The sequence below is a fragment of the Mesorhizobium argentiipisi (SeqCode) genome, from assembly GCF_037179585.1.
GTDB lineage: Bacteria > Pseudomonadota > Alphaproteobacteria > Rhizobiales > Rhizobiaceae > Mesorhizobium > Mesorhizobium argentiipisi.
In genome coordinates, this window is record NZ_JAPYKO010000002.1 from 224,905 (window position 1) to 338,818 (window position 113,914).

Annotated in this window: 103 protein-coding genes, 2 tRNA genes, 1 pseudogene and 1 riboswitch (2 of these 107 running past the window's edge); of the genes and pseudogenes, 48 read left to right on the forward strand and 58 right to left on the reverse strand. The window is 64.2% G+C overall.

The features are described from left to right. The 5 genes from O7A05_RS04010 to O7A05_RS04030 all read right to left on the reverse strand — a co-directional run. Positions 1–444, reverse strand: the 5' portion of a protein-coding gene (locus O7A05_RS04010; RefSeq protein ID WP_337091659.1) for an EamA family transporter. The gene continues 6 nt to the left of window position 1, outside the view; only the first 444 of its 450 coding nucleotides appear in the window; its start codon is at positions 442–444; its stop codon lies off the left edge, out of view. A 118-nt stretch (positions 445–562) separates the two neighbouring features. Further along, a complete protein-coding gene (locus O7A05_RS04015; protein WP_337091660.1) occupies positions 563–1,915 on the reverse strand; it encodes an FAD-binding oxidoreductase in 1,353 nt (450 codons plus the stop codon). Continuing rightward, positions 1,915–3,348: a UbiA family prenyltransferase gene (locus O7A05_RS04020; protein WP_337091661.1), complete on the reverse strand. Its 1,434-nt coding sequence runs from the start codon at positions 3,346–3,348 to the stop codon at positions 1,915–1,917. The genes O7A05_RS04015 and O7A05_RS04020 overlap by 1 nt, the downstream gene beginning before the upstream one ends. 261 nt (positions 3,349–3,609) lie before the next feature. Continuing rightward, positions 3,610–3,873 (reverse strand): hypothetical protein, encoded by a 264-nt coding sequence (locus O7A05_RS04025; RefSeq protein ID WP_027167119.1) that lies wholly within the window; start codon positions 3,871–3,873, stop codon positions 3,610–3,612. Between the two features lie 249 nt (positions 3,874–4,122). Further along, positions 4,123–6,612 (reverse strand): mechanosensitive ion channel family protein, encoded by a 2,490-nt coding sequence (locus O7A05_RS04030; protein WP_337091662.1) that lies wholly within the window; start codon positions 6,610–6,612, stop codon positions 4,123–4,125. Between the two features lie 193 nt (positions 6,613–6,805). Between O7A05_RS04030 and O7A05_RS04035 the strand changes: the two genes are divergently transcribed. The 5 genes from O7A05_RS04035 (at position 6,806) to O7A05_RS04055 (ending at position 13,548) form a co-directional block, all read left to right on the forward strand. Then, positions 6,806–8,065 (forward strand): sarcosine oxidase subunit beta, encoded by a 1,260-nt coding sequence (locus tag O7A05_RS04035; RefSeq protein WP_337091663.1) that lies wholly within the window; start codon positions 6,806–6,808, stop codon positions 8,063–8,065. Positions 8,066–8,080: 15 nt separating this feature from the next. Continuing rightward, positions 8,081–8,359, forward strand: a complete 279-nt coding sequence (locus O7A05_RS04040; RefSeq protein WP_337091664.1) for a sarcosine oxidase subunit delta — start codon at positions 8,081–8,083, stop codon at positions 8,357–8,359. Next, the gene (locus tag O7A05_RS04045) at positions 8,356–11,349 is read left to right on the forward strand and encodes a sarcosine oxidase subunit alpha (RefSeq protein ID WP_337091665.1); all 2,994 of its coding nucleotides are present in this window, start codon (positions 8,356–8,358) and stop codon (positions 11,347–11,349) included. Before O7A05_RS04040 ends, O7A05_RS04045 begins: the two co-directional genes overlap by 4 nt. A 7-nt stretch (positions 11,350–11,356) precedes the next feature. Further along, positions 11,357–11,944, forward strand: a complete 588-nt coding sequence (locus O7A05_RS04050) for a sarcosine oxidase subunit gamma (RefSeq protein WP_337091974.1) — start codon at positions 11,357–11,359, stop codon at positions 11,942–11,944. A gap of 221 nt (positions 11,945–12,165) precedes the next feature. Continuing rightward, positions 12,166–13,548 carry an MFS transporter gene (locus O7A05_RS04055; RefSeq protein WP_337091666.1) on the forward strand — a complete coding sequence of 461 codons (1,383 nt, stop codon included), beginning with the start codon at positions 12,166–12,168 and terminating at the stop codon, positions 13,546–13,548. Positions 13,549–13,573: 25 nt separating this feature from the next. Here O7A05_RS04055 and O7A05_RS04060 read toward each other — a convergent pair whose 3' ends face one another. Continuing rightward, a complete protein-coding gene (locus O7A05_RS04060; RefSeq protein ID WP_337091667.1) occupies positions 13,574–14,278 on the reverse strand; it encodes a nitroreductase in 705 nt (234 codons plus the stop codon). A 279-nt stretch (positions 14,279–14,557) separates the two neighbouring features. Here O7A05_RS04060 and O7A05_RS04065 point away from each other — a divergent pair, with 279 nt between their 5' ends. From O7A05_RS04065 to O7A05_RS04085, 5 genes are all read left to right on the forward strand, one after another. After that, positions 14,558–15,100 carry a helix-turn-helix domain-containing protein gene (locus tag O7A05_RS04065; protein ID WP_415926956.1) on the forward strand — a complete coding sequence of 181 codons (543 nt, stop codon included), beginning with the start codon at positions 14,558–14,560 and terminating at the stop codon, positions 15,098–15,100. Positions 15,101–15,198: 98 nt separating this feature from the next. Next, positions 15,199–17,652 (forward strand): GcvT family protein, encoded by a 2,454-nt coding sequence (locus tag O7A05_RS04070; protein WP_337091669.1) that lies wholly within the window; start codon positions 15,199–15,201, stop codon positions 17,650–17,652. Next, positions 17,649–18,548 (forward strand): homocysteine S-methyltransferase family protein, encoded by a 900-nt coding sequence (locus O7A05_RS04075; protein WP_337091670.1) that lies wholly within the window; start codon positions 17,649–17,651, stop codon positions 18,546–18,548. Before O7A05_RS04070 ends, O7A05_RS04075 begins: the two co-directional genes overlap by 4 nt. Further along, positions 18,548–19,729, forward strand: a complete 1,182-nt coding sequence (locus O7A05_RS04080; protein WP_337091671.1) for a pyridoxal phosphate-dependent aminotransferase — start codon at positions 18,548–18,550, stop codon at positions 19,727–19,729. The genes O7A05_RS04075 and O7A05_RS04080 overlap by 1 nt, the downstream gene beginning before the upstream one ends. Beyond that, positions 19,726–22,173: a GcvT family protein gene (locus O7A05_RS04085; protein WP_337091672.1), complete on the forward strand. Its 2,448-nt coding sequence runs from the start codon at positions 19,726–19,728 to the stop codon at positions 22,171–22,173. Before O7A05_RS04080 ends, O7A05_RS04085 begins: the two co-directional genes overlap by 4 nt. Positions 22,174–22,341: 168 nt before the next feature. Here O7A05_RS04085 and O7A05_RS04090 read toward each other — a convergent pair whose 3' ends face one another. From O7A05_RS04090 to O7A05_RS04120, 7 genes and pseudogenes are all read right to left on the reverse strand, one after another. After that, on the reverse strand, positions 22,342–22,929 hold the full coding sequence (locus O7A05_RS04090) for an NAD(P)H-dependent oxidoreductase (protein WP_337091673.1): 588 nt from the start codon (positions 22,927–22,929) through the stop codon (positions 22,342–22,344). Continuing rightward, positions 22,929–23,509, reverse strand: a pseudogene (locus tag O7A05_RS04095) (NAD(P)H-dependent oxidoreductase). Before O7A05_RS04095 ends, O7A05_RS04090 begins: the two are co-directional and overlap by 1 nt. A gap of 44 nt (positions 23,510–23,553) precedes the next feature. Then, complete coding sequence (locus O7A05_RS04100) at positions 23,554–24,951, reverse strand: FAD-binding oxidoreductase (RefSeq protein ID WP_337091975.1); 1,398 nt, start codon at positions 24,949–24,951, stop codon at positions 23,554–23,556. Next, positions 24,951–26,252, reverse strand: coding sequence for a cytosine deaminase (locus O7A05_RS04105; protein WP_337091674.1), 1,302 nt, complete (start codon positions 26,250–26,252; stop codon positions 24,951–24,953). Before O7A05_RS04105 ends, O7A05_RS04100 begins: the two co-directional genes overlap by 1 nt. Positions 26,253–26,288: 36 nt before the next feature. After that, on the reverse strand, positions 26,289–27,140 hold the full coding sequence (locus O7A05_RS04110) for an ABC transporter permease (RefSeq protein ID WP_337091676.1): 852 nt from the start codon (positions 27,138–27,140) through the stop codon (positions 26,289–26,291). Further along, entirely contained in the window at positions 27,127–27,948 is an 822-nt protein-coding gene (locus O7A05_RS04115) for an ABC transporter ATP-binding protein (protein WP_337091677.1), read from the reverse strand. Before O7A05_RS04115 ends, O7A05_RS04110 begins: the two co-directional genes overlap by 14 nt. 15 nt (positions 27,949–27,963) lie before the next feature. After that, positions 27,964–28,950, reverse strand: a complete 987-nt coding sequence (locus O7A05_RS04120; RefSeq protein ID WP_337091678.1) for an ABC transporter substrate-binding protein — start codon at positions 28,948–28,950, stop codon at positions 27,964–27,966. A 273-nt stretch (positions 28,951–29,223) separates the two neighbouring features. Between O7A05_RS04120 and O7A05_RS04125 the strand changes: the two genes are divergently transcribed. Together O7A05_RS04125 and O7A05_RS04130 are read left to right on the forward strand one after the other, a co-directional pair. Next, positions 29,224–29,607, forward strand: a complete 384-nt coding sequence (locus O7A05_RS04125) for a RidA family protein (protein ID WP_337091679.1) — start codon at positions 29,224–29,226, stop codon at positions 29,605–29,607. 61 nt (positions 29,608–29,668) lie between these two features. Beyond that, the gene (locus O7A05_RS04130) at positions 29,669–30,466 is read left to right on the forward strand and encodes a creatininase family protein (RefSeq protein ID WP_337091680.1); all 798 of its coding nucleotides are present in this window, start codon (positions 29,669–29,671) and stop codon (positions 30,464–30,466) included. A gap of 18 nt (positions 30,467–30,484) precedes the next feature. Here O7A05_RS04130 and O7A05_RS04135 read toward each other — a convergent pair whose 3' ends face one another. Further along, complete coding sequence (locus O7A05_RS04135) at positions 30,485–30,994, reverse strand: tyrosine phosphatase family protein (RefSeq protein WP_337091681.1); 510 nt, start codon at positions 30,992–30,994, stop codon at positions 30,485–30,487. After that, complete coding sequence (cobD, locus tag O7A05_RS04140; RefSeq protein WP_337091682.1) at positions 30,991–32,046, reverse strand: threonine-phosphate decarboxylase CobD; 1,056 nt, start codon at positions 32,044–32,046, stop codon at positions 30,991–30,993. The genes O7A05_RS04135 and cobD overlap by 4 nt, the downstream gene beginning before the upstream one ends. Here cobD and cbiB point away from each other — a divergent pair. Next, positions 32,045–33,034 (forward strand): adenosylcobinamide-phosphate synthase CbiB, encoded by a 990-nt coding sequence (gene cbiB, locus O7A05_RS04145; RefSeq protein WP_337091684.1) that lies wholly within the window; start codon positions 32,045–32,047, stop codon positions 33,032–33,034. The two genes, cobD and cbiB, sit on opposite strands and share 2 nt — an antisense overlap. A 6-nt stretch (positions 33,035–33,040) precedes the next feature. Here the strand turns inward: cbiB and cobO are convergent, their stop codons facing one another. The 3 genes from cobO to O7A05_RS04160 all read right to left on the reverse strand — a co-directional run bounded on the left by cobO (position 33,041) and on the right by O7A05_RS04160 (position 35,019). Then, the gene (cobO, locus tag O7A05_RS04150; protein ID WP_027168966.1) at positions 33,041–33,655 is read right to left on the reverse strand and encodes a cob(I)yrinic acid a,c-diamide adenosyltransferase; all 615 of its coding nucleotides are present in this window, start codon (positions 33,653–33,655) and stop codon (positions 33,041–33,043) included. 1 nt (position 33,656) lies between these two features. Further along, the gene (gene cobU / locus O7A05_RS04155) at positions 33,657–34,202 is read right to left on the reverse strand and encodes a bifunctional adenosylcobinamide kinase/adenosylcobinamide-phosphate guanylyltransferase (protein WP_337091685.1); all 546 of its coding nucleotides are present in this window, start codon (positions 34,200–34,202) and stop codon (positions 33,657–33,659) included. 121 nt (positions 34,203–34,323) lie between these two features. Beyond that, on the reverse strand, positions 34,324–35,019 hold the full coding sequence (locus O7A05_RS04160; protein WP_337091686.1) for a gamma-glutamylcyclotransferase: 696 nt from the start codon (positions 35,017–35,019) through the stop codon (positions 34,324–34,326). Between the two features lie 227 nt (positions 35,020–35,246). On the opposite strand from O7A05_RS04160, the gene O7A05_RS04165 reads away from it, so the two are divergent. Next, complete coding sequence (locus tag O7A05_RS04165) at positions 35,247–36,134, forward strand: aromatic ring-hydroxylating oxygenase subunit alpha (RefSeq protein WP_337091687.1); 888 nt, start codon at positions 35,247–35,249, stop codon at positions 36,132–36,134. On the opposite strand, the gene O7A05_RS04170 is transcribed toward O7A05_RS04165, so the two are convergent. Then, on the reverse strand, positions 36,113–37,312 hold the full coding sequence (locus tag O7A05_RS04170) for an MFS transporter (RefSeq protein ID WP_337091688.1): 1,200 nt from the start codon (positions 37,310–37,312) through the stop codon (positions 36,113–36,115). The genes O7A05_RS04165 and O7A05_RS04170 overlap by 22 nt on opposite strands. Before the next feature lie 227 nt (positions 37,313–37,539). Here O7A05_RS04170 and O7A05_RS04175 point away from each other — a divergent pair, with 227 nt between their 5' ends. After that, complete coding sequence (locus O7A05_RS04175; protein WP_337091689.1) at positions 37,540–38,541, forward strand: heparan-alpha-glucosaminide N-acetyltransferase; 1,002 nt, start codon at positions 37,540–37,542, stop codon at positions 38,539–38,541. Next, positions 38,538–39,017, forward strand: a complete 480-nt coding sequence (locus tag O7A05_RS04180; RefSeq protein ID WP_337091690.1) for a methyltransferase family protein — start codon at positions 38,538–38,540, stop codon at positions 39,015–39,017. The genes O7A05_RS04175 and O7A05_RS04180 overlap by 4 nt, the downstream gene beginning before the upstream one ends. A 177-nt stretch (positions 39,018–39,194) precedes the next feature. Here O7A05_RS04180 and O7A05_RS04185 read toward each other — a convergent pair whose 3' ends face one another. Both O7A05_RS04185 and mgtE read right to left on the reverse strand, forming a co-directional pair. Then, complete coding sequence (locus O7A05_RS04185) at positions 39,195–39,581, reverse strand: MerR family transcriptional regulator (RefSeq protein WP_337091691.1); 387 nt, start codon at positions 39,579–39,581, stop codon at positions 39,195–39,197. A 139-nt stretch (positions 39,582–39,720) separates the two neighbouring features. Further along, positions 39,721–41,139 carry a magnesium transporter gene (gene mgtE / locus O7A05_RS04190; RefSeq protein WP_337091693.1) on the reverse strand — a complete coding sequence of 473 codons (1,419 nt, stop codon included), beginning with the start codon at positions 41,137–41,139 and terminating at the stop codon, positions 39,721–39,723. Between the two features lie 359 nt (positions 41,140–41,498). Here mgtE and O7A05_RS04195 point away from each other — a divergent pair, with 359 nt between their 5' ends. The 6 genes from O7A05_RS04195 (at position 41,499) to O7A05_RS04220 (ending at position 49,485) form a co-directional block, all read left to right on the forward strand. After that, entirely contained in the window at positions 41,499–42,170 is a 672-nt protein-coding gene (locus O7A05_RS04195; RefSeq protein ID WP_337091694.1) for a response regulator transcription factor, read from the forward strand. Between the two features lie 121 nt (positions 42,171–42,291). Further along, complete coding sequence (locus O7A05_RS04200) at positions 42,292–43,482, forward strand: aminotransferase class V-fold PLP-dependent enzyme (protein ID WP_337091695.1); 1,191 nt, start codon at positions 42,292–42,294, stop codon at positions 43,480–43,482. Positions 43,483–43,492: 10 nt separating this feature from the next. Next, positions 43,493–44,470 (forward strand): HpcH/HpaI aldolase/citrate lyase family protein, encoded by a 978-nt coding sequence (locus O7A05_RS04205; RefSeq protein ID WP_337091696.1) that lies wholly within the window; start codon positions 43,493–43,495, stop codon positions 44,468–44,470. 18 nt (positions 44,471–44,488) lie between these two features. Then, positions 44,489–45,676 (forward strand): malate--CoA ligase subunit beta, encoded by a 1,188-nt coding sequence (locus O7A05_RS04210; RefSeq protein ID WP_337091697.1) that lies wholly within the window; start codon positions 44,489–44,491, stop codon positions 45,674–45,676. 13 nt (positions 45,677–45,689) lie between these two features. Continuing rightward, positions 45,690–46,589 carry a succinate--CoA ligase subunit alpha gene (sucD, locus tag O7A05_RS04215; protein WP_337091698.1) on the forward strand — a complete coding sequence of 300 codons (900 nt, stop codon included), beginning with the start codon at positions 45,690–45,692 and terminating at the stop codon, positions 46,587–46,589. Positions 46,590–46,803: 214 nt separating this feature from the next. Further along, complete coding sequence (locus O7A05_RS04220) at positions 46,804–49,485, forward strand: phosphoenolpyruvate carboxylase (protein WP_337091699.1); 2,682 nt, start codon at positions 46,804–46,806, stop codon at positions 49,483–49,485. 149 nt (positions 49,486–49,634) lie between these two features. Here O7A05_RS04220 and O7A05_RS04225 read toward each other — a convergent pair. Then, positions 49,635–49,719 (reverse strand) — tRNA-Leu (locus tag O7A05_RS04225). Positions 49,720–49,957: 238 nt separating this feature from the next. Between O7A05_RS04225 and lipB the strand changes: the two genes are divergently transcribed. Further along, positions 49,958–50,701 (forward strand): lipoyl(octanoyl) transferase LipB, encoded by a 744-nt coding sequence (gene lipB, locus O7A05_RS04230; protein ID WP_337091700.1) that lies wholly within the window; start codon positions 49,958–49,960, stop codon positions 50,699–50,701. A 220-nt stretch (positions 50,702–50,921) separates the two neighbouring features. On the opposite strand, the gene O7A05_RS04235 is transcribed toward lipB, so the two are convergent. From O7A05_RS04235 to O7A05_RS04350, 24 genes are all read right to left on the reverse strand, one after another. Next, on the reverse strand, positions 50,922–51,101 hold the full coding sequence (locus tag O7A05_RS04235; RefSeq protein WP_337091701.1) for a hypothetical protein: 180 nt from the start codon (positions 51,099–51,101) through the stop codon (positions 50,922–50,924). After that, entirely contained in the window at positions 51,098–52,171 is a 1,074-nt protein-coding gene (locus tag O7A05_RS04240) for an SRPBCC family protein (RefSeq protein WP_337091702.1), read from the reverse strand. The genes O7A05_RS04235 and O7A05_RS04240 overlap by 4 nt, the downstream gene beginning before the upstream one ends. A gap of 583 nt (positions 52,172–52,754) precedes the next feature. Beyond that, complete coding sequence (locus O7A05_RS04245; RefSeq protein ID WP_181164814.1) at positions 52,755–53,438, reverse strand: ABC transporter ATP-binding protein; 684 nt, start codon at positions 53,436–53,438, stop codon at positions 52,755–52,757. Next, positions 53,435–54,721 carry a lipoprotein-releasing ABC transporter permease subunit gene (locus tag O7A05_RS04250; RefSeq protein WP_337091703.1) on the reverse strand — a complete coding sequence of 429 codons (1,287 nt, stop codon included), beginning with the start codon at positions 54,719–54,721 and terminating at the stop codon, positions 53,435–53,437. The genes O7A05_RS04245 and O7A05_RS04250 overlap by 4 nt, the downstream gene beginning before the upstream one ends. After that, entirely contained in the window at positions 54,718–56,046 is a 1,329-nt protein-coding gene (proS, locus tag O7A05_RS04255) for a proline--tRNA ligase (protein WP_337091704.1), read from the reverse strand. The genes O7A05_RS04250 and proS overlap by 4 nt, the downstream gene beginning before the upstream one ends. A 571-nt stretch (positions 56,047–56,617) precedes the next feature. Beyond that, on the reverse strand, positions 56,618–56,902 hold the full coding sequence (locus O7A05_RS04260) for a DUF1467 family protein (RefSeq protein WP_337091705.1): 285 nt from the start codon (positions 56,900–56,902) through the stop codon (positions 56,618–56,620). Continuing rightward, complete coding sequence (gene mce / locus O7A05_RS04265) at positions 56,899–57,303, reverse strand: methylmalonyl-CoA epimerase (protein ID WP_337091706.1); 405 nt, start codon at positions 57,301–57,303, stop codon at positions 56,899–56,901. Before mce ends, O7A05_RS04260 begins: the two co-directional genes overlap by 4 nt. Before the next feature lie 123 nt (positions 57,304–57,426). After that, the gene (locus O7A05_RS04270) at positions 57,427–59,097 is read right to left on the reverse strand and encodes a ribonuclease J (RefSeq protein ID WP_337091707.1); all 1,671 of its coding nucleotides are present in this window, start codon (positions 59,095–59,097) and stop codon (positions 57,427–57,429) included. 96 nt (positions 59,098–59,193) lie between these two features. Further along, positions 59,194–60,015: a biotin--[acetyl-CoA-carboxylase] ligase gene (locus O7A05_RS04275; RefSeq protein WP_337091708.1), complete on the reverse strand. Its 822-nt coding sequence runs from the start codon at positions 60,013–60,015 to the stop codon at positions 59,194–59,196. Between the two features lie 4 nt (positions 60,016–60,019). Further along, positions 60,020–61,456, reverse strand: a complete 1,437-nt coding sequence (gene nuoN, locus O7A05_RS04280; RefSeq protein WP_337091709.1) for an NADH-quinone oxidoreductase subunit NuoN — start codon at positions 61,454–61,456, stop codon at positions 60,020–60,022. Between the two features lie 14 nt (positions 61,457–61,470). Beyond that, positions 61,471–62,976, reverse strand: coding sequence for an NADH-quinone oxidoreductase subunit M (locus O7A05_RS04285; protein WP_224516282.1), 1,506 nt, complete (start codon positions 62,974–62,976; stop codon positions 61,471–61,473). Continuing rightward, a complete protein-coding gene (gene nuoL / locus O7A05_RS04290) occupies positions 62,976–64,949 on the reverse strand; it encodes an NADH-quinone oxidoreductase subunit L (RefSeq protein ID WP_337091710.1) in 1,974 nt (657 codons plus the stop codon). Before nuoL ends, O7A05_RS04285 begins: the two co-directional genes overlap by 1 nt. An 11-nt stretch (positions 64,950–64,960) precedes the next feature. Continuing rightward, entirely contained in the window at positions 64,961–65,269 is a 309-nt protein-coding gene (gene nuoK, locus O7A05_RS04295) for an NADH-quinone oxidoreductase subunit NuoK (RefSeq protein ID WP_027168992.1), read from the reverse strand. 1 nt (position 65,270) lies between these two features. Then, a complete protein-coding gene (locus tag O7A05_RS04300; protein ID WP_140724960.1) occupies positions 65,271–65,891 on the reverse strand; it encodes an NADH-quinone oxidoreductase subunit J in 621 nt (206 codons plus the stop codon). Between the two features lie 230 nt (positions 65,892–66,121). Beyond that, the gene (nuoI, locus tag O7A05_RS04305; protein ID WP_095764866.1) at positions 66,122–66,613 is read right to left on the reverse strand and encodes an NADH-quinone oxidoreductase subunit NuoI; all 492 of its coding nucleotides are present in this window, start codon (positions 66,611–66,613) and stop codon (positions 66,122–66,124) included. Continuing rightward, positions 66,613–67,656, reverse strand: coding sequence for an NADH-quinone oxidoreductase subunit NuoH (nuoH, locus tag O7A05_RS04310; RefSeq protein ID WP_337091712.1), 1,044 nt, complete (start codon positions 67,654–67,656; stop codon positions 66,613–66,615). The genes nuoI and nuoH overlap by 1 nt, the downstream gene beginning before the upstream one ends. Before the next feature lie 2 nt (positions 67,657–67,658). Next, a complete protein-coding gene (nuoG, locus tag O7A05_RS04315) occupies positions 67,659–69,740 on the reverse strand; it encodes an NADH-quinone oxidoreductase subunit NuoG (RefSeq protein WP_337091713.1) in 2,082 nt (693 codons plus the stop codon). A gap of 74 nt (positions 69,741–69,814) precedes the next feature. Beyond that, on the reverse strand, positions 69,815–70,519 hold the full coding sequence (locus O7A05_RS04320; RefSeq protein ID WP_337091714.1) for an NADH-ubiquinone dehydrogenase: 705 nt from the start codon (positions 70,517–70,519) through the stop codon (positions 69,815–69,817). A 77-nt stretch (positions 70,520–70,596) separates the two neighbouring features. Beyond that, complete coding sequence (gene nuoF, locus O7A05_RS04325) at positions 70,597–71,901, reverse strand: NADH-quinone oxidoreductase subunit NuoF (RefSeq protein WP_337091715.1); 1,305 nt, start codon at positions 71,899–71,901, stop codon at positions 70,597–70,599. Between the two features lie 10 nt (positions 71,902–71,911). Beyond that, complete coding sequence (locus O7A05_RS04330) at positions 71,912–73,234, reverse strand: NADH-quinone oxidoreductase subunit E (protein WP_337091716.1); 1,323 nt, start codon at positions 73,232–73,234, stop codon at positions 71,912–71,914. Continuing rightward, the gene (locus O7A05_RS04335) at positions 73,235–74,425 is read right to left on the reverse strand and encodes an NADH-quinone oxidoreductase subunit D (RefSeq protein WP_337091717.1); all 1,191 of its coding nucleotides are present in this window, start codon (positions 74,423–74,425) and stop codon (positions 73,235–73,237) included. Positions 74,426–74,433: 8 nt separating this feature from the next. Continuing rightward, positions 74,434–75,036, reverse strand: a complete 603-nt coding sequence (locus O7A05_RS04340) for an NADH-quinone oxidoreductase subunit C (RefSeq protein ID WP_337091718.1) — start codon at positions 75,034–75,036, stop codon at positions 74,434–74,436. Positions 75,037–75,040: 4 nt separating this feature from the next. Further along, the gene (locus O7A05_RS04345) at positions 75,041–75,622 is read right to left on the reverse strand and encodes a NuoB/complex I 20 kDa subunit family protein (RefSeq protein WP_015317338.1); all 582 of its coding nucleotides are present in this window, start codon (positions 75,620–75,622) and stop codon (positions 75,041–75,043) included. Further along, a complete protein-coding gene (locus O7A05_RS04350) occupies positions 75,613–75,978 on the reverse strand; it encodes an NADH-quinone oxidoreductase subunit A (protein ID WP_337091719.1) in 366 nt (121 codons plus the stop codon). Before O7A05_RS04350 ends, O7A05_RS04345 begins: the two co-directional genes overlap by 10 nt. Positions 75,979–76,309: 331 nt before the next feature. Between O7A05_RS04350 and O7A05_RS04355 the strand changes: the two genes are divergently transcribed. The 8 genes from O7A05_RS04355 (at position 76,310) to O7A05_RS04390 (ending at position 86,155) form a co-directional block, all read left to right on the forward strand. Further along, positions 76,310–77,509: a winged helix-turn-helix domain-containing protein gene (locus O7A05_RS04355; RefSeq protein WP_337091720.1), complete on the forward strand. Its 1,200-nt coding sequence runs from the start codon at positions 76,310–76,312 to the stop codon at positions 77,507–77,509. A 30-nt stretch (positions 77,510–77,539) separates the two neighbouring features. Next, positions 77,540–77,741: riboswitch (cobalamin riboswitch) on the forward strand. 40 nt (positions 77,742–77,781) lie between these two features. Beyond that, a complete protein-coding gene (locus O7A05_RS04360; protein ID WP_337091721.1) occupies positions 77,782–78,207 on the forward strand; it encodes a DUF1636 family protein in 426 nt (141 codons plus the stop codon). A 2-nt stretch (positions 78,208–78,209) separates the two neighbouring features. Beyond that, positions 78,210–79,247, forward strand: a complete 1,038-nt coding sequence (cobW, locus tag O7A05_RS04365) for a cobalamin biosynthesis protein CobW (protein ID WP_337091723.1) — start codon at positions 78,210–78,212, stop codon at positions 79,245–79,247. A 17-nt stretch (positions 79,248–79,264) separates the two neighbouring features. Next, positions 79,265–82,651, forward strand: coding sequence for a cobaltochelatase subunit CobN (cobN, locus tag O7A05_RS04370; RefSeq protein WP_337091724.1), 3,387 nt, complete (start codon positions 79,265–79,267; stop codon positions 82,649–82,651). After that, on the forward strand, positions 82,648–84,015 hold the full coding sequence (cobG, locus tag O7A05_RS04375) for a precorrin-3B synthase (RefSeq protein ID WP_337091726.1): 1,368 nt from the start codon (positions 82,648–82,650) through the stop codon (positions 84,013–84,015). Before cobN ends, cobG begins: the two co-directional genes overlap by 4 nt. Next, positions 84,016–84,648 (forward strand): precorrin-8X methylmutase, encoded by a 633-nt coding sequence (locus tag O7A05_RS04380; protein WP_337091727.1) that lies wholly within the window; start codon positions 84,016–84,018, stop codon positions 84,646–84,648. An 8-nt stretch (positions 84,649–84,656) separates the two neighbouring features. Further along, entirely contained in the window at positions 84,657–85,394 is a 738-nt protein-coding gene (locus O7A05_RS04385) for a precorrin-2 C(20)-methyltransferase (RefSeq protein ID WP_415926953.1), read from the forward strand. After that, positions 85,391–86,155: a precorrin-3B C(17)-methyltransferase gene (locus O7A05_RS04390; RefSeq protein ID WP_337091730.1), complete on the forward strand. Its 765-nt coding sequence runs from the start codon at positions 85,391–85,393 to the stop codon at positions 86,153–86,155. The genes O7A05_RS04385 and O7A05_RS04390 overlap by 4 nt, the downstream gene beginning before the upstream one ends. Here the strand turns inward: O7A05_RS04390 and O7A05_RS04395 are convergent. Next, a complete protein-coding gene (locus tag O7A05_RS04395) occupies positions 86,119–86,886 on the reverse strand; it encodes a cobalt-precorrin-6A reductase (RefSeq protein WP_337091732.1) in 768 nt (255 codons plus the stop codon). The genes O7A05_RS04390 and O7A05_RS04395 overlap by 37 nt on opposite strands. Before the next feature lies 1 nt (position 86,887). Here O7A05_RS04395 and cbiE point away from each other — a divergent pair, with 1 nt between their 5' ends. From cbiE to O7A05_RS04440, 9 genes are all read left to right on the forward strand, one after another. Then, entirely contained in the window at positions 86,888–88,129 is a 1,242-nt protein-coding gene (gene cbiE, locus O7A05_RS04400; protein WP_337091733.1) for a precorrin-6y C5,15-methyltransferase (decarboxylating) subunit CbiE, read from the forward strand. After that, the gene (locus O7A05_RS04405; protein ID WP_337091735.1) at positions 88,126–88,512 is read left to right on the forward strand and encodes a cobalamin biosynthesis protein; all 387 of its coding nucleotides are present in this window, start codon (positions 88,126–88,128) and stop codon (positions 88,510–88,512) included. The genes cbiE and O7A05_RS04405 overlap by 4 nt, the downstream gene beginning before the upstream one ends. After that, positions 88,509–89,273 carry a precorrin-4 C(11)-methyltransferase gene (cobM, locus tag O7A05_RS04410; RefSeq protein ID WP_337091737.1) on the forward strand — a complete coding sequence of 255 codons (765 nt, stop codon included), beginning with the start codon at positions 88,509–88,511 and terminating at the stop codon, positions 89,271–89,273. Before O7A05_RS04405 ends, cobM begins: the two co-directional genes overlap by 4 nt. Then, a complete protein-coding gene (gene cobA / locus O7A05_RS04415) occupies positions 89,270–90,085 on the forward strand; it encodes a uroporphyrinogen-III C-methyltransferase (protein ID WP_337091739.1) in 816 nt (271 codons plus the stop codon). Before cobM ends, cobA begins: the two co-directional genes overlap by 4 nt. Continuing rightward, positions 90,082–91,398: a cobyrinate a,c-diamide synthase gene (locus tag O7A05_RS04420; RefSeq protein ID WP_337091741.1), complete on the forward strand. Its 1,317-nt coding sequence runs from the start codon at positions 90,082–90,084 to the stop codon at positions 91,396–91,398. The genes cobA and O7A05_RS04420 overlap by 4 nt, the downstream gene beginning before the upstream one ends. Continuing rightward, positions 91,395–92,162 (forward strand): adenosylcobinamide-GDP ribazoletransferase, encoded by a 768-nt coding sequence (gene cobS, locus O7A05_RS04425; protein ID WP_337091743.1) that lies wholly within the window; start codon positions 91,395–91,397, stop codon positions 92,160–92,162. Before O7A05_RS04420 ends, cobS begins: the two co-directional genes overlap by 4 nt. Before the next feature lie 24 nt (positions 92,163–92,186). After that, positions 92,187–93,197, forward strand: a complete 1,011-nt coding sequence (cobT, locus tag O7A05_RS04430; RefSeq protein ID WP_337091745.1) for a nicotinate-nucleotide--dimethylbenzimidazole phosphoribosyltransferase — start codon at positions 92,187–92,189, stop codon at positions 93,195–93,197. A gap of 224 nt (positions 93,198–93,421) precedes the next feature. Beyond that, positions 93,422–93,682: a hypothetical protein gene (locus O7A05_RS04435; RefSeq protein ID WP_337091747.1), complete on the forward strand. Its 261-nt coding sequence runs from the start codon at positions 93,422–93,424 to the stop codon at positions 93,680–93,682. 747 nt (positions 93,683–94,429) lie between these two features. Further along, entirely contained in the window at positions 94,430–95,407 is a 978-nt protein-coding gene (locus O7A05_RS04440) for a sulfite oxidase (protein ID WP_337091748.1), read from the forward strand. Positions 95,408–95,752: 345 nt separating this feature from the next. On the opposite strand, the gene O7A05_RS04445 is transcribed toward O7A05_RS04440, so the two are convergent. Both O7A05_RS04445 and O7A05_RS04450 read right to left on the reverse strand, forming a co-directional pair. Next, positions 95,753–95,828 (reverse strand) — tRNA-Lys (locus O7A05_RS04445). 105 nt (positions 95,829–95,933) lie between these two features. Next, entirely contained in the window at positions 95,934–96,836 is a 903-nt protein-coding gene (locus tag O7A05_RS04450; RefSeq protein WP_337091749.1) for a PhzF family phenazine biosynthesis protein, read from the reverse strand. 132 nt (positions 96,837–96,968) lie between these two features. Here O7A05_RS04450 and O7A05_RS04455 point away from each other — a divergent pair, with 132 nt between their 5' ends. From O7A05_RS04455 to O7A05_RS04465, 3 genes are read left to right on the forward strand one after another with little or no spacing between them, the layout of a single operon-like run. Beyond that, entirely contained in the window at positions 96,969–98,255 is a 1,287-nt protein-coding gene (locus O7A05_RS04455) for an efflux RND transporter periplasmic adaptor subunit (RefSeq protein ID WP_337091751.1), read from the forward strand. Between the two features lie 4 nt (positions 98,256–98,259). Further along, entirely contained in the window at positions 98,260–98,967 is a 708-nt protein-coding gene (locus O7A05_RS04460) for an ABC transporter ATP-binding protein (RefSeq protein WP_337091752.1), read from the forward strand. Next, positions 98,964–100,181 carry an ABC transporter permease gene (locus tag O7A05_RS04465; protein WP_337091753.1) on the forward strand — a complete coding sequence of 406 codons (1,218 nt, stop codon included), beginning with the start codon at positions 98,964–98,966 and terminating at the stop codon, positions 100,179–100,181. The genes O7A05_RS04460 and O7A05_RS04465 overlap by 4 nt, the downstream gene beginning before the upstream one ends. Before the next feature lie 85 nt (positions 100,182–100,266). On the opposite strand, the gene O7A05_RS04470 is transcribed toward O7A05_RS04465, so the two are convergent. Together O7A05_RS04470 and O7A05_RS04475 are read right to left on the reverse strand one after the other, a co-directional pair. Then, positions 100,267–100,983: a hypothetical protein gene (locus O7A05_RS04470; RefSeq protein WP_337091976.1), complete on the reverse strand. Its 717-nt coding sequence runs from the start codon at positions 100,981–100,983 to the stop codon at positions 100,267–100,269. A gap of 5 nt (positions 100,984–100,988) precedes the next feature. Beyond that, positions 100,989–102,101 (reverse strand): endonuclease/exonuclease/phosphatase family protein, encoded by a 1,113-nt coding sequence (locus O7A05_RS04475; RefSeq protein WP_337091754.1) that lies wholly within the window; start codon positions 102,099–102,101, stop codon positions 100,989–100,991. A gap of 166 nt (positions 102,102–102,267) precedes the next feature. Here O7A05_RS04475 and O7A05_RS04480 point away from each other — a divergent pair, with 166 nt between their 5' ends. Further along, positions 102,268–102,855, forward strand: coding sequence for a BA14K family protein (locus tag O7A05_RS04480; protein WP_337091756.1), 588 nt, complete (start codon positions 102,268–102,270; stop codon positions 102,853–102,855). A gap of 172 nt (positions 102,856–103,027) precedes the next feature. Continuing rightward, on the forward strand, positions 103,028–103,312 hold the full coding sequence (locus tag O7A05_RS04485) for a PilZ domain-containing protein (RefSeq protein ID WP_224516372.1): 285 nt from the start codon (positions 103,028–103,030) through the stop codon (positions 103,310–103,312). A gap of 468 nt (positions 103,313–103,780) precedes the next feature. On the opposite strand, the gene ilvC is transcribed toward O7A05_RS04485, so the two are convergent. From ilvC to O7A05_RS04500, 3 genes are all read right to left on the reverse strand, one after another. Beyond that, positions 103,781–104,800, reverse strand: coding sequence for a ketol-acid reductoisomerase (gene ilvC / locus O7A05_RS04490; protein WP_292342380.1), 1,020 nt, complete (start codon positions 104,798–104,800; stop codon positions 103,781–103,783). 25 nt (positions 104,801–104,825) lie between these two features. Next, positions 104,826–105,476 carry a TetR/AcrR family transcriptional regulator gene (locus O7A05_RS04495; protein ID WP_415926957.1) on the reverse strand — a complete coding sequence of 217 codons (651 nt, stop codon included), beginning with the start codon at positions 105,474–105,476 and terminating at the stop codon, positions 104,826–104,828. A 134-nt stretch (positions 105,477–105,610) separates the two neighbouring features. After that, a complete protein-coding gene (locus O7A05_RS04500) occupies positions 105,611–106,066 on the reverse strand; it encodes a MarR family winged helix-turn-helix transcriptional regulator (RefSeq protein WP_337091760.1) in 456 nt (151 codons plus the stop codon). A gap of 96 nt (positions 106,067–106,162) precedes the next feature. Between O7A05_RS04500 and O7A05_RS04505 the strand changes: the two genes are divergently transcribed. Both O7A05_RS04505 and O7A05_RS04510 read left to right on the forward strand, forming a co-directional pair. Beyond that, positions 106,163–106,468 carry a Rieske (2Fe-2S) protein gene (locus O7A05_RS04505; protein WP_337091761.1) on the forward strand — a complete coding sequence of 102 codons (306 nt, stop codon included), beginning with the start codon at positions 106,163–106,165 and terminating at the stop codon, positions 106,466–106,468. 1 nt (position 106,469) lies between these two features. Continuing rightward, entirely contained in the window at positions 106,470–107,189 is a 720-nt protein-coding gene (locus tag O7A05_RS04510) for a glutathione S-transferase family protein (RefSeq protein WP_337091762.1), read from the forward strand. Here O7A05_RS04510 and O7A05_RS04515 read toward each other — a convergent pair. After that, entirely contained in the window at positions 107,143–108,372 is a 1,230-nt protein-coding gene (locus tag O7A05_RS04515; protein ID WP_337091763.1) for an FAD-dependent oxidoreductase, read from the reverse strand. The two genes, O7A05_RS04510 and O7A05_RS04515, sit on opposite strands and share 47 nt — an antisense overlap. 82 nt (positions 108,373–108,454) lie before the next feature. Then, on the reverse strand, positions 108,455–108,865 hold the full coding sequence (locus tag O7A05_RS04520; protein WP_337091764.1) for a winged helix-turn-helix transcriptional regulator: 411 nt from the start codon (positions 108,863–108,865) through the stop codon (positions 108,455–108,457). A 167-nt stretch (positions 108,866–109,032) separates the two neighbouring features. Here O7A05_RS04520 and O7A05_RS04525 point away from each other — a divergent pair, with 167 nt between their 5' ends. Then, complete coding sequence (locus O7A05_RS04525; protein WP_337091767.1) at positions 109,033–109,926, forward strand: SDR family oxidoreductase; 894 nt, start codon at positions 109,033–109,035, stop codon at positions 109,924–109,926. Between the two features lie 146 nt (positions 109,927–110,072). On the opposite strand, the gene O7A05_RS04530 is transcribed toward O7A05_RS04525, so the two are convergent. Both O7A05_RS04530 and O7A05_RS04535 read right to left on the reverse strand, forming a co-directional pair. Continuing rightward, positions 110,073–111,992 (reverse strand): potassium transporter Kup, encoded by a 1,920-nt coding sequence (locus tag O7A05_RS04530; RefSeq protein ID WP_337091768.1) that lies wholly within the window; start codon positions 111,990–111,992, stop codon positions 110,073–110,075. 146 nt (positions 111,993–112,138) lie between these two features. Next, positions 112,139–113,914: the 3' portion of a potassium transporter Kup gene (locus O7A05_RS04535; protein ID WP_337091769.1), read on the reverse strand. It continues 138 nt past the right edge of the window; only the last 1,776 of its 1,914 coding nucleotides appear in the window; its start codon lies beyond the right edge, outside the window; the stop codon is at positions 112,139–112,141.

Genomic DNA, 113,914 nt, shown 5'->3' on the forward strand with positions numbered 1-113,914 from the left:
AACGATCTCGCTTGTGCCGATCTTGTCGGGATTGATGGATGCGGTCTGGTCCTCATGCCTCCGCCCGTCCATTTCCCGGCCACTTTGCGCGATCAGGATCGTGCCGACGCAGATGCAGGCGATGCCGGCGATGCGCCAGCCATTGAGGTCCTCGCGGAAGACGAAATAGGCAAAGATCGCCACGGCGACATAGGCGAGGCTGAGGAACGGATAGGCGAAGCTGAGCTCGACCTTGGACAGCACATAAAGATGCGACGCCATCGAGATGACGAAGGTGCACAGGCCAAGGAACACCCAGGGGCTGAACACGATTTGCAACAGCTTGACGAACGGATTGGCGCCTTCGAAGGAGATCGGCCCCATCGACATCATGCCTTGCTTCAGCATCAGCTGCGCCGCGGCATTGGTCATGACCGTGAAGAGAATGAAGATTATGTATTTCATTGTTGCCACCCGCCCCTTGGGCGGTCCTATTACAAACCCACAAATATTTCGTGAAGCCATGATATTGTTTTGAGCAAACCATGGCGTAACGCTTTATTTAGCATGGCTTATTCGACTTTTATTCAGCGGCTTCAGCGCTCCCTTGTCCGATCTCCAATCTCTTGGCGGTACGCGCCCAGAAGCTTGATATGAAAGCCGGATCGCGAAGCGCCTCCAGCCGCTGCCATTGCGGGAACGACGCAGCGAATGTCTCAGGCCCCATCCGGGCATCCTTGTAGGGGTTCACCGCCCCGCCCGCCCCGACCGCGATACGATCAAGCTCGGCGAGCAGCCGCAACGTCCCTTCGCCCCGATTGGGGAAATCGAGCGTCAGCGTGTAGCCGGGCCGCGGGAACGACAGCAGCGCCGGCGAGCGGACGTCGCCGAAGCGCTTGAGCACGGTCAGGAATGATCCCTGCCCTGCCCGCCGTGCGGCGTCGAGCAGCACAGGCACGATGCGGCGCGCATTCGCCTCCGGCACCACGCTTTGGTGCTGGAACAGTCCGCGCGGCCCGTAGAGCCGGTTCCAGTCTCGGACCCCGTCCAGCGGAAAGAAGAAGCCCTGATAGCCTGCCGGGTGCGGAGCCTGGGACTTGCCCTTCTTCCAGCGGTAGGCCGCGTTGAAGACGGTGAGGAAGGGCCGATTGAGGACATTGAATGGTGGCTGCACCGGCACGGAAAACCAGCTGCCGGCGCGCGCCGCCGCGTGCGAGCCGTGTTCGGCATGGTTGCCGGTGAACAACAGCCCGCGACCGCGCCCGTGGCCACTGGCAAGCTGATCGATCCAGGCGACGGCATATTCGTTGGCCTGGTCGGCAGCCTCGGCAAGATCGAAGAATTCGCCGAGATCGCGAAACCGCGTTGCGCTTTCCATGACATCGAGCGACGGCACCCGCATCAGCTTGATCGATGCCGACAGGATCAGCCCCGTCAGCCCCATGCCGCCGATCGTCGACCCGAACAGTCGGACATTGTCGGTCTGCGAGCAGCGATAGGTCCGGCCGTCGGACCGAAGCAGCGTCAAAGCCTCGACATGGCAGCCGAAGGTGCCGCGCCGATGATGGTTCTTGCCATGGACATCATTGGCGATTGCGCCGCCCAGCGTCACGAATTGCGTGCCTGGAACCACGGCCGGAAAGAAGCCGTAGGGCGCGGCATGAGCGATGATATCGCAAAGCAGCGTGCCGGCATCGGCCTCGAGCACGCCGGTCTCGGCGTTGAAGGAACGGATGCGGTTGAGCGGCCGCATATCGACCACCATGCCGGCATCGTTCTGGCAACTGTCGCCATAGGAGCGGCCATTGCCGTATCCGAGCAGCGATCCGGTCTTCGCCTCGCCGCGCTTAAGCAAGGCGATCGCCTCGTCCGCCGGAATCGCCTTGCGCGCCGACGCGGTCGCCAGTCCGAAGCTGCCGAAGCGCTTGTCCGTCATCACCAGCCTCCGGCGACGAGGAAGACCGCGCCGATGGCGACGACGATCTGGCTGCGCCAGTCGCGGATGATGAAGACGACCGGGTCGTCATGCATCTCGTCGCGGCGGGCGAGGATCCAGACGCGCATCGTGAGATAAAGCACGATCGGCGCCAGCGGCCATATCAGCCACGGATGCGGATAGAGCTCGCGCACCGCCGGGCTGTCCATATAGAGCGCCAGGACCAGCGCCGAGGAGAAAGCCGACGCCATGCCGGCCTGGGCGACGATTTCCTGGTCCTCGGTGCGATAGCCGCGGCCGGCAATGCGCTCGCCGGGCGGGATAGCCGTGGTGCGCAACTCGACGAAGCGCTTCACCAGCGCCAGCGACAGGAAGAAAAAGATCGAGAAGGCAAGCAGCCAGAAGGAGACGTCAACGCCGGTGGCGGCTGCGCCCGCAAGCACGCGGATCGTGTAGAGGCCCGCAAGCGTCAGCACATCGATCAGAAGCATGCGCTTGAACGACAGAGAATAGGCTGTGGTGACGACCAGATAGCCGGCAAGCACGCCAAGAAATTCGATCGGCAGGAACAAGCCGGCGGCGATGCCGACCGCAAGCAGCGCGACGATCGCGCCGAGACCGAATGGGATCGACAACGCGCCGCTTGCGAAAGGCCGGTTGCGCTTTGTCGGATGCTTGCGGTCGAGCGCCAGGTCGAAGAAGTCGTTGAGGATATAGATGGCAGAGGCCACGGCGCTGAAGGAAATGAACGCCAGCAGGCATTCCCAGATCATATTCGGATTGAAATATTCGTGCGACAGCACCATCGGCACGGCGATCAGCGCGTTCTTCAGCCATTGATGGATGCGCAGCATCTTGACGTAGATCTTTAGCGTCGGCTTCGGCGCGGGTATGGCATCTGCTTGATGCGCCGCCTGCCAGCGCCGGGCGCTGCGGTCGGGCGCCACCACGAGCGCGTTGCGCGCTGCATCGAACACTTTGAGGTCGTGGCGGCTGTTGCCGGCATAGTCGAAGCCTGCATCGCCATAGGCGGCAACAAGTGCAGCGCATTTCCTGCCGGAGGTCCTGTTGTGCGGACCATCCGTCGCCAGCACATGATCGAAAATGCCGAGATGCGCCGCGATCGCCTGCGCGAACTTACGCGGCGTTCCCGTCGCCAGCACGATCTTGCGGCCCTCCCGGTGCTCGGCGCACAGCCGATCGAGCAGATCCCGACGATAGGGCAGCGAGGCCGGGTCAATGTCGACGCGGCTGGCGATTTCCTGCTTCAGCCGGGCCGGGCCGCCGGTCAGCCAAAACGGCAGGAGAAAGACATAGAGCGGGTTCTTCTTGAGGAGGATGAACAGGCCTTCCCACAGAAGGTCCGTTGCGATCAGCGTACCGTCGAGATCGACCGCAAGCGGAATTGCGTTCCTGTCCGACCTCGCGTCCATTGCCCTGCCCCGATCGAGCGCAGGATCCCTTAACTCCGATCTCGGAAGGGAACCACGCGCCAACTCAACCCACGCCGTGTGCCGGCGTCCTGGGGGGCAGATATAGCCGGAGATGACGCAGCGAACGTTAAAACGTCCGGTTGCAGTGCATTGTCATGCCGGTTTTTCGGCGTCATCGTTAAGCGACGGCTACCGGAAACGATAAAAGGCCGGACATCGGTCCGGCCTTGCCAATCTTGCGGCGCCACTCTGTGGCGAGAGTTACTTGATGCGGGCCGCGCCGCCCGAGATTTCGACTGTTTCCGAGCCGGTCAGGGCTTCGAGGTCCCCATTGGGCAGGGTGACGAAGCAGCCGTTCGAGCAGAATTCCACCGTCTCGCCGGCGGCAAGCGTCAGCTCGCTCTTGGCGCCGCCTTCGGTCACGACCAAGGTCCGCGTCTGAGCGTCCCTGTTGATCGCGCTGGCGGCGAAAGCCGAACCGCCCAGGGCCAGCAAAGCAATGGCGGCAACGACAGACTTCCACATTGAAATTTCGGTGTTTCACACACCGCCTCTGTTCAAATTTGCAAGGCATTCTCGCCCTTTGCATCGAAGCTTATAGGAGATGTTACCTGAACCGCAACTGAATGCCGCATTCATGCCACAATCGGTTTCGGCCCCGGGTGAGCCGTCGCCCAACGTGTATCGAGATTCAAGTCAGGCCGAGCCGAAAATTGCACCGGAAGCGCAGGAAGCCGCCATTGCAGGCCGGCCTCACCTGAATATCAACGCACCTCAGCCGGGGTCCGGCTTGCGGCCCCTACGCTTCGTCTTGGCCAGCCGTTCCCGCTCGGCCGCGGCTTCCGCCTCCAGCCTCTCGCGCTCCGCGAATTCGGCTTCGATCTTGTCGTCGTCGATTGGCCAGGCTTCGTGCTTCTTGCTCTCGACCACGGCGCGCGGCGTCGATGGTATCTCGATCTGCTCCTGCTCGAAGATATCGAAGATGGCGAAGCGGATATCGTTCTGCACGACGCTGCCGTTCATGATGTCGGCGACGAACACGCGAATTTCGAATTCGAGCGCGGCCGAGCCGAAATTGGCGAAGAGGACGAACGGCTCGGGGTTCTTCAGCACCATCGGATGGGCGCGCGCAATGTCCGTCAGGATGGCATGGACGCGCTTGAGGTCGCTGCCATAGGCGACGCCGACCTTGATGTCGATGCGCCCGAGCTTGTTGCGATGCGTCCAGTTGCCGACCGCGTTGTTGATGAGGTTCGAGTTGGGCAGGATCACCGCCTGCCGCTGGAAGGTCTCGATCTCGGTGGCGCGCACGCTGATCTTGCGCACCGTGCCGCTGACGTCGCCCGCGACGATCCAGTCGCCGACCTTGAACGGCCGTTCGGCAAGCAGGATGAGGCCTGAGACGAAATTGGACACGACGTTCTGCAGGCCGAAGCCGATACCCAGCGAAAGCGCGCCGGCAACCAGCGCCAGGTTGGAAAGATCGATGCCCGCCGCCGAGATGCCGACCAGCGCGGCGACCGCCACGCCGGCATAGCCGACACCGAGCCGGATCGAGTTGCGCACGCCGGCATCGACCTTGCCGCGCGCCATCACTGAGCCGTCCAGCCAGCCCTGGAACCAGCGCGTCAGGAAATAGCCGATGATGAAGACGACGATGCCACTGAGGATGCCGAGGAAGGAGATGGTCACCGAACCGATCGTGACGCCGGTCGCCAGCTTGTAGGCCCAAGCCTCGATATCGCCGGGCTGGAAGCCCCACATCAACAGGATCAGCGGCAGGAACACCACCACGATCATCAGATTGATGGCGATGCTGACGACCAGGCCGAGCTGGTCGAGGGCGGTATCCTCGTAGCTGGAGTTTTCCGAAAGCCATCGCCCGACCGAAGTGTCGGCGAAGCCGCCCTCCTCCCCGATCGCGCGTGCCGACAGGAAGCCGATATAGGCCGTCACCAGCACCGTGCCGGTCACCACGACCTGGAACGAGACGAAAAGCGCCAGGCCGATATAGCCAAGCAGCGCAGCCGCAATGGTGAACAGGCCGAGGGCGATGGCCATGAAGCGAAGCCATGCCGGCCAAGGGCGCCAAGAGCCGTCAGCCGTCCTGAAAGGCCGCAGCAGTCCCATCAGGATCAGGATGATGCCGACGATGATAGCGGCGACAAAGCCCCTGGCGATCGTCAGCGAAAGCGGCGACCCCATCTTCTCGTTGACGACCGACAGGAAGTAGTTGAACCCGAGCACCAGCGCCATGGCGGTCGTCAGGCCAACCAGCCAACGCGCCGGGCCGGTCGCGACCGGGATCAGCCGCCAGTTGGGCAGGCGCGGTTCGAGCGCCGCGTTGGTCAGCCGGTTGACGCAGAACACCATGGCGATCACCGTCAGCAAGGCATTGAGGAACGTGCCGATATCGCCACGCAGCACATTGTAATAGTTGAAGAAGAACACGGCTGAGGCGAAGAAAACGCCGAGCGCGAGGGTCGGCAGCAGCGTCGACCAGAAGGCCACCGACAGGCGGCTGAGATAGGAGGGATCCTCGACGGTCGGGTCGGCCTCGAAGATGCGGCCGAACAGGCGTCTGCCGCCGATCAACAGCACGGCCGCCAAGGCCAGCGCCATAAGCGTCGCCGCAAGGATCGCCTGGAACTTGAACCTGACGGCGAAGCTCGCCCAGGACGACAACGCCTTGTAGAGGCCCGTGAACTGATCATGCGCGTCGGAAAAGGCCTGCGGGCTCAACGCGTCGGTCAGGTCATAATGCTTGGTTATGACGCTGCGGAAAAGCTCGCTGCGCATGACGGCGATCTTGTCGACCAGCCCGTTGACGCGGATGGACAGGTTTTGCGCGCTGGCGACGACCGCGTTGATCTGAGCTTTTTCCGTGGCAAGCGCGCTGCGCTCGCTGCTGACGATCACCGGCTCGGCAGGTTGCCCCTGCGCCGGCGGCGGGCCGAGAACCCCGACGCGATTGTTGATGTCGGTAAGGCGCTGCCGGAATGCCAGCGCGCTGTTCAGCGCGGCGCGCGAAATATCCTCCAGCTGCAACCGGATGTCGACAAGCCCCGCATCGTCCTGGTCGGGGTCGCTCAGTTTCTTTTCCAGGCCGTCGGTCCTGGCCGTCAGGTCCTGGATGACCTTGGTCTGATCGGCGATGAGCTGCGACGAACCATGGCCGATCGCCTGCGCCGACGCCTCGAGCGCCGGCTGCCCGAAGACAGCGACGATGACGACCAGAAGCAGGCGCAGCAGGCGGAAGAACATGACTTTGTTGGCGACTCGCGGCCGAAAAATTCTCGAAATTTCCGCCTTTGATAAAGACCGGCATATCGGGCGGCAAGCCGTCCGATCGCATCGGCGAGAGTCGGCCTGGCGAAAAGCGATGGCGTAATCTTGGCTTTCCGCTTCCCGCCTGCTCTATAGTCTGCCGCCTCGCATCATAAGGACGATAGGAAGAATGGCGGAATATTCAGCCTTTTCGCTGCTCAAGAACGCGCTGAACGGCAACAAGGATTGGAAGCCCGCCTGGCGCAAGCCCGACCCCAAGGCTTCCTATGACGTGATCGTCATCGGCGGCGGCGGCCACGGTCTTTCGACCGCCTATTATCTTGCCAAGGAACACGGCATCACCAATGTCGCGGTGCTGGAAAAGGGCTGGCTCGGCTCCGGCAATGTCGGCCGCAACACCACCGCCGTGCGCTCCAATTATCTCTTGCCGCAGAACACCCGCTTCTACGAACATTCGATGAAGCTGTGGGAGAACCTCTCGCACGACCTCAATTACAACGTCATGTTCTCGCAGCGTGGCTGCCTGAACCTCGCGCACACGCCTGCCCAGCTCGACGATTATGCCAGGCGCGGCAACGCCATGCGCCATCTCGGCGTCGACGCCGAGCTGATGAGCGTCGATCAGATCAGGCGGCTTGTGCCGGCGCTGGACGTCTCGGGTTCGGCGCGCTTCCCGGTGCTTGGCGGGCTGATGCAGCCGCGCGCCGGCACAGCCCGGCACGATGCTGTCGCCTGGGGCTATGCGCGCGGCGCCGATCGGCGCGGCGTCGATATCATCGAGAACTGCGAGGTGACCGGCTTCCTGCGCGACGGCGACCGCGTCACCGGCGTTACGACGACGCGCGGCGAGATCCGCGCCAAGAAGGTCGCGCTTGCGGTTGCCGGCAGCACCGGCCGCGTCATGCAGCTTGCCGGCATTTCGCATATGCCGATCGAAAGCCACGTGCTTCAGGCCTTCGTCTCGGAATCGCTGAAGCCGATCATCGATACGATCCTGACCTTCGGCATGGGCCATTTCTACATTTCGCAGTCCGACAAGGGCGGCCTTGTCTATGGCGGCGACCTTGACGGCTACAACAGCTACGCCCAGCGCGGCAGCCTGCCGATCGTCGATGAGGTGATGAGCGAGATGGTGGCGCTGTTTCCCGGCCTGGCGCGCGTGCGCATGCTGCGCTCCTGGGGCGGGCTGTGCGACATGACGATGGACGGCTCGCCTATCATCACCACTGGCCCGCTGCCAGGCATGTATCTCAATTGCGGCTGGTGCTATGGCGGCTTCAAGGCGACGCCCGCCTCGGGCTGGTGCTTTGCCTACACCATTGCCAAGGACGAGCCGCACGAGTTCAACGCGCCCTTCACGCTCGACCGTTTCTACCGTGGCCTCATCATCGACGACAAAGGCCAGGGCGCGACGCCCAGATTGCACTAGGGTTTGGATTGAAAAATGCTGATCACCTGTCCCTATTGCGGCCCGCGCGACGTCATCGAATTCACCTACCAGGGCGACGGCAACCGCCAGCGGCCGCAGCCCGCCTCGCAGAACCTCGACGCCTGGAACGCCTATGTCTACGACCGTCTGAATCCGGCCGGCGATCACAACGAGATCTGGCAGCATTCCGGCGGTTGCCGGTCCCATCTGCGCGTCGTTCGCAACACCTTGACGCATGAGATTTTGAGTACCGAATTCGCCCGTGGCGGCCACAAGACGGAGAGCCGCTCGTGAGCCCGCGCCGCACCGAGACCGGCGGCCGGATCGATCGGCTGCACACCATCCGCTTCACCTTCGACGGCGCGCCTTACACCGGCCATGCCGGCGACACGCTGGCCTCGGCGCTGCTTGCCAATGGCGTGACGCTGTTCGGCCGTTCCTTCAAATATCACCGCCCGCGCGGCCTGCTTGCCGCCGGTGTCGAGGAGCCGAACGCGCTGGTGACGGTGCTGCGCGGCGAAGTGCGCGAGCCGAACATTCCGGCCACCATGGTCGAGATCTATGACGGGCTGGTCGCCGTCAGCCAGAACCGCACGCCCTCGCTCGCCTGGGATATCGGCGCCCTCAACCAGCTCGGCGGCAAGCTCCTGTCGGCCGGCTTCTACTACAAGACCTTCATGGGTCCGGTGATCGGTCCGCTGAAGGGCACGCGCTTCTGGATGTTCTGCGAGCATTTCATCCGCCGCGCCGCCGGACTCGGCAAGGCCGGCACCACTCCCGACCCGGCGCGCTACGAGCGCATGAACGCATTTTGCGACGTGCTGGTCGTCGGCTCAGGTCCGGCCGGCCTGATGGCGGCGAAGGCCGCCGCCGACCAGGGCGCCCGCGTCATCCTTGCCGACCTCGAAGCCCACTTTGGCGGCTCCGCCAACTGGTCGGGCGAAACCATCGACGGCATGCCTGCCGCCGAATGGGCCCTGCGCATAGTTGCGCAGCTCGAAGGCAACGACAATGTCCGCCTGCTGCCGCGCACGACCGTGTGGGGTTACTATGACGGCAACACGCTTGCCGCGCTGGAACGGGTGACCGACCATAAGGAGACGCCTGCCAAGGGCGAGCCGCGCCAGCGCTACTGGGCGATCCGCGCAGGCACAGTGGTTCTCGCCACCGGCTCTTTCGAACGGCCGCTGGTGTTTCCGGGCAACGACCGTCCCGGCGTCATGCTGGCGCATGCCGCGGAACGCTACGCAGTTGAATATGGCGTGCTGCCGGGACAGCGCATCGCCCTCTTCACCAACAACGACAGCGCCTACCGCTCGGCCGTCGCCTTGAAGAAGGCCGGCGCCGCGGTGGTCGCCATCATCGATGTCCGTGCCGACATCTCGAACGACATGCGCCGGCTCGCCGGCGAGGCCGAGGCCGAGCTTCTGGACGGCCATGCCGTGGTTGCGACCGAAGGCGGCAAGGCCCTCACCGGTCTCAAGGTGCAGCGCTTCGACGCCATGAGCGGTGCGCTGAGCGGCGATGAACGCAGCATCCATGCCGACAGCCTGTTGATGTCGGGCGGTTGGTCGCCGACCATCCATCTCGCCAGCCAGGCGGGCGCCAAGGCTGAATGGGACCCGGCCAGGCAGGCCTTCCTGCCGCCCAAGCCGACGCAGCGTTGGCTCGGCGCCGGCGCCTTCACCGGCAGCTTCTCAACCGCCGAAGCCATCGCCGAGGGCCGCGCGGCTGGCGTTTCGGCTGCCGGCGGAACGGCGGCGCCCGCCGCCCTGCCGACCGTCGAGGCCGCACCGGGCGATCCAGATCCGGCGCCGGTCTTCGAGATCAAGGCCAAGGGCAAGAGCTTTGTCGACTTCCAGCACGACGTGACGGCCGAAGACGTGCGGCTTGCGCACCGCGAAGGCTTCGTATCGGTCGAGCACCTGAAGCGCTACACCACGCTGGGCATGGCGACCGACCAGGGCAAGAACTCCAATGTGCCTGGCCTCGCCATCATGGCCGAGGCGCTCGGCAAGCCGATCCCCGAAGTCGGCACGACGCGCTTTCGCCCGCCCTACACGGCGGTGTCGATCGGCTCGCTGGCCGCCGAACGCTTTGGCGACCTCAAGCCCGAACGGTTGACGCCGATGCATGACTGGCACATTGCCAATGGCGCGACCATGTATTCGGCCGGGCTCTGGTACCGGCCGATGATCTACGGCCTTCCCGGCGAGACGGTCGAGCAGGCCTATGTCCGCGAAGCGAAGGCCACGCGCGAAAGCGCCGGCATCGTCGATGTCTCGACGCTGGGCAAGATCGCGGTGCAGGGACCGGACGCGGCGGAGTTCCTCGACCGCGTCTACACCAACATGTTCTCCACGCTTGCGGTCGGCAAGGCTCGCTACGGCCTGATGCTGCGCGAGGACGGGCTTGCCTTCGACGACGGCACCACCTGGCGGCTCGGCGAGCAGGAATTCCTGATGACCACCACCACCGCCAACGCCGGCAAGGTGATGCAGCATCTGGAATATTTCCTCGACGTCATCTGGCCGGAGCTGAAGGTCACCGTCACCTCCGTCACCGACGAATGGGCGGGTGCGGCGATCGGCGGGCCAAACGCGCGCGCCATCCTCGCTTCCTGCGTCACCGGCACCGCCGTCGACAACGCCACGCTGCCCTTCATGGGCATCGTCCATGGCCGGATCGCCGGCGTGCCGGTGATGATCTGCCGCCTGTCCTTCTCCGGCGAAATGGCGTTCGAGGTTTATTCCGGCGCCGGCTACGGCACCCATGTCTGGGAGGCCTTGATCGAGGCCGGCAAGCCGTTCGGCTTGGTCACCTATGGGCTCGAGGCGCTGGGCACGATGCGCATCGAGAAGGGCCATGTCACCGGCGCCGAGATCGACGGCCGCACCACCGCGCGCGACCTCCATCTCGACTGGATGCTGTCGAAGAAGAAGCCCTTCATCGGCTCGGCCATGATGGACCGCGAAGGCCTGATCGCCCCTGACCGGCTCGAGTTGGTCGGACTGATCGCCCTCGACAACCGGCCGCTCAACGGCGGCGGCCATGTCGTCGAGGAACTGGACGAGGACAATCCGCACGACTCGCTCGGTCACATCACCGCCTGCTGCTATTCACCGGCGCTCGGCAAATATATTGCTTTGGCCTTAGTAAAGGGCGGCAAGGCACGTCAGGGGACCCGCGCCTTCATCTCCGACCCGCTGCGCAACCGGTTCGGGCCGGTCGAGATCGTCTCCAACCATTTCTACGATCCGGACGGGAGCCGCATGCATGGCTGAGCAGCATTTGCCCGAACGCCAATCGCCGCTCGAGCCGGAGTATCATCCGGGTTCGCACGGCAATTTCGACCATGGCGTCGATGTAATCCTGTCCGAGATGCGGCCGGGCACGATCCTGCAGCTCGCCGCCTGGCCGGGTGAAGAGAAGCAGCTGATCGAAATTATCGGCAAGGTCACCGGTCTCGCTCTACCCGATGGCGCCGGCGGCGGCGTGAGCAGCGGCGCCCGCGCCGCCTTCGGCTTCGCTCCGGGAAAGTTCACCGTGGTCGACGAAGCGGAGGGGCTTGCTCAAGCCTTCGCCGACGCCATCACGCCAGCCGTCGGTACGCTGACCGATCTCTCGCATGGCCGCACCGCGATCCGCATCGCCGGCCCGAAGGCCGAGTGGGTGATGGCGAAGTTTTTTGCCATCGACTTCGCCTTGTCGGCCTTCCCGCTCGGCGCCGGACGTTCGACCAACCACCATGACGTGTTTGCCCAGATCCAGCGCAGCGGCGCCGACCAGTTCGACATCTACGTCTTCCGCTCTTTCGCGCGCTCGTTCTGGAAGGCCTTGTGCCACGCCTCGGAGGAAGTCGGTTACGAGGTGCAGTAGGCCGCTCGGCGTTGCTGGCTAAGCATTGGTCCAGGCGGCATCTGGCATTATCGACGGCTGCAACTGCTGCTTGAGCGCTGGGCCAGCAGGCGCGATAGGTAAGGAATCACGGGGTTTGCCGAGGCAAACGTCCGCTCAGGCAACCAGTTCGACCATACCCTTCCATGACTGTTGAGACTTCGGCGGCCACGACCCGCTTTGCTCCGGCGGAGGGTCCGTCGATGCTGTTACCAGCAACCGTAGCTTGCGGCGTGTTCATGACCAGCCTCGACCAGAACGTCGTGGTCACCGCGCTGCCCGGCATCGGCGAGAGCCTTGATCGCCCGCCAAGCCAGCTTGGGCTTTTGATCACCGTCTATGTCGCTAGCCTCATCGTCACCATGCCGCTCGGCGGCTGGCTGGCCGACCGTTTTGGGCTGCGCAACGTCTATTGCTTCGCCCTGCTCGTCTTCGCCAGCGCCTCGGCCTTGTGCGGCCTTTCGGAAAACATCTGGATGCTGGTCGGCTCGCGCGCTTTGCAGGGCTGCGGCGGCGCGCTGATGGGCACGCTTGGCCAGGTCGTGATCCTGTCGAGCTTCCCGCGCGCCCGTACGCTGAAGATCAACATGTATATTTCGCTCGCCGGCCAATCCGGGCCGCTGGTTGGGCCGCTCGTCGGCGGCGCGCTCACCACCTACGTCTCCTGGCGATGGATCTTCTATATCAACATCCCGATCGCCCTGACCGCGGCACTTCTGGCCGCCTCCCTGTTTCCGACGACAACCAAGCCGGTTCGCACGCCATTCGATTTGCCGGGCTTCCTGCTTGTCGGCAGCGGCATGGGATTGCTGGTCTTCGGCATGGATTCGCTTGCCGCCAAGGATGCCGCGAACAGCCTGATCGGCATCGAGCTTGGCCTGGCGATCGTCATCCTGACGGTTGCCGCCTTCTATTGCCTGCGCGCCCGCAACCCGCTGCTCGATCTCAACCTGCTGCGCATCCGCACCTTCCGCATCTCCTTCCTCACCGGCGGGGGACTGGACACAATCGGCCTGAGCTCGGTGGTCTTCCTGCTGCCGCTGATGTTCCAGCTCGGCTTCGGCATGAGCGCGGTGCAGGCCGGATCGCTGACCTTCGTCGCCGCGATCGGATCATTGCTGATGCGCTTCTTCATGCCGCGCCTGTTGAACCGCTTCGGCTTCAAGCGCGTGCTGGTCATCAACACGCCGATCATCGCCCTATTGGTCGCGGGCTTTGCCCTGATGCAGGAGAGCCTGCCGGCCTGGATCGTGCTTGCCTATATTTTCGCCTTCGGCGTCTTCCGCTCGGTGCAATGGGCCTCGACCGGCAACCTTGCCTATTCGGACATCGCGCCGGAGCAGCTCGCCCGCTTCAGCGCGCTCTATTACATCCTGTGGCAGCTTGCGGTGGCGATCAGCGTCGGCCTCGCGTCGGCGCTCCTGTCGCTGCTAGCCGGCGGCGGCAAGGCCAGCGTCAACGACTATCGCATCCTGTTCGTCATCGAAGGCCTGATCACGCTTTGCGCGCTATCGGCCTATCTGAGGCTGACGCCGCAGGACGGCGCCCATGTCAGCGGCCATGGCGCGCATATGAGCTCGGACTGATAGGCCGGTCTGCGGGCTGCCGACCCTATTTCGCGAAGGTCACCCAGTCCTCGATCGGCGCGCGGTCGGTGCGGAACTCGTTTTCTGGCTTCGAGGTGTCTTCGTAGCCGAGCGCCATGCCGCAGACGACGACCTCCTCGTCGGGAATGTTGAGCACCGGCCGGATCTGCCGGTGATAGGGCGCGAAGGCAGCCTGGGGACAGGTATGGAGTCCCCGGCCCCGCGCCGCGACCATGATGTTCTGCAGGAACATGCCATAGTCGATCCAGGAGCCTTGGTTCAGTCTCCGGTCGATCGTGAAGATCATGCCCACCGGCGCATCGAAGAAGATGAAGTTGCGGTCGTGCTGCGCCCGCATCTTGTCGACCTCGCGGCGGCCGATGCCCAGCGCGCCGTAAAGCCCGAAGCCGTTGGCGCGGCGACGCGTGAGGTAAGGTTCGAAGAACTGGTCGGGATAGTAGCGGTACTCGTCCCACTCGGCCTTTTCGGCGCGGATGCCGGAGTTGAGGATGGCGTCGCTGATGCGCTGCTTGACCTCGCCCTTGGTCACATAGACGCGCCAGGGCTGCATATTGGTGCCGGACGGCGCACGCGCGGCAACCGCCAGGATTGCGCGGACCGTCTCGTCATCAACCATGTCGGGCAGGAAAGCGCGCACGGACCGGCGCGAGGTGATCGCCTCGTCGACGATCGCCGCTTCCGATGCGATCCGGATGTTCTTCTCAAGCATGGGCCGTCCCTTTGCGCATGGCCAAAAACCGTAAACACGGTTTCCCTTGACGACCATCCGCAGACTCTAAGCTAAACTGGTCCCGACCGGGCGCCCCACTCGCCGCTCGTGCGCGAGCCTTTGCATCAACGGCCGAAATCGCGCAAGCAAATCTTGTGGCCTATGAAAATACCCTTGATTTTTTCATGAATTTGCCTCTCATGAAATTTATTCAGATTTTTTCACGAGCAATCTTTGACCACGACCGCGACCAAATCGGAGCAGGACAATGGCGACCGGCTGCTGGCCGGCGACATCCGTGCGCTCCGCAAGGCGCGCGGCCTCACGCTCACTGAAATTGCGCTCAAGTTAGGTCGCTCGGTCGGTTGGGTCAGCCAGGTCGAGCGCGGTCTTTCTATCCCTTCGCTAGGCGATCTCAGGGCATTCGCCAGCCTCTTCGATGTTCCGATCAGCCTGTTCTTCAGCCATGATGTGCCTGTCGAGCAGGAACGCGGCGTGGTGGTGCGCGCCGGCAGCCGCCGATCGCTTGGCACAAGTGAATCCGGCCTGGTGGAGGAGCTTCTGTCGCCCGACCTGGGCGGTAGCTTCGAGATGCTGCGCTCAGTCTTCGCGCCGGGCGCGGAGCTGAAGACGGAAGCGCGCCGTCCGACGGAAGAAGCGGGCTATGTCGCGTCGGGCACGTTCGAGATCGAGATCGACGGCGTCTGGCATCGTCTCGGCGAAGGCGACTCGTTCCGCTTCGAGGGCAAGCCATTCCGCTGGCGCAATCCCGGCGCCGAGCCGGCGGTGGTCATCTGGGTAGTTTCGCCACCGGTATACTGACAATGCATGTCACCCAAAAGTGCGAAGCGGTTTTGGGATAACGACATGCATCAAAAGAAAAATCGAAGCGCGAAGCGCTTAGGCTTTGGAGGAAGAACATGGCGGGTTTGCCGGCCACGGCACGCGTGGTGATCATCGGAGGCGGTGTCGTCGGCTGCTCATCGCTCTACCACCTCTGCAAGGCGGGCTGGACCGACTGCGTGCTTCTGGAAAAGAACGAACTGACGTCCGGCTCGACCTGGCATGCCGCCGGCAACGTGCCGACCTTCTCCTCGTCATGGTCGCTGATGAACATGCAGCGCTACTCGACCGAGCTTTATCGAGGCTTGGCCGAGGCGGTCGACTATCCGATGAACTACCATGTCACAGGATCGCTGCGGCTCGCCCATACCAAGGAGCGGATGCAGGAATTCCAGCGCGCCAAGGGCATGGGTCGCTACCAGGGAATGGATATCGACGTCGTCGGACTGGACGAGATCAAGCGCCGCTACCCCTTCATCGAGACGCATGAGTTGAAGTGCGCGCTGTATGACCCGAGCGACGGCGACATCGACCCGGCGCAGTTGACGCAGGCGCTGGCCAAAGGCGCGCGTGACACGGGCGCCAAGATTATTCGCTTCTGCCCGGTCACCGGCGTGCGCCGCGAGAACGGCGAATGGGTGGTCGAAACACCACAGGGCGAAATCCGCTGCGAGATCGTCATCAACGCGGCCGGCTACCGCGCCGCCGAAGTTGGCAAAATGTTCGGCCGCGACGTGCCGATGATGGTAATGAGCCATCAGTACATATTGTTCGAGGAAATCCCCGAACTTGCCGCCTGGACGAAGGAACAAGGCCACAAGCTGCCGCTGCTGCGCGACGTCGACACGTCCTATTACCTGCGCCAGGAAAAGAGCGGCATGAATCTCGGCCCCTATGAGCGCAATTGCCGCGCGCATTGGGCGACCCATAACGATCCGATGCCGGAGGATTTTTCCTTCCAGCTCTTCCCCGACGATCTCGATCGCCTCGAACATTACCTGGCCGACGCCGTCGCCCGGGTACCGATCCTCGGCACCGCCGGCCTTTCCAAGGTGATCAACGGACCGATTCCCTACGCGCCGGACGGTAACCCGCTGATCGGGCCGATGCCGGGCGTGCCGAACGCCTTCGAGGCCTGCGTCTTCACCTTCGGCATCGCGCAAGGGGGCGGCGCCGGCAAGGTGCTGGCCGAATGGGTCACCGAAGGCCAGACTGAGTGGGACATGTGGTCCTGTGATCCGCGCCGTTTCACCAGCTTCGCCTCGGCGCCCGACTATTGCGTCGCCAAGGGCATGGAGATCTACGGCAACGAATACGCCATCCAGTTCCCGCGCCACGCCTGGCCGGAGGGGCGCAACCGCAAACTGTCACCGCTGCATGATCGCATCAAGGCGCTGGGCGGCCAGTTCGACGCCTATAATGGCTGGGAGCGCGCGACTTGGTACGCACAGCCCGGCGACGATACTTCCGAGGAGTCCACCCTCACCTTCCGCCGTGACGGGCCTTGGCAGCAGCGTGTGCACGAGGAATGCCTTGCCGTGCGCGACGCCGCCGGCATCCTCGACCTGCCCGGCTTCTCGCGCTTCAATCTCGAAGGCCCTGGCGCGGCCGAATGGCTGGCGCTGCAGGTCACCGGCCCGGTGCCGAAACCGGGCCGCATCGGCCTGGTCTATTTCGCCGACGACAAGGGCCGCATCGTCACCGAAATGTCGGTGGTGCGTCATGGCGAAGACCAGATGACGCTGATCACTGCCGCGGTGGCGCAGTGGCATGATTTCGAATGGCTGAAGTCGCGCATGCCCGCCGACGCGGCCTTCACGCTGACCGACCGGACGGAGGAATACTCAACGCAAATCCTTGCCGGCCCGAACTCGCGCAAGATCCTTGCCGAAGTCTGCGATGCGGACCTGACGCTTCCCTGGCTGACGCATCAGGAAACGGCGATCGCCGGACGCTGGACGAAGCTGGTGCGCGTCTCCTTCGCCGGCGAGCTCGGCTGGGAGATCCACACCAAGGTCGCGGATACGGCGACCGTCTTCGACGCCGTCTGGACCGCAGGCCGGAAACACGGCCTAAAACCTTTCGGAATGTATGCGCTGGATTCGCTGCGGCTGGAAAAAGGCTACCGCGCCTGGAAGGGCGATCTGTCGACCGACTATTCGATCCTGCAGGGCGGGCTGGAGCGCTTCGTCAAATGGGACAAGCCGGACTTCCGCGGCAAGACGGCTTTGCTCAACGAGAAGCAGCAGGGTGTGAAGAAGCGCTTCGTCACTTTGGTCGTCGAGAACCCCGGCGACTGCGACGCGCCCTATATGTCGACGCTCTGGCACGACGGCACGATCGTAGGCGAGACGACGTCGGGCGGCTGGGGCCACCGGGTCGGCAAGTCGATTGCGCTTGGCATGCTGCGCGCCGATCTCACGCAACCGGGCACCGCGATCGAGGTCGAGATTTTTGGCGATCGCTTTAAGGCCATCGTCCAGAACGACGAACCGCTGTGGGATCCGAAGAATGAGAGGTTGCGGGCATGACCTCCGTCATCCTCACTGACGGCGGCATGGGACAGGAACTGGTCCGGCGCAGCAAGTCCGAGCCGACGCCGCTGTGGTCGGCCAAGGTGCTGATCGACGAGCCGGAACTTGTGCGCGACTTGCATGCGGAATTCATCCGTGCCGGCGCCCGCGTCATCACCATCAACACCTATTCGGCAACGCCGGAGCGCCTGGCGCGCGAGGGCGCCGAAGATCTGTTCAAGCCGTTGCAAAAGCGCGGCATCGAACTGGCGCGCCAGGCTCGCGACGAGGCAGGCGACACAGCCATCGCCGGTTGCCTGTCGCCTCTGTTCGGCAGCTACGCGCCGGCGCTGACCATCTCATTCGAGGACACGCTCGATATCTATCGCCGTATCGTCGCAGAGCAGGCCGACGGTGTCGATCTGTTCCTTTGCGAAACGATGGCTTCCGCCGAGGAGGCGCGCGCAGCGGTCACCGCGGCCTCGGAAAGCGGCAAGCCCGTATGGGTGTCCTGGACGCTCGCTGACCATGGCACGCCGCGCCTGCGCAGCGGCGAAACCATTGCTGCCGCCGTCAATGCCCTCGATGACCTGCCGGTCGCGGCCCGGCTGCTCAACTGCTGCCGGCCCGAAGCCATCGCCGCCGCCCTGCCCGAACTCGTTGCCCTGGACGGACAGGTGGGTGCCTATGCCAATGGCTTCACTTCGGTCGGGGCGTTGAAGCATGGCGGGACGGCGGACGTGCTGCACGCCCGCCATGATCTCGATCCGCAAGCCTATGCGGACCAGGCCATCGGCTGGGTCGATGTCGGCGTCGGCATTGTCGGCGGCTGTTGCGAAGTCGGCCCCGCCCATATCGCCGCCCTGCGCGACAGGCTCACGCGGGCCGGCCACCAGATTTCGGGAGTTTTCTGATGCCAAAGCCATCAAAGCGCATTACCGGTATCGTGCCTTCGGGCAAGGACGGCTGGGAGGTCCATTTCGCCGCCTGGAATCGCAAGCAGGCCGGCGAAGACATCATTGTGCTCTCGGTCGGCGACCATGATTTCGACACGCCGTCGGAAACCATCGAAGCCTGCGTGAGCGCCGTGCGCGGCAGCAATCATCACTACACGCCGCTGCCCGGCTTGCCGCGCCTGCGCAAGGCGATGGCCGCCGCCGCGACCGCTTGCGCCGGCATCCTCACGGAACCCGACGAGGTCATCGCCACACCCGGCGGCCAGGCAGCGCTTTATGCCGCCGTGCAGGGCGTGCTCGACCCTGGCGACCACGCCATCGTCGTCGCGCCCTACTACGCCACCTATCCCAACACCTTCAGCGCCGCGGGTGCCAGCTTCACGGTAGTCGAGACACCGGCCGAAGATGGGTTTCAACCTCGCGCGGACATGATCCGCGCCGCGCTCAAGCCCAACACCCGCGCCATCCTGATCAACACGCCGAACAACCCGACCGGTGCCGTCTATTCGCGCGAACGGCTCGAACAGCTGGCCGAAATCTGCAAGGAGCACGATCTCTGGCTGCTGTCGGACGAGGTCTACTGGACGCTCGGCGGCGGCGAGCACATCTCGCCGCGCTCGCTGCCCGGCATGGCCGAGCGCACGCTGGTCATCAACTCCATGTCGAAGAGCCACGGCATGACCGGCTGGCGCATGGGTTGGCTGACCGGGCCGAAAGCGATGATCGCGCTGATGACCGACCTCAATCTGGTCACGACCTACGGCCTGCCGGCCTTCATCTCCATCGCCTGCGCCGAGGCGCTCGAAAACCACTATGGTGTGAAGGACATCGCCGAGCGTTACGCCGCTCGGCGCACGATCTTTCTCGATGCCATACGCGGCGCCAATGAAGTCACCGTGCGCGGCTCCGAAGGCGGCATGTACATCATGCTCGATGTCTCCGCAGTCGAACCCGACGACGAGAAATTCGCCTGGGCGCTGCTCGACAAGGAAAAGGTCGGCGTCATGCCCGGCTCGAGCTTTGGCGAGGCCGCCGCCGGGCACATCCGCATCAGCCTCTGCCAGCCCGAACCCATCCTCAAGGAAGCAGCGCTTCGCGTGCGCCGCTTTGCTTCCAACTATCGCCGCGAGGCCGCATGACCAAGACCATCCCGACCAAGGCCCGCGCCGTAATCATCGGCGGCGGCGTCTCCGGCTGCTCGGTCGCCTATCACCTGGCAAAGCTCGGCTGGACCGACATCGTGCTCTTGGAGCGCAAGCAGCTCACCTCAGGCACCACCTGGCATGCGGCCGGGCTGATCGGCCAGTTGCGCGGCTCGCAGAACATGACGCGGCTGGCGAAATATTCGGCCGACCTCTACGTCAAGCTCGAGGCCGAGACCGATGTCGGCACCGGCATGCGCCAGGTCGGCTCGATCACCGTCGCGCTGACCGAGGAGCGCAAGCACGAGATCTACCGTCAGGCTTCGCTCGCCCGCGCCTTCGATGTAGACGTGCGCGAGATTTCGCCGCGCGAGGTCGAGGAGATGTATCCGCACCTCAACGTCTCGGATGTGGTGGGCGCGGTGCATCTGCCGCTCGACGGCCAGTGCGATCCGGCCAACATCGCCATGGCGCTGGCCAAGGGCGCGCGCCAGCGGGGTGCTGCGATTATCGAGAACGTCAAGGTGACCAAGGTCCACACGAAGAATGGTCGGGTCTCCGGCGTCTCCTGGACGCAGGGCGAGGAGCAAGGCACGATCGAGACCAATATCGTCGTCAACTGCGCCGGCATGTGGGCGCGCGAGCTTGGCCGGCAGAACGGCGTCACCATCCCGCTGCATGCCTGCGAGCATTTCTATCTGGTCACCGAGCCGATCCCGGGCCTCTCTCGCCTGCCGGTGCTGCGTGTCCCGGACGAGTGCGCCTACTACAAGGAGGACGCCGGCAAGATGATGCTTGGCGCTTTCGAGCCGGTGGCGAAGCCCTGGGGCATGGACGGCATCCGCGAGGATTTCTGCTTCGACCAGTTGCCCGAGGACATGGACCATTTCGAGCCGATCCTGGAAATGGGCGTCAACCGCATGCCGATGCTGGGCACCGCCGGCATCCACACCTTCTTCAACGGCCCCGAAAGTTTCACGCCGGACGACCGCTACTATCTCGGCGAGGCGCCCGAACTCTCCGGCTACTGGATGGCGACCGGCTATAACTCGATCGGCATCGTCTCCTCCGGCGGCGCCGGCATGGCGCTGGCGCAGTGGATCAACGACGGCGAGGCGCCCTTCGACCTGTGGGAAGTCGACATCCGCCGCGCCCAGCCTTTCCAGAAGAACCGCCGCTACCTCAAGGAGCGCGTCTCCGAAACGCTCGGCCTGCTCTATGCCGACCATTTCCCCTACCGACAGATGACGACCTCGCGCGGCGTGCGCCGCTCGCCCTTGCACGAGCATTTGAAGGCGCGGGGCGCCGTCTTCGGCGAAGTGGCGGGCTGGGAGCGCGCCAACTGGTTCGCGCGCCAAGGCCAGGAGCGCAAATACCGCTATTCCTGGAAGCGGCAGAACTGGTTCGACAACCAGCGCGACGAGCATCTCGCAGTGCGCAACGGCGTCGGCCTGTTCGACATGACCTCCTTCGGCAAGATCCGCATCGAGGGTCGCGATGCCTGCGCCTTCCTGCAGCGGCTCTGCGCCAACGACATGGAGGTCGCGCCGGGCAAGATCGTCTACACGCAGATGCTTAACGCCAGGGGCGGCATCGAGAGCGACCTCACCGTGACGCGGCTTTCGGAGACGGCCTATTTCCTGGTCGTGCCCGGCGCTACGCTGCAGCGCGACCTTGCCTGGTTGCGCAAGCACGTCGCCGACGAGTTCGTCGTCATCACCGACGTCACCGCCGCCGAAGCCGTGATCTGCGTCATGGGTCCGGAAGCGCGAAAACTGATCCAGAAGGTCAGCCCGAACGATTTTTCCAACGAAGCCAATCCGTTCGGCACCTTTCAGGAGATCGAGATCGGCATGGGTCTTGCCCGCGCCCATCGCGTCACCTATGTCGGCGAGCTTGGCTGGGAGCTCTACGTCTCGACCGAACAGGCCGCTCATGTTTTCGAGGCAATCGCCGAAGCCGGCGCCGATGTCGGCCTGAAACTTTGCGGCCTGCATACGCTCGATTCCTGCCGTATCGAAAAGTCCTTCCGCCATTTCGGCCACGACATCACCGACGAGGACAATGTGCTGGAGGCGGGCCTTGGCTTTGCGGTGAAGACGAGCAAAGCCGGCTTCATCGGCCGCGACGCTGTGCTCAGGAAGAAGGAAGCCGGCCTGTCACGCCGGCTGGTGCAGTTTCGCCTCAAGGACCCGCACCCCCTGCTCTTCCACAACGAGGCCATCCTGCGCGACGGCAAGATCGTCGGCCCGATCACCTCAGGCAATTACGGCCACCATCTCGGCGGCGCGATCGGGCTTGGCTATGTGCCTTGCCAAGGCGAGAGCGAGGCGGATGTGCTGGGCTCATCCTACGAGGTCGAGATCGCCGGCGAGCGCTTCGCCGCGGAGGCCTCGCTGAAGCCGATGTATGACCCGAAGGCGGAACGGGTGAGGATGTAGCGCGGTCTGCTCTTCTCCCCTTGTGGAGAAGGTGTCGCCGAAGGCGACGGATGAGGGGGGCTCCAGGGAAAGCCAGCGTCTCACTCCGCTGGAACACCCCTCATCCGTCTCGGCGCTGCGCGCCGATCCACCTTCTCCCACAAGGGGAGAAGGGAACTTGCGCTACCCTCAAAACCTCTCCAGCCTCGCCCTCACCTTCGCCAGGAAAGCCGCCCTGCTCTTCGGTGTCGAGGAATCCATCAGGTAATGCGCGAGAAAGAACGTCTTGCAGCGCGTGGCGCACAGGGCCCGCATGCCGCGCAAAATCGTCTTGCGTCCCGGCTGGCCGACGACCACGCTCCACCAGGTCGGCGCGCCGCAGGTAGTGATGACGCCGACCTTGGTGACGTGCCGCATCAGCGACGTGATCCGCCCCTTGCCGGCCGGCAGCTTGAAGGCGATGTCGGTCGCCCAGCCCCGGTCGAACCAGCCCTTCAGCATCGCCGGCAACCCGTACCACCAGGTGGGGTAGATGAAGAGGATCGCCTGCGCCCATTCCAGAAGTTCGAAATGCGGCTTGAGCGCCGGGTCTTGCGGCGCCCGGTCGTTGTAGAAGCGCCGCTCCTCGCAGCTCATCACCGGATCGAAATTCTCGGCATAAAGGTCGAGCAGCCGCACGTCCCAGCCTCGCCCTTTCAGCACCTCCACCGCCATGTCGCGGATCGCCGCGCAATAGCTTTCAGGCACCGGATGGCAATAGACCACCAGCGCGCGCATCAGAACGCGTCCATCGTGCCCGCGACCTTCGCCATGAAAGCGTTGCGCGTCTCCTCGGTTGAGAGGTTCATCGAATAATGCGCGAGATAGGAGACGGGAGCGCCTGGCTCGATGGTCGCCCGCAGCATGCGCTTGACGATCTTGCGCGGCGGGTCGCCCATCAGCATGGCGCGAAAGCGGCTGCCGCCATAGGTGGTGATGGCCGCGAGCTTGCGGATGTTGTGGAATGTCGGCTGCACTTTGCCGTCGACCAGCTTGAACGACACGCCGGGCAGGAAGACGCGGTCGAAGAACCTTTCAGGATCGCCGGATAGCCGTAATTCCAGACGGGGAAAGACAGCACCAGCGCTTCTGCATTCTTCAACCTTTCGACATAGCCGGCGACCGCGTCGTCCGGCCCGCGCGGGTCGTGGTAGCCGAGCCGCTCGGCGCGCGTCATCCTCGGATCGAAATCCTCGGCATAGAGGTCGCAGTCGTCGACCGCATGCCCGCCCGCGGCGAGGTGCTCGACGATCGTCTTGTGCAGGCCGGCATTGAAGCTGGTCTCCACCGGATGAGCGTAAAGCACGAGGATGTTCACGGTAGGATATCTCTGAGGTCAGCGCGAAGCACGCTCATCGCAAATCACCCCGCCTTTTGCAGCCCCTTGAACAGGAAAGACTTGCCGGAGCGATAATCATAGTCCGGGTTTTCCCAGGCGATCATCTTGCCGGGATTGAGCAGCCCTTGCGGATCGGTCTCGCGCTTGAAGGCGAGCTGGATCTCGTCGGTCTGCTTCATACCGCCCTCTTCCAGGGTGTAGCGATGCGGGTTGAAGATCCAGCAGCCATTGTCCTCATGGATGCGGATGATCTCGTCGAGCCGCTCTTCCGTGGTGTAGCGGACCAGTGGCAGGCCGGCGGCGCCGATCGCGCCATCGAAGCGGATGAATTCGAGATGCGCTGGCACCTCATCACCGAAGCGGTCGACCATCGCCTTGACGTGCGCAAGGTGATCCGGCGACGGATAGCGCGCCTGCAGATAGGTGATCGTCGGATCGACCCTGATGGCGCGCAGCGTCGTGTGGTTCCAGGTCAGCTCATAGGCCGGCGGCAATCCCTTCAGGTCGGTCTCGAGGTCAGCCCTGAAGACAATTTCGCCTTTGCTGGCCCGGACAAACGCAAGGAATGCATCCATCGCATGCGGAGCGATCATGCACACCACGATGCTCTGTTCGCGCCGGAAGAACTTCTGGTGCCGTTTGAAATAATCGTAAGGGATGGGCGCCGAAATCGGCGTGATCAGCTTCGCCAGAATGCCGTCCTGCATAGCGAGGTCGTTGCCGAAGCCGGCCGCGTCCATGAAATCGTCGAAACCGACGATGACGTCGATCCAGTCGTAGGAAGCCGTCAGCGGCATCTCGACCTCGGTGATGATACCATTGGTACCATAGGCGTGCATGACCTTGAGCACATCCTCGCCGGTGAGTTCCATGACACGGGGCTCGGCCTCCATCGTCACGGTCCTCAGCCGGATGACGTTGCCCAGGTCGCGCAAGCCGCCCCAGCGGATCGAGCCGACGCCGCCGGAGCCGCCGGCCACGAAGCCGCCGACCGAAGCGGTATTGTAAGTCGATGGCGACATGCGCAGCTCCTGTCCGGAATGTGCCCGCGTCGCCTTGTCGATGTCGACCAGCACCGCGCCCGGCCCGGTCACCACCCGCCCCTGCGCGATCGTCTTGATCTCGTTCATCTCGGCGAGGTTCAGCACCACGCCGCCCGATAGCGGCATCGCCTGCCCATAATTGCCGGTGCCGCTGCCGCGCGGTGTCACCGGGACGCCGTGCTTGTGGCACGCGGCAAGCACGCGAACGACCTCGTCCTCATTCTTCGGCGTGACGATCAGGTCGCCGGTTATATGGTCGAGCTGCGCCTTCAGCACCGGGCTGTACCAGTAGAAGTCGCGACTCTTCTGCTGGACGATGGCCGGATGGTCGTCGACCTTGATCCCGTCGAGATCGCGCTTCAGCGCTGCGATATCCATCATCCCACCATCAATTCGTCGAGTTCGGCATAGTCGGGCAGTCGGCGTTCGATCGCCCTGCCCTCGCGCACCACGATGCGATCCGATTCGGGCCGCGACAGCAATTCGGTCCAGTTGCGTCCCTTGAAGACGATGAAATCGGCTGAGCCGCCGACGGCCAGCGTGCCGGCGCCTTCGAGCCGCATCACCTCGGCCGGCGTTGCCGTCACCGCCCTGGGCCAGTCGCCGACCGGATGGTCGAAATGCAGGATGCGCGTCGCCATGCGGTAGACCTCCAGCATATCGAGATCGCCATAGGCGTAGAACGGATCGCGCGTGTTGTCGGAAGCGACCGCCACCTTGATGCCGCGCGCCTTCATCTCATGCAGCAGCGTCACGCCGCGCCAGCGCGGGGTGGTGCCGTTGCTGCGGCGGTCCTGCAGATAGAGATTGCACATCGGCAGCGACACCACGGCAAGCCGCGCCTTCGCCACCTTGTCCAGCGTATCGAGCACCTCGAGGTCCGGCTGGCGCGACAGCGAGCAGCAATGGCCGACCAGGATGTTGCCCTCGAAACCGTTCCACAGCGACGCCTCCGCGATCTTCTTCAGTGAGATGGCCGCGACATCGTCGGTCTCGTCGGCATGGAAGTCGAGGTCGAGCCCATGCTCGATCGCCTGCGCGAAAACGTGGTCGAGCAGTTCCTCGAGGTCGGGCACCATATAGGTGACGACGCCGAGCACGCCCTTGGCCGCGGCGACGCGCTTCGCCAGTCGCTCGAACCAGGCCTTGTCACGCACGCCTTCAATGCCGAGCAGGCAGGCCGCCTGCAGCTCGATGCGCCCGCGCCATCTCTCTCGCATCGTTTCGAACACCGGCCAGGAGATCTCCTCCTGCGGCGGCACGCTGTCGAGATGCGTGCGCATGGCCTTGGTGCCATGCGCGTAGGCCGAGCGCAGTGAGAAATCCATGCGGCGCGCGACATCCTCGGCGCTCCAGCGCGCGGCGCGGTCGGCGCCGGTGGCATTGAGCGCGCCCATGAAGGTGCCGTCCGGATTGGGTTTCCGCGGCCAGATATGACCCTTGTCGATATGGGTGTGGCAGTCGACGAAGCACGGCAGCACGATGCGGCCGGCAAAGTCGATCGCATCGGCTTGCGCCTTCGATTCGGCATGGGCGACGATGCTCGCGATCTTGCCGTCGGCGACAGATATGTCGGCAAGCGCGAAGCCGTCGCCGTCGAAGGTTGCGGCGAGGCCGGGCGTCAGCGACCGATGAACACGGGCATTGGCAAGCCGGTAGGAACCAGAGGCAGGTATCAAGATCTGGTCCTCTTCGCGATTTTCCCCGATACCACCTTAGCGCTCCTGTTTCAGCGCGCTCTCGTGCCAGCGGCGCAGGATGAGATGCGACACCAGCGACAGCACCAGGAAGATCAGGATGCCGGTGAGCGAGATCAGGATCAGCGCCGCGAACAGGCGGGGCGCGTTGAGCCGGTAGCCGGCCTCTATGATGCGCGATGCAAGCCCGGACGACTGCCCCTGCGCGCCGGCGACGAATTCCGCCACCACAGCGCCGATCAGCGACAGGCCGCCGGCGATCTTCAGCCCGCCGAGGAAATAAGGCATCGCCGCCGGCAGGCGCAGATAGCGCAACTGCTGCCAGCGCGTCGCGCCGTTGAGCTTGAACAGGTCCCGCAGATTGCGGTCGACCGAGTTCAGCCCGAGCGTGGTGTTGGAGAGGATCGGAAAAAAGGCGACGATCCAGGCGCACAGCAGCAGTTTGACGGTCTGGTTGTCCACATAGATGTTGATCAATGGGAAGATGGCGACGATCGGCGTCACCTGCAGCACGATGGCGAAGGGGAAAAACGACATCTCCACCCATTTCGACTGCGCGAACAGCACCGCCAGCCCGACGCCGCCGATGACGGCGAGAGCCAAGCTGAGGAAGGTGATCCTGAGCGTCACCAAGAGCGAGGAGAAGAGCAGGCCGGCGTCGCTGTGCAGCGTCTGCAGCACCACGCCCGGCCGCGGCAGGATATATTGCGGGATCGCGTTCCAGACGCAGATGCGGTCCCACAGCACGATCGCCAGCACCATGATCGCCAGCGGCAGCACCCATTTGCCGATGCGCTCCAGCCGCTCCTGGCGGGCGCGGCGCGCCTCTTCGGGATCGAGCTTCAGAACATTGTTTTCAATGGCCGTCATGATGCGATCCGGCGGTTGAGTTGATGGCGTCGACCAGCACGTCCGAGGCCTGCCGGCAAAGCGCCGCATAGCCCGGCGAGGTCCGGAACGCCTCGTCACGCGGATAGGGCGCGTTGATGGGGAGTTCGCCATGGACGCGGCCCGGCCGCGCGGCCATGACGACGACGCGGCTGGACAGGAACACGCTTTCGAAGACGCTGTGGGTGACGAAGACGACGGTGAAGCGCTCGTCCTGCCACAGCTCCAGAAGGTCGTTGTTGAGCTTGAAGCGGGTGATCTCGTCGAGCGCAGCGAAGGGCTCATCCATCAGAAGGATGCGCGGCTTCGTCACCATGGCCCGCGCGATCGAGACGCGCATCTTCATGCCGCCGGAAAGCTCGCGCGGCACGGCGTTCTCGAAGCCGGTGAGGTGGACGCGCGACAGCATCTCCATCACCGCCGGCTCCGCCTTGGAGCGTGACACGCCCTTGAGCCTCAGCGACAGCCAGACATTGTCGAAGACGCTGGCCCAGGGCAGCAGCGTCGGCTCCTGGAAGACGAAGCCGATGTTCGAGCGGTCGATCGAGCCACGCCAGTCGAGCTGGCCGGAGGTCGGCGTCGAAAGACCCGCGATCAGCCGCAGCGCCGTCGACTTGCCGCAGCCGGAGGGGCCGAGCAGGCTCAGGAAATCGCCCTCGCGGATCGCCAGGTCGACCTTGCTCAGCGCCGTCACGCCGTTGGAAAAGACCTTGCCGACATTGCGCAATGCCAGCAGCATCGGAGCCTCGCCCGATGCCGCCGGCGTCTCAGCCACTTTCTCCTGGATCATCTCAGGCCGGCCGCCTTACTTCTTCAGCTCCAGCCCGACACCTTTGTTGATGAAGGCCAGCGTATAGGCCTTCTTGATGTCGAGGCCCGGCTGCGCGACCTTGGCCTTGACCATCTTGTCGTAGAAACTCTGGATGCGGGCTTCGTTCATCGTGCCGATGCCGAGCTTTTCCGAATCGCCCGAATCGACAATGCCGAACTTCTTCAACTGCTCGATCGAAAAGGCGATCTGCTCATCCGTCATGTCGGGATTGTCCTTCTTGATCATGTCGTTGGCGGCCTTGTTGTCGCCATAGAGGTACTTGTACCAGCCCTTGGCCGAGCCATCGACGAAGCACTGCACCACCTCCGGCCGCTTGTCGATCGTATCCTGCATCACCTCGATGGTCGTCGCATAGGTATCCCAGCCATTGTCGGCAAGCAGGAACTGGTTCGGCGTGAAGCCTCCCTGCTTCTGCACCGCGAACGGCTCGGAGGTCACATAGCCTTGCTGGATCGACTTCTTGTTGGCGATGAAGGGCGCCGGATTGAATGTGTAGGGCACGCGCTTGGCGGCGTCGAAGCCGAGATCGGTGACCATCCACTGGAAGAAGGTCTGCGCGCCCTCGTCACCCATGATGTATTGGTCGGCGTTCTTCAGGTCTTCCCACTTGTCCAGCCCCTCTCCCGGATGGGACATGATGACCTGCGGATCCTTCTGGAAGTCGGCGGCAACGACGCGCATCGGAATGCCCTGCTGCACGGCATCGAAGGCCGAGAGCAGGTTGCCGCCCATGTAGAAATCGATCTTGCCCGCAAGCAGCATCGGCCGGCCGCTGACCTGCGGGCCACCCTGCATGATGGTCACATCGAGGCCGCAGGCGGCATAGGTGCCATCGGCGATCGCCTGGTAGTAGCCGCCATGTTCCGGCTCGGCCAGCCAATTGGTGCCGAACGTCACCTTCTCGTTCGCGGTAGCAGTCAGCGTGCCCGCCACCAGCAGGACGGCGGCGCCCGCCAACATCTTTCCTTGTCCGATCATAAAACATCACCCTCTCTTGGCCCGGACGCGCGACGCGCAGGGCTCAACACCATCGATTCAAGAAGCAAGACACATGCCACCGCCTGGGCCGCCTGCTTGTGCGGCAGTCATTGCCGAGACCGGACGGGTCATGCCGTACGCGAGGCATCGTGCCTATTTTTTGGACGCCTGTCCATAATCGCTCCTAGCGGCGTCCACTGCATCTTGAATGTTTCATGAATCCGTCTCTAGGCTGTCGGCGGACAGGAGAATGCCATGCTCAAATATCTCGCTCCCAAATCGATCAAGCCGCCTTTCGCCCGCTACAGCCACGGCGTCGAAATACCCGCCGGAAAGCGCCTGGTGCTGTGCTCGGGACAGCTGGGTATCGGCCCCGACGATGCGGTGCCGGAGGATGCCGGGGCGCAGACGGAGCTTTGCTTCAAGAACATCGCCGCGATCCTCAGCGAAGCCGGGCTGACCTTGAACGACACCGTGCGCATCAACGCCTTCGTCACCGATCGTGCACATCTGCAGGCCTATATGGATGTCCGCAACCGGCTCTTTTCAGAACCGGCGCCGGCCTCCACATTGATCATCGTCGCCGGCTTCGCCCGCCCGGAATTCAAGGTCGAGGTCGAAGTTCTGGCAGCCGGCTAGCTGTTGCCGGGGATAGCCTCTAGACCTCGGGCCGGACAGCAGACCAATCAGGAGACGAAAAGTGACGACAAGACGTGTGTGGTGGGGCGACTACCGGACGACCGAATACGCCTCGATCGACGCCGAAGCGACCATCGCCGTGCTGCCGGTGGCGGCGATCGAGCAGCATGGCCCTCACCTTCCGGTCTCGACCGACACCTCGATCATGATCGGCATGCTGGAGACGGTGATCGCGCGCCTGCCCGACGATCTCGACATCCGCATCCTGCCGGTGCAGGCGATCGGCAAGTCGAACGAGCACCTGCATGCGCCGGGAACACTCACTTTGCCCGCCACCACCTTGGTCGACGCCTGGACGGAACTTGGCCTGTCGGTCGCCCGCGCCGGGGTGAGAAAGCTGATCGTCGTCAATTCGCATGGCGGCAATGAAGAGATCATGGGCATCATTTCGCGCGAATTGCGCGTGCGCGCCAAAATGCTGTCGGTGAAGACGAGCTGGCAGCGATTCGGCCGCCCGGCGGGCATGTACACCGAGCTGGAGGACCGTCACGGCATCCATGGCGGCGACGTCGAGACATCGCTGATGCTGCACTTCCGGCCCGACCTCGTCGACATCAGCAAGGCGGAGAAATTCGTCTCCAATGTCGGCCGCGCCGAAAAGGAATTCGCCCTGCTGCGCCACACCGGCACGCACGCCTTCGCCTGGATCGCCAGCGATCTCAATCCGAACGGCGTTGTGGGCGACGCCTCGATCGCCACGGCCGAGAAAGGCCGGCTGACGGCGGAAATGCAGGCCGACGGTTTTATCAACCTGGTCAGGGATGTGCGCAAGGCAAAGCTTGCCGAGTGGCTGTCGTAGCGGCCGGTCCGCTTTGACTTAGGCTTCGATCCCCAGTTCGAAGGGTATCCCCTCGAATGCATCGGCGCCGCGCCCGATCGCCTCGATCGCCGCGATCATGCGGCCGTCGCGCTGAAGCAGCGTGTCGGCGACGGCGATCAGGCGCGGATTGGGCGTAGCCGTTGGCGAGAGAAAGCGCAGTGTCCTTGCGAGTTCCATCTCGTCACGCTTCGGGGCCAGCGCCGCGGCGATGATGTAGGCCGAGGCCGTCGAGCGGCTGACGCCGGCATAGCAATGCACCACCAGCGGCTTCACGCGGTCCCAGCGATAGGCGAAATCGAGCAAGGCCCGCACATGCTCCTCGCCCGGCATGGTCATGCCCTCCTGCGCCACGGCGATATCATGCATGACGAGATGCAGGTGGTTTTCCGCCAGGATCGAGGCCGGGCGGGTCACCTCCGTGCCGGCGGCAAGCAACGACAGCAACCGCTGCGCACCGGTTCTTGCCACGGTTTCGTCGACCTTCGACAGCGAACAGACATGGATCATCGTCCGGACTCCCTCGGCGCATCTTCGCGCTGAGCTGCCCAGCCGGCAAGAGCGCCTTCAAGTCGCTGCCATTCCGCTTCGTTGCCCGGCAAACCGACACGCAGCACTTGAGGCCGCTCGGCAAAATGACGGACCAGCACACCGCGCTCACCAAGTGCCGAAAACAGTGTTGAGGCCTCGGCAAACGACAAATAGCGGAACAGGCTGGTGCCGCCGGCGGCCGGAACATCGAATCGGCCAAGCAGCGCGTCGAGCCGCACGGCATCCCCCGCCAAGCGTTGCCGCATATCGGCCTGCCACTTTGCATCCGACAAGGCGCGGATGCCATATTCGAGCGCCGGGCCGGCCACCGCCCAGGGCCCGAGCTGTGCATCCAGCCGCTCGGCCGTCAGCGGATCCGCCAATGCAAAGCCGAGTCTCACGCCCGCAAGGCCGAAGAACTTGCCGAACGATCGCAGCACGACGATGCCGCCCGCCGCCAGGTCGCCGGCAAGGCTTTGCTCGATCGGGCCGACATCCATGAAGGCTTCGTCGACGACGAGCAGCCCGCCTTTGGCGCGAAGCCGCGCCGCGAGGTCGAGCAGCCGCGCCTTTTCGATCACCCGCCCGTCCGGATTGTTGGGGTTGACCAGCACCGCAAGGTCCGCCTCGGCCAGCGCGTCGAAATCGCTGACTTCAGCGATCGCATGGCCGGCGATAGCCGCCGCCCGGGCGTGTTCGGCATAGGTCGGGCCGAGCACCAGGGCCTTGCCTGGCCGCACCAGCGAGGCGACGCGAGGCAGGAGAATCTGTGTGCCGGGCGCCGCCGCCACATGCATCGCCGAAGGCGCGCCATAGGCCGAAGCCGCAATTTCGGCCAATTCCCGCAGTTGTCCTGCCTCCGGCAATCGGGACAGGGCGGTGGCGGGCAGGTCGAAAAGCGGGTAGGAGTGCGGATTGATACCTGTCGAGAGGTCCACGAAAGGTTGTGGCGCATGAGGAAAAAGCGCGCTTGCCCGGCCAAGGCTGCCGCCATGATCAACCGCTGCGATCGCGCCGCTTAGAAGCTTCATGTCTGTCCTGATCGCTTTCCTGTCACTCGCCGTCGAACGAGCCCTCGGTTATCCCGACTGGCTGTTCAGCGCCATCGGCCATCCGGTAACCTGGATCGGCAGGCTGATATCCTTTCTCGATCGCCGGCTCAACCGCGCCACCGATTCCGACGAATTGCGTCGCCGACGCGGCGTCCAGGCCTTGCTCGTCATTCTGCTGGTGCCTGGGCTCATCGGCCTTGCGCTGCATGTTCTGCTGTGGATGATGTTCCCGACGGGTCTCGTCATCGCCGCCGTCCTCGGCTCCACGCTGCTGTCGCAGAAGAGCCTCGCCGAGCATGTCGAGGACGTCGCCGACGCGCTGGAGACCGGCGGCCTGACGCTCGGCCGCATCGCGGTGTCGCGCATTGTCGGCCGCGATCCGGAAAAATTGGACAAAGCAGGTGTCGCCCGAGCGGCGATCGAAAGCCTGGCCGAAAATTTTTCGGACGGCATCGTCGCGCCCGCCTTCTGGACCGGCATCGGCGGCCTTGGCGGAGGTGCTGCCTACAAGGCCGCCAACACCGCCGATTCGATGATCGGCCACCATACGCCGAAATACGAAGCCTTCGGCCGTGCGGCCGCCCGTTTCGACGATCTCATCAACCTGCCCGCATCGCGGCTCACCGGCCTGCTCATCGTGCTGGCGGCCTTTCTTGTCCCGGGCGCCGATCCGCGTAGCGCCTGGCAGGTGATGCGACGCGACGCCAGGAAACATCGTTCGCCCAATGCTGGCTGGCCGGAGGCGGCGATGGCCGGCGCGCTGGGGCTTTCGCTAGCCGGACCGCGCAGCTATGGCGGCGAAGTCGTCGAGGACGCCTTCATGGGCGAAGGCGGCCGCCGCGAGGCCGAAAGCACCGACGTCCGACAAGCGCTGAAACTCTACCGCATCGCGGACTGGCTGCTGCTTGGCCTGTTCGCGGTCGTCTCGGCGATCGTGATCTATCTGACCATCTTGATCAGCGGCTGAGGCGCCTCAAAATTCAATTCCCTGCTGCGCCTTCACGCCGGCGGAGAAATGGTGCTTGGTCAGCCCCATTTCGGTGACGAGGTCGGCTGCCTCGACAAGCAGCGGCTTGGCGTTGCGGCCGGTGACGATCACATGCAGATCGTCCCGGCGCGCCTTCAGCGCCGCGACAACCTTTTCCAGATCGAGATAATCGTAGCGCAGCGCGATGTTGAGCTCGTCGAGCACCACGAGGCTGATCGAGGGATCGGCCATCAGCTCGAGCGCCTTGGCCCAGGCGGCTTCGGCGGCGGCGATGTCGCGCTTCAGATCCTGCGTTTCCCAGGTGAAGCCCTCGCCCATCGCATGCCAGACGACACGGTCGCCGAAAGCGGCGAAAGCGTCCTTTTCGCCGGTGTGCCATTTGCCCTTGATGAATTGGACGACGCCGACACGCTTGCCATAGCCCAGCATTCTCAGCGCAAGGCCGAAGGCCGCGGTGGTCTTGCCCTTGCCCGGCCCGGTGTTGACGATCAGGAGACCTTTCTCGATCGTCTTGCCGGCCACCTCGGCATCCTGCACCGCCTTGCGCTTGGCCATCTTGGCGCGGTGGCGCTCGGCGTCCTTTTCCTCGATTTCAGCCATGTCATTTCACCTTGAGCGGCAGCCCCGCCACCATCATGAGAACGCTGTCGGCTGTCGCCGCGACCTGCTGGTTGAGCCGGCCCGCGGCGTCGCGGAACCGGCGCGCCAGCGCGTTATCGGGCACGATGCCGAGCCCGACTTCGTTGGATACCACGAACCACGGCCCGCGCGGCCGCGCCAGCACCTCCTTGAGCCGCCGGCATTCGGCCTCGACATCATGTTCGGCCAGCATGTGGTTGGTGAGCCACAGCGTCAGGCAATCGATCAGCACAGGTTGGTGGGCCGGCAAGGCCTCGATTGCGCCGACCAGGTCGAGCGGCGCATCGACGGTGACCCAACCTTCGCCGCGCCGCGACCGATGCAGCGCAATGCGCTCGCGCATCTCGTCGTCATAAGCCTGTGCTGTGGCTATGTAGGTCCAAGGCGACGGGTTAGCGGTCGTCAGGCTCTCGGCATGCGAGCTCTTGCCCGAACGGGCACCGCCCAGGATGAAGGTCAGCTTCCGATCGGAAGCTCTATTGCCGCTCGCGGCTGTCGCGCCGGTCATTCCTGCCTTCACCTTTGGATGAAAATTGTCGTGGCCATCAGGCCGACGGCGCGACTTTAGGCAGAAGCCCTGCGGCCGGCAAACCAAATTCCGCCACCGCGCGGCGCGATTGCGGCACGGCTCATGGCTGCTGCGGGCCGGCAATCCGGGCGGCGACCAGCTGCTGCAACCGCCACAGATGCCCATCATGGATGCCGCGCTGCTCTAGATTCTTTACCGTATTGTAGAGATAGTCGGCGCCCGAGCCCCAATGGCCGCAGGATGTCGCAAGCCTCTCCACCACCTCGTCCTCACTGAGCGGGCCCGCATAAGTCGTACCGCTGCGATTGATGACGAAAGCTAGCGCACGCAACGGTCCCTTGTCGGTTGAGAGCTGCAGAAGGCGCGGCCAGTAGCTTGTCGGCTTCAATGTCATCTCGCGCCGGAAAAGCTTGTCCAGCCCCTGCCTGCGGTTGTTCTCGACCAGCCGGAAAGCAACCCCTTTGCACTGGCCTCCGCGATCAAGCGCCATCATGAGGCCGGGTTGCTCCTTGGTTCCGCGCCAGCGCGTCATCTTCATGCAGAATGAGCGGTGCCAGCCGCGCGCAAGCGCCACGCGTTCCTCGGTGTGCTCGATCTCAGGCTTCCAGATGAGCGATCCATAGCCGAACAGCCAGAGCGGCTCCGTCGCCGGAAGCTCGGCCTCGAACGCATCGAGCATCGCCACATAGTCGCCGTCATCCAGATGCGCCGCATCGGGATCCGGTCCCGCATCCTCGACCCTGCGGAAGCAGCGGGCGACTAGTTCCTCGGTAAGCGACATGGTTCTTGGCAGCATGCGCGCGACCTTAAGGTTCCTGTGCGACCGAAACAATGCGGCCGCCTCGCGATGACAACTCCTAGGCCCGGGTGTCGGCTGTCGCTAAAGCAATTCCAGGAAAAGTGCGCGGCGGTTAGGCTCGGCGCCTTCGCCGTAGCCTTCCGTCCGGAATTGCGTAAAAACAAAGAATTACAGCAGGTCAGCGATCCCATCGGGCGCTGAACGGCTCGATCAGGGAGTAGCCGATGCAGCCCGATCCGAGCGAACGCGCCCCTTGCAACGGCCTGACCAGCCTCCAGCCGACCTTGCCGTCCGCGGACTATTGGCACGCTGACGCCTACCGGCGCGATCTGGACGCCATCTGGTACCGAAGCTGGCTGATGGTCTGCCGCGAGGCCGATATCGCCGAGCCCCTCGCCTTCCGCACGGTGCGCATCGGCAGCCAGGAGATCGTCATGCTGCGCGACGAGACCGGCGCCTTGCGCGCCTTCCACAATACCTGCCGGCATCGCGGCTCGCAGCTTTCCCAGGAGAGCGCCGAGCGGCTGAAGGCCAGGCTGCTGACCTGCCCCTACCATGCATGGTCCTATTCGCTGCGCGGCGATCTCGTGCGCGTGGCGTCGAAATCGCTGCCCGAGGGCTTCGACAAGGCCGATTATACGCTCTACCGCTTGGCGCTCTCGGTCTGGCGCGGCTTCGTCTTCGTCAACCTAGCCGAGCATCCCGACGGCTCGGCGGAAAGCTCGTTCGATCGGGCCTCCGGCGATCTCTCCAACTGGCCGTTGGAAAGCCTCGTCACCGGCCACCGGCTCACCAAGGTGATGAACTGCAACTGGAAGATTTTCTGGGAAAACTTCAACGAATGCCTGCACTGCCCGGGCGTGCACAAGGATCTGTCTCGGCTGGTGCCGATCTACGGCCGCGGCCTGATGGCCAGGCATGATGATCCCGAATGGGCGCGTCACGCCGACAATGACGCGCCGGAATTCTCCGGCCGGCTGCGCGCCGGCGCCGAAACCTGGTCCAGGGACGGCCACGCCCATGGCCCGGTCTTTTCCGGCCTGACCCCGGCCGAACGCGCCGCCGGCCGTGCGCGGCCGTCAGGCAGCGTTCAAAACGCCTTCGGCAGATAGCGCCAGGTGACGAAGCCGCAGAAGGCGGCCAGGATGCCGAGCGTGACGAACACCGAGCCGAGGCCGAAGAAGGTGAGCACCACCGAATAGACCAATGGCGGCGTCAGCTCAGAGAAATCGAGATAGGTGCGATAGACCGCCGCTATCTGCGCCTTCTCGTAAGCGCGCACCGAGCGCATGAAGGCGGTCGAGCCGAGCGCGTCGAGGGCGATGGTGAAGAGCGCGCCGCAGAGCAGCAGCGCGCCGGTGAAGAGCGGCGCGGCCTCGCCGACGCCGCCCGCGGCAAACAACACCGCCGACATGGCGAAATAGGCGAAAGTCATGACCTTGCGCCCACCGAAGCGCTTGCCGGCCCTGCCCCAGAAGATCGCCACGAACAGAAGCGCATTGCCGGCCGAAACCAGCAAGCCGCCGGCGAGCTCGCCCTGGCCGGTGATCACCATGAACAGCGGGCCATAGACGAAGAACGTCGTCCAGAAGCAGGAGCGGCCGAAGGCGATCAGCCAGGCAAGCCTGAGCCTTGGCTGCTTCACGAAGCGGCCGATATTGGCGAGCGGATTGGCGGGACGCGACTTGCCGGGCCGGATCGACTGGTTGTCGCTCAGCCGGTAGAACCAGAACAGGCAGAGCAGCGCCAACGCAAACACGACGACCGCACCATGCGCGGCATAGATGCCAAAATGCGTGTAGAGGAAGATGCCGAGCGTCGGCCCACCGGTCCAGGCGAACATCGACCAGGCCATGCGCAGCGATTCCGCCTGCATGAAGTCGGTCTTGCGGATGTGGTCCATAATGTAGAGGTTGAGCGTGATCGACAGCGCGCTCGCCCCCATCACACGGCAGAGCATGCCGGCAATCTGTCCGGGCAGCGTGTGGGTGACGAAGAAGGCCGAGCCGATCGCCAGCAGCACGCAGCCGGCCGTGTAGACCCAGCGCCGCGCGAAGCGGCGGATCAGCATCGGCATGAACAGCGTGACCGAAAGGCCCATCAGCGACACGATGGTGTAGAGGATCGACACGATCCGCTCATTGTGCAGGATCTCGTAGGCCTGGATCGGGATCACGCTGGAGATAGTGGCGCGGGCGAAGGATTCCACCGCATAGAGCGAGGCGAAGGTGCGCGCATCCGCCGGCCGCAGGACCGGAAGCCAGATCGGATGGCGCACATGGGTGGACATCGGCCCTCCGAGACGTGAATCACGCGCCCGAATCTGGCCGGACCAGCTGCCGGCCAGTAGCAGGAAACCGACCCCGGCAGGCCGAAAAGCGAAGCCTGCCAAAGGCTTTCCGCCTCTGGCCTAAGGCTGAATTTCATGCCTGCCATGAAATGCATTGATGGCCGCCTGCTTCTGTCGTCCACTTGAACCGTGATAGTCGTTTGGCAGGACTGAATCGGATCGAAATGATGAGCCTTCAAACGACGAGCGCCCCTGTTCAGGACGCGCCAAAGCACGGCCGCATCCAGGCCATCGACATCCTGCGCGGCATCGCGCTGATCGCGATGGCGAGCTACCACTTCACCTGGGATCTCGAAAATTTCGGCTACACCGCGCCCGGCCTCACCGCTTTCGGCTGGTGGAAGCTTTACGCACGCTGCATTGCCTCGACCTTCCTGTTCCTGGTCGGCGTCAGCCTCTTCCTCGCCCACGGCCGTCAGATCCGCTGGCCAGGCTTCTGGAAGCGCTTCGCCATGGTGGCCGTCGCCGCGGCCGCCATCTCGGTCGTCACCTACATCGTCACGCCGGACGGATTCATCTTCTTCGGCATCCTGCATGAGATCGCGCTGGCGAGCCTGCTGGGCCTCGCCTTTCTCAGGCTGCCCTGGCTGCTGACGGCGATCATTGCCGCGGCGGTGATTGCAGCCCCCTATTATCTGCGGTCGGAGTTCTTCGACCATCCGGCGCTGTGGTGGGTGGGCCTTTCCGCCACCAACCCGCGTTCCAACGACTATGTGCCGCTTTTCCCGTGGTTTGGCCCCGTGCTTGCCGGCATCGCCACGTTGAAGCTCGCTTCCGCCACTGGCCTGCTCGCCCGTCTGGGAACATGGCTGCCCGGCCGCTGGTCGAAGCCGCTGACCTTCATTGGCCGGCACAGCCTCGCCTTCTACCTCATCCATCAACCGCTTCTGTTCGGCTCGGTGTGGCTGTTCTCGCAGGTTATGCCCGCCGCCCCTCAGGACAGGGAAGCCGGCTTCCTGCCGGCCTGCCAAGCGCAGTGCGAACAGCAGCGGGACAGCAAGTTCTGTACGAGCTATTGTGGCTGTATGCTGGACACGCTGAAGGGCGAAGGGTCTCTCGACAAGCTCTACGCCAACGATCAGTCCAGCGTCTGGAAATCGCATCTGGCCGACCTCGCGGAAACCTGTACTGCCGCGACCGAGGACAAGATGGAGGGAGGACAGCAATGACGGGCATTGCAAAGCCCAGACACGGGATCATTCCCTGGCCGCCGGTGATCTATGTCGCGGCGATTGCGCTAAGCGTCGTCCTCGGCATGCTCTACCCGCTGCCCTGGATCGGCGACATCTTCGGCGATCTCATGTTCGGCGTCGGCTGGGTCGCGCTGTTCGGCGTCGCCATGCTCTGGATCACGGCCATCCGTGTCATGATGCGGGCCAAGACGACATTCGACCCCAATGCCGAGCCCGATCACCTGGTGACGTCGGGCCCCTTCGGCATCACCCGCAACCCGATGTATCTCGCCAACACGCTGCTGCTGATCGGCGTCGCCTTCATCACCGGCATCGCATGGTTCCTGCTCTTTGCCTTCCTCGCCGCCTTCGCGACGCAGAAGCTGGCGATCGAGAAGGAAGAAAAGATCCTGGCGGCGAAATTCGGCAAGAAATACCGCGACTACGCAAAAAGGGTGCGGCGCTGGATTTGAGGCTGCCTCGCTTGGATCGGTCGCGGGGTCAGGCGTCGTTAGCGGGTGGGCTAGCGTGCTTCGCCTTTAGCTAGCCGCAGCGCCTCTCCCGTCGTCATTCTATGGCGAAGCTGAGAGGCTCCGGCTAATCTCGAACGTTTGCGATAGTTGCCCTGCAAATCTCCTGCTCACCGCACTTCACGTATTCACACCCAGCTCGGCCAGCCGCTCCACGCAGGACTCTTCCGCCTGGTCCAACTCGGCCAGCGTCTCTTCCAGGTCGCGCCTTTTCTGGCGCAGGTCCTCGCGCTTTTCTTCGATGCGCTTGATCATCAGCTTGAGCTGGCCGACCTCGCCGGGCGGCTCCTTGTACATCTGGATGATCTCGCGGATCTCGTTGATCGAGAAGCCGAGCCTTTTTCCGCGCATGATCTGACGGATGAGATGCCGGTCGGACGGCCGAAACAGCCGCGTGCGGCCGCGCCTTACAGGCTGCACCAGCCCTTCGTCCTCGTAAAAACGCAATGTCCGCGTCGACACCTCGAACTCACGCGTCAGCTCGGTGATCGTATAATATTCCCGCATTCCCGCTCCCAAGCCCGGGCATCGCCGCCTGAAGCTTCGCCCTTCCCTCCGATGGCACCATCCGCGCCGGAATCGGCACGTAACCCCACGGCAACCTCGCACGGCATTTACGTAAAAGTCAATTAACGCCGGCATGGATTTAGGGCACTCTAAACCACCACGTCGCCAGCCCCAAGAAGGCAAAGAAACCGACGCAGTCGGTGACCGTGGTGACGAAGACGGCGGAAGCCACCGCCGGATCAATCTTGAGGCGATCGAGGACCAGCGGGATGAGTATCCCGGCAAGCGCAGCCGCAAACATGTTGATGATCATAGCCGCCGCGATGATGCCGCCCAGATTGGGATCGCGGAACCAGAAACCGGCCACCATGCCGATGAGCACGGCAAACACCACGCCGTTGACGAAACCGACACCGAGCTCGCGGCGGATGATGCGGGCGGCGTTGTAGATATCGAGGTCCCTGGTCGCGAGCGCGCGCACGGTGACGGTCATGGTCTGCGAGCCGGCATTGCCGCCCATTCCGGCGACGATCGGCATCAGCACCGCCAGCGCCACGATATGCTCGATCGTGCGGTCGAACAGGCCGATAACCGAAGCGGCGAGGAAGGCGGTCACAAGATTGACCAGCAGCCAGGGCACGCGCGAGCGCGAAGTGGCGAGCACCGTGTCCGACAGTTCTTCATCGCCGACGCCGCCCATGCGCAGAAGGTCCTCTTCCGCCTCTTCCTGGATGACGTCAACCACGTCGTCGATGGTCAGCACGCCGACCAGCCGCCCGTTCTCGTCGACCACGGCTGCGGAGAGCAGGTTGTACTGCTCGAACTCGCGTGCCGCCTCTTCCTGGTCCATCGTGGCCGGGATCGCATGCAGGGTCTCATGCATGACCTGCTCGACCTTGACCGCGCGCTTGCTGCGCAGGATCTGGTCGAGATCGATGGCGCCGAGCAGCTTGAAACTCGGATCGATGACGAAGATCTGGCTGAAGCGCTCGGGCAGGTTCTTGTCCTCGCGCATGTAGTCGATGGTCTGGCCGATCGTCCAGAAGGGCGGCACGGCAACAAACTCGGTCTGCATGCGCCGGCCGGCGGTCTCTTCCGGATAGTCGAGTGCGCGCCTGAGCCTGATGCGCTCGGTGAAAGGCAGCTGCGACAGGATCTCGTCCTGGTCTTCCTTCTCGAGATCCTCGAGAATGTAGACCGCGTCGTCCGAATCGAGCTCCTGCACCGCCTGCGCGATCTGCGCATTGGGCAGGTTGTCGACGATGTCGAGGCGGATCGCCTCGTCGACTTCGGTCAGCGCGGAGAAGTCGAAATCGGAGCCGAGCAACTCCACGAGCGCGCGGCGCTGTTCGGGGTGAAGCGCCTCCAGCACGTCGCCCAGTTCCGACTGGTGCAGGTCGTCGACTTCGCGCTTGAGGGTGATCGTGTCGCGGTCGGCGATCGCCGCGCCGATCCGGGCGAGGAAGGAGGCGCGCACGGCGCCGTCCTCGCCATAAATGTCGGCGTGGCGCTCCTCGGCGGGCGCGGCGCCGGTCGTCTGTCTGTCCTGGCTTTCCACCAGCGCCTCCCGCAACGAGGAATCCCGAAATGAGGTCTAGTGCATGATCCCGGAAAGTGGAAACCGCTTTTCGGGATATCCAAACCTGTGCGGGAGATAGCGCGGCAGTAGGATTCGTCTTGGAAAGACGTCGCGCTAGCGCGCGGAATAGCCAAGGAAATGTGACGGTCGCCTTCGCCCCGCAACTTCTTGGAAACAGCGCGCGGCGCCCGCGTCGCGGGTGCGACAATCGCTTCAGCCGGCGCGACAGCGCATGTCGCTGGGGAAAGAGCACCCCTTCCCTATTGAGGCAGAATTGTCATGATGCATGATCCAGCTGATCAGCGCATCGCCAAATGCTCCGAGGACAAACGCTGCCCTTGAACATCAAGTCTGGAAAGACGAGCGAAGGAAATGCCGAGCGGCGCGTTCGCGTGGTCGTCGCCGAACGCAATCCTTTCGTCGTATCGGCGCTGCGCGAGATGCTGGAATGCGACGGTCGTTTCGATTTGCTCGGTGTCGTGCACAGCGGCGCGCAATTCCTGGAACTGGCCGCCGCCACGCAATTCGATGTCGCCGTCGTCGGCTGGAAGCTCGCCGATATGGACGGCGCCGACCTGCTCACGGAAGTTCAGAGCCGCCAGCTTGGCGTGCGCATCACGATTTTTTCCAACGACCACGATATCGGCATCCTGAAGCAGTGCGTGCGCCTCGGCGCGCAGGGCTACTGCTTCCAGTTCGACGATCCGCCCGTCATCTTCGAGACGATCCTGGCGGTCGCGCATGGCCGTATCTGCATCCCGTATATCGACATCAACAAGGTCAACGACACGCCGCTGTCCCGCCTCACCGTGCGCGAGCGCGAATTGCTGGCGGTGCTTTCCGACGGCTGGACCAATTTGCAGATCGCCACGCGGACGGGGATTTCCGAGAACACGGTGAAGTATCACCTGAAGAACCTCTACGACAAGCTGGAGGTCCGCAACCGCGCCATGGCCGTCGCGCTTTATTCCAGCGAGAAACGCCGCACCTCCAAATCACCTATCGGGTAGTCCGACCGGGTAGGATCATCCCACCCGCAAGGGCCAACAACTTACCCGGCAAGGTGTTGTTGCCGGACCTCGCCGAGATGAAACTTCCTCCACAATCCCAACGATCGGAGGAGTTTCGCGCATGGCTGGGTTCACGCATCTTTTCATCCCGGGGCCCACCAATATTCCGGAGCAAGTCCGGCAGGCCATGAACCTGCCTATGGAGGATATGCGCGCCGCCTCCTTCCCCGACCTGACCTTGCCGCTGTTCGAGGACATCAAGCGGGTCTTCAAGAACGAGACCGGCCGCGTCTTCATCTATCCCTCTTCCGGCACCGGCGCCTGGGAAGCGTCGATGACCAATGTGCTCAGCCCTGGCGACAAGGTGCTGATGTCGCGCTTCGGCCAGTTCTCGCATCTGTGGGTCGACATGGCCGAACGCCTCGGCTTCGATGTCGACGTCATCGACTGCGAGTGGGGCACCGGCGTTCCGCTCGAAATCTATGCGGAGCGGCTGAAGGCCGACAAGGCGCACCTCATCAAAGCGGTGTTCTGCACGCAGAACGAGACCGCGACGGGCGTCACCAGCGACGTCGCCGGCTGCCGCGCCGCGCTCGACGCCGCCAACCATCCCGCCCTGCTTTTCGTCGACGGCGTCTCCTCGATCGGCTCGATCGACTTCCGCCAGGAGGAATGGGGTGTCGACTGCGCCGTCAGCGGCTCGCAGAAAGGCTTCATGCTGCCGGCAGGTCTCGGCTTCCTGTCGGTCAGCAAGAAGGCGCTCGCTGCGTCGCGCCTTTCGACGCACCGGCGCTGCTTCTTCTCTTTCGAGGACATGATCCGCGCCAACGATGCCGGCTATTTCCCCTACACGCCGGCCACCCAGCTGCTGCGCGGCCTGCGCGCCTCGCTCGACCTGATCGAGGAGGAAGGGCTGGACAACATCTTCGCCCGCCACCATCGCCTGGCCGAAGGCGTGCGCAAGGCGGTCGACGCCTGGGGCCTGAAGCTCTGCGCCAGGGCGCCGAAATGGCATTCCGATACGGTCAGCGCCATTCTCGTGCCGGAAGGCATCGACAGCGGCGACGTCGTCAAGCGCGCCTATCGGGCCTACCAGACATCGCTTGGCGGCGGCTTGAACAAGGTGTTCGGCAAGGTCTTCCGCATCGGCCATCTCGGCTGGCTAAACGAGGTGATGGTCTGTGCTTCGCTGTCGGCGGCCGAAATGGCGCTGCTCGATTGCGGCGTGCGCCTGGCGCCCGGCTCGGGCGTGGCGGCGGCGATCGAGCACTTCCGCCGCACGGCCGACGTGCCTGTCGCCAAGGCGGCGTGAGAGGCGCATCATGAGCCACACCATCAATCATCTGAAGAAACTGCGGCTCCAGCGCAGCGAGCTCGCGGTCCCGGGCTCCAGCCCGGAAATGATCGACAAGGCGGCGAACAGCGCCGCCGACTTCGTGTTCCTCGACATCGAGGATGCGGTCGCGCCGCCCGACAAGGAACGCGCGCGCAAGAACATCATCCAGGCGCTGAACGACATCGACTGGCGCGCCAAGGGCAAGACCGTCTCGGTGCGCATCAACGGCCTCGACACCCATTACATGTACCGCGACGTCGTCGATGTCATGGAACAGGCCGGCGACCGGCTGGACACCATCCTGGTGCCGAAGGTCGGCGTTCCGGCCGACCTCTACATGGTCGAGGCCATGGTCAACCAGATCGAGATGGCGAAGGGTTTCAAGACCCGCGTCGGCCTCGAGGCGCTGATCGAGACGGCGCTCGGCATGGCCAATGTCGAAGCGATCGCCGCCACGCCGGGCCGGCTGGAAGCCATGCATTTCGGCGTCGCCGACTATGCCGCGTCCAACAAGGCGCGCACCGTCAACATCGGCGGACTCAACCCCGACTATCCAGGCGATCAGTGGCATTTCGCCCTGTCGCGCATGACGGTCGCTTGCCGTGCCTATGGCCTGCGAGCCATCGACGGACCGTTCGGCGATTTCTCCGACCCGGAAGGCTACAAAGCGGCCGCGAGGCGCGCCGCAGCGCTCGGCATCGAAGGCAAATGGGCGATCCACCCTTCGCAGATCGCCCTGGCCAACGATGTATTCTCGCCGCCGGAGAAAGAAGTCACTCGGGCCAGGCGCATCCTCGAAGTGCTGAAGGAGGCCGAGGCGCTCGGCAAGGGCGCGGCGGCGCTCGACGGCAAGATGATCGACGCCGCGTCGGAGCGCATGGCGCGCAACGTGCTGGTGGTGAACGAGGCGATCGAGCGCGCAGGCCAACTCGTTAGCGAACAAAAGCCGCAAGCCGCGCAATAGACATACCGGGAGGACATGATGGACATCCACGAATACCAGGCCAAGGAACTGCTTGCCCGCCACGGCGTGCATGTGCCGCGCGGCGGCCTCGCCTACAGCCCCGAGCAGGCGACCTACCGTGCCAGGGAGATCGGCGGCGCGAAATGGGTGCTGAAGGCGCAAGTCCACTCCGGCGCGCGCGGCAAGGCCGGCGGCATCAAGCTCTGCTCGAATGACGAGGAGATCTCCAACGCGGCCGAAGCCATGCTCGGGCGCAAGCTGGTCACCCACCAGACCGGCCCGCGCGGCAAGCTGATCTCGCGCCTCTATCTCGAGGAAGCGGTCGATATCGCGCAGGAGCTCTATCTCGGCTTCGTGCTCGACCGCAAGGAAGAGCGCGTCATGATCGTGGCGTCGGCCGCCGGCGGCATGGAGATCGAGGAAATCTCCGAGAGAAAACCTGATTCCATTATCCGCGCCACCGTCGATCCCGGCGTCGGCATGCAGGGCTTCCAGGCGCGCGAGATCGCCTTCGGCCTCGGGCTCGAGAGCAACCTGATCGGCAAGGCGACCGAAACCATCCTCGGCTGCTACCAGGTGTTTCGCGACTACGACGCCTCGATGCTGGAGATCAATCCTCTGGTGGTGACGCGCGACGGCAGCCTCGTCGCACTCGACGCAAAAATGTCGTTCGACGAGAACGCGCTGTTCCGCCGGCCGGAGATTTCCGAGCTGCGCGACAAGAGCCAGGAAGATCCGCGCGAGACTTTCGCCAGCGATCGCGGCCTCTCCTATGTCGGGCTCGAGGGCAATATCGGCTGCATCATCAACGGTGCTGGCCTCGCCATGGCGACGATGGACATGATCAAGATCGCCGGCGGCGAGCCGGCCAATTTCCTCGACATCGGCGGTGGCGCCTCGCCGGAGCGGGTGGCGAAATCCTTCCGCGCCGTGCTCGGCGATAAGAATGTCGAGACAATCCTGGTCAACATCTTCGCCGGCATCAACCGCTGCGACTGGGTGGCCGAAGGCGTCGTCAAGGCGATCCGCGAGGTCGGCGTCGACGTGCCGCTAGTGGTGCGCCTTTCCGGCACCAAGGTCGAGGAAGGCCGCAAGATCCTGGCCGATTCCGGCGAGGCGGTGATCGTCGCCGATACGCTGGCCGAAGCCGCCGAAAAGGCCGTCGCCGCCTGGCGCGAAGCCAGTAAGAACAAGAAAGCAGCCTGAGGGAGGTCGAGAAATGGCAATCCTGCTCAACCGCAGCACGCGCGTCATCGTGCAAGGGTTCACCGGCAAGATCGGCAGCTTCCACGCCGACGACATGAAGCGCTACGGCACCAAGCTGGTCGGCGGCGTCACCCCCGGCAAGGGCGGTCAGACGCATCTCGGCCTGCCCATCTTCAACACCGTCAAGGGCGCCGTGCGCGAAACCCGCGCCGAGGCCAGCATCGTCTTCGTGCCGCCGCCCTTCGCCGCCGATTCGATCATGGAAGCGGCCGACGCCGGCATCAAGCTTTGCGTCTGCATCACCGACGGCATTCCCTCCCAGGACATGATGCAGGTCAAGCGCTACATGCGCCGCTACCGCTTCGAGGATCGCATGCGGCTGGTCGGCCCGAACTGCGCCGGCGTCATCACGCCTGGACAGGCGCTGATGGGCATCATGCCGGGTAGCATCTATCTGCCTGGACGCGTCGGCATTGTTGGCCGTTCCGGCACGCTGGGTTACGAGGCCGCCTCGCAGATGAAGGCGCTCGGCATCGGCGTGTCGACCAGCGTCGGCATCGGCGGCGATCCCATCAACGGCTCGTCCTTCAAGGACATCCTGCAGCTATTCGAACGGGACGACGACACCGACGCCGTGGTGATGATCGGCGAGATCGGCGGCCCGCAGGAAGCCGAAGCCGCGATGTGGGCGCGCGACAACATGCGCAAGCCGCTGATCGCCTACATCGCCGGCCTCTCCGCACCGAAGGGCCGCCGCATGGGCCACGCAGGCGCGATCATCTCCGCCTTCGGCGAGTCGGCGCAGGAGAAGGTCGAGATCCTGAAAGAAGCCGGCGTCGTCATCGTGCCGACCCCTGCCTCCTTCGGCGAAGTGGTGGCCGATACGCTGGCACGGACGAAGAAGGCGGCTTGACGGCCGACCAGGCGAAAGTCGCGGAAAGCGGAAAGTGGAAGCCAGTCTCGTGCCGGCGATCTTTGCGACCGCCGGTCCCCCGATCGGCTCGCCTTGCGGGTCGACGCGCCTTTGGCAAAAAGCAATTCGAGGAAACTGCGCAGCAATTTTGTCGGGAATTGCGAATACTTAGCGCGGCTACAGCGGCGATCGACGGACGTTCGGACCAGCGGCTTTGGAACTGAGCAAACCCATCAAATTTCGTGAGGACGAGCGCAGCCTGCTGTTGCGCCTGCTGCTTCAGGTCGCGAGCGCACGCGAGCCCGAGATCGCCGCGGTCCTGAGCGGCCGCAGGTCGCTCGTCTCGCTGGCCCCCGAGCAGCGCATCCCGGCGCTTCAGGCGAGCGGCGTCTGGTTTCAGTTGCTAGCGATTGCCGACGAGTTGCTTGCCATGCGGGCGCGGCGCGAGCTCGAGCAAGGCGCGGGCGCCGACGAAGTGCCTGGGTCGTTCGCCAGCGTGATTGCCGAGATGGCAGCGAACGGCCACTCGGCGGCCGAAGCTCAGGCGGCGCTCGACGAACTTTGCGTCGGCCCGACCATGACCGCGCATCCGACGGAGGCAAAACGCGTCACCGTGCTGGAGATCCACCGCCGAATCTATCGCAAGCTGACCGAGCTCGACCAGCCGCGCTGGGCGCCGCGGGAACGCGATCTCCTGGTCGCCGACCTGGAGAGCGAGATCGAGCTTTTGTGGATGACGGGCGAGCTGCGGCTGGAGCGCCCGACGGTCGAGCGCGAGATCGCCTGGGGACTGCATTTCTTCCGCGAAGTCATCTTCGAGGCAACGCCGCAGCTCTATGGCAAGCTTCAGGACGCTTTCGAGCGTCACTATCCCAGCGAGCCAATCAAAATTCCCTCCTTCATGCGCTATGCCTCGTGGATCGGCGGCGACCGCGACGGCAATCCGAATGTGACGGCCGAAGTCACCGCCTACGCCATGGCCGAATACCGCAACACCGCCATAGGCTGGTATCTGGCGCAGGTGCAGCGGCTGGTATCGGTGCTCAGCGCCAGCACGAACGTCATCGAGCTGCCGGCCAGCTTCAAGCAGGTGCTGCAATCAGCGCTTGAGAAGAGCGGCGAGTCGCAAGCGATCGCCGTGCGCAACCCTGACGAACCGCTCCGCCAGTTCGCTTCGGCCCTGCTTGCCCGGCTGGTCGCCACGCGCGATGGCGGTAAGGCGTCGTACCTCTCGGCGGAGGCGTTTCGGGCCGATCTCAACGCGCTGTCTTCGGTTCTGGAAGCGATCGGCGGGCGCGCGGTGGCCAGGCGTTTCGTCCAGCCGCTGCTTTGGCAGGTCGGAAGCTTCGGTTTCCGCACCGTCTCGCTCGACATCCGGCAGAACTCCACAGTCGTCAACCGGGTGCTGGCCGAGCTGTTCGCGCTGACGAATCCGGCCGATCCCGTCGCCCCCGGCACGTCGCAATGGTCGGCGCGCATTCGCGCGGCCCTCAGCCAGGGTGAGCGGCTGGAGATTGACGAAAGACGGCTCTCGCCCGAAGCAGCCGAGCTGCTTTCGACATTCTCGGTTATCGCCAAGCAGATCTCCGGCTCCGATGCCGATGCGGTCGGCTCTTTCGTGCTCAGCATGACCCGCTCGGCCGACGATCTGCTCGCGGTCTACCTGCTGGCGCAATATTGCGGACTATCAACCGCGCCCGGTGGCGGTGGCACGATCAGGCTGCGGATCGTGCCGTTGTTCGAGACCATCGCCGATCTGCAGGCAGCCCCTGCCATCCTGAACGGGCTACTCGGCGTCTCGCTGGTGCGGCGGACGGTGCGCGATTTCGGCGCGCGTCAGGAAATCATGCTTGGCTATTCGGATTCCAACAAGGATGGCGGCTTCCTCGCTTCGAATTGGGAGCTGGCAAAAGCGCAAAAGCGCCTCGCCGCCATCGGCCGCAAGCACAACACCAGGATCAGCTTCTTTCACGGCCGCGGCGGCTCCGTCAGCCGCGGTGGCGCGCCGACCGGCCGGGCGATCGCGGCGCAGCCGCAGGGCACCGTCGTCGGATCCATGCGGGTGACCGAACAGGGCGAGGTCGTGTCGTCGAAATTCGCCAATCGCGGCACCGGCCTCAACCAACTCGAGGTTCTCGCCGCCGCCGTGCTGGCGCACGGTGTCCGATCCACGGGCGATGCTAGGCCTAAGGAGACGCCGGAGTTCGACGAAGCGCTGGAAGCGCTGGCGGGCATGTCGCAGGCGTCCTACGCCGGATTGATGGCCGAGCCGGGCTTCCTCGACTATTTCAACCAGGCGAGCCCGGTCGCGGAACTGGCGCTGCTGAAAATGGGCTCACGCCCGGATCGTCGCTTCGGCACCAGCGGCATTGCCGACCTGCGCGCCATTCCATGGGTGTTCGCCTGGAGCCAAAACCGGCATCTGCTGACCGGCTGGTATGGCATCGGCAGCGCGTTGAACTCCTTCGTCACGGTGCGCGGCGAGACCGGGCGCGAGCTTCTGGCCCGCATGTTCGAGCACTCGCGCTTCTTCCGCCTGGTCGTCGACGAGGCCGAGAAGACGCTCTACCAATCCGACATGGAGATCGCGCTGCTCTATGCCGGCCTGGTATCCGACGGCGATGCGGCGCGGCGAATCCACGCGCGGATCGCCGCCGAATACGAGCTGACGCGACGCCTGATTGGCGACCTCACGGGAGGCGATCTTTCCGGGCGCTTCCCGATGTTCAAGCGGCGTTTCGACAATCTGCGCCGGCAGATGGACGACATTCACCGGCTGCAGGTCGAGCTGCTGCGCGAAGCTCGGGCAGGCACCGGCGCAGATCAAAAGCGGGCGACCGACGCCCTGCTCGTCTCGATCAACTGCATCTCGGCAGGACTTGGCTGGACTGGATAGGCACCGTTTGCCGAGTTGCCGGGATCGCCTTGCGTCAAGCTATAGCGGTGTGGTCTCATCACCCGCCGCCGCTTGACTTTGATCCACTGAACCGCAGGCAGCAACGAGATCGGTCGCGCCGATGCCAAATTCTACAGGGTTGGTGAGAATGGTGCGGTCGAGAAGACTCGAACTTCCACGGGTTGCCCCACAGCGACCTCAACGCTGCGCGTCTACCAATTCCGCCACGACCGCACGTGGTAGGAGCCGGAACCGTCCGGCCCGGGGCCTGTAGCAAATCGTTTCCGGCGAAACAAGTGCGCTGAGCGGAATATTCGCTAATGCGTATCACCCACAAGTGCGCAGCAGTTTTGGGAGGACGACGTGCATCAGACAAAGCGGCTGGCACAAGCCTCCGCGGCCCGGCTTAACGTTGGCGGAACTGGACGTTTTGGCCGATTGCCGCCATATGAGAGGAGCATCGAGAAAGTCCATGACAGAACGCAGCCAGATCGCCACGTCGTTCCTTCCCCTGCCTGGTTCGGCGCCGGTGGAATGGGTGATCGAACCCGGCCTCACCTCTTATCCGGATGCGCTGGCCTTCATGGAGGCGCGCGCCGAGGCGATCCGCAGCGGTGCTGCCGGCGAGATGGTCTGGCTGGTCGAGCATCCGCCCCTCTACACCGCCGGCACCAGCGCCCGCACCGAAGACCTGATCGATCCCGACCGCTTCCCGGTCTTTGCCGCAGGTCGCGGCGGCGAATACACCTATCATGGTCCAGGCCAGCGCGTGGCCTATGTGATGCTTGACCTGAAGCGCCGGCGCGAGGATGTGCGCGCCTTCGTCGCGGCGCTCGAGCAATGGATCATCGCCACGCTCGCCGCCTTCAATGTGCGCGGCGAACGGCGCGAGGACCGCGTCGGGGTCTGGGTGGTGCGGCCGGACCGGCCCGCCCTGCCCGACGGCTCACCCGCCGAAGACAAGATCGCGGCAATAGGCATCCGGCTTCGGCGCTGGGTGAGCTTTCATGGCATCGCCATCAATGTCGAGCCGGATCTCGGTCATTTCAGCGGCATCGTGCCCTGCGGCGTCTCGGATCACGGCGTGACCAGCCTCGTCGATCTCGGGCTCCCGGTCACCATGGCCGATCTCGACCTGGCGCTGAAAGCTGCGTTCGAGGATGTGTTCGGGCCTGCCGCCGTTCCGGCTGCAGAGCCTGCTCGCAAGGCCGGCTGAACATCGCTCCGCCTGGAGTGTGTTGAGATTCAGGTCAGGCCGAGCCGAAAATGGTGGGTTCCGAGAACCGGCCTACGCCGGCCGTAGCCTTCATAGAGCAAAGACACTTATGAGGGCTTCGGCCGGCGAAGGCCGGAGCGGAGCGTACTTAAGTACGTGAGCACCGGAAGCGCAGGAGGCTGCCGTTTGCAGGCCGGCCTCATCTGAATATCAACATACTCTACATCAGCTGCGCGGATGCCCACAGCATGCCGTAGCCATGGATGGCAAAGACGGCGAGCAGCGCGCCGGCCATGACCAGCCGGTCGAAGGTCTTGATCGGCTTCAACTCGTGACGCGGCTTCACGCCGCTGCCCATGGTTATCAGGCTCAGCATCGCGAAGACCGCGCCGGCGATCAACAGGAAGCTCGGCGAAAAGCCGGCCCGCCAGCCGAGCGCCAGAAGCGCCGACAAAAGCAGGAAGGACGCCAGAGCAAGTGCGGCCGCCCCGGGCAGATCTGGCGCAGCACCTGCCCGCCGTCGAATTTCCATACCGGCACCAGATTGGCGATGTTGAACAGCGACGCGCAGCCGGCAAGCGTCGCCAAAAGCATGGCGGCAAGCCGATGTCCTTCGCTGCCGGCGAAGCCGCTGGCAGCGATCAGCACCGGCACCAGGAAGGCGGAGAAGCCGGCACCCATCAGCGCCACGAACGCAACCTCGAAGCGGCTGTCATAGGGCCTGCCGCCCATCGCGAGGCCGCCAAGCAGCGGAATGAAGATCATCCGCGCCCGGCGATGCCCCGTCAGGCGGAAGGCGGCCATATGGCCGAGCTCGTGCAGGGCGACCACCGACGTCAGGATCGCGGCCAGGGCCAGGCCGCCGAGGTTGAGGCCGAAGAACGGCCACAGGATCAGGGCCGAAAGTGCGGCGAAGCCGATCTGGCTCAGCGGATGCTCGAACCAGCCGCCCTTGCGATAGGTACCGGTTGCCGCCCAGACGTCGAGCTTGCGCAATTCGCGGCGCATGGCGAAGAAGCGGAATATAAGAAACGCGACACCGCGATAGCGATCGGTCTGCGTAAGCGTGACCCGTGTCGCATCGCCCTCCGGCACAAGCTCGGCGGTCTCACGATAATTCGCCCAGAACGAGGAATCGAGCACCGTGTCCTCGATGACGGTCATCGAGAAGCGTCTGCCCTCGCTGACCTCCTCAAACCGCGCCTTGCGGTCGATCGGCCGCCCGTCCCGTCCTTCCCAGGAGAGCCGGATCAGCGCCGTCCCTTCGCCGTCCAGCGGCTCGGCGGAGAGGATCTCGCCGGACCAGCCGGCATCGCCGCCGAACGGCCACAGCGCCTGCCAGAGGCGTTGGCGATCGGCCTTGATCACGCGGCTGACGGTGACCGTGCGCAGTCCGAGCGGCACGGTCATCAAAAGGAAGATCAGTCCGAGATTGCCGGCCACGAGGGTGACCGTGACGATGACCGACACTTGCCTTGGCTCCCTATCTTGAAGGAGCAGCCTAGCGGCAGCGCGGCCAAGAAAGACTTAACAACAATGGGCGGGCCCTTGCCGTCCCGGGCGGGCTCTTGCCCGTTCCGTGGGCGGGCTTTGCTTATCCCACAGGCGGGCCTTGTTGCCCGCCCGAACAACGGCGGGCCATTGCCCGTCCCGGTAGCGGCGAAGCCGCCTGATCACATGGCGCCGATCCAGATCGCCATGGAAACGAGAAAGGTGCTCATGCAAACGAGCGAGACGACATCCTGAACCAGATCAGACATAACTCTCTCCGTTGTTGTAATGTTCATAATTTGTTCTAATTTTGTTCGAATGTCAACGACCGTCTGAGGTGCGCCAGATTGATTTCGGGCGATCTGTTTGGGCAGGGTTAAGGAAAGATTGACGGCGGATTGGGCTCGGTGCGCAGAGCCAGGCGCAAGCCGAGATTCGGATCAGGCTGAGTCGAGGACGGTAGGTTCCGAGAACCCGAACGGAGCGTACTTAAAATACGTGAGTACCGGAAACGCAGGAATCTGCCGTCCGCAGGCCAGCCTCATCCGAACATCGGTTTGGCCTATAGCGGCACGACCTTCCCCTCAGCCAGCGTCACCCGCCGGTCCATGCGCCCGGCGAGCTCGTGGTTGTGAGTGGCGATCAGCGCCGCGAGACCCGACTGCCTGACCAGCGCCTCCAGCGCATCGAAGACATAGGAGGCAGTGACCGGATCGAGATTGCCGGTCGGCTCGTCGGCCAGGAGCACCAGCGGAGCATTCGCGACGGCGCGGGCAATGGCGACTCGCTGCTGCTCGCCGCCGGAAAGCTCGGCCGGCCGGTGCTGCGCGCGCTTGCCGATCTGCATATAGTCGAGGAGCTGCGCCGCCCGCTCGGATGCTTCCTTGCGGCCGAGCCCCTTGATCAGCTGCGGCATCATGATGTTCTCGAGCGCGGAGAACTCCGGCAGCAAATGATGGAACTGATAGACGAAGCCGACATCGTTGCGGCGGATCGCGGTGCGCTCCTCGTCCGACAGCCGGCCGCAGGCACGGCCGGCGAGGATCACGTCGCCGGCGTCGGGCCGCTCCAGCAGGCCGGCCGTGTGCAAAAGGGTCGACTTGCCGGTACCCGACGGCGCCACCAGCGCCACCATCTCGCCGCGCCTGAGCGAAAAGTCGGCGCCGTTCAGAATGGTGAGCTTGCGCGGCCCCTGGACATAGTGCCGCTCGACGCCCTTCAACTCGATAATGGCCTCGGCCATCATTCGTACCTCAAGGCTTCGACGGGATCGAGCCGGGCGGCACGCCAGGCCGGGAACACCGTCGCCAGGAACGACAGGCCAAGCGCCATGATGACGACATAGGTCGTCTCGCGCGGATCCATCTTCGCCGGCAACTGGCTGAGGAAATAGAGCTCGGGGTTGAACAGGATCCTGCCGGTCATCCACGAGAAGAACTGGCGGATCGATTCGATGTTGAGGCAGATGACGACGCCGAGCAGCACGCCGGCGATCGTGCCGGTGACGCCGATCGCCGCGCCAGTCATCAGGAAGATGCGCAGGATCGCGCCGCGCGAGGCGCCCATCGTGCGCAGGATGGCGATGTCGTGGCCCTTGTCCTTCACCAGCATGATGAGGCCGGAAATGATATTGAGCGCCGCCACCAGCACGATCAGCGTGAGAATCATGAACATGACGTTGCGCTCGACCTGCAGCGCCGAGAAGAAGGTCTCGTTGCGCTGGCGCCAGTCGACGAGGTCGACCGGCCGCTGCGCCGCCTGCTCAACCAGCGGCTTCAGCGCGTCGACATTGTCGGGATTGTCGACATAGATCTCGATGGTCTGCGCGCGCCCGTCCATGTTGAAATAGAGCTGCGCTTCCGAAAACGGCATGTAGACGATCGAGCTGTCATATTCCGACATGCCGACCTCGAAGATCGCCGCCACCTTGTAGCCCTTCATGCGCGGCGTGGTGCCGAGCGGCGTCACGTCGCCTTCCGGCGAGATCAGCGTGATCGTGTCGCCGAGCACCAGCCCGAGGCTTTCCGCCATGCGCTTGCCGATCGCCACGCCCTCGCCGGTGTCGAAACCATCGAGCGTACCCTGCTTGATGTTGCTGGCGACGATCGAAATCTTGCCGAGATCCTCGCCGCGGATGCCGCGCACCAGGGCGCCCGTGCCGCCGCCGACATTGCCTTGCGCCAGGACCTGGCCGTCGATCAGCGGGATCGCGTATTTGACGCCGGCGACGCCGTTGATGCGGCTCGCCACCTGAGCATAGTCCTCCAGCGGCGAATCGAGCGGCTGCACGATGAGATGGCCGTTGACGCCGAGGATGCGGGTCAGCAGCTCGGCACGAAAACCGTTCATCACGGCCATGACGACGATCAGCGTCGCGACGCCAAGCATGATGCCGAGGAAGGAGATCGAGGCGATGACCGAGATCACCGTCTCCTTGCGGCGCGAGCGCAAATAGCGCCACGCCACCATGCGCTCGAAGCCGGAGAAAGCGCCCGCCGCTGATCTGGCCGCTGTCGCCGGCTCGCTCATGCGGCGATACCCAGGCGCTTCTTGGCTTCCGCGATCGGCAGCGTCTCGCGCTCGCCCGACTTGCGGTTCTTGATCTCGACCTCGCCGGCGGCCACGCCGCGCGGGCCGACGATCACCTGCCACGGCAGGCCGATCAGGTCGGCGGTGGCGAATTTGCCGCCGGGACGCTGGTCGCTGTCGTCATAAAGCACGTCCCTGCCTGCCGAAGTCAGAGCCGCGTAGAGCTCGGCGCAGACGCGGTCGCATTCGCCGTCGCCGACCTTCATGTTGATCAGGCCGATATCGAAGGGCGCCACCGCTTCCGGCCAGATGATGCCGTTCTCGTCATGGCTCGCCTCGATGATCGCAGCAACCAGTCGCGACGGACCGATGCCGTAGGAGCCGCCCGAGGCGAAGTGATCCTTGCCATCCGGGCCGGTCACCTTGGCGTTCATCGGCTTGGAGTATTTCTCGCCGAAATGGAAGATATGGCCGACCTCGATGCCGCGCGCCGAGACCTGTTCGCTTGGCGGAACGTTCGTCCAGGCCGCCTCGTCATGCATCTCGTCGGTGGCGGCGTAAGGCGTCGTCCACTTCTTCACGATATCGCCGATCTCGGCATCGTTGGAGAAGTTGGTGTTCGCGCCCGGCACGTCGAGCGTGAGATAGGCGCGGTCGCAGAACACCTGGCTCTCGCCGGTTTCCGCCAGGATGATGAACTCATGGCTGAGGTCGCCGCCGATCGGGCCGGTATCGGCACGCATCGGAATGGCCTGCAGACCCATGCGCGTGAACGTCCTGAGATAGGAGACGAACATGCGGTTGTAGGCGGCCCTGGCGCCCTCGAAATCGAGGTCGAACGAATAGGCGTCCTTCATTAGGAATTCTCTGCTGCGCATGACGCCGAAGCGCGGGCGCACCTCGTCGCGGAACTTCCACTGAATGTGGTAAAGATTGAGCGGCAGGTCCTTGTAGGATTTCACGTACGCTCGAAAAATCTCGGTGACCATCTCTTCGTTGGTCGGGCCGTAGAGCATGTCGCGATCCTGGCGATCCTTGATGCGCAGCATCTCCTTGCCGTAGTCGTTGTAACGGCCGCTCTCGCGCCACAGATCGGCCGACTGGACGGTCGGCATCAGGATTTCCAGCGCGCCGGCGCGGTTCTGTTCCTCGCGGATGATCTGGCAGACCTTGTCCAGCACGCGCTTGCCCAATGGCAGCCACGAAAAGCTGCCCTGCCCCTGCTGGCGGATCATGCCGGCGCGCAGCATCAGCCGATGCGAGACGATCTCGGCCTCGCGGGGATTTTCTTTGAGAATGGGCAGGAAGTAGCGCGACAAACGCATGAACTGGTCCATGAGTGAAATAACGGCGCGGGGAATCGGCGCGCCTAAGGCTGCTTGCCCGGGCTTCATAGCCATTTCAAGGCCGAATGGAAACCCGAGTGCCCCAAAGTATCGGGCCTTCTGCACCTTACCAAAAAGGCGATTTTGGCCGCGAAGTGCCGCAAATCGCTATTTGATCGATTCACAAGCAAGCCCTGCCGCACTATTGTGCAGTGCAGCACGAGATTGCCCGTTTCGGGGCAAAATTCTTCGTGACATTTTCACCTGCCTTGGTCTAGTGTGCGCCGATAACCGAGAGGGCGGAGAAAAATCTGCTCTCCTACGCGGTCAAAGTCTTGGGAGGATGCGATCTAGGCGCGGTAACTCGCTGCCGCCGGACACCGGAAACGGATCGGACGCGTTTAAATTGCAAGGCCTCGTGCCTTGCATTTTTTTTGTGCAATCATCTGCTTAGCGCGACCATCTGCCAAACAGCATCAGCCGTTCGTTAGCCACCGAATTCGGAAGCCCCTTCCGAATTCAACTTTGGCGCGCGTATGCTGCTTAATACTTGGGGACTGTATCTTCAGCGTCAGTGATGGGCATTCGGACTAAAGTCCGGCATGATCCGCATGATATCGTCGAAGCTGAATCCCAGCCCTATCGTAAGACCGTAGAGAATGCCTATGACGACCACCGTCACGATCGTCGCGCGGATGAAAGCACGCAGCATATGCGGGCCGCGCGGCGCGCTGGAAACAGTCCCAAGCGTAACATCCTGATCGTCGTCCTGCGTGCGCAGGCTGAACGGCAGAACGACGAACAGCACCAGCCACCAGGTGACGAAGAACAGCGCGGCGAACAGTATCCAGTTCATACCTGCTCCAGTTCGACCAGCGTGCCGAAGAAATCCTTGGGGTGCAGGAACAACACCGGCTTGCCGTGCGCGCCGATCTTCGGATTGCCGTCGCCCAGCACGCGCGCCCCGCTTGCCTTCAAATGATCGCGGGCAGCCAGGATATCATCGACCTCATAGCAGACGTGATGCATGCCGCCCGAAGGGTTCTTCTCCAGGAACGCCGCGATGGGCGATGTCTCCCCCAGCGGCTCCAGCAACTCGATCTTGGCGTTGCCGACATCGACGAACACCACGGTCACGCCATGCTCCGGCAGCGCCTGCGGCTCGCCCACTCGCGCGCCCAGCGTATCGCGATAGGCGGCCACCGCCGCGGCCAGATCCGGCACGGCAAGCGCGACATGGTTCAGGCGTCCAAGCATAAAGCGCTCCGCTTTAGGGAGTAAGGGAGTAGGGCAGTAAGGCAGTAAGGGAATAGGGGAAAAACAGGCAACTGCTCGTTCTTCCCAACTCCCTACTGCCTTACTCCCCTATTCCCTCATTCGTCACCGCGTGACGAACACAGTCACCAGCGGCTTCTTGCCCCAGGCTTCGTTGGCGGCGCCGCGCACGGCGCGGCGCACCGCCTCCTGCACCAGGTCGAGGTCTTTTCGGCGCTGGCGCGGAATGGAGTCCACCGCGCCGATTGCCGCATCGAGCATCAGGTCCTCCAGTGTCTCGCCGCGGGCATCCGCCTCGGCGACGCCGATCGCCACCAGATCAGGGTCACCGGCAAGCTCATACTTGTCGTCCAGCACGACATTGACCGCGACATGCCCGGCGAAGGAAAGCTTGCGGCGGTCGCGTATGCCCATCGCCTGGTCGGTGCCGATCAGCGAGCCATCCTTGTAGAGTCGCCCGAACGGCACCTGATCGATGATCGTCGCCGGCCCTGGCCAGAGCCTCAGCATGTCGCCGTCGCGTACCTGCGCCACCTGGCCGATGCCCGACATCGACATCAGCGAGCCCTGCGCCACCAGATGCGCCGCCTCGCCATGCACGGGAACGCCGATCTGCGGTCGGACCCATTCATACATCTTGCGCAATTCGCTGCGGCGCGGGTGGCCGGAGACATGCACCAGCGCATCGCCATCCTCGATGATCTTGATGCCGAGATCAATCAGCCGGTTCTTGATCTCGAGAATTCCCTTTTCGTTGCCGGGAATGGTGCGCGAGGAAAACACCACCGTGTCGCCGGCCGTCAGAGCAACCGACTTCATCTCGTCGCGCGAAAGCTTTGCAAGCGCTGCCAGCGGCTCTCCCTGGCTGCCGGTGCAGATGATGACTAGGTTCTCGCGCGGGATATAGCCGTAATCTTCCTCGGCGATGAATTCCGGCAGGCCGTCCATGTAACCGAGCTCGCCCGCCACATCGATAACACGCTTCAGCGAACGGCCGAGCACCAGGCACTGCCGGCCGGCATCGCGCGCCGCCCTGGCGATCGAGACGATGCGCCCGACATTGGAGGAGAAGGTGGTGACCGCGACACGTCCCTTCGCGCTCTCGATGACGCCCTTGAGGCCTTCCCCGACAGCGACTTCTGACGGCGACTCCCCTTCCCTCAGCGCATTGGTGGAATCGCAGATCAGCGCCAGCACGCCCTTGTCGCCATAGGCGCGGAACCGCGCCTCGTCGGTCTTCGGGCCGATCGTCGGCGCCGGGTCTATCTTCCAGTCGCCGGTGTGGATGACGGTGCCGGCGGGCGTGGTGATCGCCAGCGACATCGGCTCGGGAATCGAATGCGCCACGGGAATGGCCTCGATCTCGAAAGGTCCGATGGTGAATTTTTCGCCGGCCCGGTAGATCGACGCCGGAATCTTTGGCGCGCCCTGTTCGCCCTGCCGCTTGGCCTCGAGCAGGCCGGCGGTGAACGGCGTCATCCAGACCGGCGCCTTGAGCTTCGGCCAGATATCGAGCAGCGCGCCGTAATGATCCTCATGCGCGTGGGTGATGACGATGCCGCGCAGCCCCTCGATATTCTCCTCGATGAAGCGCGTGTCGGGCAGGATGAGATCGACGCCGGGATGTGCGCTGTCGGGAAAGGTCACGCCTACATCGACGATGATCCATTCGCGCGCGTCTGCAGGCCCATAGCCGTAAAGGGCGAAGTTCATGCCGATCTCGCCGACGCCGCCCAGCGGCGCGAAGACAAGTTCGGCGTTTTCTCTATTCGCCATGAATTCTTTCCTTCCTGGCCGCTTTGGCCAAGCCGTTGGCGCAATTCCGGGAAAAGCGTGTCACGGCTTTCCGTCCGGAATTGCACAAAAACAAAATTATACCCGGGCCGAGGCGACTGCGCCGAAATGCACGTCGCCGGCCGCGATCGTCAAAACCGATCCCTGATCGTCGCGGATCACAAAACGGCAGTCCTCGTCAATGGTTTCGAAGACGCCGCGCACCACATTGCCGTCAATTCTGACAGCAACCTCGCCACCGAGCCCTGCCGCGCGGGCAAGCCAGCGCTTTCTGATGGCATCGAGCCCGCGCCCGTCATCCCACAGCCTGGCATTCTCGCTCCAGGCATCCGAAAGCGCCAGGAAAAGCGTTTCGGCATCGCAAGTGGCACCCAGCGCCTGCAGCGACGTCGCCGGATAAGGCAAATCCTCAGGATAAGCCACGACATTGACGCCGATGCCGATAGCGACGGCAAAGCGGCCGCCATCGAGCGTCGCCGACTCCAACAGGATGCCGGCAAGCTTGGCGCCCGAAGCCAGCACGTCGTTCGGCCATTTCAATTCGAAGCGGTTGCGGCCCTGGCTTGCGCCATCCAAGGCGACGGCGATCCGGCCTTTCGGCACGACGGCGTCGAGCGCGTCGGCCAGCGCCAGCCCCGCGACGAAGCCGAGCGTCGCGGCCAGCCGAAGCTCGCCGCCGGGAACCAGGAGCAGCGTCGCCGCGAGATTGCCCTCCGGCGTCGCCCAGGCACGGCCACGCCGGCCGCGACCGCTCTCCTGCTTCTTCGACACGACCCAGAGTTTTCCGGGATCGCCGGCGCGCGCGTGTTCCAGCGCCAGCGCATTGGTGGAGCCGACGCTGTCATGCGCCTCGAGCCGGAACCCCTCCGACGCCGCGGTTGGAGCCAGTCGAAACGCCATCCCGTCAGAAGAAGGTCTTTGCGGCGGCTTCGGCATAGTTGCCGATCGGCCCGCCGATCAGCACATAGAACAGCACGAAGGCGCCGCTGACGCCGAGCACCAGGCGCAGCTCGCTCGCCATCGGCACGAAGCCGCCGACAGGCTCGTCGAACCACATGATCTTGATGATGCGCAGGTAATAATAGGCGCCCACCACCGAGGCCAGCACGCCGATGATCGCCAGCGCATAAAGATGCGCGTTGATGGCGGCGAGGAACACGTACCACTTCCCCCAGAAGCCAGCGAGCGGCGGGATGCCGGCCAGCGAGAACATCAGGATGGTGAGGATGGTGGCCATGATCGGGTTGGTCGATGCGAGACCGGAGAGATCGCTGATCTGCTCGACATTGCCTTCCTTGCGCCGCATGGCCAGGATGAAGGCGAAGGTGCCGAGCGTCATCACCAGGTAGATCAGCATATAGATGGCGACGCCGCGCACGCCGGCCTGGCTGTTGGCGGCAAGACCGACCAGCGCATAACCCATATGGCCGATCGAGGAATAGGCCATCAGGCGCTTGATGTTGGTCTGGCCGATGGCCGCGAAAGCGCCAAGCGCCATCGAGGCGATCGAGATGAAGACGACGATCTGCTGCCAGTCGGAGGCGATCGGCTTGAAGGCACCCATGGTGACGCGCACGATCAGCGCCATCGCCGCCATCTTCGGCGCAGCCGCTAGAAAGGCGGTGATCGGCGTCGGCGCACCCTCATAGACGTCCGGCGTCCACATATGGAACGGCACCGCCGAAATCTTGAAGGCGAGGCCGGCAAGCACGAACACCAGGCCGAAGACCAGGCCGAGCTGGCGCTCGCCGCTGCCAAGCGCCGTTGCGATCTCCTGGAAGCCGGTGTTGCCGGTGTAGCCGTAGACGAGGCTGATGCCGTAAAGCAGCATGCCCGACGACAGCGCGCCGAGGACGAAATATTTCAGACCCGCCTCGGTCGAACGCAGATTGTCGCGGTTGATCGCCGCCAGCACATAGATCGCCAGCGACTGCAGCTCGAGCCCGAGATAGAGCCCGATCATGCCGTTGGCCGAGATCATCAGCATCATGCCGAGCGTGCAGAGCAACACCAGAACCGGGAATTCGAACTTGTCGAAATGTTCTTGGCGCGCAAAGCGCATCGACATGACCAGCGTCACCGCCGAGCCGATCAGCGCCAGCATCTTCATGAAGGCGCTGAACGAATCCTGGACGAAGGCGCCGCCATAAGCAGCGCCCTGCGTGCCGGAGAAGGCGAGCCACAGGCCGGTCACCACCAGCACGAGGACGGCCAGGCCGGTCACGGTCATGGTGCTGTTGGAGCGCGAATAGGCCCCGATCATCAGGAGCACCAGCGCGCCGACGGCGAGGATCAGTTCCGGCGTCGAGAGCGAAAGGCTGGCGAGAAGGTCCGGCGTCATGGTCTATTCCCCAGTCAGTTCGCCGCCGCGGTTTGCGCGGAATTGATGGATGCGGTGACGTTGGTGACGAGCGTCTTGACCGATTGCGCCGTCGCGTCGAACACCGGCGCCGGGTAGACGCCGAAGAAGATGACCAGCACCACCAGCGGATAGACGATCGCCTTCTCGCGCGGCGAGAGATCCAGCAGGTTCTTCAAGCTGTCCTTGGTCAGCGCGCCGAAGATCACCCGGCGATAGAGCCACAGCGCGTAGGCCGCCGACAGGATGACGCCGGTGGCGGCGAAGAACGCCACCCAGGTGTTGACCTTGAACACGCCGAGCATGGTCAGGAACTCGCCGACGAACCCGCTGGTGCCGGGAAGACCGACATTGGCCATGGTGAAGATCATGAACACGGTGGCGTATTTCGGCATGTTGTTGACGAGGCCGCCATAGGCGTCGATCTCGCGCGTATGCATGCGGTCATAGATGACGCCGACGCACAGGAACAGCGCGCCCGAGACGAGGCCGTGGCTGAGCATCTGGAAGATCGCGCCCTGCACGCCTTCCTGGTTCATCGCGAAGATGCCCATGGTGACGAAGCCCATATGGGCGACCGACGAATAGGCGATCAGCTTCTTCATGTCCTCCTGCATCAGCGCCACCAGCGAGGTGTAGATGATGGCCACGACAGAGAGCGTGAACACCAGCGGCGCGAACATCGCGGACGCTTCCGGGAACATCGGCAGCGAGAAGCGCAGGAAGCCATACCCGCCCATCTTCAGGAGGATGCCCGCCAGGATGACGGAGCCCGCGGTCGGCGCCTCGACATGCGCGTCGGGCAGCCAGGTATGCACAGGCCACATCGGCATCTTCACCGCGAAGGAGGCGAAGAAGGCGAGCCACAGCCAAGTCTGCATGTTGGCCGGGAAGTGATGCGTCAACAGCGTCGGAATGTCGGTGGTGCCCGACTGGAAGAACATCGCCATGATGGCGAGCAGCATCAGCACCGAGCCGGCGAGCGTATAGAGGAAGAACTTGAACGAGGCATAGACGCGCCGCTTGCCGCCCCAGACGCCGATGATGATGAACATCGGGATCAGGCCCGCCTCGAAGAAGACGTAGAACAGGACGATATCGAGCGCGCAGAACACCCCGATCATCAGGGTCTCGAGGATCAGGAAGGCGATCATATAGGCCTTGACCCGCTTCTCGATCGCATCCCACGAGGCCAGGATGCAGAGCGGCATCAGGAACGTGGTCAGGATGACGAACAGCATCGATATGCCGTCGACGCCCATATGGTAGGAAATGCCCGAATCCAGCCAGGCGTGCTTCTCGACGAACTGGAAGCCGGCCTGCGAATTGTCGAAGCCCGTCCAGATGAACAGCGAGACGACGAAGGTGAACGCTGTCGTGATGAAGGCGATGGCGCGGATATTGCGGCGCGCATTTTCGCTGTCATCGCTGATGAACAGGATGAGCAGAACACCAACCAGCGGCAGGAAGGTGACCAGCGAGAGAATTGGCCAGTCGGTCATCAGAGCATCATCCAGGTGACGAGAGCGGCAACGCCGATCAGCATGGCGAAGGCATAGTGATAGAGATAACCGGTCTGCAGCTTGACGACGCGGTTGGTGACGTCGACGACGCGCGCCGAGATGCCGTCGGGGCCGAGGCCGTCGATGACGGCGCCGTCTCCGGTCTTCCACAGGAACCTGCCGAGGCGCTTCGCCGGCCGCACGAACAGGAAGTCGTAGAGCTCGTCGAAATACCACTTGTTGAGCAGGAAAGCATAAAGCAGCCGATGATTGGCGGCGACGCTTCGGGGAAGTTCCGGCGAGCGGATGTAGAATTTCCAGGCCACCGCGAGGCCGATTACCATGGCGACGAAGGGCGCCAGTTCCACCCAGAGCGGCAGCTCGTGGATCTCGTGCAGGATGTGATTGTCCGGCAGCGTGAACAGCGACGCCTTCCAGAATTCGGCATAGCCCTCGCCGATGAAGGCGCCGTGGAAGAGAACGCCCGCGAACAGCGCGCCGGCCGCTAGCACGTAGAGCGGCACCAGCATCACCGGCGGCGATTCATGGACGTGGTGCATGACCTCGTGGCTGGCGCGCGGCTCGCCGTGGAAGGTCATGAAGATCAGCCGCCAGGAATAGAAGCTGGTGAAGCAGGCGGCGACCACCAGTAGGATAAAGGCGAAGCCGGCGACCGCATTGTGGCTGGCGAAGGACGTCGCGATGATGGCGTCCTTGGAGAAGAAGCCGGCGGTGCCGATCACCGTCGCCGGAATGCCTACGCCGGTCAGCGCCAGCGTGCCGATGATCATCATCCAGTAGGTCGCCGGGATGAGCTTGCGCAGGCCGCCCATCTTGCGCATGTCCTGCTCGTCGGACACGGCGTGGATGACCGAGCCGGAGCCGAGGAACAGCAGCGCCTTGAAGAAGGCATGTGTGAACAAATGGAAGATCGCCGCGCCATAAGCGCCGACGCCGAGCGCCACGAACATGTAGCCGAGCTGCGAGCAGGTCGAATAGGCGATGACGCGCTTGATATCGTTCTGGACGAGGCCGACGGTCGCCGCGAAGAAGGCGGTGAAGGCGCCGATGAAGGTGACGACGGTCAGCGCCGTATGCGAAAGCTCGAACAGCGGCGACAGCCTCGCCAGCATGAAGACGCCGGCGGTCACCATGGTCGCCGCGTGGATGAGCGCGGAGACCGGGGTCGGGCCTTCCATGGCGTCCGGCAGCCAGGTGTGCAGCGGCACCTGCGCCGACTTGCCCATGGCGCCCATGAAGAGCAGCAGGCAGACCACCGTCAACGCCGTCTGTTTGTCGAGCGCATGGCCAAGGAAGGTGAGCACGGCGGCACCCGCCGGCGCGCCTTCTGCGGGCAGGAACGAGGCCGCATTGGCGAACACGGTGCTCAGATTGACCGAGCCGAACAGCACGAAGACACCGAAGATGCCGAGCGCGAAGCCAAAGTCGCCGACGCGGTTGACGACGAAAGCCTTGATCGCCGCGGCATTGGCCGACGGCTTCTTGTACCAGAAGCCGATCAGCAGATAGGAAGCAAGACCGACGCCTTCCCAGCCGAAGAACATCTGAATGAGGTTGTCCGCCGTCACCAGCATCAGCATGGCGAAGGTGAACAGCGACAGATAGGCGAAGAAGCGCGGCCGGTTCGGATCGTGGTGCATGTAGCCGATCGAATAGATGTGGACCAGCGCCGACACGGTGTTGACGACGATCAGCATCACCACCGTCAGCGTGTCGATCCTGAGCGCCCAGGACGCGTCGATGCCGCCCGACTGGATCCAGCGCAGCACCGGCACGGTGAACACCTCGCCATGGCCGAAGCCGACGGTGAAGAAGGCAACCCACGACAGCACCGCCGCGATCACCAGAAAACCGGAGGTAATGTATTCGGAAGCCTTGGCGCCGAGCGAATTGCCGAACAGGCCGACGATCAGGAAGCCGAGCAGCGGAAGGAAGACGATAGCCTGATACATGATGGTTCCCGTCAACCCTTCATCGCGCTCACGTCTTCGACCGCGATCGAGCCGCGGTTGCGGAAGAAGACGACAAGAATGGCAAGACCGATCGCGGCTTCCGCGGCTGCGACCGTCAGCACGAACAGGGCGAACACCTGTCCGACGAGGTCATGCAGCGCCGCCGAGAAAGCGACGAAGTTGATGTTGACCGCAAGCAGGATGAGCTCGATCGACATCAAGATGACAATGATGTTGCGGCGGTTCAGAAAGATGCCGAACACGCCGAGCGTGAACAGGATCGCCGAAACGGTCAGGTAATGTGCAATGCCGACGACCATCTCAGATGCCCTCGCCCGATTTGACTTTGCGGATTTCCATGCCCGTCGCCGGCGTGCGGGCGACCTGCGCGGCGATCGACTGCCGCTTGACGCCCTCCTTGTGGCGCAGCGTCAGCACGATGGCGCCGATCATGGCGACCAGCAGCACCAGGCCGGAAATCTGGAAATAATAGAGATAGTCCGTATAGAGGATGTCGCCGAGCGCCGCCGTGTTGGAGCGCGTGGCGAGGTCCGGCGTTGCCTTGGCCACCGTCGAGGCGAGCTGCGGCGCGAATGTGTAGCCGCCGAGCACGATGATCAGCTCCGCCGCCAGGATCAGCCCGACCAGCGCCCCGATCGGCGCATATTGCAAGGCCCCCTCTTTCATCTCGGCGAAGTCGACGTCGAGCATCATGACGACGAACAGGAACAGCACCATCACCGCGCCGACATAGACCACCAGCAGGATCATCGCCAGGAACTCGGCGCCGGTCAGCATGAAGAGGCCCGCGGCGTTGAAGAAGGTGAGGATCAGGAACAGCACCGAATGCACGGGGTTGCGCGACGAAATGACCATGAAGGCCGACGCCACGGCGATAAAGGCGAAGAGGTAGAAAAAGGCCGCCTCTAATCCACTCAGCATGGGTTCCCCCGGGTTCCAAATTCCGACTCCGACCCGCCTCCGGTTCGAAACCGCGTGTTCCTTAAACGGACGGCGTTGCGCCGTCCACTTTCTTGTTCCTTCTCCCCGTTTACGGGGAGAAGGTGGCCCGAAGGGCCGGATGAGGGGCAACGCCAAGTTTCCGGAAGCTGGCGCGGCCCCTCATCTGCCTGCCGGCATCTTCTCCCCGTAAACGGGGAGAAGCACGCTAATCACCTATACGGCGCATCCAGCGCGATGTTGCGCGCCAGCTCACGCTCCCAGCGATCACCGTTCGCGAGCAGCTTTTCTTTGTTGTAGTAAAGCTCCTCGCGCGTCTCGGTCGCGAATTCGAAATTCGGCCCCTCGACGATGGCGTCGACCGGGCAGGCTTCCTGGCAGAAGCCGCAATAGATGCACTTCACCATGTCGATGTCGTAGCGCACGGTGCGGCGCGTGCCGTCATTGCGGCGCGGGCCAGCCTCGATGGTGATGGCCTGCGCCGGGCAGATCGCTTCGCAGAGCTTGCAGGCGATGCAGCGTTCCTCGCCGTTCGGATAGCGGCGCAGCGCATGCTCACCGCGGAAACGCGGGCTGATCGGCCCCTTCTCATGCGGATAGTTGATCGTTTCCTTCGGCGCAAAGAACTGGCGCATCGACAGGAAGAAGGCGCTGACGAAATCCTTCAGCAGCAGCGATTTTGCGGCCTGGGCCAGAGCGGACATCACGCAAACCCCGTGATCTTGAGGAAGGCCGCGGTGGCGACGACCATGAACAGCGAGATCGGCAGGAAGACCTTCCAGCCCAGCCGCATCAGCTGGTCGTAGCGGTAGCGCGGCACAAAAGCCTTCACCATCGAGAACATGAAGAACATCAAGCAGATCTTCAGCACGAACCAGATCACCCCCGGTACCCAGGTGAAGGGCGCGAAGTTGAACGGCGGCAGCCAGCCGCCGAGGAACAGGATGGTCGCCAGCGCGCACATCAGCACGACGGCGACATATTCGCCGAGGAAGAAGAGCAGGAACGGCGTCGACGAATACTCAACCATGTGGCCGGCGACGAGTTCCGATTCCGCCTCCACCAGGTCGAAAGGCGGGCGGTTCGTCTCGGCAAGCGCTGAGATGAAGAACACCACGAACATCGGCAACAGCGACAGCCAATGCCAGTCGAGGAAGGTGTTGGGCAGGCCGAGCCTGGTGCCGAGACCGTCCTGCTGCGACATGACGATGTCGGAGAGGTTGAGCGAGCCGACGGTGAGCAGCACGGTGACGATGACGAAGCCGATCGAGACTTCGTAGGACACCATCTGCGCGGCCGAGCGCAGCGCGCCGAGGAATGGGTATTTCGAATTCGATGCCCAGCCACCCATGATCACGCCATAGACCTCGAGCGAGGAGATGGCGAAGACATAGAGGATGCCGACATTGATGTTGGCGATCGCCCAGCCCTCATTGACCGGAATGACCGCCCAGGCCGAAATCGCCAGCACCGCCGAGACCAGCGGCGCCAGAAGGAACACGCCCTTGTTGGCGCCCGATGGGATCACCGGCTCCTTGAAGACGAATTTCAGAAGGTCGGCAAAGGCCTGCAACGTTCCCCACGGACCGACGACGTTCGGGCCGCGCCGCAATTGCACAGCCGCCCAGATCTTGCGGTCGGCATAGAGCAGATAGGCGACGCCGATCAAAAGCACGACGATGAGGAGCATCGACTCGCCCAGAATCCAGAGCGCCGGCGCCACATAGAGGAAGAAGAAGGTGTCCATGCTTATTCCGCCGCCTGCTTGAAGCCGCTCTTGGCCAGCGCCGAGCATTCGGCCATCACGGCCGACGCCCGCGCGATCGGGTTGGTGAGATAGAAGTCCTTCACCGGCGAGGTGAAGGTGCCTTTGTTCAGCCGGCCGCCAAGCTTCGCCACCTTCGCGATGTCGTCGCCGCTGCCCGCCTGCACCTGGTCGATGCGGGCGAGATGCGGGAATTCGCCATAGAGCTTGGTGCGCAGCTGCGCCAGCGAATCGAAGGGCAGCTTCTTGCCGAGCACGTCGGAGAGCGCCCGCAGGATCGCCCAGTCCTCGCGCGCCTCGCCAGGGGCGAAGCCAGCGCGATTGGTCTGCTGCACGCGGCCTTCCGTGTTGACATAGGTGCCCGACTTCTCGGTGTAGGCCGCGGCCGGCAGGATGACATTGGCGCGGTGCGCGCCGGCATCGCCATGCGTGCCGATATAGACGACGAAGGCGCCGCCGGTCTTGGCCATGTCGATCTCGTCGGCGCCGAGCAGGAAGAGCACATCGGTGTCGCCCAGCATGCCGGCGACGTTCTTGCCGCCCTCGCCCGGCACGAAGCCGACATCGAGGCCGCCGACTCTTGCCGCGGCGTTGTGCAGCACCGCAAAGCCGTTCCATTCGGCCGTAACCGCGTTGACGGCAGCCGCGAGCTTCGCCGCCTGGCCGAGCACGGCCGCGCCATCGGTGCGCGCCAGCGCGCCCTGGCCGACGATGATCAGCGGATGCGTGGCCTTGCTCAGCACCTCGAAGAACTTGCCGTTGCCGTCGGCAATGTCCTTCAGCGATTCCGGGCCGGCGCCGATCAGCTCATAGTCGTAGCGTGTGTCGCCGATCTCGCCGATGACGCCGACCGGCAGATTGCCGACGCGCCAGCGCTTGCGGATGCGGGCATTGAGCACCGAAGCCTCGAAGCGCGGATTGGCGCCGATGATCAGCACCGCATCGGCCTGCTCGATGCCTTCAATGGTCGGGTTGAAGATGTAGCTGGCGCGTCCCAGCGCCGGATCGAGCGCGGCGCCATCCTGGCGGCAATCGATGTTCTTTGAGCCGAGCGCGGCCATCAGCAGCTTGAGCGCGTAGATTTCCTCGACCGCGGCGAGATCGCCGGCGATCGCGCCGATCCGCTCAGGCGCGGTCTTTGCAACCTCGTCCTTGATCGCGGTGAAGGCTTCCCCCCAGCTTGCCGGAACGAGCCTGCCGTTCCTGCGCACATAGGGGCGGTCGAGGCGCTGCGTGCGCAGGCCGTCCCAGATGAAGCGGGTCTTGTCGGAAATCCACTCCTCGTTCACCGCCTCGTTGACGCGCGGCAGGATACGCATCACTTCACGGCCTCTGGAGTCGACGCGGATCGCCGAGCCGACGGCGTCCATGACGTCGATCGATTCCGTCTTGGTCAGCTCCCACGGCCGCGCCTGGAAGGCGAACGGCTTGGAGGTCAGCGCGCCGACCGGGCACAGATCGATGACATTGCCCTGCAGCTCCGACGTCATCGCCTGTTCGAGATAGGTGGTGATTTCGGCATCCTCGCCGCGGCCGATCAGGCCTAGTTCGGAAATGCCGGCAACCTCGGTGGTGAAGCGGACGCAGCGCGTGCAATGTATGCAGCGGTTCATCACCGTCTTGACCAGCGGGCCGATATACTTGTCTTCGACCGCGCGCTTGTTCTCGTGATAGCGCGAGGAATCGACGCCGAAGGCCATCGCCTGGTCCTGCAGGTCGCACTCGCCGCCCTGGTCGCAGATCGGGCAATCGAGCGGATGGTTGATCAGCAGGAATTCCATCACGCCTTCGCGGGCTTTCTTGACCATCGGCGTGTTGGTGAAGATTTCCGGAGGCTCGCCATTCGGGCCCGGACGCAGGTCGCGCACGCCCATGGCGCAGGACGCCTGCGGCTTGGGCGGGCCGCCCTTCACCTCGATCAGGCACATACGACAATTGCCGGCGATCGACAGCCGCTCGTGGTAGCAGAAGCGCGGCACTTCCGCGCCGGCGTCCTCGGCCGCCTGCAGCAGCGTGTAATGGTCGGGTACCGTGATCTCTTTCCCGTCGACCTTTAGCTTTGCCATTCGCCTCAAACCTCTGCGGATGTCCCGCAATCTACCCTTCCGGGCGCGACCTGAACCGCGCCCGGCATCTCAATTCACTTCTTCGCGGCGAGCGCCGCGGCCTGGGCAGTCCAATCGTCGCGGCCGATGCGGCCGGCGAGCGACAGGTAGTCTTCCACCCAGGCGATCTCTTCCGACGTCCAGGCAGCGATCTGGCCATAGGTCCAGATGCCGAGACCGTTGAGCACCTTCTCCAGCTTCGGTCCGATACCCGAAATCGCCTTCAGGTCCGACGGCTTAGCCGGCTTGTCGATTGCCTTCGGCTGCCTGAAATCTTCCGGCATCAGCCCGGTCGCGGCCGGTTGGGCGACGAGACCTGTCCCGGTCGCGTCGAGCGCCTTCTCGGTCGCGTCGAGCGCCTTCTCGGTCGCGTTCGCCGCGATGTCGGTCACGTCCCTGGCGAAGGTCTGCGCCCTGGCGATCAGCGTATCGGTCGCCTTGCGCGCCTTGGAAGCGTTGGCGGCCGCTTCGTTCTGGGCCTCAAGGTCCTCGAGGAAAGGCTGGAACATGCGCTGCGAGGCTTCCATCGCGCCGGTGAACGCACCCATCCACATGCCGACGGCATGGTTGGCAAGACCGATGCTGAGCGCCGACATCGCCGCGGCGCCCGCGACCGGATGCGCCAGAAGGTTGACGGCGCTGGCCATCTCCTTCGGCATCATCTTGGTCAGGTCCTGGTTCATTTTCTCGAGTTGGTCCAAATCAGGCATGAACGGGTAAGGTATCGAATACAGCGCCATAGAGATCTCCTGGTCGTTTCTTCGTATGCCCCGCCCCTGCTTTTTAGTCTTCGGGCCAAGCCCGTATTTCGAAATTCTTATTCCGCCGCCACCATCACCGGCTCGACCCGGTGCGCGTTGCGCGAAAACTCGTCGATGCGACGTTCCACCTCGCTGCGGAAATGCCGCATCAGGCCTTGGATCGGCCAGGCCGCCGCGTCGCCCAGAGCGCAGATCGTGTGACCCTCGACCTGCTTGGTGACGTCGAGCAGCATGTCGATCTCGCGCTTCTGCGCCTCGCCGCGCACCAGCCGCTCCATCACCCGCCACATCCAGCCGGTGCCTTCGCGGCACGGCGTGCACTGGCCGCAGCTCTCATGCTTGTAGAAGTAGGACAGCCTGGCGATCGCCTTCACGATATCCGTCGACCTGTCCATGACGATGACGGCCGCCGTGCCGAGGCCGGATTTCAGGTCGCGCAGCGCGTCGAAATCCATCGGCGCATCGATGATCTGCTCGGCCGGCACCAGCGGCACCGAAGCGCCGCCCGGAATGACCGCGAGCAGATTGTCCCAGCCGCCGCGAATGCCGCCGCAATGCGTCTCGATCAGCTCGCGGAACGGGATCGACATCGCTTCTTCGAAAGTGCACGGATTGTTGACGTGGCCGGACACGCAGAACAGCTTGGTGCCGGCATTGTTCGGGCGGCCGAAGGACGAGAACCAGGCGGCGCCCCGGCGCAGGATGGTCGGCGCGACCGCGATCGATTCGACATTGTTGACGGTGGTCGGGCAGCCATAGAGGCCGACATTGGCCGGGAATGGCGGCTTCAGCCGCGGCTGGCCCTTCTTGCCTTCCAGGCTTTCGAGCAGCGCCGTCTCCTCGCCGCAGATATAGGCGCCGGCGCCGTGATGCATGTAGATGTCGAAGTCGTAGCCGGACGTGTTGTTCTTGCCGATCAGCTTGGCTGCGTAAGCCTCGTCGATAGCGCGCTGCAGCGCCTCGCGCTCGCGGATGAACTCGCCGCGCACATAGATGTAGGCGGCGATCGCGCCCATGGCGAAGCCGGCGACCAGCGCGCCCTCGACCAGCGTGTGCGGATCGTTGCGCAGGATATCGCGGTCCTTGCAGGTGCCTGGCTCGGATTCGTCGGCGTTGATGACCAGATAGCTCGGGCGGCCGTCGCTCTGCTTCGGCATGAACGACCATTTCAACCCGGTCGGGAAGCCGGCGCCGCCGCGGCCGCGCAGACCGGACGCCTTCATCTCGTTGACGATCCAGTCGCGGCCCTTGGCGATGAGGCCGGGCGTATCGTCCCAGATGCCGCGCGACTGCGCGCCGGCCAACGACTTGTCGAAGAGGCCGTAGATGTTGGTGAAGATGCGGTCTTTGTCCTGAAGCATTTATCGTCCCTCAGACCGGCTTCTTGCCGAAGACACGGATGTATTCGGCGACGCCGCCCTTGGCGAGCGTCTTGGCCTGCTTCACCCAGTCGTCGCGCTCGATGCGGCCGCGGAAATTGAGATAACCGTCAACCCATTCGCGCTCGGCCTTCTTCCATGCGGCGACCTGCGCGAAGGTGTAGATGCCCAGCGAATGCAGGGTCCCTTCGATCTTCGGGCCGACGCCGGAGATCAGCTTGAGATCGTCGACCGCGGCAGGTCGCTCGATGCCGGCCGGCCGGTTCTTGTCGTTGAGTGAAGGTTTCGCCGTCTTGGCGACAGGCTGCTTGGTTTCCGGCGCCTTGAAGGCCGTGGCCGGTTCGGCCTTCGTCTTCGGCCCGCTGCGCGGCTTGGAAACGGCCTCGACTTCCGGAGCAGCCTGATTGGCGTTGGCGGCCGAATGGCGCGGCGCCCTGACGCTGGCGCCGTTCTCGGTGGCCGGGGCGACCTTGACCGGCGACGGCGTGTTGAGCGCCGGGCTGGTTTCAGCCGCATGGGTCTTCGGCTTGCTGGATTTTGACGGTCCAACCGGGCCCGGGGCGGCCGGAGCCGGCGCCGAACTTGCCGGCGCAGCGGGTGCCGGGGCTGCGGCGGGAGCATCAGCCGGCGCCGACGCGAGAGCTTCCCTGGCCGCTTTCGCCGCCGCCTTGGCTTCCTTGTCGCGCGTCGACTTCAGGATCGCCTTTTCGCTGGTCAGCGTCGTCAGGCCGGTAGCCGGCTCGGAGCCGTGGCGGCCGTTCTGCGGGCCTGGCTTGACCTCGGCGCCCTTGCCGGCGTCGTAGAGATCGATGATCTCGGCCAGCCGCTCAGGCGTCAGGTCCTCGAAAGTGTCCTTGAAGATCATGACCATCGGCGCGTTGACGCAGGCGCCGAGGCATTCGACCTCCTCCCACGACAGCGTGCCCTTGTCGTTGGTATGGAACTGGTCGTGATGGATTTTCGAACGGCACACATCCATCAGCGCTTCGGAGCCGCGCAGCATGCAGGGTGTGGTGCCGCAGACCTGGATATGGGCGCGTGTGCCGACCGGGTTGAGCTGGTACTGCGTGTAGAAGGTCGCGACTTCGAGACCACGGATGCGCGGCATGCCGAGCATGTCGGAGATCGTCTCGATCGCCGCCTTGGTGACCCAGCCTTCCTGCTCCTGCGCGATCATCAACAAGGGGATGATCGCGGACTGCTCGCGCCCTTTCGGGTATTTGGCGATCCACTGCTGGGCGGCTGCCGCGTTCGCTTCGTTGAAGGCGAACGAGGCTGGCTGGAGGCTGGCTTCTGCAAGACGGCGGACTGACATTTAGCGATCGACCTCACCAAACACGATGTCGAGGGAGCCAAGCACGGCGGTGACGTCGGCCAGCATGTGGCCGCGGCACAGGAAATCCATGGCTTGCAGATGCGCGAAACCAGGCGCGCGCAGCTTGCAGCGATAGGGCTTATTGGTGCCGTCGGAGACCAGGTAGACGCCGAACTCGCCTTTCGGCGCCTCGACGGCCGCATAGACCTCGCCGGCCGGCACGCGATAGCCCTCGGTATAGAGCTTGAAGTGATGGATCAGCGCTTCCATCGAGCGCTTCATCGCGGCGCGCTTCGGTGGCACCACCTTGCCATCGAGATTCGACACCGGGCCGACGCTTTCCTTGCCGAGCAAGAGATCGACGCACTGGCGCATGATCTTGGCCGACTGGCGCATCTCTTCCATGCGCACAAGGTAACGGTCGAAGCAGTCGCCGTTCTTGCCGATCGGAATGTCGAAATCCATCTCGGAATAGCATTCATAGGGCTGCGATTTGCGCAGGTCCCAGGCGGCGCCCGAGCCGCGCACCATCACGCCCGAAAAGCCCCAGGCCCAGGCGTCGGCCAGCGACACGGTGCCGATATCGACATTGCGCTGCTTGAAGATGCGGTTGCCGGTAAGCAGCGCGTCGAGATCGTCGATCGACTTCAGGAACGGATCGATCCACTTGCCGATATCTTCGACCAGCTTATGCGGCAGGTCCTGGTGCACACCGCCCGGCCGGAAATAGGCCGCATGCATGCGCGAGCCCGAGGCGCGCTCGTAAAACACCATCAGCTTTTCGCGTTCGACGAAGCCCCACAGCGGCGGGGTCAGCGCGCCGACGTCCATCGCCTGCGTCGTGACATTCAAGATGTGCGACATGATGCGGCCCATCTCGGAATAGAGCACCCGGATCAGTTGCCCACGCTTCGGCACCTCGATGCCGAGCAGGCGCTCGGCCGCGAGAGCGAAGGCATGCTCCTGGTTCATCGGCGCGCAATAGTCGAGCCGGTCGAGATAGGGCACGGCCTGCAGATAAGTCTTGGCCTCGATCAGCTTCTCGGTGCCGCGATGCAGCAGACCGATATGCGGATCGACGCGGTCGACCACCTCGCCGTCCAGCTCCAGCACCAGGCGCAAAACGCCATGCGCCGCAGGATGCTGCGGACCGAAGTTGATGTTGAAGTTGCGGACGGAGGTTTCAGCCATGGGTCGCCCTACTGCTTCGCCTTCTCATCCCCGGGGAGGACGTAATCCGTTCCTTCCCACGGGCTCAAGAAGTCGAAGTTTCTGAATTCCTGCTTCAATTCCACCGGCTCGTAGATGACCCGCTTGGCCTCGTCGTCGTAGCGAACCTCGACGAAACCGGTCAGCGGGAAATCCTTGCGCAGCGGATGGCCTTCGAAACCATAGTCGGTGAGGATGCGGCGCAGGTCCGGATGGCCGGAGAACAGCACGCCGTAAAGGTCGTAGGTCTCGCGCTCGAACCAGTCGGCACCGGGATAGACGCTGGTCAGCGACGGCACCAGCGTCTCCTCGTCGGCCTGGACCTTGAGGCGGACGCGCGCATTCTGCTTCGGTGACAAAAGGTGATAGACGACATCGAAGCGCTTGGCGCGCGAGGGATAGTCGGCGCCGCAAATGTCGATGATCGAGATGAACTGGCAGCGCGGATCGTCGCGCAGGAAGGTGGCCACCTCGATGAGATTGCCCGGTTCCACCGAAATCGTCAGCTCGCCATACGCAATCACGGCTTCGCCGATGCGGCCGGAGAGCTTCTCGCCGAGATAGGTGGAGAGTTCGTTCAAAGCCAGGGTCATCGGCTCACCGCTCGATCGTGCCGGTGCGGCGGATCTTCTTCTGGAGAAGGAGAATGCCGTAGAGCAGTGCTTCCGCGCTCGGCGGGCAGCCGGGCACATAGATGTCGACCGGCACGACGCGGTCGCAGCCGCGCACCACCGAATAGGAATAGTGGTAATAGCCGCCGCCATTGGCGCAGGAGCCCATCGAGATGACGTAGCGCGGCTCCGGCATCTGGTCGTAGACCTTGCGCAGCGCCGGCGCCATCTTGTTGGTCAGCGTGCCGGCGACGATCATGATGTCGGACTGGCGCGGCGACGCGCGCGGGGCGACGCCGAAGCGCTCCGAGTCATAGCGCGGCATCGAGGTGTGGATCATCTCGACCGCGCAGCAGGCGAGACCGAAGGTCATGAACATCAGCGAGCCGCTGCGCGCCCAGGTGATCAGCGCCTCGGTCGAGGTGACAAGGAAGCCTTTGTCGGCCAGTTCATTGTTGATCTCGAGGAAGAAGGGATCGTCCTCCCCTACCGGCCTGCCGGTGTTGGGGTCGATGATGCCCTTAGGCTTCGGCGCGACGAGGGTGCCTGAACTGTCGTTCAATCCCATTCCAGCGCTCCTTTTTTCCATTCATAGGCAAAACCGATGGTCAGTACCGCCAGGAACACCGTCATCGACCAGAAGCCGAGCATGCCGAGCTTCGAGAAGGACACCGCCCACGGGAACAGGAAGGCGACCTCGAGATCGAAGATGATGAACAGGATCGACACCAGGTAGAAGCGGATGTCGAACTTCATGCGGGCGTCGTCGAACGAGTTGAACCCGCATTCATAGGCGGAAAGCTTTTCCGGATCGGGATTGCGGTAGGCCACCAGGAACGGAGCAACGATGAGCGCCAGACCGACGATCATCGCCACGGCGATGAACAGCACGATAGGCAGGTACGAACTTAGGAGTGCGCTCATGCGGCGACTTTCCTTCGGCGGGGGCAGTTCATTTTGATTACAGCAACGAACTCTAATGCGGAAGCGTGACAGATTAACCGCTGAACCGTTTTAAGGGGCCCATGCTGCAACGCGGCGAGGGTTAGCGCAGCGGTTTCGGTGACGCAAGTCAAACCTTGTTCAAATCGCGGCCCTGGACGCCTTATCGGAAGAAACTGGTCCGATCCGCTCCTGTTTGATTTCCTTCGATTTTTACTCCACTTTTGTCTCCTGACATATCTCCCGCCATTTGCCTGCTAACATGGCCGGAATCACCGGCTAAAAATCCAAGGGACGATCGGGGCGACGCCTGATGAAAGACAAGATTTCGCTGGCCATGGCGAGGCGCATTGCGCTGGACGCGCAAGGGTTCAACGACCGTCGCCCCGCAGGAGTTCCGGATCGCCGGCACCTCGCCCGGGTGCTTTCGCGAACCGGCCTTCTGCAGATCGATTCCGTGAGCGCGGTGGTGCGGGCGCATTATATGCCGCTCTATTCGCGCCTCGGCCCCTACCCGCTTACGCTGCTCGACAATGCCGCGGTCACCCGCAAGCGCGCCGTGTTCGAATACTGGGCGCATGAGGCGTCGTTCCTGCCCGTCGAGACCTACCCGCTGATGCGCTGGCGCATGCAGCGCGCCGAGCAGGGCGAGGAGATGTATCTCGGTCTCGCCAAATGGGGCCGTGAGCGCAAGGAAATGATCGACGAGATATATAGAGAGGTCGCCGATCGCGGTCCGATCGCCGCCTCCGATATCGAAGGCCACAAGGGTAATGGCGGCTGGTGGGGCTGGAGCGAGGCCAAGCACGCTTTCGAATGGCTGTTCTGGGCCGGACGCATCACCACTGCCTACCGGCGCGGCTTCGAGCGCTATTACGACCTGCCCGAGCGCGTTTTGCCGCAGGCGGTGCTCGACCTTCCCGTTCCCTCGGTCGAGGACGCGCATCGCGAATTGCTGCGCATTTCGGCCCGTGCTCACGGCATCGCCACCTATGGCGACCTGCGCGACTATTTTCGTCTCGCGCCGGGCGACACGAAGGATCGCATCGAGGACCTGGTTGAGGCGGGGGAACTGCTGCCGGTGAAGGTCGAAGGCTGGGACAAGACCGCCTATCTCCACAAGGAAGCCCGTTTCCCGCGCCGGATAGAGGCGCGCGCCCTGCTCGCCCCCTTCGATCCCGTCGTCTTCGAACGCACCAGGACGGAAAAACTCTTCGATTTCCGCTACCGCATCGAGATCTACACGCCGGCCGAGAAACGCCAATATGGCTACTACGTGCTGCCCTTCCTGCTCGGCGACCGGATCGTCGCCCGCGTCGATTTGAGAGCTGACCGCCCGGCCAGCATCTTGCGCGTCCACGCCGCCTATGCCGAGGCCGGCGCCCCGCCCGAAACGGCCGCACAGCTTTTCGATGAGTTGAAGCAGATGCAGGGCTGGCTCGGCCTGGAGTCGATCGAAGTGACGCCGGCCGGCGACCTCGGACCGGCGCTGGCCGACATCGCGGTGTCGTAGCTGCGCGTTGACAGGGACCTAGCCGTAAGCCTAAATCCTGACCCAGACGGTCTTCTCCCGGCAAAGGGAGGAGCCAAGAGGGAATGCGGTGCGGGCCAAAACCCAAATCCGCGGCTGTCCCCGCAACTGTAAGCGACGAGCCTCTGCCGAAAACCACTGGGATTTCCCGGGAAGGCGGCATTCAGGGCGACGACCCGCGAGCCAGGAGACCTGCCGTCTGAGACTTTAAGTATCCGAATGCCCGGCGGGTTTTCCGGGCAAGGAGCATGGTTTTGGATCGCAACGACAGTTTCCAGGCAAACATCGCGGACATTCCGTCCGAGCCCGACGCTTTGGCCGGCGTGACCGTCATCGTCTGCTCATCCTGCCGCGACGAGACCGGTTCGGATGCGCATCCGCGCGCCGGTGCGCTGCTTGCCGAAGATACGCATCGGGCTGCTTCCGGCGAAAAGATCAACATCCGTACCGTCGAATGCCTCGGCAACTGCAAGCGCCGGCTGAGCGCGGCTTTGCTCCGCAATGGCTGCTGGAGCTACGTCTTCGGCGATCTGAACACGACCAGCGGCGCCGATCTCATCGCCGGCGCAAAGCTCTTCGCCACCTCGACCGATGGTCTCATCCCCTGGCGCGGCCGGCCCGATTCCCTCAAGCGCGGCCTGGTTGCCCGCATCCCTCCTCTCGACATGCTGAAGGACTGACCATGAACGCATCCGTTTCCCGTGTTCCCTGCACCGTCGTCACCGGCTTCCTCGGCGCCGGCAAGACGACGCTGATCCGCAACCTGCTTGAGAACGCCAAGGGCAAGCGGCTGGCGATCATCGTCAACGAGTTCGGCGATGTCGGCATCGACGGCGAGATCCTGAAAGGCTGCGGCGTCGACGCCTGCCCGGAAGAAAACATCGTCGAGCTCGCCAATGGCTGCATCTGCTGCACCGTCGCCGACGACTTCGTGCCGGCGCTCGACCAGATCCTGTCGCTCAAACCCAAGGTTGACCACATCCTGATCGAAACCTCCGGCCTCGCTCTGCCGAAGCCCCTCGTCCAAGCCTTCCAATGGCCGAGCGTGAAGAGCCGCGTGACGGTCGATGGCGTCATTGCCGTGGTCGACGGACCGGCGCTCGCCGACGGCCGCGTCGCTTCCGATATGGATGCCCTGCAGGCGCAGCGTGCGGCTGACGATTCCCTCGACCATGACGATCCGGTCGAAGAGGTATTCGAGGACCAGATCGCCTGCGCCGACCTGATCATCCTGTCGAAGAGCGACCTGATGGATGCGGCGGGCTCCGCCCGTGCCAACGCCGTCATCGGCGAGCATGTCGCGCGCGCGGTCAAGGTCGTGCCGACAGCGCAGGGCAAGGTTGACCCGTCCGTGCTGCTCGGCCTCGGCCTTGCGGTGGAGGACGACATCGAGAGCCGCAAGACCCATCACGACGACGAGCTCGACCATGAGCACGACGATTTCGATTCCTTCGTCCTCGACATTCCGTCGATCGCCAATCCCGACGAGCTGGCCAAGCGCGTCGCCCTTGCCGCCGAGCAGGAAAACGTGCTGCGCGTCAAAGGTTTCGTCGAGGTCGGCGGCAAGCCGATGCGGCTCCTGCTGCAGGCTGTCGGCCCGCGCGTCAACCACTATTACGACCGCGCCTGGACGGCCGAGGACGACCGCCGCTCGCGGCTCGTCGTCATCGGCCTCAAGGGGCTGAACCGCCCGGCAATCGAGCGTATCCTCGTCGGCTGAGGCTAATACCAAAAGCGATGCACATCCTCGCCACCACATCCGCTTCGCTCGACGATCTCGCCGAGCCGATCGACCTCAGGCAGACGCCTGCGGATGTCGTGGCCCTGTCCTTCACCGACAGCGATCTCGGCGGCCTGGCCACGGCCTGGAAGACGGATGCGGCGCGGCTGCCGTCCATGCGGCTTGCGGCGCTGCGCGACCTTCGCCACCCGATGTCGGTGGACCTGTGGATCGACAGCGTCGCCCGCCACGCCAGGCTCATCCTCGTCCGCATCCTCGGCGGCTATGACTGGTGGCGCTATGGCTGTGACCAGCTCGCCGCGGTGGCGCGCGAACGCGGCATCAAGCTGGCATTGCTGCCCGGCGAAAGCCATGACGAGGACCTGCGGCTGATCGAAGGCTCGACCCTGCCGCGCGCCGAGTTGGACGCCCTGCTCGCCTATTTCCGCGAAGGCGGCCCGGCCAATATGGGCGCGCTGGTGCAAAGGCTGGCAAGGCTTGCCGGGTCGGATGCGGCCATGACCGAACCGGTCAGCGTGCCGAAGGCGGGATTTTATCAGCCGGGAATTGGTGTCGTCGAGAAGCCGAACCTTTTAGAGGCGGAACTCGACGTCGACAATTTCGCCGTCATCCCCATCCTCTTCTACCGCTCGATGCTGCTTGCCGCCGACGTCGCGCCGATCGACGCACTCGTTGACGCCCTGTGTTCGCAAGGCCTAGCGCCTGTGCCGATCTTCGTCTCCAGCCTCAAAGATCCGGCATCGCTGGCCTTCGTCGAGAATGCCATCGCAACACTGAACCCCGCCGCCATCGTCACCGCCACCGCCTTCGCCTCGGGCGCAGAACCCGGCGCCGAAACCCTGTTCGACCGGGCCGGCGTGCCCGTCTTCCAGGTCATCGTCGCCACAACGAGACGCGAGGTCTGGGAAAAGAACCAGCGCGGCCTGGCGCCCGCCGACCTTGCCATGCATGTCGTGCTGCCCGAGCTCGACGGCCGCATCCTGGCCGGCGCCATCTCCTTCAAAGGCGAGGTCGAGACCGATCCGGCGCTGGCCTTCCGCGCCTTCGCCAACCGACCCGAGGCCGACCGCGTGGCGCAGGTGGCCAAGCGGATCGCCGCGTTTATTCGCCTGCAGCGGACGGAGCGAGCAAAGCGCAAGCTGGCGATCCTGATCCCTGATTATCCGAGCGCGCCCGGGCGGACAGGTTATGCCGTTGGGCTCGATGTGCCCTCCAGTGTGCTTGCGATGCTGCATGACCTGAAGGAACAGGGCTATGCGGTTGAAAGGATCCCGCAATCGCCGCGCGGGTTGCTGGATGCGCTGGAGGCGGGCGGCCAGGGCCTTGCCTTGACGGAATACGCCACCCTTTCAGCCGAACTGCCCGAGGCTGCGCGAGCTTCTGTTGAGGCGGCGTGGGGCAAGGCAGAAGGGATAGGTTCGCGCGAGGGGGGTGTTCAAGCGCCGAACTCGGCAACCTTCCCCTTCCGCGCCGCCACTTTCGGCAACGTCACCGTGGCGCGGGCCCCCGACCGCGGCCGTTCCGCCGACCGCCGAGCCGACTATCACGACCCGACGCTGCCCCCACGTCACGAACTGATCGCTTTCGGCCTCTGGCTGCAGAAATCGCTCGGCGTCCATGCCATCATCCATGTCGGCGCGCATGGCACGCTCGAATGGCTGCCGGGCAAGACGGTGGCCCTCTCCGAGACCTGCTTCCCCGAGATCGTCACCGGCTCGCTGCCCATCATCTATCCCTTCATCGTCTCCAATCCGGGCGAGGCGGCGCAGGCCAAGCGTCGCATTTCGGCGGTCACCCTCGGCCATCTGCCGCCGCCGCTGACCGGCGCCGGCCTAGACGAGGCGCAACAGAAACTCGAGCGGTTAGTCGACGAATACGCGCAGGCCGACGGCCTCGACCGCCGCCGCCGCGACCAACTTGCAAAGCTGATCGTCGAGACCGCGCAGAAGACTGGCCTCGCTTCTGAAGCGGGCGTGGCCAAGGCTGATCAACCCGACGAAGCGCTGCGCCGCATCGACGCGTGGCTTTGCGATCTCAAGGATTTCGCCGTCAAGGATGGGCTGCATGTCTATGGCCGCGCGCAGGAACACGAAACCGATCCGCTGCGCCGGCAAAGCGCGGAAACCGAAAAGGCTGCCCTGCTGGCCGCGCTCGACGGCCGTCACATCAAGGCCGGGCCGGCTGGCGCGCCGGCGCGCGGCCGCTCCGACGTGCTGCCCACCGGCCGCAACCTCTTCACCTCCGATCCGCGCACCATGCCGACGCCGACCGCCTATGACCTCGGCCAGGCGGCGGCGGAAGAAGTGGTGCGCAGCTATATGCAGAGCCATGGCGACTGGCCGCGCTCGCTGGTCATCGACCTTTGGGGCTCGGCCTCTTTGCGCACCGGCGGCGAGGAGATCGCGCAAGGCCTGGCGCTGATGGGCTGCCGGCCGCAATGGGATGCCGCCACCGGCCGCGTCACTGGCATCGAGGTGCTGCCGCCGGCTACGCTCGGCCGCCCGCGCGTCGACGTCACCTGGCGCATTTCCGGCCTGTTCCGCGACATGTTCCCGACCCAGATCGCGCTGATCGACACCGCCGCCAATGCGGTCGCCAGCCGCGACGAAGACGACACGGAAAACCCCCTCGCCGCGGCGACCCGCGCGGAGGGCAAGGTTGGCCCGCGCATTTTCGGCACCTCGCCCGGCACCTATGGCGCCGGCGTCGAGGACTTGCTGTCGCGCGGCGAATGGGGCGCGCGCGAGGAGATCGGCCGCGCCTATCTCGACGCCACCTCGCACGCCTATGGCGGCACCGATGGCGAGGCGATCTCGGCACCCGGCGCTTTCGAGGGGCGGATCGCCGAAGCCGATCTTCTCGTCCACACCGGCGACGACCCGGGCCGCGACATCCTCGAAGGCTCGGCCGACGTCGCCTTCATCGGCGGCTTTTCGGCCGCCCTTGCCGCGCTCGGCAGGAATGCCGACCTCATCGTGCTCGACACGACCGACCCCAAAAAGCCGAAGCCGCGCTCGGTCGGCGAAGCCGTGTCCCGCGTGGTTCGCGCCCGCGCCGTCAACCCGCGCTTCATCGCCGGCCAGATGCGCCACGGCCCGCGCGGCGCCTCCGAATTCGCCGAAACGGTCGACCGTCTGGTCGGCTTCGCCGAAACCACCCACGCCATTTCGGGCGCGCTGATCGAAGCCGTCCACGACGCCTATGTTGGCGACCCGGACGTGCGCGCCTTCCTGCTGCGCGAGAACCCGGCGGCTGCCAAGGTCATCGCCGAACGGTTCCTCGCCGCGCGTCGGCGCGGTCTCTGGCATCCGCTCAGGAATTCCATCGACGACGATCTGGCGGCCTTGATCGCCGAGGCCCAGGCAAGCGAGGTGGCGGCATGAACGCATTCTCGCGCCGTGGCGCCTGCCCGGCCTTGAGCGCCCCGATGCAGACCGGCGACGGGCTGCTGGTGCGGCTCAACCCGGTCGCTGGAGGACTTGACCCGAAGTCGCTGATCGGACTCGGCGAATCCGCCTTACGCCACGGCAACGGCATCATGGAAGTGACCGCGCGCGGCAGCCTGCAGATCCGTGGTTTGACGGCCGAAAGCGCCCGGTTGCTGGCGAACGAAGTGGATGCGCTCGGCATCGCGGTGCGGACCGGCGTGCCGGTCGAGACGGGGCCGCTGGCAGGAATCGATCCGGAAGAGATCGCCGATCCACGCCCGTTGGCGGAGCGCATCAGGACGGCGATCGAGAAGGCCGGGCTGACGGCGAGACTGGGACCGAAGGTGTCGGTGGTTGTCGACGGAGGTGGGCAGCTTACGATGGATGCCGTGACGGCCGATGTGCGGCTGAAGGCCGTATGGGCTGGCGATGATGTTCTTTGGAGCCTGTCGGTTGCCTGCGATGGGCGCAGTGCAAGGCCGCTCGCGACGGTCGATGCTGATGCTTCCCGCGACATTGCTGTGGCGGCGTTAAGGATGGTGGCTGAGCGAGGTCGTGAGGTCCACACAAGAGATTTGTCTGAAAGACAGCTCAATTCACTCGCACGTTGGCATTCCGTCACACCCCCCTCTGTCCTGCCGGACATCTCCCCCGCAAGGACAGAGGGGGGTGTGAAGAAACGCCAGCCTAAGACCCATCCCATTGGCACCTTCGCTCTCACGGACAGCCACGCCCTCGGCATCGCCCTGCCCTACGGCAGCATGCCGGCGCAAAACCTCATCGACCTCGCCACCCAAGCCTCAAACCTCGGCGCCACCGAAATCCGCCTTGCGCCAGGTCGCGCCTTGCTCTTCCTCGGCCTCTCCGCCCCCTCCTCGCTCAAAGCCTCCGCCGCCGCGCTCGGCTTCGTCACCGACCCCGCCGACCCGCGCACCCGCATCGCCGCCTGCCCCGGCACGCCGGCTTGCGCGTCCGGCCGCATCGCCACCCGCGCCATCGCCGAAACCATCGCAAAGGAAGGCGCGGACCTCCTTGACACCTCGCTGACCCTGCACGTTTCCGGCTGCGCCAAGGGCTGCGCGCATCCCGGCACCGCCGCGCTCACCCTGGTCGGCGACGAAAACGGAGCCGGACTTGTCGTGGACGGGACGGCGAAGGCCCTTCCTGCCGCGTACAGGCCGGGCTATGACGCCGCGCGCGGGGTCGCCGGCATTCTTGCCGCAATCCGCGACGGACGACATCAGGGCGAAACCGCCGCCGCCTGCCTGGCAAGGCTTGGCGCGGCCGGCATCGCCGAACTCTATCGACGGAACCAGTGAATGGCCGCCTACGACTATATCCATGACGGGATGGCGATCTACGAGCGCTCTTTCGCCATCATCCGCGCCGAGGCGGACCTGTCTCGCTTCTCGGAAGCGGAGGCCGATGTCGCGATCCGCATGATCCATGCCTGCGGCCAGGTCGAAGCCGCCAGCCATTTCGTTTTCTCCGACGGTTTCGTCGACGCCGCCCGCACCGCGCTCGCCGCCGGCGCGCCGATCTTCTGCGATGCCGAGATGGTGGCGCACGGCATCACCCGCGCCCGGCTGCCGGCCGGCAATGAGGTGATCTGCACGCTGCGCGACCCGCGCACCCACGACATCGCCAGGCAAATCGGCAACACCCGCTCGGCCGCCGCGATCGACCTCTGGGGCGAGCGCATGGCCGGATCGGTCGTCGCTATCGGCAACGCGCCGACCGCGCTGTTTTATCTCTTGGAAAAACTGCGCGACGGTGCGCCAAAGCCCGCCGCGATCATCGGCATGCCGGTCGGTTTCGTCGGTGCCGCCGAATCCAAGGATGCGCTGGCCGAGAATTCCTATGGCGCGCCCTACGCCATCGTGCGCGGCAGGCTGGGTGGCAGCGCCATGACGGCCGCCGCGCTCAATTCGTTGGCGAGGCCCGGCCTGTGAACGCGATCATGAAAGGCCGTCTTGTCGGCGTCGGCACCGGCCCGGGCGACCCCGAGCTTCTGACGCTGAAGGCAGCGCGCGCGTTGGCCGAGGCCGACGTCGTCGCCTATTTCGCCAAGCGCGGCAACAACAGCAATGCGCGCGCGATCGTCGAGGCGCGCTTCCGGCCGGACATGATCGAGTTGCCGCTGCTTTATCCGGTAACGACGGAAATCGACAAGGATGACGACGACTACCGCTCGCAGATCACCGATTTCTACGAGCAATCGGCCGAGCAGGTAGCCGACCATCTCGGCGCCGGCAGGATGGTGGCGGTGCTGTCGGAGGGCGATCCGCTGTTCTATGGCTCCTACATGCATCTGCATGTGCGCCTGGCGCATCGCTTCCCTACCGAGGTCATCCCTGGCATAACCGCCATGTCCGGCTGTTGGTCCGCCACCGGCCTGCCGATTGTCCAGGGCGACGACGTGCTGAGTGTGCTGCCTGGCACGATGAGCGAGTTCGAGCTGACCCGTCGCCTCGCCGACACCGACGCCGCCGTCATCATGAAGGTCGGCCGCAACCTGCCGAAGATCCGCCGCGCGCTGGAAGCGACCGGCAAGCTGGCCAAGGCCGTCTATGTCGAACGCGGCACCATGCCGGGCAGCGTCTCGATGCGGCTCGCCGAAAAGCCGGACGACAAGGCGCCCTATTTCGCCATCGTGCTGGTTGCCGGCTGGTCGGCCCGCCCGGGGGCCAAGGCATGAGCGGCCGCCTTACCGTCATCGGTCTCGGACCCGGCAATGCCGACCAGGTGACGCCGCAGGCTGCCAATGCCGTCACCGAGGCTTCCTTCTTCTATGGCTACAGGCCCTATCTCGACCGGCTGGAGCTGCGGCCGGACCAGACCCGCATCGCCTCCGACAATCGCGAGGAACTCGCCCGCTCCAAAGAGGCGCTGGCCAAGGCTGCCGAGGGCCACAACGTCGCCGTCGTCTCCGGCGGCGATCCTGGCGTCTTCGCCATGGCCGCCGCCGTCTGCGAGGCGATCGAAGCCGGCCCTGAAGAATGGCGTGCCATCGACATCTCGGTTGTCCCGGGCGTGACTGCGATGCTTGCCGTCGCCGCCCGCATCGGGGCACCGCTCGGCCATGATTTCTGCGCCCTCTCGCTATCCGACAATCTGAAGCCTTGGGAGCTGATCGAGCTGCGCCTGCTGGCGGCGGCCGGGGCCGGCTTCGTCATCGCGCTCTACAATCCGATCAGCAAGGCCCGCCCCTGGCAGCTCGGCCGCGCCTTCGAATGCCTGAAGGCGATCCTCCCCGGCACCACGCCGGTGATCTTCGGCCGCGCCGCCGGCCGGCCCGACGAACGTGTCGAAGTCTCTCTGCTGGCGGATGCCGATGCGGCAAAGGCCGACATGGCGACCTGCATCATCATCGGTTCGCCCGAGACCCGCATCATCAAGCGCGGCGAAAAACCCGCGCTGGTCTACACGCCGCGTTCGGCAACGGGGTCGAAAAGATGATCGACTTTTGCCGCCAGCGCATCGACGGTTTTGGCCGAAGGAACGTCCGGCAAAGGCGGTCGGCGGATCATGATCACTTCGATGCCGAGCGCCCGCGCAGCGGCGATCTTGCCATAGGTCGCCTCGCCGCCGCTGTTCTTGGAAACGACGGCATCAATGCCGTATTTTTCGAGCAACGCCCTTTCGTCCGCTTCCGGAAACGGTCCGCGCGCCAGGAGGTAAAGCGCATCGGGCACGCCAAGCTTCGGCTCGACCGGATCCACGCTGCGGACGATATAGCGGTGCTGCGGAGCGGCTTCGAAGCCGCCGGCCTCCTGTCGGCCGATCGCCAGGAAAACGCGACGCGGCGCCGTGCCGAGCGCACGCGCCGCCTCGGTGACGTTGCCAACCAGCCTCCAGCGATCGCCCGCTACGGGCTCCCATCCAGGACGCCGCAGCGCAAGGATCGGCACGCCGGATTTCGTTGCGGCTTCAGCGGCGTTGGCCGAAATACGCGCGGCGTATGGATGCGTGGCGTCGATCAGCAGATCGACGTGTTCTTCGCGAAGATAGGTAGCCAGCCCGTCGGCGCCGCCGAAGCCGCCGACGCGCACCGGCACGCCTTGCGCGATCGGGCTTTCGGTGCGGCCGGCAAGCGACAGCGTGACCGAAAAATCCTCGCGGCGGACGAGCTTCCCGGCCAATTGCCGAGCTTCCGTCGTTCCGCCGAGGATCAGGATACGGTGGGTCATCATGCCTGCTAAGGGTGCCCGCGCTGCCAAGCCCGCATCGAGGTGGCTCACCATCGTCGGCATCGGCGAGGACGGTGTAGCGGGTCTCGGCGACGAGGCCAAGCAGCGCATTGCGCAGGCGGACGTCGTCTTCGGCGGCAAGCGGCATCTCAGCCTTGTCGCGTCGCTGGCCAAGGGCGAAACCCGCACGTGGCCGACGCCCTTCGATGCCGAGATGCGCGATGTTCTGGCGCTCGCGGGCAAAAAAATCTGCGTGCTGGCGTCCGGCGATCCGTTCTTCCACGGCGTCGGCGTCACGCTGGCGCGCAAGGTCAAGCCAGAGCAAATGCTTGTCCTGCCGGCGCCCTCGTCTCTGTCGATAGCCGCCTCCCGTCTCGGCTGGGCCTTGCAGGACGTGGAGAGCATCTCGCTGCACGGCCATTCGATCGACCTGATCCGGCCCCTGCTCCATCCCGGCGCGCGCATCCTGGCGCTCACCTCCGGCGCCGACGCGCCAGCGGCTATCGCTGCACTGCTCGACGAGCTCGGTTTCGGCCCTTCGCGGCTGACTGTCCTTGAAGCGCTCGGCGGTATGGATGAGGCGCATCGTACCTCCCGCGCCGATGCCTTCGACCTCAAAAACATCAACCCGCTCAACGTGCTGGCGCTCGAAATTGAATCGACGCCGGATGCGCGCATCCTGCCGCTGACCTCTGGTCTTGCCGATCATCTGTTCGAGCATGACGGCCAGATCACCAAGCGCGAGATCCGCGCCGTCACGCTGTCGGCGCTGGCGCCCAGGCGTGGCGAATTGCTGTGGGACATCGGCGCCGGCTCGGGCTCGATCGGCATCGAATGGATGCTGGCTCACCCTTCGCTGCGCACCGTTGCCATCGAGGCCAATAGCGAGCGCGCCGCCCGCATCCACCGCAACGCCGTGCATTGCGGCGTGCCCGGTCTCGTCGTGATCGAAGGCGCCGCGCCGCAGGCGCTGGCAAAATTGGAGACGCCCGATGCCATCTTTATCGGTGGCGGCGGCAGCGATGCCGGCGTGCTGGAGAAGGCAATCAAGGCGCTCCGTCCCGGCGGCCGGCTCGCCGCCAATGCGGTGACGCTGGAGATGGAGGCGCTGCTGCTCGACCAGCACAACAGACGCGGCGGCGACCTGACCCGCATCGCGCTCTCGCGCGCGGCGCCTGTCGGCTCGATGCAGGCGTGGCGACCGGCCATGCCGGTCACGCAGTGGAGCTGGGTCAAGCCATGATGGTCGCAGGTATCGGCAGCCGCAAAGGTGTGACGGCGGGCGACGTTCGTGCCGCGATCGAGACCGCGCTTGAGGCGCATGGGCTTACGATGACGGCGCTTTCTGCATTGGCGACGGGTGAAATCAAGCGCGATGAGCCGGCGATCTTCCTTGCCGCCCGAGACCTCGACCTCCCCGTGCTCGTCATCTCCGACGCCGCACTGCAATCCGTCTCGTCCGGCACAGTCAGTCGCTCCGACGCGTCGCAGGCCCAGGCCGGCACGCCTTCGGTTTCGGAAGCCTCGGCCCTGGCCGCGGCCGGAAAAGGTGCGAAACTGTTTGGACCGCGCATCGTGCTCGGTCCGGTGACCTGCGCCATCGCCATCAGTGGAGATGTGCCATGACGGTCCATTTCATCGGCGCCGGTCCAGGTGCGGCCGATCTCATCACGCTGCGCGGCGCCCGGCTCCTGGCCAGTTGCCCGGTCTGCCTCTATGCCGGCTCGATCGTGGCTCCGGAGCTGCTCGAACATTGCGCGCCCGGCACCAAATTGATCGATACCGCGCCGATGTCGCTTGACAAGATCGAGGCCGAATATGTCGCCGCGCACAAAGCTGGGCACGACGTCTCGCGCCTGCATTCCGGCGACCTTTCGGTGTGGAGCGCGGTGGCCGAACAGATCAGGCGGCTGGAAAAGCACGGCATCTCCTACACGCTGATCCCAGGCGTGCCCTCTTTCGCGGCGGCGGCGGCCGCACTTCGCCGCGAGCTCACCATTCCCGAACTCGCGCAAAGCCTGGTGCTGACCCGCGTCTCCGGCCGCGCCTCGAAAATGCCGCCGGGCGAGACGCTGGCCGGCTTCGGCCGCACCGGCGCCACGCTAGCCATCCATCTAGCCATCCATGCCATCGATCGCATCGTCGCGGATCTGACGCCGCTTTACGGCGCCGAGTGTCCGGTCGCGGTCGTCTTCCGCGCCTCCTGGCCGGACGAACGCATCCTGACCGGCACGCTGGGCACCATCGAAGCGCAATTGGCCGAAAACCCGATGGAGCGCACGGCGATCATCTTCGTCGGCAGCGCGCTCGCAGCGCAGGATTTCGGCGAAAGCTCATTATACGACGCCCACTACCAGCGGCGTTTTCGCGGACGGGACGGATTGTGAACGGCAGCGCCAATACGAACGGACGGGCTAATGTGGAGCAGGCGCTGGCGCGGCTGAACTTCAAGCCGCGGGAGCTTGAGCCCGGCCATGTCTGGCTGGCCGGCGCCGGTCCCGGCGACCCCGGCTGCCTGACGCTGGAAGTGCTGGCGGCACTTGGGCAATGCGATGCGCTGGTCTATGACGCCCTGGTTTCGCCCGATGTCGTGGCGGTCGCTCAAGGAGCCGAGCTTTTCTATGCCGGAAAACGCGGCGGCCAACCCTCCATGAAACAGGACGACATCAACGCCCTCCTGGTGCGGCTGGCGCGCGAAGGCCGCCGTGTCGTGCGCCTGAAGGGCGGCGACCCTTATATTTTCGGCCGCGGCGGCGAAGAGGCTCTGGCGCTCGCAGGCGAAAGAATTCCGTTCCGGGTGCTCTCCGGCCTCACCTCGGGCCTCAGCGCGCTGGCCGCCACCGGCATTCCCGCCACCATGCGCGGCATCAACAAGGCGGTCATCCTGGCCACCGGCCACGCCGCCGGCACCGATGACGACCTCGACTGGGCGGCGATCGCCCGCACCGGGCAGCCGGTCATCGTCTATATGGGCATGGCCAATTTGCCGGCGATCGCGGCAAAGCTGCTCGAGGGCGGCCTCGCGCCTTCGACCCCGGCCGCCGTGATCGTCGCGGCAACCGCGCCGCAGGAGCGCATCGTCGTCTCCACGCTCGCCACCATCGCTGAGGAGGCCGCGGCGGCCCGGCTCACTTCGCCGGCGCTGATCGTCGTCGGCGAGATCGTCGCCATGCGCGCGGCACTGGCGGGCCGCACATGACGGCGCGCGCGATCATCATCGGCGCGCCGCGCTCCGGCTCGGGCAAGACCAGCGTCACCATCGGCCTGTTGCGCGCGCTTGCCCGGCGCGGCCTGAAAGTGCGCGGCGCAAAGTCAGGGCCGGACTATATCGACCCGGGCTTCCACGCCGCCGCCACCGGCCTGTCGGGCGTCAACCTTGACAGTTGGGCGATGTCGCCGTCCCTGCTCAACGCGCTGGCGGCCCAAGCCGCGGACGATGCCGAATACGTCATCCTCGAAAGCGCGATGGGCCTGTTCGACGGCATCCCCGCCCCGCAAGGCCGCTCCGGCTCGGCCGCCGATCTCGCCCGGCTCTATGATTTGCCTGTCCTTCTGGTGCTCGACGTTTCCGGGCAGTCGACCACGGCGGCGGCGGTGGCCAAGGGTTTCGCGACCTACGATCCCGATGTGCGCATGGCCGGCGTCGTGCTCAACCGGCTCGGCAGCGAACGCCATCGCCGCCTGTCCGGCGACGCGATCGAGGCGATCGGCCTGCCCGTGGTCGGCGCCATCCTGCGCGATCCGACGCTCAACCTCCCGGAACGGCATCTCGGCCTTGTCCAGGCCGGCGAATACGAGAACCTGATCGCGCATCTCGACCGGCTGGCCGACATGGTCGAAAAGTCGCTCGACATCGACGCCATCCTGGCGCTGGCATCCCCGCTGGAACCGGCGGCCGGCGACTTCGGTGACGCGCTGCAGCCGCCCGGGCAACGCATCGCATTGGCGGAAGATGCCGCGTTCACCTTCCTCTATCCGCATGTCGCCACGCATTGGCGCAAAGCCGGCGCCGAGATCGTGCCCTTCTCGCCGCTTGCCGACGAGGCGCCTGCGCAGGACTGCGATGTCTGCTGGCTGCCCGGCGGTTATCCCGAACTGCATGCCGGCAAGCTCACGGCCGCGACGAACTTCCAAACCGGAATGGCGCGCTTTGCGGCGACGAAGCCGGTTCACGGCGAGTGCGGCGGCTTCATGGTGCTGGGTGAGGTGCTGGAAGACGCGGAGGGCGAGAGCCACAAGATGCTTAGCCTGCTTGGCCACTCGACCAGCTTCGCCAAACGCAAGATGAATCTCGGCTACCGCGAGGCGCGGCTGCGTGCTGCCTGCCCGTTGGGACCGGAGGGCACGTTGATCCGCGGCCACGAATTCCACTATGCGCAGATGCTTGCTGCCGGCAATGACGAGCCCTTGGCCGACCTTGCCGATGGCCAGCGCAACCCGCTCGGCGCCTCCGGCTACCGTCGCGGCCATGTCAGCGGCACCTTCTTCCATGCCATTGCGAGGGGCGCATGAGCGGTCCTTGCGCACCCCGGCAAGTGCTTGACGATATCGGCCTCAGCCTCGTCTTTTTCACCCGGCTGAGATTACCCTCGAGCGATTTCGGCGGCCGCAGCCTGGCGGATGCGATCTGGGCGGCGCCCTTCGCCGGTCTCGCGGTGGCGACCATCGGCGCACTCGTCTGTGCGATCGCCACCGTCTTCGGCCTCGCCACAGCACCGGCCGCGGCGCTCACGCTCGCCGCGACGATGCTCGTTACCGGCTGCCTGCACGAGGACGGGCTTTCCGATATCGCCGATGGCTTTTGGGGCGGCAGGACGCGCGACAGGAAACTGGAGATCATGCGCGACAGCCGCATCGGCGCCTATGGCGCGGCGGCGCTTGGGCTGTCACTGCTTACCCGCTGGAGCTCTCTTTCCGAACTCGCCGGTCCAGGCCACGTGTTCCTGGCGCTGCTTGCCGCGCATGCCGGCTCGCGCGGCCTGTTCGGCGCCTTCATGCATCTTCTGCCACCGGCCCGCAGCGATGGCCTGTCGGCGGGCGCAGGCACCGTCACCACCGAGACCGCCGTCATAGGTGCTGCGCTTGGTGCCGTGGCGCTGCTGGCGCTCGGCCTTGGCGGCGCGATCGCGGCGCTGATCCTGCTCGGCCTGATCTTCATGGCGTTCCGTGCGCTTTGCCTCAGCCAGATCGGCGGCCAGACCGGCGACACGATCGGCGCGCTGCAGCAGTTTGGCGAGATCGCCGTGCTGCTCGTCGCATCCGTTTGCCTTTCCTGATTCTCTTTCGGAGACCTTGCCCCCATGAGCTTCAAATCCCTCGAAGACCTTCGTGCCGCCTGCCTCGATCTTCCGGCCGGCAGCGACGCCGCCGCCAGCGCCGTCGCCCGCCGCCAGGACACGCTGACCAAGCCGCAAGGCAGCCTCGGCAGGCTGGAAACGATCGCCGCCTGGCTCGGCCGCTGGCAGGGCCGCGACATGCCGAAGCTCGACCATGTGAAGGTCTTGGTCTTTGCCGGCAATCACGGCGTCACCGCGCAGGGCGTCTCGGCCTATCCCTCGGAGGTCACCGTACAGATGGTGGCGAATTTCGCCGGCGGCGGCGCGGCCATCAACCAGCTTGCCCGTATCGCCGGCGCCAAGCTGGACGTCATCCCGCTCGACCTCGACCATCCGACCGGCGATTTCACGATAGCGCCGGCGATGGACGAGCAGGCGTTCCTCGCCGCCGTTTCGGCTGGCTACGATGCCGTGACCAAGGACCTCGACCTCGTCTGCTTCGGCGAGATGGGCATTGGCAACACCACACCGGCGGCCGCGATCTCCACCGCCCTCTTCGGCGGCGGCGCGGAAAAATGGACCGGACGCGGCACCGGCGTCGACGATGCCGGCATGAAGCGCAAGGTCTTGGCCATCGAGGCGGGCCTCAAGCGCCATGCCGATGCGCTCTCCCACCCGCTGAAGATCGCTGCCGCGCTTGGCGGGCGCGAGCTGGCGGCCATCCTCGGCGCCACACTCGCCGCGCGCAAGAACAACCTGCCGGTGCTGCTTGACGGCTTCGTCTGCACCGCTGCCGCAGCACCCCTAGCGAGGCTGCACCCGACCGGCCTCGCCCACACCATCGCCGCCCATGTCTCGGCCGAAGCCGGCCACCGCCGCCTGCTCGAAGCCCTCGGCCTGCCGCCGCTTCTCGATCTCGGCATGCGGCTCGGCGAAGGCTCCGGCGCCTGCCTTGCCGTCAACATCGTTCGTTCGGCGCTGGAATGCCATTCGAAGATGGCGAGCTTCGCCGAGGCGGGGGTGTCGGAAAAATAACGATCCGGCCAAATTTCAACATTGGCGAAACGTCGAAATAACGTCATCTTGATTATTCCATGAGACGAAGACGTCTCATGGGAGATCGATCAATGTATTTGAAACAGCTAATATCTGCGGCGATTCTTATTTCCGCGGCTTCGCCGGCCGTGTCTCAGGACCAATATGTCCGCCCGCTTCGTCCCGGCGAAGACGGGTCGACCAGGATCCAATCCTCAATCTCTATGACCTTTCCGGTCAAGGATGACGACGACGCTGCCGCGCAGCAGCAGGTTGCGCTTCGTTCTTTCTACAAAGTCGCGGCGGGCAGCTGCGCCTTGGTGATCGAGACGGTCGCCGATACATGCGAGATTGCCGGCATGAGCACCAATCTCAACGCCAGGGACCGCAACATCGGCGGTTACGGCGGATCGCAGCTCACGGTGAGCGGTCAGATCACGATGAAGGTCAAGTTCAAGGCGAGCCTCGGCAAGACGGCGCCGTAGGCGCCGCTCTTGCATCCGAATTCGCTATTTTGATGAGAAGATTTGGTGGTGGAGGCCGTCTCGAACGAGACCGTCTCTGTGAAAATTCCCAGTTATTACGGCAAAAACTGAGAAATTTGAGCTGTTTCAATGTCCGTCGCTTGGCAGAGTCGGATTTTATCAGAAAAAATCAAATGGCTTAGCCGATCGAATATGCGTGGTCCGAACTGCGGAAATTTTCGCCGGTACGGCGGAAATTTCCGAACTGGAAGCGCTGCGCCGTGCCTGTTTAATAGGCCTATCTTGATTGTAACTATCGTGCGTTCATTAGCGACTCCTCATGTTTGCTCTCGCCACGAACGCATATAAGGCGTACGTTTGTAGATCGCCGGCTGGCACCTGAGGATCCGGCGACTGAGAGCGGGAGACTCCGCCTTAAAATACGGCGCATTTCCAACTCGCGCTATTCCGCGCGCTCTCAAGATTGCCTGCTTCGGCCGGGCCTCTCCTTTGCGCGATTCCGGCCCATTGCCTTTATGACTGGAGGAGAAATCAGTTTTTCATCGGAGGAGAAATCATCATGCATCACCTTCCGCGACGCGAATTCATCGGTCAAGGTAGCGCGGCCCTAGCGGCGCTGGCGGTCTTCCATTCACGGTTTGCCTACGCCTTCCCAAGCCGGGCGGGTGAAACCGTAATCCCGTGGGTGGACCAGCCCCGCCCAATCCTGTCCCGGCCGTCATCCAGACCCAGCTCGTCTGGGAGGATATGGATTCGTGGGTGACGCCCAATGAGAAATTCTTCAGCATCGCGCATTTTGATCGGCCAACCATTGATGCGAATGCCTGGAAACTTGAAATCGACGGGTTGGTCAACAAGCCCCTGAGCCTGTCGCTTGCCGACCTCAAGGCGCGGCCGCGCCAGGAGGTGGCTTTCACCGTAGAGTGTTCAGGCAATCACGGTTTTCCATTTTTCACTGGCGGCATTGGCAACGCCCGTTGGGCTGGCACGCCGCTCGCCGCCATCCTTGAAGAGGCAGGCGTGAAGGAAAATGGCATCGAAGTTGTTTTTTGGGGCACTGATGTCGGCGACATCGCTCTCAAGGACGACACCCGCGACGTCAAGATGCATCAGAATTTCGCCCGCAGTATGTCGCTCACCGATGCGATGAGCCCCAACAACATCCTTTGTTACGAGATGAATGGGACCGCCCTGCCGCAACCCAACGGTTCCCCCGTGCGGCTCATTGCACCCGGCTGGTATGGTATCGTCAACGTCAAGTGGCTCAAGCGCATCGAGATACGCAACACGCGCTTCATGAATCTGCTGATGGGACGAAACTACGTTACCATCCGCGAGGAAGAGCACAATGGCGAGACGGTGTGGGCCGAGACCTCGGTCGGCCGCGCATTGCTGAAGTCCGCGCCTGCAAGAGTGACGCGCAGCAATGCCGGATACCGGATCAGCGGTGCGGCCTGGGGTGCTCCAATCGCCAAGGTCGAAGTGAAGGTTGATGATGGCCCCTGGGCCGAGGCGACAATCGACCATGCTGAAGAAGCTGAATTCGCCTGGAAGGTGTGGTATCTCGACTGGAAAGACCCATCAAAGGGCGAACACACGATCACCTCGCGCGCCACTGACATGGCCGGGAAAATCCAACCCGCGATGGACGATCCTTGGATTACCAAGAAACATACTTACTGGGAAAGCAACGGCCAGGTCACGCGCCGCATCGGCATTGCTTGAGAAGGCCTACCTTCCGGCCGTACCACCTCACCGAGCATCGATTTGACCTCATGCAGAACATGGGGCATTTCGTCATGCTGTCTAGCAAGCGTATTCCACGAGCGCTGGACGAACTTTCGCTTTGAGGGCGCTTTGCTGACCGGCGGCTGTGGGACAGAGAGCCGGATCGGCAGCTTCAGGCCTCGGCCTGCGGCGCACAGGCTGGAGAGACCGGTCGCGGAAATTCCCTGAATTTGTCGAGAGAAGTCAGACTCAAGCCCGCTGATATCGCCTTCAATGCGGTAATTACGGAAACATCGCGAAGATTTTGTGGGAGTAGCGGATAGCTGAAAAGAGGAGACCGTTTGGTGGGTGTGCACAGGATCGAACTGTGGACCCGCTGATTAAGAGTCAGCTGCTCTACCAACTGAGCTACACACCCACACCGCCGGAAAACCAGCGTCGGCGGCGCATATAGCCGCCGCTTTCGGCTATGTCTAGGCCCTGCCGGATCATTTCCCGACAAATCGCCGAATTGCCGCAGGTGTCACACGAATAGCTTGCCTTCAGCCACCTTGATCGCATGGCCGCCGATGCGCGCGGATGCCAGTTTTCCAGCTTCGACATTGAGTTCGAGCCGGATGCGCGACGGCCGGCCCATTTCCAGCCCCTGCTCGATCCAGAGCTGCGAGATGCCGTCGGTCGGGGCGTCGAAATGCATGATGGCGCCGGCAAAGGCGGCTGCGGCCGAACCGGTCGCCGGATCCTCATAGGAAGGCGTGCCGGGCACGATCATGCGCACATGGAACGCGCTGTCGTGATGCACCGTTTCGCGGCAATAGACATAGGGGCTGGCGAAGGCCCATTCGCTTTTGCGGGGTGCCAATTCCGACCATACCTGGTTGTCGAGCCTGATCTTGGCCGCTTCTTCCAACCCGGCAACCGGAATCGTCACATAAGGCACGCCGGCCGACCAGAAGGCGACGCGGTGATTCTCGAAGCCGATCTCGTGCGGGGCAAGGCCGAGCGCCGCGCCGATCGCTTCCGGGTCAGCCTTGAGCTCTAAGGGTTCGGGCAGCTTCGCCAGGTCGAACTCGGCGAAGGTCGAGCCGTCATGCTTGCTCACCGCGCAGCGCACCGGTCCGATATTCTCCTCCAGCACGAAAATGCCGGCGGCCTCCCCGGCGAGTTCGGCCAGCGCGATCGCCGAGCCGACCGTCGGATGCCCCGCGAAAGGCATCTCATAGTCGGGCGTGAAGATGCGGATACGGTTGCGATGCTTTGGATTGTCGGCAGGCAGCACGAACACCGTCTCGGACAGATTGAATTCGCGCGCGATCGCCTGCATGCCGGCAGTGTCGAGCCCGTCGCTGTCCAGCACCACCGCAAGCGGATTTCCGGCCAGCCTTTCGGTGGTAAACACATCGTAAAGCAAGTAATTGCGCGCCATGGAGAAAACCTTTCGCCTTGCCCCGAATTTCTGCCTCAATCCAAACATGAGGGAAATTTAATTTGAAATTCGAACCTTAAGGCCTGATTTGTGGACGGATAGGGACATCCATTTTCAGCATAGGGGTCCGGCGTGGACCAGCTTGTCAATCCGCCAAACGCGGAATCCGGTACTTCCATAGAGGCAGCGCTAGGGCTCGACCGCAAGGGCGTACGCCGCAAGCGTCGCCGCTTCCGGCTCTACGCGCTGCTGGCGATAGCGATCATCGCCGCCGGCATTGCCCTCTATCGATGGTATGCCGCAGCACCTCCCAGGATCGAATACACCACCGTGCCTGCGGCGATCGCCGACCTCACCGTCGTGGTATCGGCCACCGGCACGCTGCAGCCGCTGACCCAGGTCGATATCTCCAGCGAGCTTTCCGGCATCGTCCGCTCGGTCGCGGTCAATGAAAATCAGCAGGTCAAGAAGGGCGACGTGCTGGCGAGGCTCGACACCGCCAAGCTCGAAGTCCAGATCGAGCGCGCCACCGCTTCCGCCAAGGCGGCGGCAGCAAGCGTCGAGAACGCCAAGGTGACCCTGCAGGAGAACGAGAACGCGGTTGTGCGCGCAAGCGCGCTGACCAAGCGCGGCATGGCGACGGACCAATCGCTCGAAGCGGCGACGGCGACGCGCGACCGCTCGAAGGCGGCGCTCGACAGCGCCGAAGCCAATCTCGCCATCGCTCAGGCCGATCTCAAGGCGCAGCAGACCGATCTCGCCAAGAGCACCATCTATGCGCCGATCGACGGCATCGTGCTGACGCGCTCGGTCGATCCCGGCCAGACCGTCGCGTCCTCGCTGCAGGCGCCGGTGCTCTTCGTCATCGCCGCCGACCTGAGGAACATGGAATTGCAGGCCGCCGTCGACGAGGCCGACATCGGCCAGGTCAAACCCGGCCAGCACGCCCGCTTCACCGTCGACGCTTTCGCGGACCGACCCTTCGACGCCGAGATCCGCGACATCTCCTACGCCTCAGTCACCACCGACGGCGTCGTCACCTACAAAGCGCGGCTCGAAGTCGACAATGGCGAGCTTCTCTTGCGGCCCGGCATGACGGCGACGGTCTCGGTCGTCACCCGGCAGGCCAAGGCCGTACTTACCGTCCCGTCGACCGCCTTCCGCTACCGCCCGATGCAACAGACCGCCCGCGGCTGGAGCCTGCGCGACCTCTTCACCGGCCGAATGGGCCGCCCCAACCGGCAAGCCGAGGCAACGAAGGCGCCGACCGACGGCTCGCGCACGCTTTATGTGCTGGAGAACGGCCGGCCGCATCCGGTCAACGTCAGGATCGGCTCGACCGACGGCGAGTTGACCGAGATCACATCCGGCCTCGATGAGGGCGCTGAGGTCATCACCGGCGCGCAGCAGCGGAGCTGACGAAATGTCGGCTCCCCTGCTCATCACCTTCGACAAGGTCTGGAAAAGCTATGGCGAGGGCGAGGCCCGCGTGCACGCGCTGGCCGGCGTCGATCTCGCCATTCGGCGCGGCGAATTCGTCGCCATCATGGGTCCCTCCGGCTCGGGCAAATCGACCGCGATGAATATTATCGGCTGCCTGGATACGCCGACAGCCGGGACCTATTCCTTCATGGGTGTCGATGCGGGACGGCTCGACCGCAACCGGCGCGCGCTTTTGCGCAACCTCTATGTCGGCTTCGTCTTCCAGGGCTACAATCTCCTGCCGCGCACCACGGCGGCGGAAAATGTCGAGCTGCCGCTGATCTATCGCGGCGTCGCCGCGCGCGAGCGCCGCGAACTCGCGATGCGGGCGCTGGCCGAGGTCGGACTTGTCGGGCGCGAGCACCACACGCCGGCCGAGCTTTCGGGCGGCCAGCAGCAGCGCGTCGCGATCGCCCGCGCCATCGTCACCAGGCCGACGCTGCTGGTCGCCGACGAACCGACCGGCAACCTCGACACCGCGCGTACGCATGAAATCATGGAGCTGTTGACAAGGCTCAATGCCGAGCTCGGGCTCTCCATCGTCATGGTCACCCACGAGGCCGATGTCGCCGGCTATGCCAGCCGCACCATCCGCTTCCTCGACGGCCATGTCGCCTACGATACCGTGAAAGCGGAGGAAGCGGCATGATCTGGGAAACTGTTCGCCTCTCGCTGCGCTCGATCCGCCGCAATGTGTTGCGCTCCTTCCTGACATTGCTTGGCATCGTCATCGGCGTCGCCGCCGTCATCGCCATGCTCACCATCGGCTCCGGCACGACGGAGAAGGTCAAGGCCGATATTTCCAAGCTCGGCAGCAACCTGCTCGTCGTCCGCGCCGGCCGGCCGGCGGGACCCGGCGGACCGGGAGGGCTCGACCAGGCGGTGCGGCCGCTGGCCGAAAAGGATGTCACCGCGCTCGTCGCGCATCTGAGCGGCGCGCGCGCGATTTCACCGGCCTCGCAAAAGCAGGTCCGCGTCATCTTCGGCACCGAAAGCCTGACCTCTGGCGTCACCGGCACCGACAGCGCCTATCTCGACGCCCGCGACTGGAAACTGGTGTCCGGACGACCGTTCAGCGATTCCGAAACGCGCGCCGGTGCGGGTGTGTGCCTGATCGGCGAAACGGTGCGCCAGCAATTCTTCGGCGCCGGCGATCCGGAGGGCGAGATCATCCGTGTCAACCGCACCTCCTGCAAGATCATCGGCCTGCTCGAGCCCAAAGGCTATACCGGCTTCGGCCAGGACCAGGACAATGTCGTGCTGATGCCGCTGCACGCCTATCAACGGCGCATCGCCGGCAATCGCGACATCGACAACATCTATATCGCCGCCGACGACCGCACCCCGACCTCCGAGCTGCAGCCGCGCGTGGAGGACATTTTGCGCGACACGCGCCGCATCACGCCCGACCGCGATCCCGATTTCGCCATCCGCGACATGACCCAGATCGCCGATGCGATGACCAGCGCCACCACCACCATGACCGGCATGCTGGGCGCCGTCGCCGGCGTCAGTCTCCTGGTCGGCGGCATCGGCATCATGAACATCATGCTGGTCTCGGTCACCGAACGCACGCGTGAGATCGGCATCAGGCTGGCGATCGGCGCACATGAAAAACACATCCTCATCCAGTTCCTGGTCGAGGCGACGGTGCTGTCGCTCTTTGGCGGCATCATCGGCATCCTGATCGGCCTGTCGCTGGCCGGCCTCGCCTCGATGACGCTGACGATACCGTTCGCGCCAAGCCCCGCCGTCGTCCTGCTCGCCGTCGGATTTTCGGCGCTGATCGGCATGGTGTTCGGCTTCTTCCCGGCGCTGCGCGGCGCGAGGCTCGACCCGATCGAGGCGCTGCGGCACGAATAGTCAGAGGCAGCGTTCTACACCTGTGCCCCGATCTTGCGGTGACGCAGCGATGAAGACGCAGCGATGAAAGAGCAGCTGGGTGCTGCTAGCGATCGCCGCCGAAATGCCACTCGACCAGCGGCTTCATGTGCGGCATCAGGCCGGCGGGCAGATCGCCGGCGTGGCGGATGATCACCGGCCCTTCGATCTCGGGGTCTGTCTCGGTAGCGACGAAGACGGTGATGCGCCGCGCTAGCTCGTCGGCCGTTTCGGCCACCTGGTAGCGACGGAAGATCACCGTGCCGTTTGCCGTCGACAGCGCGTGATAGCGCTGACCGCGTTCAGCCGTCGAAAGGTCCAGCCCGGTCTCCTCCCTCACCTCGCGGATCATGTTGAAGTCGACATCGACCAGCCCTTCCCGGAAATCGATCGGCTCGAACGAGCCGGCGGCGAAATAGACACGGCCGGTATTGACCGTATGCGGCCCCATGCGGATCGCCACCAGCGCATTGTCGCCGGCGACCAGCACGGCATGCGCGTAGGCGTGCTCGGCGCCGGAATTCTCGCGTCGCTTGCGCCACAGCATGAAGGTCGAATAGTTGACCGCATGGCAGCGGCCGACGAGGCGGCCGTCGCGGTAGGCAAGCTCGGAAAGCAGCACCACGGCGCCGTCGAACAATGCCGGATTGGCGGCGATTTCCTGCCGCCAGTTCTCGGCGATGGCAGCCGCATTGCTGCGCGCGAAGGGATGCGGGCCGGGATCGAGGCGGACGTCGACCGCATCGACCGGCAGGATGACATTGCGCGGCAGATCGAACCTCAAGAGGGTCACGCCATGTCCAGGCTGATCGCGACCGGGCAATGGTCCGACGCTTTCGGCCTGTCCCAACCGATGCGCGGGAAACGCTCGACCTCCTGTCCGGGCGGGAAGATGGTGCGCCAAGGCTGGCCGTTGCGGATGATGTCGGGAACGGCAGTGGCATTCTTTGCCGCCAGCGCCTTCGACAGCAGGATATAATCGAGCTGGCAAAGATGCCGCTCCTCCGGGCCGCGCGTGTGGTAGAAGCTCCAGCGCTCCATCTCCGGCCGCCGCTCGACGACATTCTCGCAAAAGCCGCCGGCGGTAAGCTCATCGACCGAGGACCGGGTTTCGTCCACAACCTCGAAGCGGTAGCCGTCGATGGTATCGCCCTCGATCTTCACGCGCTGCCGATAATCGTTGAGGTCGCCGCAGATCGCCCAGCGCTTGTCGGCGGCGTCGTCCTTGCCGAAGCGCTCCTCGATGATGCGGCGCACTGCCTGCGCCTCGGCGATGCGCAGCGGCATTGACGCCTTGCGGCCGTCGAGCCCGTTGCGCGGCGGGCCCATGGATTTGAAATGCACGAGATAGAGCGTCAGCGGCGCGCCGCCGACCCTTAGGTCGATCTCCAGGCAATCGCGGCGAAAGATACGTTCATTGGCGAGATAGCCGAACGTGGCGAGTTCCGGCGTGAACAGCCCGAACTCCTCGAACGTGACATAGGCGTGGCTGGTCATGCGCACGAATTCGATCGGCTGCCCTTGCGCGGTTTCGTTGCGCATCATCACGGCGACATCGATGCCGCGCGTGTCGTTGCCGGCGGTGGTGTATTTCTGCCGGTAGCCCTGCCCGACCATCTTGAACAGATAGCCATATTCGAAGGCCTTCAGCGCCTCGATATTGTCGACCTCCTGCATGCAGATGATGTCGGCGCGGGTGGCCGCGATGGCGAGCGCCGTCAGCTGGCGGGTGTCGTCGGATTGGGCGATCGTGCGGGCCTGTTCGAGGATGCGGTATTCGGCCTCGCTCTGGATGTCGAACAGGGCCAGCGTGCGGTCTTCATTGAGCTGGTTGCGATAGCCCGAGAAATCGAACCTGCTCATCAGGTTCTCGACATTGAAGGTGGCGAGGCGCAGCGACATGGCCGTGACCTTTGCCTGCAAGCGCGAGCGAAAACAAGAGCCAGGCCGATGCTCGTTATGGTTGATGGAACCTTTCCGTTCATCCTCCGTTCAGACGGAAAGTTCCAACAATGGGCCTCTTCCCGGGGTGTGCTGGGCGTGGGGCCCTTACTCCTTGGAGAGTGAAATGAAACCGCTTTTCTCTTCCCTTCGATCCGGGCTCCTGGCCCTGGGTTTCGTTGCCGGCGTGACGGCACCGTCGGTGGCCGGCCCGATCTTGCAACCCGATCTGTCGACCGCAACCAGCACGGCGGCAACCATCATACCCATCCGCGACAGTTGGGCCGGCGGCAATGACCGGCGGGGGATGTATGATTGGCGCTGGCGGCGCGGTGGCGACTGGCGTGGCCGGGATTTCAGATGGCGCGGCGACGACTTCCGCTCTCGTCATTTCTCCCGCAATTGGGATGACGGCGACTGGCGCTGGAGGCATCATCGCCATCATCATCGGGATTTCGATAATGGTGCCGCCGCCCTTCTGGGGCTGGGGCTGGGCCTGGGCCTGGGTAGCCTCGCCTACAACAACTACTACGATCCATACTATTACGACCCTTACCCGCGCTACGTTCAGCCGCGGCGCATCTACCGGACCCAGCGGCTTTCGAGGGCCCATGTCCAATGGTGCTACGACCGCTACCGGTCCTATCGGGCCTGGGACAACACGTTCCAACCCAACTACGGCCCGCGCCGGCAGTGCATCTCGCCCTATATCTGAGCCCGTCGGCAGGAAGGATGAGACGGCGCCCATCGCGGGGCGCCGTTTCTTTTGCCGCAACCTGTGCCCGCCATCGGCCGATAACCCTAAATTCATTGGCGGCGGCTATTCATCCATGCCGATGTCCCCCAATATGACGATTCGCGCGAACGGAGTGCGAGACGTGCTCGCCATGGCCGAAAACGAACACAGAAACCAACACAGGCAACGCGTGCTGAAGGGCGCGGCGATCCTGACCGGCATCAACAACTCCGAGGTGAGATGCACGGTGCGCAACATGCATGCGAACGGCGCGGAGCTGAAAGTGCCCATCGATGCGCGCGTGCCCGACGAATTCCTGCTCTATGTGCCGGTCGACGGCATCGGCTACAAGGCTGTGGTGCGCTGGCGCCGCGAGGATCGCATCGGCGTCGAATTCACCGGCACCGAGCCCAAGCCGCACTGGCACTATGGTTGAACAGCGGCAACGCTGCGCACCCGGCAACGAAAAGCCGGCGGACCGATCCGCCGGCTTTGACATTTGACACGAAACTTCGCCTTAGTTCTTCGCCTTGTCGACCAGCTTGTTCTTGGCGATCACTCGCGCGACCGCAGGGCAAAGCCCGAGGACGCGCAGGCAAAAGATGTGCATCGCCTTAGTTCTTCGCCTTGTCGACCAGCTTGTCTTGGCGATCACCCGCGCGACCGCAGGGCAAAGCCCGAGGACGCGCAGGCAAAAGATGTGGATCGCCTTAGTTCTTCGCCTTGTCGACCAGTTTGTTCTTGGCGATCGCCCGCGCGACCGCAGGGCGAAGCCCGAGGACGCGCAGGCAAAAGATGTGGATCGCCTTAGTTCTTCGCCTTGTCGACCAGTTTGTTCTTGGCGATCACCCGCGCGACCGCAGGGCGAAGCCCGAGGACGCGCAGGCAAAGGATGTGGATCGCCTTAGTTCTTGGCCTTGTCTACCAGCTTGTTCTTGGCGATCCACGGCATCATGGCGCGCAGCTTCGCGCCGACTTCCTCGATCTGGTGGCTGTCGTTGTTGCGGCGGATGCCCTTGAAGCGCGACAGGCCGGCCCGATATTCCTGCATCCATTCCGAGGTGAACTTGCCGGTCTGGATGTCCTTCAGGATGCGCTTCATCTCGGCTTTAGTGTCCGCGGTGATGATGCGCGGACCCGAGACATATTCGCCCCATTCGGCGGTGTTCGAGATCGAGTAGTTCATGTTGGCGATGCCGCCTTCATAGATCAGGTCGACGATCAGCTTCACCTCGTGCAGGCACTCGAAATAGGCCATCTCCGGCGCGTAGCCGGCTTCCACCAGCGTCTCGAAGCCGGCACGGATCAGTTCGACCAGGCCGCCGCACAGCACAACCTGCTCGCCGAACAGATCGGTCTCGCACTCCTCGCGGAAGTTGGTCTCGATGATGCCCGAACGGCCGCCGCCGACGCCGCAGGCATAGGAGAGCGCGAGATCGAGCGCGTTGCCCGAAGCGTCCTGGTTGACGGCGACCAGGCACGGCACGCCGCCGCCCTTCTGGTATTCGCCGCGCACCGTGTGGCCGGGGCCCTTTGGCGCGATCATGACGACGTCGACCGAGGCCTTCGGCTCGATCAGGCCGAAATGCACGTTGAGGCCGTGCGCGAAGGCGATCGCCGCGCCGTCGCGGATGTTCGGCGCGATCTCGTTTTTGTAGATGTCGGCCTGCAATTCGTCGGGCGTCGCCATCATCATCAGGTCGGCCCATTTGGCGGCGTCCGCCACGCTCATCACCTTGAGCCCGTCGGCCTCGACCTTCTTCGCGGTCGCCGAGCCGGCTTTCAGGCCGATGGCGATCTCCTTGACGCCGGAATCCTTGAGGTTGAGCGCATGCGCCCGACCCTGGCTGCCATAGCCGATGATGGCGACCTTCTTGCCCTTGATCAGATTGAGATCGGCGTCACGATCGTAATAGACACGCATTTTGGTCTTCCTTCCCTTTTGAAGATCAGAGGCTTTGCAGCCGGTTGTTTGCTCCGAAGAGAGCGAGAAACTGCTGCGTCGCGCGGCGGGCATCGCCGCCGATCGTCGCCTCAGTCAATTCCACGCGGTCGCCGAGCAGCAGACGGATCTGCACGTCGCGGCCGACCAGGCCGAAAAAAGTCCGGAACGCCGTCTCGGCGTCCTCGAAATCGAGCAGTCCTGCCTGCCGGCCGGCTTCAAGCACCGGCTTCAGGCGCTTGGCGAGCGCGAAGCGGCCATTCTGCAGCACGATGGCGCCGAGGTCATCTTTCCCGGAGCCGGCATGGCCGACCGCCACACGGTTGAGGGCGATCGACGTATCGCTGGAGATCACCTTAAGCCAGTCGGAGGCGAAGCGTTCGAGGCTTGCCGTCAGCGACGCGAGGTCGAGGCCCTTGCGATCGACCGGTGTCACACGCACCTTGGAGGCCTGCCACTGCACCGTAGCCGTCAGCAGCCCGTCGCGGTCGCCGAACCATTTGTAGAGCGTTTCCTTGGAACAACTGGCCCGCCGCGCCACCGCGGTCATGGTGAGGTTGTCGCCCTCCTCGACCAACAGGCGAAGCGCCGCATCCAGAACCGCCTGCTGGCGCTCCGTCAGCGTTTCGCTGTTGTCGATGTCGGCGCCTGCCTGCAGCACGTTCTTTTCCGGTTCTCCGGTCGCCCAGGGGCGTACCGTACGTTACGGTTCGGCTTATTGCGCATTCCGGCTTCTAACGCAAGGGGACCGCGGCGAAAAACGACCCGGCAGAACAACGAAGGGCTCGCCCGCTAATCGCTTATCGTCGGATCACGCAGCCGTCCGAGAAGGCTGGCCAATGTCTTCAGGTCCTGGGCTGAAAGCCTGTCGCCCATTTGGTCCGCGATCGAAGCGCCATAGACCGCCCAGATCCGGCGGCGCATCTCCCGGCCGCTTGCCGTGATGCGAACGGTCTGCCCGCGGCCGTCATCCGAGACGGGCAGCTTCTCGATCAGGCCGTCCATTTCCAGCCGGGCCAGCAGCCGTGAGACGCTATACTGCGCCAACAGGATACGGTCGATCAGCTCGAACGGCCGGAGTCCTCCCTCGCCCGCCTCTGCAAGCTCATGCAGCACGTCATACCAGGCGAGTGACGGCAGGCCGCTGGCTTTCAGCGCGTCCTCGGTCCTTTCGACCAGTTGGCGCGAGACGCGCACGAGGCGCGCCCAGGCGGCAATGGCTTCGGGCGATGGGGATTTCTTCTTCATCGGCGCAGCCTAGCGGATAGATGCAATTGCATCAAGCTTGACGATCGATGCAAATGCATCCATATAGATGCAATTGCATCGACAGGGAGCTCTCCGATGAAACATGAAATCTGCAAGATCGCCGATATCCCGCAGATTGGCAGCCTGATCGCGCCCTTCTTCGGCCGCGAGGTCCATGTCTGGCGCAGCGGCGAGCGCATCCGCGCCGCGGCCAATGTCTGCCTGCATTTCGGCGGACCGCTGGACTGCAAGGACGGCTCACTTGTCTGCCAATGGCATGGCGCGAAGTTCGGCATGGATAACGGCGAGCGTCTCGAAGGGCCGGCGCCGAAGGGTTCCCGCCTGATGTTCCTCTCGACCCGCGTCGAAGATGGCGCGCTCAACTATGTCTGGGGCGAGTGAGATGAGCGCCAGATTCACCCTCGTCAGCCATCATTTGTGCCCGTACGTCCAGCGCGCAGCGATCTCGCTCGCCGAAAAAGGCGTGCCGTTCGAGCGGGTCGATGTCGATCTTTCTGACAAGCCCGACTGGTTCAAGGCCGTCTCGCCGCTCGGCAAGGTGCCGCTGCTGCGCGTCCGGCATGGCAATGCGCAGGAAGTCATTTTCGAATCCGCCGTCATCCTCGAATTCCTCGAGGAGACGGAGGCCAATCCCTTGCATCCTGCCGATCCGCTGCTCCGGGCCAGGCATCGCGCCTGGCTCGAATTCGGCTCGGCAATCCTCAATGCCATCGGCCGCTTCTATTCCGCTGCCGATGAAGCTGCTTTCCTCCATGAAGGCGGAGGCTTGTCCGGCATGTTCGCGCGTGTGGAAGCAGAACTCGCGGCAAGGCAAAGCGGTCCGTGGTTCGCCGGAGATCGTTTCTCGCTGGTCGACGCCGTCTACGGACCGGTCTTCCGCTACTTCGACACGTTCGACCGCATCGGCGACTTCGGCATTCTCGACGGCAAGCCGCTCGTCCAGGCCTGGCGCGAGGCCTTGAGCAAACGCCGGTCGGTGAAGGAAGCCGTCGGCGCGGATTACCCGCAGCGGCTGCATGCCTTCCTGCAGGCAAGGGGAACTTATCTCTCCGAGATCATCCGGCTGCAGGCCATTGCAACTCCGCAAGCCCGATCCGCCTGAACGGATCGATCACCGTACTAGCGACCATGGCGGCAAGGAATTGCGGTCCCGGCGGGATTCTCGCCAGTGCCGCCACCATGCGGTCGCGGACAAAGGGCAAGGCTGCGGAGTCCGATTGATAGAACGGCGTCAACGACAACGACAGCCCCTGGAAGACGCGCACATGCCAACGGCGCGCGCTTGCATAGATCGCCAGCGCTTCATCGATGCCGTCCGCCTGCGCCAGCGCATGGCAGAGCGCGGCGGCGTCGAGCAGCGCCATATTCGCGCCTTGCCCGAGTTGCGGGCTGGTCGAATGCGCGGCGTCGCCGATGACGGCGAGCCGCCGGCCGCCCGGCAGCCGCATCGTGTGATGACCGTAGCGGGCGAGCGAGAGCTGCTCGAAACTGTCGATCTGGCCGGTGAAGGCCTCGCACTCCGGCCAGACCGAAACCACGCGCGCCTTCCATGCTTCGAGCCCCTCGGCCTTTACCTGTTCGGCATCGGCTGGCTTGAGGCTCCAGAAGAAAGCCGCCATGTCTTGCGCGCCAGGCTCGGGCCGGCCAATGGGCAGCACGCCGACCATTATGCTTGCCTTGTCGTAGCGCTGCAGCAGCGCGCTTTTGTCAAAGCCGTCCCGCCAGCCGAGCGACGCCCAGAATGCGCCATAGGCGAGCGGTCGCGGCATGGCGTTATCGCCGAGATATGACCGCAGTTTCGAGCGCGCGCCGCTGGCATCGACAATGAGGTCGAACGGTCCGAGCCGTCTGCCGTTGCCGCAGACCAGCGTCGCGCGCTCGGCCGTCTCCAGGGTCTCGACCTCGACATTGGTTTCGATGGCCATCGCTTCGCGCAAGGCAGCGCGGAAGAGCACGCCGAACAGCGCCGCCCGGTGGACCGCGAGGCCGAAGCGGCGGCCGCGCCGCGCGTCATAGCGGACTTCAAGCACCGTGCGTCCGTTCCTGGCATCGGTGCCGTGCAGCCGTTCGATGCGGCTGCCAAGCGAAAGAATCTCGTGGAGCAGGCCAAGATCGGCGAGCACGGTCAACCCGGTCGGCTGCAGGATCAGGCCGGAGCCGACCGGCTTCGGCGCGTCGAAGCGCTCGAAAACGGTGACCTTGTGCCCGGCTCGCTTCAGGTAAAGCGCCGCCGCCAGCCCGGCCGGACCAGCCCCGGCAATCGCGATCTCGTAAGACTTGCCCATCGTCCCCCACCCGACCCTGCGGGGACAATCCCGCTTGGAACGCGCCGGATCAATCGGGCGCTTTGACGCTCATATCGGGAAATCAGCCTTGGGCGGCGTCGAAGGCGGCGCGCGCATCCCGCACCGCGTCATGATTGAGTTCGGCCCATTGAAGGAGCTGTTGCAGAGGCAGGAACATCGAGCGCCCAAGATCGGTCAAGCTGTATTCGACGCTTGGCGGCTTGGTCGGGAACACTTCGCGATGCACATAGCCGTCGCGCTGCAGGTCGTAGAGCGTCTGCGTCAGCATGCGCTGGGAGATGTCGGGAACCAGCCGCCGCAACTCGCCGAATCGGTAGGGTTTTTCTGCCAGCGCCATGACCAGCAGCGAACTCCACTTGCCGCTGATGCCATGGATGACGTCACGGACCGGGCAGTCGGCGAAATTGCCGCCGTTCGTCATGGCCTTGTAGAGCTCGAGCTTGGCTTTCAGGTTGAAGATCTTGCTGTCCATGGCGACATCCGCTGATCGAAATTCGGCCGGCCGGAGTGGTTCCCTGACTGTGCCTACCTCCCGAAAAACTGCCTTCTTTACGGCTTGGGGTCAATTCCTATTTTAGTGCTGGTCTCTTTTTGAGACTACCAATGACCCGCCTCCGACGCAATTTTCAGGAATCTCCCATGACCGAAACCCTTCTCGTCACCGGCGCCTCCGGCCAGCTTGGCCGCGCCGTCATCAATCACTTGCTCGAAGCGCAAAAAATTGCCCCAGCCAGCATCATCGCCACCACGCGCAACCCGGAAAATCTCGCCGATCTGGCTGCGCGGGGCATCGCTGTTAGAGCCGCCGACTTCGACGATACGGCTTCGCTGGAAGAAGCGTTCACAGGCGCCGACCGGGTGCTTGTCATCTCGACCGGCGAGCTCGACCTGAAAAGCGACCGGCGTTTGAAACAACATCAGGCAGCGGTGGCGGCGGCCAAGGCGGCCGGTGTTGCGCATTTGCTCTACACCTCGATGCCCAATCCCGAGCCGGGCTCGCCCGTGCTGTTTGCCGGCGACCATTACGGCACCGAGCAGGCGATCAAGGCAAGCGGCATCCCCTACACCATCTTCCGCAACGGCTGGTACCAGGAGAACCTGTTCATGTCGCTGCCGCATGCCATTTCGTCGGGCAAGTGGTACACGTCGGCCGCCGACGGGCGCGTCGCCCACAGCGCGCGCGACGATATGGCGGCCGCCATCGCCGCCGGCCTCGCGTCCGGTTCCAAGGAAAGCCACATCTACACGCTGACCGGCCCGCAGGCCTATACCACCAACGAAATTGCAGCGCTGGTAAGCGAGGTGACCGGCAAGCCGCTGGAGGTCATCCAACTGCCGGACGAGACGCTGACAGAAGGCGTCAAGGCGGCAGGCGTTCCCGAGGATTTCGCCCGCATCATTGTCTCCTTCGATGTGAACACCCGCGCCGGGCGCATAGGCGAGGTGACCGATGCCGTCGAGAGACTCTCGGGCCGCAAGCCGCGGACGCTGAAGCAGTTCCTCGAAGCGAACAAGACTGCCCTGCTCGGCTGAAGTCTGGCGCGCCTGGAAGGTCGTCCCCCCGGCGCGCTTCACTTCGATTTCTTGAGCAATCCGAGCCGGATCAGGCTTCTACCGGTCGCGACAAGCGCGTCTTCCCGAGATGCGGCGTCCAGCCGCGGCCGGCGCGGCCCAGCCTCTCAGATCGCGACCTGCGTACCGATTTCGACCACGCGTCCGGTGGGGATCTGGAAATATTCCGTCGCGTCCGCCGCGGTTCGCGCCAGGCCGATGAACAGCCGGTCCTGCCAGACCGGCATGCCGGAATTGGGCGAGGCCTTCAATGAGCGCCGCGACAGGAAGAAGGACGTCGTCATGATGTCGAACTTCCAGCCCTGCTTGCGGCAGATGGCCAAGGCGCGCGGAATATTGGGCTGTTCCATATAGCCGAAGGTCAGCGTCACACGCATGAAAAGCTCGTTGACGGTCTCCAGCTTCACGCGCTCGCTGTCGGGCACGACCGGCTGCGGCGCCGTCACCACCGACAGGATGACGTTCTTTTCGTGCAGCACCTTGTAATGCTTCAGGCTGTGCATCAGCGCGGTCGGTGCGCTCAGCGGATCGCTGGTCAGGAACACAGCGGTGCCTGAGACCAGCTGCGGCTTTTTCTTCAACAGGTTTCCCGCCAGGAAGTCGAGCGGGATCTCGTTGCGGCGGGTCTTGTCGAACAAATAGCGGCTGCCGCGCACCCAGGTCCACATGCCGAGGATGATGGCGAACGCGACCGCGAGCGAGGCCCAGCCGCCCTCGAACACTTTGACGATGTTGGAGGCGAAGAAGCCGATGTCGATGAAGGCAAACAGCACGGTCAGCGCCACGGCTCGCCACAGCGGCCATTTCCAGATGCGGGCCATGACCACGAAAAGCAGCACGGTCGTCACCAGCATGTTGCCGGTGACCGAGATGCCGTAAGCCGAAGCGAGCTTGCTGGACTCGCCGAAGCCGACCACCAGCAGCATCACCACCAGCGCCAGCAGCATATTGACACGCGGCATATAAACCTGGCCGGACTGCTTTTCCGACGTATGCAGAATTTCGAGCCGCGGCAGCATGTTGAGCTGCACCGCCTGCCGCGTCAGCGAATAGGCGCCGGAGATGACCGCCTGGCTGGCGATGACGGTCGCCGCCGTCGCCAGCACCACCATTGGGACGAGCGCCCAGCCCTCGTTCATTTCGAAGAACGGATGGCCGACCATGCCGCCCTTGGCGAGCACATAGGCGCCCTGCCCGGCATAGTTCAGGAGCAGGCAGGGAAAGACGATCGCCAGCCACGCCAGCACGATCGGCTTGCGGCCGAAATGGCCAAGGTCGGCATAGAGCGCCTCGGCGCCGGTGACCGCCAGGAAAATCGCGCCGATGGTGACGAAGGCGACGTCGGGCGAGTGGATCAGGAAAGCGACGATGTAATGCGGGCTGATCGCCCACAGGATCTCCGGATCGGCAATGATGTGGTTCAGCCCGGAAAGGCCGATCGCCAGGAACCAGACGGCCGTGATCGGACCGAAGATCATGGCGACGCCGCCCGTGCCGAACCGCTGCACGGCAAACAGGATGGCGAGGATAAGCAGGGTCAGCGGAACGACGTAGGGCTGGAAGGCCGGCGTGACGACATTCATGCCTTCGACCGCCGACAGCACGGAGATGGCCGGCGTGATGACGGCGTCGCCGAAAAACAGCGACGCTCCGGCAATGCCGACCGCAAGGATGATTGCCGAGCGGCTCGAAAAACTGCTGCGCGCAAGCGCCATCAGCGACAGCACGCCGCCCTCGCCGCGGTTGTCGGCACGCAGGACGAACATGATGTATTTGATCGTGACGATGATCGTCAGCGACCAGATGATCAAGGACAGCACGCCCAGAATGTCGCCGCGATCGGCGGCCGCGCCGCGCGAGGATGCCACCAACGCTTCGCGAAACGCGTAGATCGGGCTGGTGCCGATATCGCCATAGACTATGCCCAGTGCGCCAAGCATGAGAACCTTGGTGCTGTGCTGCTCGATTTCCGCGTGGCTCGATTGGTCGACGGGCTCTGCGTCTGCACTACCATTGGCAAAGGCCATGGACGACACTCCGATAAAACGCGCGGTGCTCTACGCTTGCTGCAGTGCAATATCAAGTGCCCTGACGTAAGGGCTCCCATGCCGCCGACGCACGGCTTCAAGTTTCGGAACGGCCGGACCTCTTCATCCGGCGAAAATCAGTTTCGTCAGATCGCGACCTGCGTACCGATTTCGACCACGCGTCCGGTGGGAATCTGGAAATATTCCGTCGCGTCCGCCGCGGTTCGCGCCAGGCCGATGAACAGCCGGTCCTGCCAGACCGGCATGCCGGAATTGGGCGAGGCCTTCAATGAGCGCCGCGACAGGAAGAAGGACGTCGTCATGATGTCGAACTTCCACCCTTGCTTGCGGCAGATGGCCAAGGCGCGCGGAATGTTGGGCTGCTCCATGTAGCCGAAAGTCAGCGTCACGCGCATGAACAGCTCGTTGACGGTTTCGAGCTTCACGCGCTCGCTGTCGGGCACAACCGGCTGCGGCGCCGTCACCACCGAAAGGATGACGTTCTTTTCGTGCAGCACCTTGTAATGCTTCAGGCTGTGCATCAGCGCGGTCGGCGCGCTCAGCGGATCGCTGGTCAGGAACACGGCGGTGCCTGAGACCAGCTGCGGCTTCTTCTTCAACAGGTTCGCCGCCAGGAAATCGAGCGGGATCTCGTTGCGGCGGGTCTTGTCGAACAAATAGCGGCTGCCGCGGATCCAGGTCCACATGATCAGGCCCATGATCGAGGCGACCGTGATCGACACCCAGCCGCCCTCGACGATCTTGACGACATTGGCCGAGAAGAAGCCGAGATCGATGACGCCGAACAGCAACGCCAGCGCCAGTGCGGCCGCAACCTGCCATTTCCAGAGCCAGCGCATCACCACGAACAAAAGGATCGTCGTCATCAGCATCTCGCCGGTCACCGAAATGCCGTAAGCGGAGGCAAGCGCGCTCGAGCTGCCGAAGCCCACGACCAGAAGCATCACGCCGAGCGCGACCAGAAGGTTGACCCTCGGCATATAGATCTGACCGCTCTGCATCTCGGATGTGTGCTGCACCTCGATGCGGGGCAGAAGGTTGAGCTGCACCGCCTGCCTTGTCAGCGAGAAGGCGCCGGAAATGACGGCCTGGCTGGCGATGACCGTGGCCGCGGTCGCCAGGCCGACCATCGGCATCAGCGCCCATCCGGGCAGCATCTGGAAGAACGGGTTGGTGGGCTTGCCGCCATGCGAGAGCACGAAGGCGCCCTGCCCGAAATAATTCAAGAGCAGGCAAGGAAAGACGATTGCGAACCAGGCCATCACGATCGGCTTGCGGCCGAAATGGCCAAGGTCGACATAGAGCGCCTCGGCGCCCGTCACCGCTAGGAACACGGCGCCGACGGTGACGAACGCGCCTGTCGGCGTGGTGGCCAGATAATAGATCGCGTTATAGGGATTGATCGCCAGGAAAACGGACGGGTCGTCGACGATATGATAAACGCCGGCCGCGCCGATCGCCACGAACCACGTCGCCGTCACGGGTCCGAACACCGCCGCCACCTTGCCCGTGCCGAAGCGTTGCACGGCGAAAAGCACGGCCAGGATGACCAGCGTGATCGGGACCACATAGGCATCAAGCGCCGGGGTGACGACTTTCAGGCCCTCAACCGCCGAAAGCACCGAGATCGCCGGCGTGATGATCGAATCGCCGAAGAACAGCGCGGCCCCGCAAAGCCCGATCACCAGGATGAGGCGTGAGCCGGCAGGATAGGCGCTGCGCGCCAGCGACATCAGCGACAGCGTGCCGCCCTCGCCCTTGTTGTCGGCCCTGAGCACGAAGGCGACATATTTGATCGTGACGATGATGGTGAGCGCCCAGACGATCAGCGACAGCACGCCGAGCACATCGTGGCGGGCGACCGAGCTCGACGAGGCATGCAGCGCCTCGCGGAAGGCGTA

Bases quoted from the DNA above. Each gene is read 5' to 3' on its own strand.
- O7A05_RS04015 (WP_337091660.1), bottom strand. From the start codon at position 1,915: ATGACGGACAAGCGCTTCGGCAGCTTCGGACTGGCGACCGCGTCGGCG.
- O7A05_RS04020 (WP_337091661.1), bottom strand. From the start codon at position 3,348: ATGGACGCGAGGTCGGACAGGAACGCAATTCCGCTTGCGGTCGATCTC.
- O7A05_RS04025 (WP_027167119.1), bottom strand. From the start codon at position 3,873: ATGTGGAAGTCTGTCGTTGCCGCCATTGCTTTGCTGGCCCTGGGCGGT.
- O7A05_RS04030 (WP_337091662.1), bottom strand. From the start codon at position 6,612: ATGTTCTTCCGCCTGCTGCGCCTGCTTCTGGTCGTCATCGTCGCTGTC.
- O7A05_RS04035 (WP_337091663.1), top strand. From the start codon at position 6,806: ATGGCGGAATATTCAGCCTTTTCGCTGCTCAAGAACGCGCTGAACGGC.
- O7A05_RS04040 (WP_337091664.1), top strand. From the start codon at position 8,081: ATGCTGATCACCTGTCCCTATTGCGGCCCGCGCGACGTCATCGAATTC.
- O7A05_RS04055 (WP_337091666.1), top strand. From the start codon at position 12,166: ATGCTGTTACCAGCAACCGTAGCTTGCGGCGTGTTCATGACCAGCCTC.
- O7A05_RS04060 (WP_337091667.1), bottom strand. From the start codon at position 14,278: ATGCTTGAGAAGAACATCCGGATCGCATCGGAAGCGGCGATCGTCGAC.
- O7A05_RS04070 (WP_337091669.1), top strand. From the start codon at position 15,199: ATGGCGGGTTTGCCGGCCACGGCACGCGTGGTGATCATCGGAGGCGGT.
- O7A05_RS04075 (WP_337091670.1), top strand. From the start codon at position 17,649: ATGACCTCCGTCATCCTCACTGACGGCGGCATGGGACAGGAACTGGTC.
- O7A05_RS04080 (WP_337091671.1), top strand. From the start codon at position 18,548: ATGCCAAAGCCATCAAAGCGCATTACCGGTATCGTGCCTTCGGGCAAG.
- O7A05_RS04085 (WP_337091672.1), top strand. From the start codon at position 19,726: ATGACCAAGACCATCCCGACCAAGGCCCGCGCCGTAATCATCGGCGGC.
- O7A05_RS04090 (WP_337091673.1), bottom strand. From the start codon at position 22,929: ATGCGCGCGCTGGTGGTCTATTGCCATCCGGTGCCTGAAAGCTATTGC.
- O7A05_RS04100 (WP_337091975.1), bottom strand. From the start codon at position 24,951: ATGGATATCGCAGCGCTGAAGCGCGATCTCGACGGGATCAAGGTCGAC.
- O7A05_RS04110 (WP_337091676.1), bottom strand. From the start codon at position 27,140: ATGACGGCCATTGAAAACAATGTTCTGAAGCTCGATCCCGAAGAGGCG.
- O7A05_RS04115 (WP_337091677.1), bottom strand. From the start codon at position 27,948: ATGATCCAGGAGAAAGTGGCTGAGACGCCGGCGGCATCGGGCGAGGCT.
- O7A05_RS04120 (WP_337091678.1), bottom strand. From the start codon at position 28,950: ATGTTGGCGGGCGCCGCCGTCCTGCTGGTGGCGGGCACGCTGACTGCT.
- O7A05_RS04125 (WP_337091679.1), top strand. From the start codon at position 29,224: ATGCTCAAATATCTCGCTCCCAAATCGATCAAGCCGCCTTTCGCCCGC.
- O7A05_RS04135 (WP_337091681.1), bottom strand. From the start codon at position 30,994: ATGATCCATGTCTGTTCGCTGTCGAAGGTCGACGAAACCGTGGCAAGA.
- cbiB (WP_337091684.1), top strand. From the start codon at position 32,045: ATGTCTGTCCTGATCGCTTTCCTGTCACTCGCCGTCGAACGAGCCCTC.
- cobD (WP_337091682.1), bottom strand. From the start codon at position 32,046: ATGAAGCTTCTAAGCGGCGCGATCGCAGCGGTTGATCATGGCGGCAGC.
- cobO (WP_027168966.1), bottom strand. From the start codon at position 33,655: ATGGCTGAAATCGAGGAAAAGGACGCCGAGCGCCACCGCGCCAAGATG.
- cobU (WP_337091685.1), bottom strand. From the start codon at position 34,202: ATGACCGGCGCGACAGCCGCGAGCGGCAATAGAGCTTCCGATCGGAAG.
- O7A05_RS04160 (WP_337091686.1), bottom strand. From the start codon at position 35,019: ATGCTGCCAAGAACCATGTCGCTTACCGAGGAACTAGTCGCCCGCTGC.
- O7A05_RS04165 (WP_337091687.1), top strand. From the start codon at position 35,247: ATGCAGCCCGATCCGAGCGAACGCGCCCCTTGCAACGGCCTGACCAGC.
- O7A05_RS04170 (WP_337091688.1), bottom strand. From the start codon at position 37,312: ATGTCCACCCATGTGCGCCATCCGATCTGGCTTCCGGTCCTGCGGCCG.
- O7A05_RS04175 (WP_337091689.1), top strand. From the start codon at position 37,540: ATGAGCCTTCAAACGACGAGCGCCCCTGTTCAGGACGCGCCAAAGCAC.
- O7A05_RS04180 (WP_337091690.1), top strand. From the start codon at position 38,538: ATGACGGGCATTGCAAAGCCCAGACACGGGATCATTCCCTGGCCGCCG.
- O7A05_RS04185 (WP_337091691.1), bottom strand. From the start codon at position 39,581: ATGCGGGAATATTATACGATCACCGAGCTGACGCGTGAGTTCGAGGTG.
- O7A05_RS04200 (WP_337091695.1), top strand. From the start codon at position 42,292: ATGGCTGGGTTCACGCATCTTTTCATCCCGGGGCCCACCAATATTCCG.
- O7A05_RS04205 (WP_337091696.1), top strand. From the start codon at position 43,493: ATGAGCCACACCATCAATCATCTGAAGAAACTGCGGCTCCAGCGCAGC.
- O7A05_RS04210 (WP_337091697.1), top strand. From the start codon at position 44,489: ATGGACATCCACGAATACCAGGCCAAGGAACTGCTTGCCCGCCACGGC.
- sucD (WP_337091698.1), top strand. From the start codon at position 45,690: ATGGCAATCCTGCTCAACCGCAGCACGCGCGTCATCGTGCAAGGGTTC.
- lipB (WP_337091700.1), top strand. From the start codon at position 49,958: ATGACAGAACGCAGCCAGATCGCCACGTCGTTCCTTCCCCTGCCTGGT.
- O7A05_RS04245 (WP_181164814.1), bottom strand. From the start codon at position 53,438: ATGATGGCCGAGGCCATTATCGAGTTGAAGGGCGTCGAGCGGCACTAT.
- O7A05_RS04250 (WP_337091703.1), bottom strand. From the start codon at position 54,721: ATGAGCGAGCCGGCGACAGCGGCCAGATCAGCGGCGGGCGCTTTCTCC.
- proS (WP_337091704.1), bottom strand. From the start codon at position 56,046: ATGCGTTTGTCGCGCTACTTCCTGCCCATTCTCAAAGAAAATCCCCGC.
- O7A05_RS04260 (WP_337091705.1), bottom strand. From the start codon at position 56,902: ATGAACTGGATACTGTTCGCCGCGCTGTTCTTCGTCACCTGGTGGCTG.
- mce (WP_337091706.1), bottom strand. From the start codon at position 57,303: ATGCTTGGACGCCTGAACCATGTCGCGCTTGCCGTGCCGGATCTGGCC.
- O7A05_RS04270 (WP_337091707.1), bottom strand. From the start codon at position 59,097: ATGGCGAATAGAGAAAACGCCGAACTTGTCTTCGCGCCGCTGGGCGGC.
- O7A05_RS04275 (WP_337091708.1), bottom strand. From the start codon at position 60,015: ATGGCGTTTCGACTGGCTCCAACCGCGGCGTCGGAGGGGTTCCGGCTC.
- nuoN (WP_337091709.1), bottom strand. From the start codon at position 61,456: ATGACGCCGGACCTTCTCGCCAGCCTTTCGCTCTCGACGCCGGAACTG.
- O7A05_RS04285 (WP_224516282.1), bottom strand. From the start codon at position 62,976: ATGACCGACTGGCCAATTCTCTCGCTGGTCACCTTCCTGCCGCTGGTT.
- nuoL (WP_337091710.1), bottom strand. From the start codon at position 64,949: ATGTATCAGGCTATCGTCTTCCTTCCGCTGCTCGGCTTCCTGATCGTC.
- nuoK (WP_027168992.1), bottom strand. From the start codon at position 65,269: ATGGTCGTCGGCATTGCACATTACCTGACCGTTTCGGCGATCCTGTTC.
- O7A05_RS04300 (WP_140724960.1), bottom strand. From the start codon at position 65,891: ATGCTGAGTGGATTAGAGGCGGCCTTTTTCTACCTCTTCGCCTTTATC.
- nuoI (WP_095764866.1), bottom strand. From the start codon at position 66,613: ATGTCCGCTCTGGCCCAGGCCGCAAAATCGCTGCTGCTGAAGGATTTC.
- nuoH (WP_337091712.1), bottom strand. From the start codon at position 67,656: ATGGACACCTTCTTCTTCCTCTATGTGGCGCCGGCGCTCTGGATTCTG.
- nuoG (WP_337091713.1), bottom strand. From the start codon at position 69,740: ATGGCAAAGCTAAAGGTCGACGGGAAAGAGATCACGGTACCCGACCAT.
- O7A05_RS04320 (WP_337091714.1), bottom strand. From the start codon at position 70,519: ATGGCGCTGTATTCGATACCTTACCCGTTCATGCCTGATTTGGACCAA.
- nuoF (WP_337091715.1), bottom strand. From the start codon at position 71,901: ATGCTTCAGGACAAAGACCGCATCTTCACCAACATCTACGGCCTCTTC.
- O7A05_RS04330 (WP_337091716.1), bottom strand. From the start codon at position 73,234: ATGTCAGTCCGCCGTCTTGCAGAAGCCAGCCTCCAGCCAGCCTCGTTC.
- O7A05_RS04335 (WP_337091717.1), bottom strand. From the start codon at position 74,425: ATGGCTGAAACCTCCGTCCGCAACTTCAACATCAACTTCGGTCCGCAG.
- O7A05_RS04340 (WP_337091718.1), bottom strand. From the start codon at position 75,036: ATGACCCTGGCTTTGAACGAACTCTCCACCTATCTCGGCGAGAAGCTC.
- O7A05_RS04345 (WP_015317338.1), bottom strand. From the start codon at position 75,622: ATGGGATTGAACGACAGTTCAGGCACCCTCGTCGCGCCGAAGCCTAAG.
- O7A05_RS04350 (WP_337091719.1), bottom strand. From the start codon at position 75,978: ATGAGCGCACTCCTAAGTTCGTACCTGCCTATCGTGCTGTTCATCGCC.
- O7A05_RS04355 (WP_337091720.1), top strand. From the start codon at position 76,310: ATGAAAGACAAGATTTCGCTGGCCATGGCGAGGCGCATTGCGCTGGAC.
- cobW (WP_337091723.1), top strand. From the start codon at position 78,210: ATGAACGCATCCGTTTCCCGTGTTCCCTGCACCGTCGTCACCGGCTTC.
- cobN (WP_337091724.1), top strand. From the start codon at position 79,265: ATGCACATCCTCGCCACCACATCCGCTTCGCTCGACGATCTCGCCGAG.
- cobG (WP_337091726.1), top strand. From the start codon at position 82,648: ATGAACGCATTCTCGCGCCGTGGCGCCTGCCCGGCCTTGAGCGCCCCG.
- O7A05_RS04380 (WP_337091727.1), top strand. From the start codon at position 84,016: ATGGCCGCCTACGACTATATCCATGACGGGATGGCGATCTACGAGCGC.
- O7A05_RS04385 (WP_415926953.1), top strand. From the start codon at position 84,657: ATGAAAGGCCGTCTTGTCGGCGTCGGCACCGGCCCGGGCGACCCCGAG.
- O7A05_RS04390 (WP_337091730.1), top strand. From the start codon at position 85,391: ATGAGCGGCCGCCTTACCGTCATCGGTCTCGGACCCGGCAATGCCGAC.
- O7A05_RS04395 (WP_337091732.1), bottom strand. From the start codon at position 86,886: ATGACCCACCGTATCCTGATCCTCGGCGGAACGACGGAAGCTCGGCAA.
- cbiE (WP_337091733.1), top strand. From the start codon at position 86,888: ATGCCTGCTAAGGGTGCCCGCGCTGCCAAGCCCGCATCGAGGTGGCTC.
- O7A05_RS04405 (WP_337091735.1), top strand. From the start codon at position 88,126: ATGATGGTCGCAGGTATCGGCAGCCGCAAAGGTGTGACGGCGGGCGAC.
- cobM (WP_337091737.1), top strand. From the start codon at position 88,509: ATGACGGTCCATTTCATCGGCGCCGGTCCAGGTGCGGCCGATCTCATC.
- O7A05_RS04420 (WP_337091741.1), top strand. From the start codon at position 90,082: ATGACGGCGCGCGCGATCATCATCGGCGCGCCGCGCTCCGGCTCGGGC.
- cobS (WP_337091743.1), top strand. From the start codon at position 91,395: ATGAGCGGTCCTTGCGCACCCCGGCAAGTGCTTGACGATATCGGCCTC.
- cobT (WP_337091745.1), top strand. From the start codon at position 92,187: ATGAGCTTCAAATCCCTCGAAGACCTTCGTGCCGCCTGCCTCGATCTT.
- O7A05_RS04435 (WP_337091747.1), top strand. From the start codon at position 93,422: ATGACCTTTCCGGTCAAGGATGACGACGACGCTGCCGCGCAGCAGCAG.
- O7A05_RS04440 (WP_337091748.1), top strand. From the start codon at position 94,430: ATGGATTCGTGGGTGACGCCCAATGAGAAATTCTTCAGCATCGCGCAT.
- O7A05_RS04450 (WP_337091749.1), bottom strand. From the start codon at position 96,836: ATGGCGCGCAATTACTTGCTTTACGATGTGTTTACCACCGAAAGGCTG.
- O7A05_RS04460 (WP_337091752.1), top strand. From the start codon at position 98,260: ATGTCGGCTCCCCTGCTCATCACCTTCGACAAGGTCTGGAAAAGCTAT.
- O7A05_RS04465 (WP_337091753.1), top strand. From the start codon at position 98,964: ATGATCTGGGAAACTGTTCGCCTCTCGCTGCGCTCGATCCGCCGCAAT.
- O7A05_RS04475 (WP_337091754.1), bottom strand. From the start codon at position 102,101: ATGTCGCTGCGCCTCGCCACCTTCAATGTCGAGAACCTGATGAGCAGG.
- O7A05_RS04480 (WP_337091756.1), top strand. From the start codon at position 102,268: ATGAAACCGCTTTTCTCTTCCCTTCGATCCGGGCTCCTGGCCCTGGGT.
- O7A05_RS04485 (WP_224516372.1), top strand. From the start codon at position 103,028: ATGGCCGAAAACGAACACAGAAACCAACACAGGCAACGCGTGCTGAAG.
- ilvC (WP_292342380.1), bottom strand. From the start codon at position 104,800: ATGCGTGTCTATTACGATCGTGACGCCGATCTCAATCTGATCAAGGGC.
- O7A05_RS04500 (WP_337091760.1), bottom strand. From the start codon at position 106,066: ATGAAGAAGAAATCCCCATCGCCCGAAGCCATTGCCGCCTGGGCGCGC.
- O7A05_RS04505 (WP_337091761.1), top strand. From the start codon at position 106,163: ATGAAACATGAAATCTGCAAGATCGCCGATATCCCGCAGATTGGCAGC.
- O7A05_RS04510 (WP_337091762.1), top strand. From the start codon at position 106,470: ATGAGCGCCAGATTCACCCTCGTCAGCCATCATTTGTGCCCGTACGTC.
- O7A05_RS04515 (WP_337091763.1), bottom strand. From the start codon at position 108,372: ATGGGCAAGTCTTACGAGATCGCGATTGCCGGGGCTGGTCCGGCCGGG.
- O7A05_RS04520 (WP_337091764.1), bottom strand. From the start codon at position 108,865: ATGGACAGCAAGATCTTCAACCTGAAAGCCAAGCTCGAGCTCTACAAG.
- O7A05_RS04525 (WP_337091767.1), top strand. From the start codon at position 109,033: ATGACCGAAACCCTTCTCGTCACCGGCGCCTCCGGCCAGCTTGGCCGC.
- O7A05_RS04530 (WP_337091768.1), bottom strand. From the start codon at position 111,992: ATGGCCTTTGCCAATGGTAGTGCAGACGCAGAGCCCGTCGACCAATCG.